The organism is Hymenobacter negativus (assembly GCF_017571495.1).
Lineage (GTDB): Bacteria > Bacteroidota > Bacteroidia > Cytophagales > Hymenobacteraceae > Hymenobacter > Hymenobacter negativus.
On the sequence record NZ_JAGETZ010000003.1, the window covers coordinates 1 to 115,343 of the forward strand.

The following is a 115,343-nucleotide window of genomic DNA, read 5'->3' on the forward strand; positions in this document are numbered from 1 at the left end:
GCCTGGCTGGACATCTCACTTGGAAGACGACGGCCAAGAACTCGTCCTGCTGCCGCCTAATAGCCCTGACAGCACTGAGCGGGTCACTTTCACCCGTTTTGCCAAAGACGCTCCTTCCCTGGATTACCCGTCTGTGGCACGGCGGTTCGCGGCCTCGGCGTTTTCTCGCTTCGGCGAGGCAACGGCCGATACGTTGAATCAACTGGTTTTCCCGCACGACTTCGCCGTGGAGCGGAATGCGGGCCTGCGGAAGCAGGGGAAGCCCTACCGGGGGTATTGCTTGGTGTACGTGGACAACCGTAACGTCTACCAGTTCCGCATCGTGCTGGCACAAGACCGATTGAACGCTTACTCTGGAAGTCTGCTACTCGACATCTTCGGAAACATATACATCGACGGCAAACCTTTCGTCGAACATATGAATCAGTTGCGACAGATAATCCACCTGCACTAGTGGCGAGCTAGACAGTTCAGCAAAAGGGTGGTCTAAATTACCGAGCGTTATCTCGCCTATTCTACAGCCGACGCAACATCCATTCGAGCACGCGCTCAAACCAGGTAGGTTCTTGGTCCATCGCGTCGACGTGCCGGCACACGGCTTCCCAAAGCGCCTGAAAGACGGCTATGTTTTCGCACGCGGCGAGCACGGCGTCTTCCCGCTCGTGCAGGACGCGGACCAGGTGCCGGGGGTGTTCCACTAAGTGGCGTCGTCGGATGCGCACGGCGCTTTGCACGTAGTCCAGCACTTGGGCCCATTCTTGGCTCGTGGCCAGTGCCTTGTCGCGTGGGGTGCCGTGGCGCACCAACCAATCCTGCGAGAAGTCGCAGGCGATGAAGAGAGCGGCTTTCTCAGCAGTAATCATGAAAAATGTGCCCACAAGGGGAAGGGACGCCACAAGAACGCGTTTTTCGGCGTCTAGTCAAACGGTCCCAAGGTAAACGTGCTCTGTTCAAAAATAGGAGCGGTTTTAGTTGGTTGCATGTCGCTGATAAACCAACCGATTCGGCTTGTCTTTGCGACGAGTAGGTTGCTCGACCATCCACAGGCTGTCGCCGTAAAAGCGAAACGTTCCCGTTATGCCGGCGTGGTCAATGGCAGATTTGAGTTCGTAGCGGGCGCTATCGCCGGAGAGAACCAGGTAGCCGAGATTGTCCACGGGCGCGGTCAAGCGGAACTGCTCGGGCGGAACCGGCATGAAAGCCGTAAAGAAACTGCCATCTTCCCGGAATTTCAGGTAGCTGTAGCTTGGCGAATTCAAGGCGGTGCTGGGGACCGGGCGATAATAAAAGCCGGTGAACGGCAGGTCGTGTTGCGTCAACACCGACGCGTGCTCGGCCTGGAACCGGGGGTTGTACAAGGTAAATTCCCGCAGGCGGGGTTGCGTAGGATAGCCCAGCAGGCCTTGGTAGAAAGCACACCCTGTCAGCACGCACAAGCAGGCCCCCACGGCCAATACTCGGCTGCTTAACCAACAAAAAGGCGGGAAATCATGCATGTTTCACAAGTGTAGTTCAGCGAAAGGGTAGCAAGGTAAACGCCCTCTGTTTAGTTGAAAGAGCCTAATCTTTAAGCATCCTGCTCCTCGTCATGTCTCTCTTGGAGCCTGATACTAGAGTAGCGCGCAAATTCCGTGTATTCCGCCTCCGCCTCAATTAGGCGCTTGGCCAGTTCAAAGTCCACCACCACGCAGCTGATGTCCATCATGCCGAAGCCGTGGCCGTGGCCGTCGCAATGGCCCAGACCCGCCCAGCCCAATAGTTGGTCCAGCCGTTCTTCTAACCGAACGAGTTTATCCAGGTGCTTGGCCGTCATTCGCTTGACCGGGTACTCGATAATCAGGTCGTATTCCTTGGCGGGCTCGGCAAAGCCTTCCTGCCGCTTGGCCGCCGTTTGGTCGTCCAGAAGTGCTTGAAAGGCAGCCACGCTTGGAGCCTTAACATCCTCGCGCTCGCCTCGCTCGCCCACAACGCCCCAATGGATAACGCCTTGCTTGGGGCCGGTTTCCCAATACTCCCAGTAATGCAGTTGATTCGCGTGGCGTTTATACAGTTTGAGCATGCGGCAGAAGGGCAATGTTTTAGAATGGCAAGGTGCCGCCTCTTATTAGTGAGTGCCCCGTTCACTTTAACGGTGGTTATAGTTACTCCGCATCCGGCATCCAGTCCGGCAGCTTCACAAACATGGCGTAGTCCGGCAGCCGGTCATCTTCACTCCCCTCTTCGAAGGCGAATAGAAACTCGATTTCGTTTTTCTCCACGTCGTAGTTGAGCTCGACGAAAAAACCGGAGGGTACCCGGTAGAGCTGCACGGCTTGGTGGTAGTCATCCCAGCGCCGGGCCAGGTAGGTACCACGCTGAAAGAGGTAGGCCAGCTGCATCTCGTCCGAGAGTCGGTTGAAGTCGTGGAGGGGCATGAGCAGGCGTATCCTAAATAGCACCACTTGCATGAGGCCATTTGCTGCTGGGCCGCCGCCAGCGACATGGGCACTACCGTGGCCCCGCACCGGGCCAGCCGGCGGAAGCGTGGTACTTGACCGTGTTGCCGCTGTTGCAATAGTATACCACGGGGCCAGCAGCCACGTGCTTGGTTTTGACTTTGGACAACGCGTGGTGGGAAACGGTTTTGTAGGTAGTGCGGGGGTGGGTAGTCTGGGCCGGGGCGGTGAGGGAAAGCGCGAGCAGGGCCACTTGGAGTAGCAGGTGTCTCATGCGAGGAAGGCAGTAAAAAGCCCCGCTGGGTGGGCGGGGCTTTCGCTTTACTTCTAACTACGCGTCCGCCACTCTTGGCCACTTGTGTCCTGCTTTATATCTATTTCACGAATTTTAGGACCCGTTGTTCGCTGTGTTGCTGCACTTGTACTACATACATGCCTGCTGCCAGAGATGATATGTCTAACTTCTCTTCGAATAAGCCATTTTTTGCCATCCCGTGCAGGGGCAGTATTCCAACTGTTTGCCCGAGCACGTTGGTTACGGTGATGACAATTTCCTCTTGGCTAAACGTAGTAAGGCTAACTTGCAGCGTGGTGGTGGGTACTGGGTAAAGGTTGGCCTGCGAAAAAGCATTTGAGCCGGAGTACTAGCCGCATCGACTGATAAAAGGCGTTTCTGTTGTTCTGAGAGCGGGGGCAGGGCTACGGGGCTGGCGGTGGGTCGTGCAGTCACATCGTCGCAACATATTGGTCCCGAGAAGTTGGTTCTCCACGAATCAAGCTGATAGGCACGCGCTCCATAAGTACTGGCTGGTAGCCCCATGTTGTCTTGCCGCAGACCAATAATATACTGTCCGGGTACAGTGGGAGTAAACTCGCGTATAGCTCCAAAAGTCATTTCCTGCCAAACACCATTGGGTTTTTGGATATGTCAAGTATAGATAGAAGTGGGGTCAGGATTGGTGACGGTCAATGTCCGCTTTGGAAATCGTTTGAAATCGGCAGGTGGTCCATTTATCTTACAAATCTGCTGGACTGAGGTGGTCTAGGGAAGGCGGACAGAAGTAGGACGTATATTTCTACTGTTATGGCAACCAAAACCAACGGGTCGTCGCCCAACAAACGACGTAAGTACGACGCGGCCTTCAAGGCCGAGGCCCTGCGCTTGGCCAGCGAGAGCCGCAGCACGCAGGCGGCCGCGCAGCAGTTGGGCATCAGTCCGAAGCTGCTCTGCCGCTGGCAGCAGGCCCAACTCGTGGCCGAAGTGGGCAGCGAAGAGGTAGCACGGGACCCGGAAGTGCGCGCCCTGCGCGCCTGTCTGAAGCGGGCCGAGCAGGAACTTGATATTTTAAAAAAGCCTTGGTCAGCGCCTGCTTGATGCACAGGCTCGGCCAGCCCACCTGGTGAGTACCTACCCGCACGCGAGGCGTTTGCTCACCATGCGCAACGCTATGGCACGCTTCGGCTGCGGGCCGAAGTGCAGGCTGACGGCCACGCCGTGGGCCGCTGGCGCATCCGCCGGGTGCTCAAAGCCCACGGCCTGCGCGCCCTCCGGGTACGACCCATCAGCCCCGCTCGTTTGTGCCCCGTGCCACCGATTCGGACCCGGCCGTGCGCGCCGCGCCCAACCGCTTGTTCGGCCAGCCGGCCCCCATTACCCCGAACCGGGTGTGGGTGGGCGACATCACGTACTTGCCCCGCCAGGGCGGCGGCTGGCGCTGCTTGGCCGTGTGGCTGGACCGCTGCTCGCGCAAAGTCTTGGGCTGGGACGTGCGCTCTCGCCATGCCCGAAGACCTGGTCAGCGAGGCGCTGCGGCGCGCCCTGGCGGTGCGCCGGCCCCCGGCCGGGCTCGTCGTGCACTCCGACCAAGGCAGCCAGTACACGGCCACCCAATTCAAGAACCTACTGGCCTGGCATGGGGCCGTGCAGAGCATGAGCCGGCGCGGCAACTGCTACGACAACGCCCACGCCGAATCGTTTTGGAGCCGCTTCAAAGCCGAACTGCTCGACGGTGGCATTTTCCCGGGCTTGGCCGAAGCTAAGCTCAAAATCAGCCACCACGTGGCCTACTACAGTGCCGAGCGACGCCACTCAGCGTTGGCCTACCGTGCCCCCAACCACTTCGAAACCCATCTTCAAACAACGTCCCAACGCTGTCCGGCTTAGTTAGACCACCTCAAATCCTCCCGTACATAACACTCTGGGCGAGGTAGTGTTCCACGGGGGCAATATTGCTGTTATCAATGTACGGGTAGCCAACTGGTGGACATTGAGCAACGGCCGGCAAGGCGCCAACGAGCGCAAACAGGAGGAGTGCAATCCTTTTCATTTAAACTACGCAGAAACAGGTGAATTGAATAGCCAAAGGAACCCCAGTTAATGACAACAAAAAAGGATGTATATAATGTATTAATGACTAGACTTTATTGATGTTGTATTGCATTATAGCCGAGCGTTACCTAGGTAAAGGTGTATTGCTTATCACAATGCGCTAGGAGGATGAACCAAAATAATGTGTTTTCAGATATTGGGCTCACCAGTTGAGTGGCCGTTGGGACGCTGTGCAACAAAGCTTATGAGCTGCTTTGGGCTACTGCAAATAATCCCGGAACTTCACCGGCATAATTCCAGCAGAGTGACGGGATTATTTTTTATAGACCTGACACCCTCCAATTGATGTCGTCAGGACTGCGCAGATACCCGGTCTGCTGTGCGCCAATTACCTATCGGGATTATATGCTGCCGATGCTTGCTGTGCATGACCTATTCAATCGCACGTGCGTCCATTAAATCAGCCCTGCGGTACCTTCCTTTACTCAAAATGAGAAGCCCATTATACGAGGGCAGAAGTGAGAGTAGTAAGTAGAAGGGGAGCCCCCACCCACTCAGCGGGGCCCATTAGGTAGCGGCTGGCTCTGGCGCAACCCCACCAAGAGGCCCGACGTACGGTTGGGGCATTTCTTTTCCCTTGCCCGATGCCGTTTGCTACTGGTCTGTCCGTCTATTTTGAAAACCCCGCCGGCCGTGTGCTGGAGCATCCGGCCGGGTACGCCGTGTTTGTGTATGCCCCCGGCAAGCGCCAGTTTGGCGACTTGCAGGCCTTGCTCATCCACACCGGTCAGCTGCTACGCCGGCGGCAGTGGCACCGCCTGCTCGGGGACCAGCGCCGCATGACGCCCTTCACGGAGGAAGAGTCGAAGTGGATACTCGAGTACTGGCTCGACCCCGCTAACCAGCAACCCCGCGGTCTGTACGCGGCGGTCCTGCTCGCCGAGGACGTGTTTGCCCGGCTGGCTACCACCCAACTCATCAACGACGCCAAAGCTGCTGCCCTTACCTACCATTTGTTTGATAACGAAATCGCGGCGGCGGCTTGGCTGCAACAGTGTTAAAGTGTTTTGTTGCTAGTGTGTTACAGTTTAGAGTGGGCGCATAAAAAAGGCCATCGCAGCAATGCGATGGCCTTGAAGTAGCGTGTTCAGCCTAGCGGTGTCTACCCCACCGGTTCAGCTGCAACCACGCGGCACGAGCAAGTCCTTCCTTTCCACATTTCCAGCTCGTGCGGGTTACTTATGGGTCAAAGATAGCGGCCTTATAAGCGAGGTATTTGGTCCCACTCGCCAAACAAGATGATTTTCTCGGCCAGTGGCAGCTTTGCACCATTGAGAGGAATAATCAGAGAGCTTCAGCCAGTCATCTGGGCTCTTTTAGGGAAGGAAAGAGTTGGGTATAGCGGCAGGTTTTAGTACGTTGCGTCTGAGGAAGAGATTGAGGCGGTCTAACCAAGCTAGACACAATTGGGACGAAGTTTGGAGGGAGCAGAGTGATTAGAAACGAGACAGCCGAAAGCAGAACGGAGGCGCTTGGAGCTGTGATAACTGGTTTCGAGCCGGGCTTTGAACAGTTCAGGTTGGCTTTGAAGCGGCACCAGAACGATTCGGTATGGCGTTATCGTAGCAGTTGCCCCGCCAGCTCCTTCTTTGTTGAGCACCTTTTATCGCGCGCCGTGGCGGGCGAGCAGATTTTTGAAGCAGGTGGCCGTGTACTAGCTGTCGTGGTCAGAGTGGACAATAAGCCTGGCCGGCGCACAACCAGGGCGCCTCACTTACAAGGTTAGTACTGCCAAAGCGTCAACCCAGTTAGTTGCCACCGTGCTTACTGCCAGAGCTAGGTGTAGGTTGTAATGCAGTACCCACAAGCCTGGATACGGCTCAGTAGCTAATGGACCCGTGCAACGGAATGTTGCTATTACCCTAACTTTATAGGGCCCCAATTGCTCGCACTCCAAATAAATTAAAAACGGTTCTCATGCAACCGCAAGTAGGTTTCGGACATCTGGTAGCAAATCCATTCCTCATTTTTGTATGAAAACACTTTTCCGTTTAGGCCTTCTGGCCGCATCTACGCTTGTCTTCACGTCGACGCACGCCCAAACTGTGGCCAACCTTGACCTCGAAACGTGGTCTACCCGTGCCACCTCGGTAACGGGTGGGGTAGAAGCTCCCGCCAACTGGCAAACCACTGACGACCTGATAAGCAGTCTGGTCGGTGTGGCCCTGCCTGTTGGCACGACTACCGTTACCAAGACCACCGACGCCCACAGCGGCACCTACGCGGCGCAACTCGAGACCAAAACCTACGCGCTGGTGGGTCAAACCTTTCCCGGAGCGCTGGCACTCGGTACCCGCCTCACCGACTTCGGTAGCCTCTACAGCGGCGTGCCATATACGGCCCGCCCCACGCAGATGCAGTTCTACTACAAACTGACCCGGACTGGGGGAACACCCGACGCTGGCGCCGTATCGGTTTCGCTCAGCCGGACCACTGGCGGCGTGTCAACCGACATTGCCATAATGGGCCAGACCCTGGCCCCTGCCTCAACCTACACGCTGGTTACCATTCCGCTCACCTATACGTCAACCACGACCCCCGACTCGCTGCACATCGAATTTTATTCGTCCAGTACGCAGACGCCCACCGCCGGCACTACCTTGCTCATTGACGACATCTCTTTCGTGACGCCCACGGCTACCCGTGCCGGGTTGCTCGATGCCCCGGTGAGCGTGGCCCCCAACCCCAGCGCCGATGGCCGTTTCCTGCTGCACAGCCCCGAGCCCGCCTTGCTGGCGGCCCCCTTCACCGTGACCGACCTGACCGGTCGCGTGGTGCTACAGGCCCCAACGGCCAGCCCCGCCACCACCCGCACCATCGACCTAGGTACCCAGGCGGCCGGCCTGTACACCCTGCAGCTGCAAACGGAAAAGGGCGTGGTGATACGCAAGCTGGTGGTACGCTAACTGCACCGTCACTACGTAAACCCAAAGCCCCGCCCACCAGCGGGGCTTTTTCATGCCCGTTTCCTACCTTGCTTCCATGACTTTCCACGCGTTCATCCGGCTGGCGGAAGAAAGCCAACTTGCCGCCATATACGCCACGGGGGCCTATGTGGCTACACGCTGGCAGGAAGTATACGAGGCAGTGCATCTGTACCAGCTGCCGGGCGGCTTCTTCGTTGAACTGACCTATGACACCGAGACCAACGAGGTTCAGTATCTCTTTCCCTTCGAAGCGGGCAGTAAGGACGACCGGCTGCCGGACTACGCGCTACCCGAAAAGTGACCGACTTGGTTAGAAAGTAGTAAACCGAGCGAGGCATTTTGACGTACGTTGGCTCCTCCGCATAACGGCCCGGGTTCCATGTTAAGAGTCAAAAATCAGCACCTCATTTATCGCGGCCCGGATGGCTTCGGTGGTTTCCGTAATGGCCAAGCCTACGCGTTGCGGGTGGGCACGAAAAAGAACGAGCATTACCTGCTCCATCCCGTTACGAAACAGCCGTGGCTAACGCAGCCCACGGCAGTATTTTGGGAGAACTGGGAAAGGTTGGAAGAGCACAGCTAAGAGTGTATTTGCGCTAAGTGGTGCAGTTGCTTTTACGAAGGTTTAAGACGCTATAAGTGCGCATCTGCCCAACATGCATGCGGGTGCTTACTTCCCTCTCAATGCAGGGGCAAGAATAGGTGGCTGCTATTTGGAGAAGGGCGGGTCGATTGCTGAAGCCATCGAGCGCGTGCTTGCGCACTTCGACGCGGATATTGACATTGAGGAAGCAGTGTGGGGACGGGGGTAATAAGGCCCCGGCTCTCAAGTGGCAACTGAGATACACCGACTGGGTTGGGTGCTTAACGGCTACGGCAAGCTCAGTGCTGACCTGCTGACTTACACCACCGTGGCCTTGCTGATTTAGGGAAACGGGGCATTGGTAATCCAGCATCCCCGTGTGGAGCCGCTTGCGCTGCAACTGGTGCCCAATCCTGCCCGCGACCAGGTGCGACTGCCCGAGTTGGCGTCCACCGACCGGGTACGTCTGTTAGATGCCTGCGGGCGTACCATGCGCACAGGTACGGGCCCTTCCTTATCGCTTACGTGCCTGGCTCTCGCGCTCTACGTGCTGCAAGCCACCACGGAGCGCCAGATTGTGCACACCGCACGCCTTCTGGCGGACTAAGCAGGAGGGAGAATAGCTTGCTCCGGTCAAACAAAAAAGCGGTTTTTGCGCTCTACGTACCCACCTTATACGAGCGCTACGCCTACCGCCTTTCCCTGGATTAATGACCAAGCAAAAATATTTCACCCTGATTCTGATTTTGGGCGCCCTCACGGCGCTGGGGCCTTTTTCGATTGACATGTACCTGCCGGGCTTTCCGGCCATTGCCCACAACCTGCACACCACCGTGGCCCGGGTGGGCTTGTCGCTATCGAGCTTTTTTGTGGGTATCTCGGCGGGCCAGCTGCTTTACGGGCCCCTGCTGGACCGCTACGGGCGCAAGCCGCCGCTCTACCTGGGGCTGGGGCTCTACGTGGCGGCCTCGGTGGGCTGCCTGGCTGTGCACCGCATCGAAGCCTTGATTGTGCTGCGCTTTGTGCAGGCCATTGGCAGCTGCGCGGCGGCGGTGGCCTCGATGACGATGGTGCGCGACCTGTTTCCCGTGAAGGACAGCGCCAAGGTATTTGCCCTGCTGATGCTGGTGGTGGGCGTTTCGCCCATGGTGGCCCCCACCGTGGGCGGCTACATCACGACGGCGTATGGTTGGCAGGCTGTGTTCGTGGCGCTGGGTGGGCTCGGGAGCCTGCTACTGCTCGCTACGTTTTTATGGTTGCCAAGTAGCTACGCCCCGGATACCACGCTCTCGTTGAAACCCCGGCCCATTCTTGCAAACTTTTGGGCGGTGCTGCGTGAGCCGCAGTTTACGACTTATGCTCTGACGGGGGCTGTTTCTTTCAGTGGCCTGTTTGCCTACGTGTCGGGCTCGCCGTTGGTGTTTATGGACCTGTTTAAAGTAGATGCCAAGGTATATGGGTGGATTTTTGCCTTTCTATCCATTGGCCTGATTGGAGCCAGCCAGGTGAATAGCCAGCTGCTGCGCCGCTACGAAAGCGCCCAAATTGTGCCCGTCGCTTTGGTGTGCCAGGTGCTCACAACGCTTGCCCTGCTGCTGCTTACCCTTGCAGGTGTCATCGGGCTCATCGGCACGGTGGCGCTGCTGTTTGTTTTCCTGTGCTGCTTGGGCTTCACCAATCCCAACACTTCCGCGCTCTCGCTGGCGCCCTTCACGCGCAACGCGGGCAGCGCCTCGGCCCTGATGGGAGCTATTCAGATGGGCATGGGGGCCTTGGCTTCGGTCGGGGTGAGCCTGTTTAATGCGCATTCGGCCCTGCCCATGGCGGGCATCATGGCCGCCACCTCGCTGCTGGCGTTGGGGCTGTTGCTGCTGGGGCGGCAGCGGGTGGGGCAACTCGTTACCGGCGATGCTGTGGGAGGACTGCATTAGGGGGGGCTCGCGTTCATGGCTGTTTACACCCTGTGAAGGACCGAGCCAGGTAGGTGCCTGATAAAGCAGAGCAGGCACGAGGTCTGGCGTTTTCCGGCCTCTACCGGATTCCAGCCCGGCGAAACCGTGCCAAGTATGGTGCCGGGGGAGGTGGATGACGACCTGGATGTGGTCATGGTCGATGCCGAACCCAGCAACCCTGATGCCCACCGCAACGAATAGCAATATAGTCCGAAGACGTATTCCCAGAGAATTCCTCCGCTTATGCCTGGTTTGTTACCAAGAACTATTCAACGACTGATTGGGACACTGGTAGTTGGAGTAACTGCCTGCCAAAGCCCGGACCAACCAACTGCTGCCTCGCGGCCCGCCAGCGCGCCGCCGCCAACGGCCACCCCGGCCCCTCAGCTGGTAGAGCAGGCGTTGGGCAACAGCGGCTTTTTCGTGTCATTGCCCAGCACGTACAGACTGAGAAGTACGGATGCTGCCGATTTCCTGGTGTACTACTTTGCCCCGGCTGATACCACGGTGCGCACTCAGTTCACGGGCGGCCTCTACCTGGGCGGCCACCCGCAAGGAATGGATAGTACGGCGGCTGGCTGCCAGATGCGCCGCGTAGCAACCACCCTGTTGGGCCGCCCGGCCACCTGGCAGGTGCAGCGCTGTGCCACCGGCTACACCCTCAACGCCGTGTTCGACAGCCACAGCGGCCAGGGGTGGAGCCCGTTAATCAACGCCTTTGGGGAAGCAAAGTCGGCGGCCGAGCTGCGCCAGCTGCTGGCCATCTTTGCCACCCTGCGGCAGCAGCGCCCGCCGGCCGGCAAGGTGCCCCGTTGATTGAGGGCTACCCCGTGCAAAGCGAATGAGGGAGGGGTAGAGCACATTTGTTTATAAATTCTTAACAAAGGAATAGCGGCTGGGCAGCCGTGCTGCTAAGCTCCTCGGGTGGGTTTTCCGTTATTACAGCCATGAATCGTTCTGTACTGCTCTGGGCCGCACCGCTGCTATTAGCGCTTAGCGCCTGCCCGTCTAAGAAAAGTGACCACGCCCAAAACGCCACTGCACCAGCTGCCGCAGCAATTGTCGATTTTCGCCACCCTGGCTACGCCCAATACCGGGGTCAGCTAACGGGGGCCGCCGATTCGCTGACCTTGCACCTCACCATCACCCCGGCCCGCCCGGGCAGTGAGGCCGTCGGGGGCATCGGCGGCTACTACTACGGGGCCGACGGCGAGCCACACGAATTGCAACAGGTATTGGTGGAGCACCCGCACCCGGACAGCCTGCTGCTGGCTTATTATGACCACGCCGTGCTCGACGGCAGCGGCAATGAGCAGGAAACCCGCTGGCGTCTGCGCCGGCAGCCCGATGGCCGCCTGGTGGGTACCGTGGGCGGGAAGGCGATTCAGTTGCGGCCGGCTCGGCCGGCCCTGGCCCTGGCGGTGCGCTCGTTTGCCGATTCCGTTGCGGCTTTCCCCGGCCAGGCCCGCTCGCCTTACGGCCACGTAGGCCTGCAAACGCTGGAACCCACGGGTAGCTCCCCCGTGGCCCTGGCCATAGCCGCCAACATCCGCCGCCAGCAGCGCGGCGACACGTTGCCCAACCTGCCAGTGCCGGCTCTTGCGGGCCTATGGCAGCAGCAGCGCACCGACTTTGCCAAATTCTACCGCGAAGATGCCGCTGGCCTGGCCGAGGACCTGGCTGCCGATTCGGCGGCAACCGCCGACTCGACCGAGGCCTACAGCCCCAGCCTACGCTACGAAAGCCAGAGCAGCGCGTCGGTCATCTGTCAGGAAGGCGCCTTGCTCAGTTTGCGCCTTTTGGACTACAGCTATTCGGGAGGCGCGCATGGCAACTTCGGCAGCACAGTGCGCAGCATCGATTTGCGTACCGGCCGGGTCCTCACATTCGACGATATTTTCCAGCCTGCTGCCCGCACCCAGCTGCTCCCCTTACTGGAGCGGGGCGTACGGCGGACTCTGGGCATTGGCGATAATGAACGGCTCGACACGCAGTTGCTCGATAACCAGATGCAGCTCACTACCAACGTGTGCCTCACGCCCGGTGGGGTGCTGTTCCTGTACGTACCCTACGAAATCACCGCCTATGCCCTGGGCGAAGTCCCCGTCTTTATCCCCTTGGCCAAGCTGCGTCCGCTGCTGCGTGCGGGGCTGCCGCTGCCAGGAACTGGCGCAGGGGTGGCGAAGCGCTGAAGGATGCCCGCCGCGAAATTGCAAGATTCCCAACAGTACCTGCCGCTTTATCACTCATCTCCGCATATGAAATACTACGCTGCCCTGGCTTTGCTGCTGGCTGCTTGCCAGCCCGATAAGCCCACCGCTACCACTACCGGTTCCGCTACGCCCCCAGCCGGCGACACCGCCAGCCCAACCGCTGCTGGTGTAGCAGCCGATACCCTGCAAGTGGCCGACTCGCTGGGTCACTTCGTTGGCGTGGCCCAGCTGCGACCCAGCACCAAAGCCGCCTTCGACCAACTGCGCTCGACGGACCCACTGCCGTTGCGCCCCGCGGAGCGAGAGGAGAACGCTGCGGCTAGTGGCCAGCCGATACCGGCCAACTTGGATACGCCGCTACCCACCGATGGCCGGGTGCAGCGCCAGGGCGAAACCCTCGTGTTTCGGCCAGCGCAGGGCCCTGCAATTACCCTACGCCCTGTGCCTTCGCCCGATGGGCCCGAGGGCAACGACAACGCATATGCCTATTGGGGCAGCCTGCCTGCCGCCCATCAGTGGGTAGTCGACGTGTCAACTGATGAAGGCCCCGCCGTGCTGCTGGTCGACCAGCGCACTGGCCGGCGCACCAATCTGCTGGGAGCGCCCGCCCTTTCGCCCGATGGCCGCTACCTGCTCAGCGTATGCGAAGACGTGGCCAGCGGCGGCAACCCTACCGAAATAAGCTTATATCAGGTAAGTGGCTCCGCGCCACAGCTCCTTTGGAACCGCACCCTGGTCGACTGGGGGCCGCGCCGCGCCCGCTGGCGTGATGCCCGCCACGTGGTACTGGAGCAGGCGCACTCCGACCCCGGCGGCGACGTAGTGGCGAGCACCAAGCTGCCACTCACGTACGTCGAGATGGAGTTGCCGGCCATTCGCTAACATCGGCGGTGGCTATAGCAGGTTAATTGCTTGCAAACAGAGAAACGGTTTAACAGGACCGTGTTTTGCCCATTGGCGGATAACTTGCCCGGATGAAGCAGCGCACCAGGAGGAAATTGGCTCAAACCCAAGTGGACAAGCAGTGGGGGCGGATACGTCGGAACCTGGCGTACCATCTGCCGGACGAGGACGTTCGCAAAACCCTGGTACTGCTGGACCTGACCTGGCTCGGGCGCACCCAGAGCTGCGGAAGCTGACGCCTTTCGCCAGCTTGCGGCGCTTGTGCCTGACCCGTGACCCTCGATACGCCGCGTTCTATGCCTTCGAGTTTCCGTGCTTTTATTTCAACCAGGAAAGCTATACAGTTTCCGACTACGACAATCACAAGCAATGGCGCTTTGCAACCCCGGAGGAAGCCGTGGATTTTGCGGCGCGCCACTTGGTCAAGGTGCCACTGAGTGCCGAGTACACGGTGCCGCTGACCCGCGCAACCCTGCGGACGCTCACCCTGGACTGGCCAGCCTCCACGGCCGTCGTCGAGTTGCAAAGCGACGAAGACACGCTGCTCATCTGCCTGAGCGGAGTGACCGGGTGTACCACCACACAGGGCATGCCTGACAAAGTGTATACCGTGCTCAGCGTAGAATACGACAACCACCACGTCTGGCTGTGGCTACACAATGGCGACCACATCCGGATTGCGGCCACAGCAATGGAAATAAAAACCGCTGGCCAGCTTGCCGCTTCGGAGGGTTTATAAGCAGCGTATGTCCCAGGCCAACTGCGGGACACGCCGGGGTGAGGTCGTGCTGGCGTATTAATAACGGGCGCGGGCGTGCCAACGGTTGGCCCTTGTTTGTCCCAAAGTGTCCCTATTTGCAGTCCCGACTATATTTTTCCCCGTGAAGGCAACTGCTCCCCCAAGCTACCCGCTCTCGCCTCTGGCCCGGGCGGGCGTGCTGGTGCGCCCCCTAGCCCAACGCCCTGCACCCTCCGAGCATCCGCACGGAACCGCCCACCGCGACGCGCACTACCTGCTGGTGTTGTTGCAAGCGGGCGAACTGCGACTAACGCTGGATTTTGAGGAGCTTACGCTGAGCGGACCCTCCTTACTGCTCATCAGCCCCGGCCAGGTGCACCGCCTACGCGAGGCCGTCGCTGCCCAAGGCTGGGGCGTCAGCTTTGAGCCCGGCTTGGTAGACGAGCAGGCCCGCGATGTACTGGAGCAGCACTTGCGCCGGCCGGTGGCCCTGGTCGGACAGGCCACGTTTGAGGCACGCGCCCACACGCTGCTGGCCCTGCTGGCGGATTGCCAGACGGAGGCAACGGCGCCCATCGGTCCGGCTCTCCAGGCAATGCTGGCGGCGCTGCTTCAGCTGGTGACTGCGCTGCTGGTGCCGGCAATGACCAGTAGCGGGGCCAATGTTAGCCGGGCCGAGGCCTTGGTCCAGGGTTTCCGACGCTTGCTGCGTCAGCACTTCACGGAGTGGAAGCAGCCCGCCCGGTACGCCGCCGCCCTGGCCGTCACCCCATCGCACCTCAACGACACGGTGAAGGCCCTGAGCGGCCATTCCATCAGCACGCACCTGCAGCAGCGCATCATCCTGGAAGCGAAGCGGCTGCTCTATTACTCCGACCAGCCGGTTAAGCAGATTGGCTACGCCCTGGGCTACGACGAGCCCGTGTACTTCGGCAAGCTCTTTAAGAAGGTGACCGGCCTGACGCCGCAGCAGTTCCGACGCACCATCCGCGAATAGGACCAGCATTGCCGCCACTGGGCCTACTTTTTGGGGGTGAAGACCGGCTTCCTTTGCCAGCGTCATTCAACCCTCTTTTAGTATGCTTACTACTTCTGAAACGGCGGCTGTCCGAGCTGCCATTCGTGCCGCAGGCAACCTGTTTCTGCCAAATTTCCGCCGCGGGCCCGTGCCCCAAACCCTGGACGAGCTCCAGACCCGCCTGGCCGACATCGAAGGGCGTTGCCTGGCCGTGCTGCAAGAGGCGCTGGCGGCGGCCTTCCCTTCAACCCCCTGGCTGGCGGCCGACGAATTCGCCCTTGATAATACGGCAAGCCTGCCGGCCGAATACTGGCTCTGTGACGCCATGGACGGGGCCATTCAGTACGTGCAGCAGCTGCCGGGCTGGACCATCAACCTGGTGCTGATGCGGCAGTGGGAACCCGTTTTTGCCGCCATCTACGACCCACTGGCCGAGGAGCTGTTCTGGGCCGAAGCCGGAGCGGGGGCCTTTGTGAACGAAACCCCGCTACGTCCCAGCACCAAGCGCGAGCCCGGAGTCATGGTGGCCGTGTTTGAGCACAACCACGGGCTAGACCACGACGCGGACCTGCGCCAACGGGTAAGCCAAGGCCTAGAACAGCTGCTGGCCCGCTACGGAGTGGTGCGCAACTACGGTCCCCACGGCCTGCAGCTGGCCTACATTGGGGCCGGCCGGCTTGATGTGTTTTTGCAAGTGGGGCGCGACCTGGACAACTGGCTGCCGGGCCTGCTCATTGCCCGCGAGGCCGGCGCCGACTTGCTCACGGCCACTGGCCAGCCCTGGCACTGGGCGGCCGATAGCCTGCTCGTCACCGCGCCGGGCCTAGGGAATGCCTTTACTCAACCAGTTGCCTAATAACCGCCCGCATTTATGAACCTGACCATCATTGGGGCTTCCTCGGGTGTGGGGCTGCTGGCCGTTCAGCAGGCGCTTGCACAAGGCCACCACGTCACAACCCTTTCGCGCACCGTTGCAACCCTGCCCGAGCATCCGCAGCTGACCAAGGTAGTGGGCAGCGCCACATCGGCGGCGGACCTGCGCCGGGTGCTGCCCGGGGCCGAAGCCGTGCTCATCACCGTGGGCACAGCCAAAAAAAACGCCACCCCGCTCTTTACCGACACCGCACGGGCCCTGCTGGCGGCCACAGCCGACGCACCGCTGTCGGCTCCCGTGCTGGTGCTGACCGGCTTTGGGGCGGGGGCCAGTGCGCCTCATCTAAGCTGGTGGATGCGCCTGGCCATCCGCTGGTTTATGCAGCCCGAGTACAACAACAAGACGCAACTGGAAGAGCTTCTGGCCGCTAGTTCTCTGCGTTGGGAAATCGTGCGGCCAGGCATGCTCACCAATGGGCCGCTGGTGCCTTACCGGGTGCTGCCCAACTTAACGCCCGGCATGCGGGTGGGCCGTATCAGCCGGGCCAGTGTGGCCGACTTTCTGCTGCGCCAGGCCCAGCAGCCCACTCTGCTCTACCAATACCCAGCCCTTACTGCGTGAACGCATCTGCCTGCGCCCGGAGCACTTATGGGGCCTTTCTGCCTGTGCCAGAACCTTGGCAGCAAGACGGGAAGCGCAATCTGGAGCTCTGCTAAATTGATGGTTTTGGCCCCATAAGCCAATCCATACTTCCTCCTTCTGCTACAGCCCCGCACCGGCCTTGCGCTTGCGGTCTGCTTGCTCGCGCTGCCAGAGTGCGTTGGAGAGCAGCAGCAGCGAGGCTTCGCCGTTGGCCCCGGTCTTGCTGAGAGTGAGCGTGGCTTTTTTACCCGTCCATAAATACGGTTCTTCCTGGGGAGACTTCGCTTTGGCAGCGGCGGGCGCCTGGGTGGGCGCGCCGTATTTGGCGCGCAGCGCCGTCAGTAGTTTCTGGCGCTCAGCAGCGCCGGTCACCACCACGAGCACGCCTTCGGCTTTGTCTTTGTAGTAGAAATACTGGATGAGCGTAGCCTTGGTCTCGCCAATCTGCGGGTTCTCGCGGGGGCGGAAATAATACGTTTTATCGGGGTCGCTTTCCACCGAGTCTGCGCCAACAATGGCCTTCATCTCGGGGTGGTCGGCAATGTCGGTTTCCAAGCCAACGTCGCGGAAGCCAAAAAACTTGTCAACCAGGGAAGCTGATGGCGGGGCGGGCTTGTGGGATTGGGCCAGCGCGCTATAGGAGCCGAGCAGCAGGCAGAAGAGTAAGGATTTCATGCGCCGAAGATAGGACGGCCCAGACGCAAATAGTCGAGTTTGAGGGAAGGGGCCGCCATCCTTAATTTCCTAAGCCTTGCTCAGTCGGTGTGGCGGGTATTGTCCTCTTCATTCGTCAAGCTGAGACGCTGCCTGCCCGCTACCCTTTTGGTAACCGGTATCCTATTGGTAAGGGACGGCATCTGTGCCAAATGCCGCTGGCAATTTTGGCTTCTCAACCAACCCCAACCCTTCTCTTACCATGAGCAATTTTCCCAGCCCCGCCGCCCCGGCCCTCGTCCTTTCCGCCAGCCCCGTTCTGCTCGTAGCCCCAGGCCGGGGCGAAGACCTGCAGGTGCGGGTTTCCGCTCCCGTCACCGCCGGCCCGCTCCCCATCATCATCCTTGCCCATGGGTTTGGCTCCTCGCTGGACGGCTACGCTCCGCTCGCCCAGTTCTGGGCTGCCCACGGTTTCGCGGTGATTCAACCCACGTTTCTCGATTCCCGCACGTTGGGCCTAAGCCCAGAGGATGCGCGCACCCCTAACATCTGGCAATTCCGCGTGCAGGACGTAAAGCGTGTCCTTGATAACCTGGAGCTTATCGCACACTCTATACCCGGCCTTCGCCTCGACCACAGCCGCATTGCCGGCGTCGGCCATTCATTCGGCGCGCAAACCACCAGCCTGCTACTAGGCGCCCGAATGGTTGCTGCCGATGGCCAACTGGGCGAGAACATGGCCGACCCCCGAATAAAAGCCGGTGTCCTGCTGAGCGCTGGCGGGCGGGGCGGCAAAGACCTAAGCCCTTTTGCGGCCGAACACATGCCGTATTTAAATACCAGCTATGCCGAACTAACGACGCCGACGCTGGTAGTAGCCGGCGATGCCGATTATTCCCCGCTGACCGTGCGCGGCCCCGACTGGTTCACGGATGCCTATACCCTAAGCCCAGGGGCCAACGGGCTGGTGACGCTGTTTGGCGCCGAGCACATGCTTGGTGGAATTTCCGGGTACCTGGTGACGGAAACTACGGATGAAAACCCTGAGCGCGTGGCGGCCGTCCAGCGGCTAACGTGGGCCTACCTGCGCAGCGCCCTGTACCCCGAAGACCCCGCCTGGCCCAACGCCGTAGCCGCATTTTATGACAGTCCCCTCGGACGGGTGGATGAGAAATAGAGAGCAGTTCTTGTAGTCAGTGTACCAGCAGTAGCGCGAGCTTCTAGCTCTTCCCTACGTCCCCGATGACGGTGGCGTGGTGCAGTTTGCCCCACTCGTGCATGGCGTGAATGACGTTGCTCAACGTGTGGGCGTGCGCGGTGGCGGCGTACTCCACGGTCACGGGCCGGGTGTCGCAGACGGTCCGCGTCACGAGTTGGTTAAGCTCCAGCTCCTGCAGCTCCTTGGAGAGGATGCGCGGCGAGATGCCAATGGTGCGGGTGAGCTCCTTGAACCGCTGCTTTTCCTCCAGCAGCACGGCCAGGATGAGGAGCTTCCACTTGCCGCTGACCACGTCCAAAGTGTCGTGCACGGAGCGGTGGGCGTTGCGGCATTCCTGGGAAGCATAAGGCTGATGCGCCATGACAAATCGGTGTCTGATGGATAGGGGTAACCAATAAGCCATAGAAATGATTTGTCCCACCAGCACAGTTACTTGTCCGCAGCAAGCTTGGCCAAACCCTCTTTTTGCGCTTGTCCTCCGCAGCCATGCGCTTTCCGGGTCGGGGTGCAACGAGCGAAATCGCGCTGACTTCGTAACTCGGTAGTACGAGAAGCTCGGCTGGCAGGGAAGCGCGGGCTAACCCTTCCGCTCCTGCTCGGGAGAGTTGCATACCGGCAATAAACCCGGTCCAAATCATGCTGCGGGCAGGTAACCCTTCGCGCGGGGTATCGTTAGCTGAGTAGCCTTACTTTCCCTTTCATGACTATTTTCGGAATCCTGCTAGCCGTTTTGTGCTATGCCATTCAGTACCTAATGAATCGTCGCGCCTTTAACCGCCGCAATGCGGCCGGTGTAGAGGAATTCAAGTCCTATGAGGCCGCCGCTGGAACCCGCTTTTTAGAAGGTGCGGGCCGTAAACTTGGCTCCCTGCTCATCATTGTGGGCCTGATTCTGGCCGCGTTTGGCTTCTTCGCGCACCACAAATAGCCGCAGTTGCGGAGTAGCCGCGTAGCAGCGGCAGGTTCAACCCCATTTTTGGGACAAGAAAAACCGCATAGCGGTGACAGATTCCCAATCGGAGCTGCCACAAACTTGCCGTCGTTACGCGGCCAGTCCGCAGCTCGGGTTGAATAAGACATCCTGCTGATTCGCGCATCTACAGCAAATAGATGCAGCCAAGGCAATGCTTACTGCTCCTGTCTGGTTATGCTGAAACAGGCTTGTCTAATTCCCTGCTCGGCTTTCGTTGATGCAGGTCGGTTTGCCATACTGTGTGCTGTCGTGCCTAGACGTAGACAGTAGCCTATGTTGGGAAACAGGGTTTGTCAGGTTGGTCAGCCAGGTACGTTATCAGTCGGCTGGATTCAGGCTAGGCAGCATCGGGGGCCGAAAGCAGTTGGGAAGCTTGGTTACGCAGCTCGTCCGGCTTCTGCCCGGAGCTGCTGGGATGCATGGCTTGGTAACTGCCCCACAGACCTGCCACATACAACCCCAGCCCGGCAAAGGCCGGTGCGAGGTGGCTGAAGTCAGTGTAGCCAATGAGTGGATGCACGCCGATGGCAGTGGCAAAGCCCACGGTACCCGTCAGGGCCAGCACCTGCCATAAGCTTCGGCTGGGGGTGCCACCCCATACGCAGCCAAACAGGGCAAGCCCACAACTGGCCAGCGCACCACCAAAGCCCGCCCGGTCGTGGGCAATGAGCGGCACCAGGCGCGGACTGAGCGTCATGAGCTGTTTCACGGTCAGGTTCAGGTAGTGTAGGTCCTGCGGCACGAACACACGGGTCGTGCCGACAACCACGATGGTAAAGCCCGCTGCCAGCATGCCCAGCCCTGACGCCATCAAGCAGGCGCGTCCGAAACCAGCCCGCGAGGACCACGGCCCGGCAAATGCAGGCCGGAACGCCCGCCGTAGGTGTCGGGGACCGTGCAGCCCCCTGAATGACTGGGCCAGGCCCAGCCAGAATAGGGGGAGCAGCAAAGCCGTAGCGGTACCGTGCCACGCATCAAAATACCCGTAGCCGAGGTAGGCCAGAAAGCTACTGAAACCCAGTATTCCGCTGAGCAATAGCACCCACCACGCCCATGCCTGCCCTTGCCGCAACGGAAACTCCGCCAGCCAGCAGTACAGCAGTCCTGTGCCAATGACAGCTCCTCCAAAAGCAGCCCGGTCGTGAAACATAAAATGCAGAATGCGGCTGTCATCGACTCCGCAGAGCTGGCTGGCAACCACACCCAGATACGCTACGTCGTGCGGCAGCAGTTGGCGCGTGGCCGCCAGAAACAAGGCAAAGCCGCCGCTCAGCACCAGGCTGACGCCAACCAGCGTCAGCAAGCGTCGTCCGTCGCCGACCAGCGCCGCTAAAAAGCCCGGCTCTTCGGCTACGTTGTGCTGTTCGCGTGGTCGCATGAGGAAGAGGTTAAAAGCCCAACTTGGTTGGTTCCACGCCTTGCTGCGCAAAGTAGGGGTCGAGGCGTTTGGCCAGCTCGGGCCAGTGGTGATGCGGAATGGCCGGGTACAGGTGGTGCTCGAGGTGGTAGAGGTGCTCCGCGGCAACAAACGAAGCCACCCGGCCCCGGAATAAGCGCGTCTGCCACAGCACATTTTGCTCGCGCGGCCGGTGGGGGATGTATGAGGTCACCAGCGGGAGCAGCCAGCTACCCAGCGTCATCAGCCCCGCGTAGATGAGGAGCACGGGGTGGCCCAATGAAGCCAGTACCCCAGCGGCGGCCAGCACCAGCAAGCAGGCCAGGCCTTCGAGCCGCACCCACCGCTTGTCACCCCGCTCCTGGCGCAAGGCCCAGAAATACAGCTTAAAATTGTAAGTAATGCCTTCACGCAGGGCACCGAACAGGGACATGCCAGCGGCAGCGCCTTCAATGTCGTCGGGGGCGGGATAGCGGGCGTGGTGGTGCAGGTGGGCCAGCCGGTAGGCGTGGCCACTACGCAGCGCCAGCAGCTCGATGACGCTGAGAAAGATGTCGTTGACGGACTTGCGCAAGCCCAAATTGGCATGAACCAAATCGTGCGAAGTTGAGCCGTAGGTGATAAAACTTAGGCCCATAAGCATGGCTACAGCCGGCACCCACCAGCCCAGCGCGGCAAAGCCGAAGTACGCCGCCGCGTAGCCGAAAGGCAGCGCCAGCGTTAGTGCCCGTTGCCCATTCGTGATGGGAACCAGGTCCGCAAATTGCCGGGCGGCGGGCAGGCCGACAGTACTCGCAGTTGGGGAATGGTGTGACATAGCCGTGGTACGTTAGGGACAGGGGCCGAGGTTATGCAGCAAAGTACGCTACCCTGCTAAAACTTGTACCTCGCTTACCTCCAAATACTTCTCGTTGGCTGGTGCCGCATGTCAGCCAACGGCAGGGGCAGGGTCGTATTGCGGCGGGGTTATTACCCGTGGGCCGGAAGCGGGAGTTGGTGTTCGACCACGAGCACGCTGCCTCTTACCGCCTCGGCATCCTCGTGCTCCAGCTGAAACAGACGACCTGTCAAGCGAAATAAAGTTGGCAGGACCGAATCGTTAAGTTCATCAGTGCTACCAAATACGGAGTAGACCGCATAACTCGGCCCTCGGGCCAACACCTCAACCATGCCCGGGGCACAGCCCAATAGCTCGGCTACCCGTTCCGTTATCTGAGCATATCCAGCCGCGGCAGGAGAGGGCACGCCATCTGCCGAAACGAGCAACGAGGGTTGGTTGGGGTGGTACAGGGTAGCGGTCATGACAGGCGGAATCAGAAATTGCTTTACGGGAAAGAGGGTGTACCCCGAAGCCGCGCTTCAGGGTACACCCTCTTTCCCGTAAAGCAGGACAAATATCAGCGGTGGGAGGCGCTGCTGGATAATTTACATTTTGCTGTCGCCCATCTTGCCTTTTAACATCTTGTCCCCTTTGGTCATCTTGTCGCCCTTGGTCATTTTATCGCCCTTGGCCATCTTGCCTTTGGCCATTTTGCCATCGTGGCTCATTTTGTCGTCAGCCATTTTACCAGACTGCATTTTGCCATCGGTCATTTTACCGTCGGTCATTTTGCCGCCTTCCTGGGCGTAGGAGAGGGGGGCGGCCAGCAAGAGTGCAGCAAGCAGTAGCGCTTGCGAAGCGGAAGAGAGAAACTTGTTCATGAGATTGTGAAAAAGGGTTGGTGAATTGGTTTCGTCGGGTCTGACGACGGCTAGCAATGGGCCTTACACCAAGTACCAAAAGTTTTTAAAAGCGCCGTGACTTTATGCAGGCCTTACTGGCGTTTGGCGCAGCCTTCGTCACGCAGTTGGTCTTGAATAATTTAGCCACCGTAGCAATCTCAAAAAAAAATCAGAGGAGGCGCAAGGTTTGTAGGCAGGTCACGTCCAGCCCTTAGCGGATGCCCTGCCATTCTGCAGTTCCTGTCTCTTAAAGCATTATACCGGGCCTTTTTTCCTGTTTAAGCATTGCTTCGGCCGTGGTGCGCGTCGGGGCGCTGGCGCAGGAAAAGGTGTAGCGGCATGGCTGGGGGCTGGTTTGAGGGGGATACATACCGTAGGCCTAACGGGCTTTTACCGAACATCTTTTTCATTTCACCTTTTCCTTACGCCTTATGTGCATACTATTCCTCAATCGATTTACGCTGTTGCTCTGTGGCGCGCTTGCCATCGGACTAGAGGCCTGCAATAAAGCAGTGGTGGAGCCGCCCGGCAGCGCCTCAGCGGCCGAGCCTGCCGGTACCACAAACGCACTGCGCACCGGTACTATGCAGCCCCAGGGCGGTGTGGCCAGCAGCGGCACGGCCACGATTGAGCGTGACGCAGCCGGGGCCGAGTTCGTGCGCTTCGCTGCCAACTTCCGGACCGACTTTCACACGGGCTCGCTCGGTGTGTACCTGGCCAAGTCCGACGGTCTGATACGGGTACAGCGGGCTGCTAACTCTGCCAATGTGGTGCGGGTAGGCACTATTGTGGTAGATGGCGCACAGGCGTTGGCCGTCTCGGGCAGCGCGACGGGCTACTCGCACGTCATCATTCACTGCGACCCAGCGATGTATAATTTCGGGGCAGCTCTCGTCCAGTAGCCATGCGGACGTCTTTGCTGCCTGCTCACCCGTACGCACTCCTGTTTTTGCTGGCCCTGTGGCTACTGAACACCTCAACAGCCCACGCAGGAGGGGGGTGGACGCGGAAGAAGAAGAAAGGATACGTGAAAGTGGGCCTCACCACCGTCAGCACCGACCGTTACCACCCGCTCACAGGCGGTACCATCAATACGGCGCTGTTTCGGCAGCAGGTGTATAGCATATATGGCGAATATGGCCTGACCGACCGGCTGGAGGCGACGCTGAATTTTCCGTTTTTCCGACGCGCCAGTTTCCCTGACCTCACCCCCGGCCAAGGCGTAGGCGACCCCGAAGTTGGGCTGCGTTACGGCGTACTCACGGGCAAATGGCCGCTGGCCGTGGGCATAGCTGTGGAGGCCCCACTGGGCAATCCCAACGTGTTTGGCCAGAATGCAACCGACCCGCGCGTGTATTTGCGCCTGCCCACCGGCGATGGCGAGTGGAATGTATGGACTCGCGCCGCGCTCTCGCACAGCCTGAGCAAGCTACCGGCCTTTTTTACGCTAAGCGCGGGCTACAACAAGCGCACCGGCGGCTTCACCGACCAGTATAGCTATGGTGTGCAGCTGGGCTATCAGCTTTTTGGCAAGCTCTGGCTCACGGCTACCGAACGCACGCTCGACAACGTGAGTGCGCCGGACCTCACCCGGTTTGGTACCATCGGCCTGGGCGAAGGTGTGGCGTACTCCACGGCCGGGCTGGGTGCCAGCTATAACGTAACCAAGCACTTATCGGCCACGGCTGACTGGGCCACTGGCTTCGGCAAGCTGCGCAACGTGTATTCGGGTAACCAATACACGGTAGGAGTAGCCTGGGAATGGTAGTTATCTGTCTTGGTGACATATTCAGCGCCACGTTTTTGCAGAACGATGCTGCTTTCCCGCTGCGCACACTGCGGAAAGCGCTTTCTGGGAGCTGCGCTAAACGTTGTGGGAAGAGACAAGCTGCCCTGCATGTCTCAAGGAATTGGGCAAGCCAAGTTGCAGAACAACAGCTGCGTTGTGGCTACACCGAAGCCGCTCCAATCAAAAAAGAGCCCGGAGCGGCTGTTCCCGGCCATTGTGCTGCTGGCTCGGATGCTACCTTCGGGGCTCACCTTCACCACTCGTTTCCATCATGGCCGCTCAGGAGCCAACATTCGAAATGCTCGTAACCGCCTTTGAAGCTGCCTCCGCGGAGGACTTCAGGCTGAAAGGGGCTCACGTACAGGAGCCCGTATACAAGACCGAAGACGGGTACATCACCCCGGATTCGGTAGAGAAATTCAAGGAGCAGCTAGCCGAGTACGACGCTTTCCATCAGGCCAGTGCTTTGGCAGAACAGGCGCTGCACACCGCCCAGGCCGCGCTGGATGCGTGGTTTCCGGCCCAGGTAGCTACTTCTCTGGATGAGGGGGTGGCCCTGGTTGCCCCGGCGGCCGAAGGCCGGATTGCCCTCGTCAAGCACAACGGGGCCTACATCATTGAGCGGGCTGCCACCCAGGAAGAAGCGTTGAATAAAATTGAGCGATTTCTGAATCAATTTTAATTGCTTCTGCACCATTAGCCACCTTTATCAGGCTGCCTGGACATTTCTACTGTCTTTCTATTCTCACTTCATGCACAAACTCTTCCTACTGGCCCTGCTGCTGTCCGGGGCCACTCCGGTGCTGGCCCAAACCACGCCGGCCGTTGCTCATCCCCTTGCTGTTCAATACTGCACCCTGGTAGCCCGTGGCACACACTACGGCACCCTGGCATTTCACCTCGACTATGGCCTCAACGGGGCCGGCTACACGGGCATCAGCGCCGACCAGCAGGCGGCCGATAATGTGAAGGTGCGGGAGTTGTTTACCGTGGCCGACGCGCTCAACTTCCTCAGCAGCAAAGGCTGGGAAGTTGTTGGCATCAGCACGCTGACCGGCGACATTGTTGCGCCTGACACCACGCCTTCCATCCGCTCAGGCAGCATCCTGGGCACGTTCCGCTCGGAGGTACAGTACTTGCTGCGTCGGCGTGGCCAATAAGAATGCAGCTCACAAAAATCGCCGTCCTCATCGGTTGTTATACCTTGTTCACATGATTCGCCACCACTACAGCACAGGAGAGAAGTAGCCCTCTATTCAAGGGTGCTACTGAATGTCCCGACCAAAGAAACGCTGGGCCTGGAAACCCAACCACCGACGGCCCTGTCACAAGCAATGGTATTACGCGCCTCCGGGCTCCGGGTACTGCATGCGGCGGTACTGGCACCGGCATCGCCTGCAGGAAGCCCATGCGCTCCGGCAGATGCTGGAAGACCCGGAAGCCGATGCGCCATTTCCCTTCCATCACCACCACGGCCTTGCCTGGATTTGGGATTAGGGTAAAAGCAAAGCCCCGCCAATCTGGCGGGGCTTTTTCGTTCAAACGATTGAATCGCCGAAGCTTCTGTTTAAAACTGGCTCTAATGCAGTCAGGCGGTTGTCGGCAGAAAAAGAAGCCGTGCAGGCGCCTAGTTTAGCCATACCCGCTCAACTATTTCGAAGCGGTGGGGGGCAAAGGCATTAAAATACGGGGCCTCGCCTTCAAAGCCCAGAACGTGAACGAGGTCGGAGCCTTCGGCCCGGCCTTCCGTTACCCGAACGGGGTATACCTGACCCTGTTCGGGCCAGTCGCCGACGTGCTTGGCGGGGCGGTTGCTGTTGTCGACGCACACGGCATAATCAATGAAGGGCGCGGTGCGGGTGGCTTCTGCCAGGGTGTGGTTGGCTACTTCCATAAGTTAAAGGTACAGCAAAGCCCAACCACAAAAGAGCGGGTTTCGTGCAATCGTCGAAAAATTCTGGCGCGGCTATGAGCGTACCCGTCGAGCTTAGTACCGTTCGCCGGCCGGGTTCCCGGGCCCGAGGGTTGGGCCGTTGGGCCCGGGTATTATAGCTATGCGTGCCGGCAAGGGCGCCGGAGTGCCGAGGCCCACACCCACTCAGGCGCTATTCACTTACCATTCCGCGCTGTTCACTATCAAAGCAGGCAGGGGCAGCAGTCAATTATTTAGTTTTGGGCTCTTCTCAAAACACTGACTTTTCTTGCTATGATACTACACGCTACTCCTTTTTTCCGGTCTCTGCGTCCGCTGTTACTGGTCGGTGCTCTGCTGCCCCTTGCCGCGCAAGCCCAGACGGGCAGCGTCGGGATTGGTACGGCCTCGCCAGATTCCAAGGCGGCGCTCGACATCCGCAGCACGGACAAGGGCCTGCTCATTCCGCGTCTCGACTCGACCCAGCGGGTGGCCATCAGCACCCCGCCCGACGGGCTGATGGTGTTCCAGACCGATGGGCGCAAGGGCTTCTGGTACGCCCTGGGGGGCAGCTGGCTCTACCTGCCCAACAAAACCCAGAGCGGCGACAACCTGGGCAACCACACCGCTACCGAAGCGCTGAACCTGAACGACAACGAGCTGCGCCTGCGCGCCCGTACCGATACCTCCCACGGCCTGGGTTGGTATGGCAACAGCAGCAGCGTCAAAAACTGGCTGGGGCTGAACGTTGATGGGCCCGTGCTCTATGGCAATGGGGGAGGCGTTCTGGGCACCGTTACCAGCGGTGGCCGGCAGCTGGCCCTAGCCTGGACCAATGCGGGCCGGGTGAGCATCGGCCAGGCAGGTCCGGCACTGCCGCTCGACGTGCGCGGCCAGATAGGCCTGCGCACCAACTCTGCCTGGGACCACCTCTACTTCAGCCACGACGGCACGTCAGCCTTCGTCAACGCAGGCGGTGCTGAAGGCGGCTTGGCGCTGCGCATAGGAACCGGGGCCGTCGGCAGCTATGGCGACCAGACCTATACCGAAGTAGTGCGCGTGAAAAGCAACGGCCGGGTGGGCATCAACACCAACGACCCCCAGCAGGCGCTCGACGTGAGCGGTACGGCCCGCGCCACCGACTTTGCCTACAACGCTACCCAGACGCGCTACCTTTCGCTTGGCTCCGGGGCATTTGTGAGTTCTGCCCCGCAAGCTTACTCTGCCAACATCACCATCGGCTCGGCTACAGGCTCGCCGCTGATGATAAACATATTGGGCGGCACCAGCGGGCAGCCTGCCTACCTGGTAGCTCCGGTGCAGCTGCCCCAGGGGGCGGTCATCACCAGTATTTCCATCACTGCCATCGATAATGATGGCGTTAACATTGCACCACAGGCGTTGTTAACCGCCATCTATCCCGTCGATAACAGCAACAGCACTATTGGTGTAGTTTACGCCGACCAAGCCGTGCTGACCACGGAAGACCCCGATTGGCAGACCATCACCAAGGTTACCAGCCATACCGTGCGCAACGACTTGTACCTCTACAACCTGCGCATTCGCCTCAACCAGAACAACGCCGGTACCCTATTTCTGGGGGCCCGCATCGGCTACACGGTGGCCCAGCCTGACTAGGCCCGCTTCCCAAAAAAAGCTGCCGCGCCCTTTCGCTTATTGGCAGTTTTGAAACACGATGGGCGGGGTACGGGCAATGACGGCGCTGCGTCCGTGGCCTAGGTTGCGGTGCAGGTAGAAGTAGCACGTAACTGGCCGCTGCAGCCGCTGGTTCTGCATAATGGCAGCCATGGGGTAGGTGAGCGTGAGCGTGTCCTGCCGCGCTGTGACGTCGGTGCCCTTGCCCTGCTGGCCCACCGAAAAGGTCATGTGCGGGTCGGTGCCCTGAAATTTGATGGATACGGCAAAGCCGTCGGCCGACTGCTCGGCGTCGGCGATGTGGTAAGCCACCTTGGCCGTGAGCACGTCGGCGGCTGAGAGTGTTTTGCACGGCGGCTGGTTAAGCTTGACCAGGGTAATGGAGTTGTCGCCCGTTATCAGCGGCTCCACGGTGGGGCGGGCTGGCGTGAGTAGGGCCAGGCTGAGCAGGCTGACTAGGGAAAGGAAGGGATTCATACCTTAAAGCTACATGGTAGTACCCTGCCAGTGCCCCATTCAAGGCTCGTCTGCACCCGCAGGCAGGCCCGGCCAAGCGGTCCACGCGTCACGAGCAGCGCAGCGAAAGCAACACTTGTTCTACTCCAGCCCGGGACTTTTTCGTAGCTTTCTGCCATGACGCTCGACCAGTTTCTCGCCCTGCCACCCGACCACCTGCCGGAGCTGGTGCACGCTTGGGGGCTGTACCTGGGCATGTGTCGCCGAACAGCGGATTCCGTGTTTCTCTACCGCTTTCCGGGGGCTGGCCGGGGCTTTTTTGTGGAGCTCTACAAGGACCGCGCCTCGGACGCGGCACCCAGGGTGCGGGCCTTCGCCACCGAGTTGCGGCTGGAAACGGACCTGGCACTGTGGCTGCCCACGGAACAGGCTTCGACCAACTAGGCTAATTAGGCATTCGTATCTGTACGTTTGTTACTCCAGATTTGTCATTCTCCACATTCACGCTAGTTATGCTGTTCGCCATTCTGCTCCCGGGTATTTCCATGATTTTCCGTGGGCATGTCTTCAAAGGAATTGTGTGCGGTGTCCTTCACCTCACGGTTATTGGGTGGATTCCGGCGGCCATCTGGGCAGTGGCTTCGTACCGGGAGGACCTGGCCGAGCAGCGCCACCAGGAAACACTGCGGATACTGACCCAACAAGGCCGCCGCTAACCTCACCACGGTTTTCGGGACCAGAATACTGCACGAAGGCTGGAGATATTGAATGCCTCACAAGCAGCCGCGGCCTGAAAAGCGGCGATTGGAAGCGCGTGGTGCGGCGTGCTCACAGGGCGTGGTCGGGCTTGATATCCTGCCCCGACCAGATGCGCTTGGCGGTCCAGTCCTGCGCCGGGCTGGCCCAGAAGGCGTCACTGGCCGGCAGGCCCAGGGGCAAAAAGGCCGTGGTGCAGAGGTACAAGCTGCCCGTCGAAATGTAGCCCTCGCCGATGCTGGGCTGGTGCCCACACAGCCCGATTTGGAGCCAATCCTGCGCGTCGAAAGTCCCTTTAGGCTCCATGGTGCGGCGAATCACGGCCGTGAGGGCACTGCGCACCTGCCCGGCGGGCAACTCTTCGGGTAACAAGTGCTGCAAGCTCGCCTGCGCCAGGTGCTGAAACGCGCCGCACCGGTAAGCCAGCGAGCGGCCAAACGCGGCAAACGAGCCATCGGGCCCAATCAGCCGCTCCTGTACGGCGGCGTAGCGCCGGGCGCGGGCTTGTAGCTTCTCCAGCAGCTCCTTGCTTTCCTTGCCGGCCGCTACCAGCGTGCCCACCACATCCAGCAGCATGGGCTGAATGACGTAGCTGTTGTAGTAGTCCCAGTGGAAATCCGGCCCATCGCCGTAGGTGCCGTCGCCCTTATACCAGGTTTGGTGCTCCTTGATGGCGTAGTCCAGTCGCATCAGGTCGCCGCTGCCCGTGAACTTTAGCAGTGTGGCCTCAATGATGGCGCTGAATAACAGCCAGTTGCTGTAAGCTGGCTTGATAACGCGGCTGCTTTGCAGGGCCTGCACCAGCTGCTGCTGGGTGGCGGTGGGCAGCTGGGCCCACAGCTGCGTGGGGGCCCGCAGCAGGGCATGGGCCAGAAAAGCAGCATCTACCACCGGCTGCCCGCCCTGATTAAAGTTCATAAAGTCCGGCGATTGGGGATTCACGGCTTGAGCAATTGCCTGGCGGGCCAGCTCGGCAAAGCGCTGCTGGCGGGCGGTTTCGGCAGTGGGCACGTCGTGCAATTCCAGCCAGGGCGCCAGGCCCGTGAGGGTACGGCCCAAGGCTTCGAGGTAGGTGACGTTGCGGCGCCCGTCCTGCTGGCCGGCGGCCGCCTCCACGGGCATGGTAGCCCTGAGCTTGCCTTGCGCGGTGGCGGCCAGCACCGGCTCGGCCACGCGCAGCAGCGTGGCCAGCCAGTAATCGCGGTTTGCCGGGGGCGCGGCCAGTTGCTCCAGCGTACCAGCCGGCTGGGCCGTACCGGGCAACGCCAGGGCCGATAGGCCGGCACCGATTCCGGTTACAAACGAGCGTCTTCTCATGTTTCAGGACGGCACGGCCGCTACTTGATGTGTGGTGCAATAGTAGGGCTTCCGGCGGTTTGGCGGTGGGGCGTTTTAAAGCAAATAGGGGTAGTGGATTCGGCTTTATGATGGTGCAGTTGTTCTGATGGGGGCCGGGAGTGGAATCCCCATCAAAACAATTCAACAGGATAGAAGCCTGCTTTGCTACCGAATAGCGTTATCAGTGACGAAAAAGTACCCCTCTATTTATCAAAACGCCCCCCCAGTGCGTCGGCGAATCAAACTAGTATTGCAGTAATATTCCGCAACGGTTTCGCCCTTTCTTTCCCCACCCACAAGCATGTCCGTTTTTCGATTTTTGACGGTAGCCCTGGCCTTGGCTGCCGGCACCGCTGCCGCCCAAGCTACCCCCAATGAGTGGGAAAACCCATTGGCCGTCGACCAGCACAAGGAGAAGGCCCACGCCAGCTTCATGGTGTATGACAAAGCCGCCGATGTGGCGGCCAACGACTACGCCCGCTCGCCCTGGTACCAGAGCCTGAACGGCACCTGGAAATTCAACTACGTGGCCCGGCCCGACCAGCGGCCCATGGATTTCCAGCAGTCCGGTTTCAATGATGCGGCCTGGAAGAACATTGCCGTACCGTCGAACTGGGAAATCCAGGGGTTCGGCACACCCATCTACACCAACATCACCTATCCCTTCCCGAAAAATCCGCCCTTCATCGACGGGCGCGACAACCCGGTGGGCAGCTACCGGCGCAGCTTCACGGTGCCGGCGGGCTGGGCCGGGCGCGAGGTGCTGCTGAACTTCGGCTCCATCTCGGGCTACGCGGTGGTGTTCGTGAACGGGCAGCGCGTGGGCATGAGCAAGGTGGCCAAGTCGCCGGCCGAGTTCGACATCACGCAGTACCTCAAGGCCGGTGAAAACCAGCTGGCCGTGCAGGTTTTCCGCTGGCACGACGGCTCGTACCTCGAAGACCAGGACTTCTGGCGCCTCTCCGGCCTCGACCGCAACGTGTACCTCTACAGCTTGCCCAAGCAAACCGTGTGGGATTTCTTCACCCACGCTGACCTCGACCCGACCTACAAAAATGGCCAGTTTTCGGCTGAGGTGACGCTGCGCAACTTTGCCGCCAGCGCCGGCACGCCGGGCAAGCTGACAGTGGAAATCCTGGATGCGGCCGGCAAAACCGTGCTGCGCCAGCAGCAGCCCGTGGCGGCCGTGCCGGCCAGCGGCACCCAAACGGTGAAGCTGGCCGGCACCATCAAAAATGTGCGGCCCTGGAGCGCCGAAATTCCCACGCTCTACCAGTGCCGCCTCACGCAGGAAGACGGGCAGGGCAAGACGGTGGCCGTGACCGGCTGCGCCGTGGGCTTCCGCAAAGTCGAAATCAAAAACGCTCAGCTGCTGGTGAATGGCCAGCCCATTGAAGTGCACGGCGTGAACCGTCACGAGCTGGAGCCCACCACCGGCCGTGTGGTGACTGAGGCCGGCATGCGCAAGGACCTGGAGGTGATGAAGCAGTTCAATATCAACGCCATCCGCAGCTGCCACTACCCGGACGATGAGCGGTGGCTGCGCCTCTGCGACGAGCTGGGTTTCTACCTCGTGGATGAAGCCAACATCGAAACCCACGGCATGGGCGCCGAGCTGCAGGGCGGCTTCGACAAGAGCAAGCACCCTGCCTACCTCCCGCAGTGGGCCCCCGCGCACCTCGACCGCATCGAGCGCATGATGGAGCGCGACAAAAACCACGCCTCGGTCATCATCTGGAGCATGGGCAACGAGTGCGGCAACGGCCCCGTGTTTCACGAAGCTTACAAGTGGCTGAAGCAGCGCGACCCCAGCCGCCCGGTGCAGTTTGAGCAAGCCGGCGAAGACGTGGACACCGACATTGTGTGCCCCATGTACCCCGGCATGAACTCAATGAAGAAGTATGCCGAGGCTACCGACAAAGCTCGTCCCTACATCATGTGCGAATACTCGCACGCCATGGGCAACAGCAACGGCAACTTTCAGGAATACTGGGACTTGATTCGGAGTACGCCGTGCATGCAGGGCGGCTTCATCTGGGATTGGGTCGACCAAGGCCTGCAGGCTGACGACCACGGCTTGCCCTACTTCGCCTATGGCGGCGACTTCGGCGCCTTGCACCTGCAAAACGACGAAAACTTCTGTGCCAACGGCCTCGTGGCCGCCGACCGCACCCCGCACCCTGGCCTCTGGGAAGTGAAAAAGGTGTACCAAGACATTCGGTTCAGCGCCGCCCAGCCGGCCACGGGCCGCGTCACGGTCATCAACGGCTTCTCCTTCCGCACCCTCGAAAACTACGTTTTCCGTTGGGAACTGCTGAAAAACGGCACGGTAGTGAAAACGGGCACGTTTGCCCCCAAGCCCGCGCCGGGTAAGCAGCAGGAGTTGACCCTGCCGCTGCCGAAGCTCGCCACCGAAGCGGGTACTGAGTACGTCCTCAACGTTTTTGCCCAAACCAAAGCCGCCATGCCGCTGGTGCCCGCCGGCCACGAGGTGGCCCGCGAGCAGTTCCGCCTCACCCCCGATGCCGCCTATTTCACCCGCCCGGCAGTGGCGGCGGGCGGCTTGCAAATCAAGCGCGACGGCGACAAGCTGACCTGGACGGCCGGCGAAGTGAGCGGCGAGTTCAACACGGCCAACGGCCGCCTGGGTAACTTCCGCTTGGCCAATAATCAGGTTATCAACCAATACCCGGAGCCGTATTTCTGGCGCGCTCCCACAGACAATGACTTTGGCAGTGGCATGCCGGCCCGGTTGGGCGTGTGGCGCACGGCCCACGCGGCCCGCAAGGTGCAGCGCGTCACGGTAGGGGAGCAGTCGGCCGCCGGCCTGCCCATCAAGGTTGAGTACCTGCTCACTGACATTGCCGTGCCCTATACCGTGGCCTACCTCATCAACCCCGACGGCGCGGTGCAGGTGACGGCCTCCATGGACATGACCGGCCGCGACCTGCCCGAGCTGCTGCGTTTTGGCATGCGCCTGGAGCTGCCCGGGCGCTACAACCAGCTCAGTTACTACGGCCGCGGCCCCTGGGAAAACTACCAGGACCGCAACACGGCCAGCTTCCTGGGTCTGTACCGCGACACGGTGCGCAATCAATTCATCAACAACTATATCCGGCCCCAGGAAGGCGGCTACCACACCGACGCCCGCTGGCTCACCCTCACCAACGCCACCGGCCAGGGCCTGCGCGTAGAAGGCATCCAACCCCTCAGCTTCAGTGCCCTCGACGTGCGGACCGAAGAGCTGGACCCCGGCCTGGCCAAGCACCAGCAGCACACCAGCGACGTGAAGCGCCACCCCGAGCGCGTGTTCCTGAACGTGGACCTGAAGCAGCGCGGCGTGGGCGGCGACAACAGCTGGGGCGCCCTGCCCCACGACCAATACCGCCTGCTCGACAAGCAGTACAGCTACAGCTACACCCTGCGGCTGGTGGATGAAAAGAAGCCGCAGCCGTAGGCAGGGCAGCGCGGACGTTGGCTACGCCGACCTTCGGTTGTAGTCCTTATTCCCAAACCATTCGGGGATAAGGACTACATTGCTAACGCTCTTTCCTTAACCCTCTTCCTCATGCGCTCCTTCTGGCCGAATACCCTGTCCCTTACCGCTGTCTGCTGCTGTGCCGCGCAACTCAGTATGGCGCAGCACCCGGCGATTTTGCCCATTGCACCGGTAGTACCAAGGGTCCAGCCTGCTGCTCCAGTTCTGCGAGGCGTAGACATCGTTCCTTTTCCTGCTGCTCAACCACCTTCGCCCAAGCAACCGATTACTTACCAACGCCCGGCCCCGCAGCCAGACCCTTTGTACGTTCTAAACGGGCAGGTGATTATCGACAACAGCTTTCTCAATATCATGCCCGACGATATTGGGAAGCTGGATGTGTACAAAAGCGATGCCCCTCGGAAGTGGCGCAGCTTGACCGCACACGGCATCATCGACATTACCCTAAAGGACAAAAGCAAGGCTCGGATGAAAACTCGGACGCTGGCCGAAATAGGGAAATGGCTGCACGTTTCAGGACCCGTCAGCTACTCCATAAACGGTATGCCGGTAGGTGAATCAGACTTGCGCATTGCGACGGTGGCCATTGGAGAAATGAAAGTGACGCGAGCCACCGCTGCGGCGCCCACCACGTCGGTTAATATCCAGATAGCCCACCACATCCCCCGCCACCCGCCCCGGACCCTTCCGGCAAGCCTCGGATTATGATTCGTGGAACGGCGGCTCTCTAAAAACAGATTCCCTAATGCTCCCCTTCCGATTTGTTGGTTGCCTATTGCTGACGCTCGCGACTAGCGGCCTTTTTCAACCTGAGGCTGCTCGCGCCCAAACGCCCGTCGGCCTGGGCTGGGCGAAAAACAACGTGAACGGCGCGGTGTTTCGCAAAAACTCTGTGGTCACGCAGGGCAAGGCGCAGTACGTGGCCTACTACGATTCGGCGGCCTATGTGGTGCTGGCCAAGCGCACGCTGCCGGCTGGGGCGTGGCAGGTGCAACGCACGCAGTACCGGGGCAATGTAAAGGATGCTCACAACATCATCAGCCTGATGGTGGACGGCGCGGGCTATGTGCACCTGTCCTTCGACCACCACAACAACCCGCTGCACTACTGCCGCGGCAAGGCACCTGGCTCGCTGGAAATGGGCGAGCTGCAAGCCATGACTGGCCAGCAGGAGCAGAAGGTTTCCTACCCCGAATTCCACCGCTTCCCCAGCGGCGACCTGCTGTTTATGTACCGCGACGGCGGCTCCGGCAACGGCAACCTCGTGCTGAACCGCTACTCGGTGAAAACCCGGCAATGGACGCGCCTGCACAGCGTGCTCATCGACGGCGAAGGCAAGCGCAACGCCTACTGGCAGGCCTGCATCGACGCGCGGGGCAGCATCCACGTTTCGTGGGTATGGCGCGAGTCGCCCAATGTGGCCTCCAACCACGACATGGCCTACGCCTGCTCGAAAGACGGCGGCCTGACCTGGCAAAAAAGCACCGGCGAAACTTACCGCCTGCCCATCACCGAAAGCACCGCAGAGTACGCCGCCCGCATCCCCCAAAACAGCGAACTGATAAATCAAACGGCCATCAGTACCGATGCGGCGGGCACGCCCTACATCGCCACTTACTGGCGGCCGGCCGGCACTCAGGTGCCCCAGTATCAGCTAATTTACAAAGCTGGTAAATCCTGGAAAACCACGCAGGTCAGCCAACGCACCACACCCTTCAGCCTAAGCGGCGTGGGTACGAAGAAGATTCCGATTTCGCGCCCGCAACTGCTGGTTGCCACCCAAAAAGGCCACACGGCCGCCTATCTGCTCTACCGCGACGCCGAGCGCCAGGACCGTGCCTCCGTGCTTCAATGCCCCGACTTGAGCAAAAACCAGTGGACGCCCGCCGACCTCACCGCCAGCACCGTGGGCAACTGGGAGCCCAGCTACGACACCGAGCGCTGGAAAAACGACGGCATCCTCAGCCTCTTCGTGCAGCGCACCGGCCAGGGCGATGGCGAAACGCTGGAAAACCTGGCGCCGCAACCCGTGTACGTGGTGGAATGGAAGCCTGGCCAGCCTCTCAGACCGGCTACCATCGGAGCCGTAGCGCCCGCTGGCGACGGGGCCGCGCCGTCTTACGAAGGTTGGAAGCTGATGTGGGCCGACGAGTTCAACACGCCCGGCGCGCCCGACCCGAAGAGCTGGAAGTTTGAAACCGGCTTCGCCCGCAACCACGAGCTGCAATGGTACCAGCCCGACAACGCCCGCGTGGAAGGCGGCAACCTTGTCATCGAAGCCCGCCAGGAAACGCGGCCCAATCCCACCTACAAAGCCGGCAGCACCGACTGGCGCACCAGCCGCCCCACCATCGACTACACGTCGGCCAGCCTGAATACTAGCGGCCTGCGCCAATGGCAATACGGCCGCTTTGAGATGCGCGCCCGCATCGATGCCCGCTCCGGCCTGTGGCCCGCCTTCTGGACGCTGGGCGTGAGCAAGCCCTGGCCAAGTAACGGCGAAATTGACATTATGGAGTACTACAAAGGCAACATCCTGGCCAACGTAGCCTCCGGCACCGCCAAGCCCTACAGCGCCAAGTGGCACTCCGAAACCAAGCCCGTCGCCAGCTTCGCCGACCCCGCGTGGAGCCAGAAATTCCACATCTGGCGCATGGATTGGAATGAAAAAGCCATCCGCCTCTACGTCGACGACCTGCTCCTGAACGAAACCCTGCTCGCCAGCACCGTGAACCAGGACGGCTCCAATTTCAACCCCATGATGCAGCCGCATTACGTGCTGCTCAACCTGGCCCTGGGCGGCGACAATGGCGGCCCGCTCACCGGTACCACCTTCCCCAGCCGCTACGAAATCGACTACGTGCGGGTGTACCAGCGCTAGCCATTTTGGATTGAATTCGGTAATTTGCCGAATGCCCAAGCCCGAGAGTCTTCCCGCATTCTACCAGCAGCATTTCAAGCAACTGCCCCCTGCACAGCAACTGGATGTGGGCCAGGCCAACGTGTTTCGACTGGAAGACGCGTTAGCGCCCAGTGCCGGGCCGGTGCCGTATAGCCGCCGCGATTTTTATAAAATCACCCTCATTCGGGGCCGCAACGCGTACCACTACGCCGACAAAAGTTTGGAGGTGAACGGGCCTACGCTACTGTTCCTAAATCCGCATGTGCCCTACACCTGGGAGGCGCTATCGGAGGATACCACGGGGTTCTTCTGCATTTTTCGCGAGGAGTTCTTTCGAGGGTGGGGCAGTCCCAGCCTCATTGACCTGCCGCTTTTCCAGCCGGGTGGCAAGCCCGCATACGCCCTCACGGCCGCCCAGGACGGCGAAGTGAGTACGTTGTTTGAGAAAATGTTCGCCGAAATCAATTCCGACTATCCCCTTAAGTATGACCTGCTTCGCAACTATGCCTCGGAACTGATTCACTACGCGCTAAAGCTACGGCCTTCGGAAACCCACTACCAGCACCCCGATGCGAAGTCGCGCCTGGCCGCCGTGTTCCTTGAGTTGTTGGAGCGGCAGTTTCCTATCGAAACGCCCGCCCGCCGGTTTGGCCTGCGTTCGGCCAGCGACTTTGCCCGGCAGCTGGCCGTTCACATCAACCATCTCAACCGCTGCGTGCGCGACACCACCGGCAAAACCACCACCGACCACATTGCCGAGCGTCTGGCCAGCGAAGCCAAGGCCCTGCTCCGGCACACCGACTGGAACATTGCCGAGGTAGGCTACAGCCTTGGCTTCGACGAACCGGCTCACTTCAACTACTTTTTCAAGAAGCAAACCGGGCTGGCGCCCTCGGCTTTTCGCCGGCTTTGAATTTGGTAAGTATCGGCTTGAATTTGGTAAGCCGCCCCTTGCTGCTCCGTTGACCTTTGTGCTCGTCAAATAAACCCTTTAAACGAGCAGAAACATGGACAACCAATCAAACACGAACGGCCACCAAGTGTGGTTTATTACCGGCGCTTCCAAGGGGTTCGGGCTGGAACTAGTAGGACAATTGCTGGGGCTGGGCCACCGGGTAGCGGCCACCTCCCGCAACGTGGCCGAACTGCGGCGGGCCGTTGGCACGGAGCCGGCTAATTTCCTGCCGCTGGCCGTTGAGCTAGGCCGTGAAGCCAGCGTAGGGGAGGCCATCCGGGCCACTGTGGAGCAGTTCGGGCAAATTGATGTGGTGGTGAACAACGCCGGCTACGGCCAGTTGGGCAGCCTGGAAGAGTTGACCGACGACGAGGCCCAGGCCAACTTCGACGTCAACGTGTTCGGCACGCTGAACGTCATCCGCCAAGTAATGCCCCAGTTGCGGAAGCAGCAGTCAGGTCACATTATCAACGTGTCGTCAATTGCCGGCATTCTGGGCGGTTTTCCGGGTTGGGGTGTCTACTGCGCCACCAAGTTTGCCGTCGAGGGCCTGTCCGAGGCGCTGGCGGCCGAAGTGGCCCCGTTTGGCGTCAACGTGACGGTGGTAGCGCCGGGGTATTTCCGCACCAATTTCCTCAAGTCGGGTTCCATCCGGCTGGCCACAGACAAGCTGGCTGAATACGCGCTGGTGCGGCAATCCGAAGCCTACCACGACCAACTGCAACGCGACAACACCCAGCCCGGCGACCCAGCGAAAGCCGCCACTGCCCTCATTGAACTCGCCGCTACGCCGAACCCGCCTCTGCACCTGCTACTTGGGCAGGATGCTTACGACCTGGCTAATATGAAAATCAAGTCCTTGCAGAATGACATGGCGCAGTGGAAAGCTCTGGGCCTGTCGACTGGTTTTGCGGCGTCGGCCACGGCCTAGCTGTTCGATGTTTCAACTCGATAGATAAATGAAAAGGCCTTTCACGGATATATGAAAGGCCTTTTTGGGCTTTTCAAGGCAAACGATGCTCGCATCAATACCCCCTTCTTTCTATATGCACCGCGCCTCTTCCGGAGCAGCGCCGTAGCCGCCACCCGTGCCAAACATGCTGGCACCCAATGCCAGCTCACTGACCCACAGGCCAGTCTTCGTCCCTAATAGTTGATAGTTCATGGCTTTTTTTAGGCAAAGCTCCGGCCCGAAAAAGCGCGTGACAAGACGGGAAAAGTGATTTTCTAGAGGCAAAGTATTCCCTATGCCGAGCCGAACCCTAAGGGTCGTTGACTCGTTACCCGCACTCGCCGTTGATGAAGTGCTGCCCCATGACCTTTGCCCCGCTTGCTGCCCGGTTGCTCCCGTTGCTGCTCCTGCTCGGAGCCTGCACCAGCCCCGCCACCGACCAGCCCATCACCGGTAACCAGCCGGCTGCACTGCCAGCCGATAGCATTGCCCCACCCGATACCGCAGCTGCGCGTCCAAGCGGCTCGGTTCCGTTCGTCAATCCCACCAAAGTAGGGCGGGCCCTGGGAGAGCAAACACCCTCGCCGCCGGCCAGCCGCACCCACTGAGGGCCCACAGCAAAGGCCTTCAGCCCGCTAGCTTCGGTGGATGTCTCTATTTAGTTGCGCCTTTCTGCAACTGTGCCAGCTCTTTCGGGGTGATGCGTAGCACCGTGCCGTGGCGTGTACCCTTCGGAAGCTGAATCCGGTCCGATACGTCGGTCCAGTGCTCCAGGTCGGTGGAAGCCACGGCGCCGTACTTGTGCTCGGTGTATTTGTCGAAGTACACCAGCCACTGATTACCGAGCTTGATGGCCGTTGGCCCCTCGGCCCAATACTTGCCCGTGATGGGCGCGGAGGGCGGCCCCCAGGGCCCAATGACCTGGTCGGCGAAGGCCACGCGCAGGTTCTTCTGCACAGGTTGCTTGGTTTCGTCTTTCAGGAACATCACGAAGCGCTTGCCGTCCGGCTGGATGGTGGCGTCGATGACGTTGAAGTTCTGGTCGTAGAGCACGCGGGCCGGCGTGAACAGCTTGAAATCTCGGGTTGTGACGTAGTAAATCCGGTGGTTGTTCCCTCCCTCCAAAGTGGTTTCGCCCTGCGAAAAACGGCCTGGAATGGTGGTGGCCCAGTATATCATGTACCGGTCGTGGGCCGCGTCATAAGTTATTTCCGGAGCCCAGCAGTTTTTCGCCTCGGGCTCGGTGGCCATTACCGGAATATCCAATTGGTCGCTCCAGTGAATGAGGTCGGGCGAGGTGGCGTAGCCAATGCCTCGCTCGTGCCAGCTCGTGGTCCAGACCATGTGAAACAGCCCGTCCTGCCCCCGGATAATGCAGGGGTCGCGCATCAGCTTGTCATTCGATACGGCGGGTTTGAGGAACGACTGGTCATTGTTTAGGGCTGTCCAGGTGTAGCCATCGGTGCTGCTGGCCAAGTGCAGGCCGTCCTCGCCATTGCCTTTGAAGTAGGCAAAAACCAGCGCTTCGGTTTGCTTAGCTGGTTTCACTGCCTTTTTCGGCTTTTGGGCCAGTACCGAAAAAGATGCCAGCAGGGCGAGGGCAACGCCCGCAATAACAGAATGCTTCATTGAATAAGGAGAGGATGAGCGGCAATTGTACGGCCCTGCCGCAAAGATTTTCCGTCATGCTGTGCGCTGCATGACGGGTGGGCAGCAGCCAGTGCTGGCGTTACTTCAATTTAATAACTTCCGAGCCGGCCAGCAGGAAGGCGCCGGTGCCGTACACTTCCCAGCTTTCGGCCGAGAAGTCGCGGCGCGGGTCGGCGCCGATGGGCTGCACCCAGCCCACGCGGCCCTCCGGGGACACTACCTTGTTGAGCGCCACCCAGGCCTTTTGCACGGCCGGCAGGTAGGTGGCGCGGTCCAGCAGGCCGTTGTTGATGCCCCAGGCCATGGCGTAGGTGTCGAACCCCGAGCCGGAAGTTTCGCCGCCGGGATAGGCGGCCGGGTCGAGCAGGCTGGAGCGCCACAGGCCATCAGGCTGCTGCAGCTGCACCAGCCGGGCGCTCATTTCCTTGAAAATGCTCACGTAGAAGGCGCGGGTAGGGTGGTTGGCCGGCAGTTCCTGTAGGATTTGCACCAAGCCGCCCATCACCCAGCCATTGCCCCGGCTCCAGAAAATGCGCTGGCCATTGCTTTCCTTTTTGCCCTCGCCCGCCTCGTTCCACAGGTAAGAAGCATCGCGCGAGAACAGGTGCTCCTGGTGGTTGAACAAGCGCCGATAGGTCTGCTGGTACAACGTGTCGCTGAGGGCCAGGTACTTGGGCTGGTTCTCCAGCAGGCCCAGCTTCACCAGCACCGGCGGGCCCATAAACAGGGCATCGCACCACCACCAGGCGATGCCGTTTTTGGCTACTTCGGGGCCCGGCTCGGTGCGGAATTTTTCCACCACAGCCAACGTGGGCGCTAACATGCGTTGGTCTTTTTTGAGGCGGTACAGGTTGAGGTAAGTCTGGCAGATGGCAATGTCGTCGGCATGGTCGTAGCGCTTGTCGGGCTGCCATTGCGTGCGCTCGCCCATGGCTAGCAGCGAGTCCAGAATCAGCTTGGATTTGGTGGCCTGATAAGCGGCAAACACGCCGGAGTAAAACGCGCCATTCGTCCAGTCCGTGACCTTGTGCCGGGGGTGCGCCAGCTGCCATTGCGTAGCCTTCAACAGCTGCTTCTTGATAAACTTTGGCTTGAAAACAGCCTTGTCGGCCGGGGATATTTCCTGGGTATGGCCAGCGTGGCCAAAGCCCAGCGCTAGCAGAAGCGTGCAGGCAAGCGGGCGAAGTGAGCGGAAGGCAACGAGCATGTGGGTGGGGGAGGTAAGTAGGCGGTAAGGGCCGGTGCGCGGCCCCGGAAACTAACCGCAATACTAGCGCATGGCGCCGGAACCCAGGGGTGCTGTTTTCGGAAATAAGGGGAGGCGTATTCGCGGGCTTGCCTGCTCGCAGCAGGCCTACCACTGGAATCACACCACCATCGCCCTTGCAGCACTATGCCTACTCGCCAGCACCCAGCCGGTGGGCCTGGCAAGGCCAGCTAATAGGTATTGCGCAGTGCTACACAGGGTAATGCCTGCTAATACATAGGTGAGTGAGCCAACACTTATAATATATTATAATCCAGACCCTTATTTCTAGGACTTGGGCATTGGGGCTTGAAAATAAGTTGCCAATGCTGAATTAGCCCCCCTTTTTTGCTTGAAAAAGGCCCCGTCAGGGCTTATACGCCAGCCTACTTTTACCCTCTATAAAAGCTGTTGATTTTCTTCTTCCTACCACTTGCTTTTTCCCACCCAGGCAGGCGTTAGCCCGCTGCAAATTTTTTCTAAAAAGGTATGCAGGCAAAACTTTTACTCTTGTGTAGCGCGCTGCCGTTGGCAGCCATAACCCCGGTTTCCGCCAGCGGAGCCGCCGTGCCGAAAGTCCCGATTGGGCTGCGCATGCCGGCCGTAGCGGGCCCCATTTCGGGCACGGTGCTCGATGAAAAAGGGGAGGGCATGCCCGGCGTGACGGTGCTGCTGAAGGGCACCGCGGTGGGCACCACCACCGACGCCGGCGGCCGCTTCTCACTCGATGTGCCGGCGGGCACCACCAATGCCACCCTCGTCATCTCGTCCATCGGCTACGTGAAGCAGGAAATTGTGCTGGGCGACCGCACGACGCTTTCCGTGAAGCTGGCGCCCAGTGCCCAGGACCTCAACGAAGTAGTGGTGGTGGGCTATGGTACCCAGAAGCGTTCCGACGTGACGGGCTCGGTGGTTTCGGTGCCGCAGGACCGGCTCGAAAAACTGCCGGTAGCCAACGTGGCCCAGGCTCTGCAAGGCGCCGTGGCCGGTGTGCAGGTGACCAGTGGCTCGGGCGTGCCAGGCTCGCAGTCCAGCATACAGATTCGCGGGGTACGCTCGATTACGGCCAATACCGACCCGTATCTGATTGTGGACGGGCTGCCGTTTGCCGGCAACCTCAACGACATCAATACCAACGACATTGCCTCGATTGAGATTCTGAAGGACGCTTCCTCGACGGCCATTTACGGCACCAAAGGCTCCAATGGCGTGATTCTGGTAACCACCAAGCGCGGCAAAACCGGCAAGCCCCAGATTCGCTACGCGGGCTATGCCGGGCCGGAATACATGGTGGACAAGCTGCACCCGCTGAACGGCCCGGACTTTGCGGCTAAGTACGAGGAATTTACCCGGCAGCGGGGCATCACCTTCGGCCACGTGCCCAACCTGAGCGAGGTGGACAACTACAACGCCGGCCGCACCGTGGACTGGATGGACCTGATTAAGCAGCAGGGCTTTATCCAGGACCACAACGTGTCGATTTCGGGTGGCAACGACGACGTGAAGTACTTCGTGTCGGGCGACTATTTCAAGCAGCAGGGCATCATCAAAGGCTTTCAGTACCAGCGCATCAGCTTCCGGACAAACATTGATGCCAACCTGACCAACTGGCTGCGGGTGGGTACCTCGGCCTTCTACGCCAACAACGACGACGGCGGCGGCCGCGCCAACCTGAGCTCGGCCCAGATTGCCAGCCCCTACGGCAACGTGTACAACCCCGACGGTACCTACACCATTTTTCCGCAGCAGCCGGAGCAGCTGTTTAACAACCCGCTTATTGGCACCACTACCACCCGCGAAAGTCGCGTCAATCAGCTTACTGGTACCGGCTACCTCGAGGTGGCGCCCACCTTCCTGAGCGGACTGAAATACCGCCTGAACGTGACCTACGGCTACCGCACCTACCGCTTTGCCAACTACGTGGGCCGGGCTGGTGGCGACTTGCGCGGCTCGGCGGCCCTGGTGAACGAGGAGCGGCCTAACTACACGGTGGAGAATGTGTTGTCCTACAACCGGGACTTCGACAAGCACCACGTCGACGTGACGCTGGTGCAAAGCGCCCAGCAAAACAAGTACTTCACGAACACCGAAAATGCCAGCGGCTTCATCAACGACCAGATTGGTTTTAATAGCATTGGTTCGGGCTCGAACACGCCCACCATCAAGTCGTATAGCGAGATGCGCCGCCTGGAATCGCAGATGGCCCGCGTAAACTATTCCTACGACAGCCGCTACTTGTTTACGGCCACGGCCCGCCGCGACGGTTCGTCGGTGTTTGGGGCCACTGCCGATAAGTATGCAGTGTTTCCGTCGGTAGCCCTGGGCTGGAACGTGGCCAACGAAGCTTTCCTGAAGGATAACGGCATTCTGAATGTGCTGAAGCTGCGCTTTTCGTACGGGACTACCGGCAACGAAGGCATCAACCCTTACCAGACCATCACGGGCGATGCGTTGCTGCAATACGCTTACGGCGGCGTGTCGGCGGTGGGCGTGCGCGCCGACATCATCGGCAACGCCAACCTGAAATGGGAGCAAACCACTAGCGCCAACTACGCCATCGACTTTGGTCTGCTGAAAAACCGCATCACGGGCACCGTAGAATACTACGATGCCAAAACCAAGGACTTGCTGCTGGCGCGGCAGATTCCGATTATTTCGGGCTACAGCTCTATTCTCGACAACATTGGCCGGGTGCAAAACCGGGGCATTGAGTTAACGCTGAACACGGTAAATATTCAGAAAGCCGACTTCAGCTGGTCGTCGGCCTTCAACATATCGGCCAACCGCAACCGGCTGCTGGAGCTGGGCTACACCAACACCGACGACCTGGGCAACCGGCGCTTCCTGGGCCGGCCGCTCAGTGCCATCTACGACTACCGCAAGATTGGCGTGTGGCAGGTAGGCGAGGACGTCTCGCAGCAGGACCCTACTGCTAAGCCCGGCGACCTGAAATTTGCTGACCTGAACGGTGATAAGAAAATCGACGAGAAGGACCGGGAGTACCAGGGCTCGTCGCTGCCCGACTATACGGCCGGCTTTACCAATACTTTTACCTACAAGGGCCTGAGCCTGCGCGTGTTCCTGCAAACGGCGCAGGGCATCCTGAAAAACAACGGCATCCTGAACTTCGTGGACCTGGGCGGCCGCCTCAACACACCTCAGGAAGTAGGCTACTGGACGGCCCAGAACGCCAGCAACGACCGCCCCGGCCTGAACTTCTACAATACCCGCGGCTACGGCTACCCGGTGGACGCCAGCTACACCCGCCTCAAAGACGTGACGCTGAGCTACTCGCTGCCCGCCTCGCTCACCGAGCGCCTGAAAATGGGCGGCGTGTCGGTGTACGTGAGCGGCCGCAACCTCTACACCTGGACCAAGTGGGTGGGCTGGGACCCCGAGCAGGGCTACACGCTGGGCAACGGTTCGGGCAACGTGGACAACCTGACCACACTCGGCAACCCCGGCACCGGCGCCAACCCCAACTTCCCGCAGCTCAGAACCTTCGTGTTTGGCCTCAACGTGACCCTTTAATCAAGCTATTCGCCATTAGCGGTTAGCCAATTAGCCTTCGCGATAAGCGCAGAAATGCTGCAAGCCAAAGGCAAGCCATAGGAAGGACGGCTACGCCAGCCGCTGAAACAGAAAGTCCTGGAAAAGCTAACAGCTAATAGCTACCGGCTATCAGCTCATCAAAACGCTCCCACTTATATGAAACGCATTGGATTAATGGGCCTGGCCCTGCTGGCAGCGGCTCAGCTGCTCAGCTCCTGTAAAAAAGATTTCCTCGACGAAGACCCCAAGTCGCTCTACACGCCCCAGACCGTGCTCACCGATTCGCTGGGTTTTGAAGCGGCCATGGGCGGCCTGCAATCCGTGGTGCGCGAGCAGTACACTCGCTCCGACGAGCAGGGCCTGCTAGGTATGATGCAGCTCGGCACCGACGTGGCCATTCCCGGCCAGATTCAAGGCGCCGAAATTCCCTACTACAACTACAACCTGCTCAATTCGCAGGACGTGGCCGCCAGCGTGATGTGGAGCTGGGCCTACCGCACCATCAACAACTGCAACCAGATTATTCAGGGTGCGGCCGCTGCGCCGGGTACGCTGCGGCAGGGCTACAAAGACCGCATCAGCGGTGAGGCCCGTTTCTACCGTGCCTATGCCTACAACTTCCTGGCCACCCTCTGGGGCGACGTGCCGCTGATTACGCAGCCCGTGACTACGCCCCGCACCGACTTTACCCGCACGCCCATTGCGGAAGTGAATTCGCTCATCATCAGTGACCTGACCGCAGCCATTCCCAACCTGTACGTGGCCAGTAGAGCCGCATCGGGCCGCATCACGAAGGGCGCCGCCCAGCAGCTGCTCGGCGAAGTGTACCTGCGCACCAACCAGCCGGCCCTGGCCGAAGCCCAGCTGCAAGCCGTGGTGAACGGCGGGCAGTACAGCCTGATTCGGGCCCGCTACGGGGTGAAGTCGACCCAGCCCGGCGACTACTTCGCGGATATGTTCATTGTAGGCAATCAGCGCCGCAACCAGGGCAATACCGAGCTGATTTGGGGCATTGAGCAGCAGCTGCTGGTGCCCGGTGCCACCACCAGCGCCCAGCAGCGCCGCATGTGGGTGCCGGCCTACTACAACGTGAACGGCATGCTGCTGGCCGACTCGCTGGGTGGGCGCGGCATTGGGCGGATGCGCCTCAGCAACTGGGTCGACTACCGCCTGTACGCGGCCCAGGACATGCGCAACTCGAAGTACAACCTCAAGCGCCGCTTCTACTACAACAACCCCGCCGTGCCCGCGCTCTACGGCCGCCGCGTCACCGGCCTCACCGGTTCCGATACCATCTTCTTCATCACGCCCTACACCACCAAGTGGAACCAGTTCGACCCCACGGATACCTTCGGATTCGGCACCATCAAGGACCTGACCATGATGCGCTTGGGCGAAACCTACCTGCTGCTGGCCGAGGCCCAGCTCAATCAGAATAAGCTCTCCGAAGCCGCCACCAGCATCAACATGCTGCGCACCCGGGCCCAGGCCGCGCAGGTAACGGCCAGCCAGATGACCCTCGACTTCATCCTCGACGAGCGCGCCCGCGAGCTGATAGGGGAGGAGCAGCGCCGCCTCACGCTCATCCGCACCGGTACCCTCATCGACCGCGTGACGCGCCTGAATCCCGCGCCGGTATTGGGCCTGACCACCAAGCACCTGCTGCTGCCCATTCCCCAGTCCACCATCGACCTGAACGTGGGCGCTACGCTGGGCCAGAACCCCGGCTACTAATACCAGCTTCCAACCAACCCCATAACGAACGTGCGGCTCCCGGCAGAATTTGTGAGTAAGTATGGCTTCTTTGCGAAGCTATTGGCCGGCAAGAGGTGGGACTTAAACCGGCCACTGACGGGGGCTGCGCGTTCGTAATTTTTTAGAGTCCTTTTATCCAGTAAGATGCGTTTTTGCCTGCCTTTCTTAGTCGTGCTGCTGTGGGTGGCGGGTTCTGCCCGGGCCCAGCGCCTGCCGGCCGATACCCTTCATGCCCCCGCGCCCGCGCTGCCCGGTCTCTACGCCGACCCGCACATTGCCGCGTTCGGCAACCGTTACTACCTCTACCCAACCACCGACGGCATTGAGGGCTGGGGCGCCACGAGCTTCACCTGCTGGTCGTCGCCTGACATGGTGCAGTGGAAAAACGAAGGGGTGATTCTGGACCTGCCGCGCGACCTGACCTGGGCCAGCAAAAATGCCTGGGCGCCGGCTATTGCTGCCAAAAACAGTAAGTATTATTTCTACTACTCGGCCGCTACCAACATCGGGGTGGCCGTGGCCGACAAGCCTACCGGCCCCTTCAAAGACCCACTGGGCAAGCCGCTGGTAGCAAAAGGGCTGTTCAAAGGGCAGGCCATTGACCCCATGGTGCTGGTGGACGACGATGGCAGTGCCTACCTCTATTGGGGCCAGGGCCAGTGCCACGTTGTGAAGCTTAACCCCGATATGATTTCCTACGACCCGGCTGCCGTCATCGAGTTTAAGCCGCCGGGCTACAACGAAGGCACATTTGCCTTCAAGCGCAAGGGCAAGTATTACCTGATGTGGAGCGAATATGATACCCGCGACCCGCGCTATTCCGTGGCCTACGCCACCGCCAGCTCACCCCTGGGCCCCTGGACTAAGGCCGAGAAGAACCCAATATTGAAAGGGCATGGTGTGGTGAAAGGCGCCGGCCACCATTCGGTGGTGCAGGTGCCCGGCACCGACCAATGGGCCATTGCCTTCCACCGCTTCCACATCCCCGATGGCAACGGCTACAACCGCGAAACCTGTCTCGCACCCATGCGCTTCGATGCCCAGGGCAACATTCTGCCCGTGAGCGTATTCGAGTCGGTGAAGCCAACGAAAATCAAAGCAAGCCGCCCTAACGCCCATCCCTAAAACAGCATCAGCCTGAATTGCCAGGCTGGCTTGTCGAGCCAGTTTGGCAATTTTTTAGCAGCATTACACAAACGATTGTGTAAATTATTTGCACTTTTACCCCGGCATTGTGCTGACCTCCCGTGCCCACAGTGTCACCCATCGCTTTCACTATGATGCACCGCCGCGAACTTCTGAAAAAACTGGCCCTGGCCGCACCCGCCGCGTGGCTACCCGGCGTAGTGGCTGGCCTGAACTGGAGCCCGCTGGCGCCGGCTGGTGAGCGCACGGCATCCGGCAATTTTCGGCCCACCTGGGAATCATTAGCTCAGTACCAAACGCCCGATTGGTTCCGTGATGCCAAGTTTGGCATGTGGGCGCACTGGGGGCCGCAGTGCCAGCCCGAATACGGCGACTGGTACGCCCGCGAGATGTACATGGAAGGCCACGACAAGTATAATTTCCACGTGCAGAAGTACGGACACCCGTCGAAGTTCGGCTTCAAGGATGTGATAAACGAGTGGAAGGCGGAGGCCTGGCAACCCGACGAGCTGGTGGGCTTCTACCAGAAAGCCGGCGCAAAATACTTCGTAGCTCTGGCTAACCACCACGACAATTTTGACCTCTACAACAGCACCCACCAGCCGTGGAACGCCACGCGTCTGGGGCCGAAGAAGGACTTGGTGGGCGGCTGGGCGAAAGCTGCTAAAAAGCACGGCCTGCGTTTTGGGGTGAGTGTGCACGCCGCCCACACTTGGAGCTGGCTGGAGCCCAGCCGCCGCGCCGACAAAGCTGGCCCGCTGGCCGGCGTGCCCTACGACGGCCACATGACGGCAGCCGACGGCGCGGGCAAGTGGTGGCAGGGCTACGACCCCCAGGCCCTCTACGCCCAAAACCACCCCCTGAGTGAAAACAGCCTGGACAACGGCGCGATTCATAAGCAGTGGAACTGGGGCAACGGCGCGGCCGTGCCCAGCCGGGAGTATTGCGAGAAGTTCTTCAACCGCACCGTGGAGCTGCTCGATAAATACGAGCCTGACCTGGTGTATTTCGATGACACCGCGCTGCCGCTGTGGCCGGTGAGCGACGTGGGCCTGCGCATTGCGGCGCACATGTACAACGCCAACGCCAAGCGCCACGGCGGTCGGAACGAGGCGGTTATCAACGGGAAGATTCTGGATGAGCAGCAGCGCAAGTGCATGGTCTGGGACATTGAGCGCGGCCAGAGCAACCAGATTGAGCCGCTGCCCTGGCAAACCTGCACTTGCCTGGGCGACTGGCACTACGACCGCCGCATCTACGACCGGCACGGCTACAAAAGCGCCAAATCAGTAGTGCACACCCTCATCGACGTGGTGAGCAAAAACGGCAACTTGCTGCTGAACGTGCCCGTGCGCGGCAACGGCAGCATTGATGAGCAGGAGCGGGCCGTGGTGGAAGGCATTGCCGCCTGGATGCAGGCCAACGGCGAAAGCATCTACGGTACCCGGCCCTGGAAAATATTTGGCGAAGGCCCCGCCCAGGCCAGCGCCCCGGGGCTCAGCGCGCAGGGCTTCAACGAGGGCAAGGGCAAGCCTTTTGGCCCGCAGGATATCCGCTTCGTGACCAAGGACAAGGTGCTGTACGCCACAGCGCTGGGCTGGCCGGCCGATGGCCAGCTGCTCATTGCCGCGCTGGCGGCCGGTAGCCCGCACTACCCGCAGCGCGTGGGCCGCGTCGAGCTGCTGGGCAGCCCTGGCGCCTTGCACTTCGAGCAAACGGCCCAGGGCCTGGCCCTGACGCTACCCGCCCAAAAGCCCAACGAGCTGGCCTACGCCTTCCGCATCATGCCCGCCTGATTTTTGACTTCCGACTGATTGATTCCCACCCGCTTTCTGATATGAATTCCCCGCTGCTACTCTCCCAAACGGTGCTGGCTGGTCTGCTACTGACCGGGGCCGCCCAGGCCCAGGCCGTGGCCGACTACCCCATCCGGCCCGTGCCCTTCACGCAGGTGAAGCTGGCCGATAATTTCTGGCTGCCACGCCTCAAAACCAACACCGATGTGACCATTCCGGCCTCGTTTCAGCGCTGTGAGGCCACCAATCGGGTGAAGAACTTTGAAATGGCAGCGGCGAAGTCGGGGAAGTTTGCCACGACGTTTCCCTTCGACGATACCGACATCTACAAGACCATTGAGGGCGCCTCGTACTCGCTGAGTTTGTACCCCGATGAGCACCTGAAAGAGTACGTTGATGTGCTGATTAAGAAGGTAGCGGCTGCCCAGGAGCCCGACGGCTACTTCTACACCGCCCGCACCATCGACCCCGCCCATCCGCACGCCTGGGCCGGCAAGGAGCGCTGGGAAAAGGAGCGTGAACTGAGCCACGAGCTCTACAACTCGGGCCATCTGTACGAAGCTGCGGTGGCTCATTACCAAGCAACGGGACAAAAGAATTTCCTCGACATCGCCCTCAAAAACGCCGACCTCGTGTGCGCCACCTTTGGGTCTGGCAAGCGGGCGGTGGCACCGGGCCACGAAATCGTGGAAATGGGCCTGGTGAAGCTCTATCGCGTGACCGGCCAGCCCAAGTACCTGCAAACGGCCAAGTTTTTCCTCGACCAGCGTGGGCAGTACAAAGGCTACGACCCCAAGAGCAAGGACGAGTGGAGAAACGGCCAGTACTGGCAGGACGACAAGCCCGTGGTGGCCCAGACCGAGGCCGTGGGCCACGCCGTGCGCGCCGAATACCTATACTCGGCCATGGCCGACGTAGCGGCCCTGACCGGCGACAAGCCGCTGCTGGCGGCCGTCGATACCATCTGGAACAACATGGTGGCCAAGAAGATGTACGTGCAGGGCGGAACCGGCTCGGTGCCCGGCGGCGAGCGGTTTGGCGACAACTACGAGCTGCCCAACACTACGGCTTACAACGAAACCTGTGCCTCGGTGGCCGACGTGTACTGGAACCAGCGCATGTTCCAGCTCCACGGCGATGCCAAGTACGCCGACATCATGGAGAAGGTGCTGTACAACGGGTTGATTTCGGGCGTGGGCCTCGATGGCAAGTCGTTCTTCTACAGCAACGCCATGCAGATTAAGAACACCGCTGCCTTCCCGCAGTCCGAGCCTGCGCGGGCGGGCTGGTTCGACTGCTCGTGCTGCCCCACCAACCTGGCCCGGCTGTTTCCGAGCCTGCCCGGCTACATCTACGGCCAGCACAACCGCGACGTGTACGTGAACCTGTTCGTGAGTGGCACCGCCGACCTGACCGTGAACAAGAAGCGCGTGCAGCTGGTGCAGCAAAACAACTATCCCTGGGACGGCGCCCTGAAATTCACCGTGAACCCGGCCGCCAGCACCGATTTTAACCTGTTGCTGCGGGTGCCCGGCTGGGCCCGGGAGCAGGCCATGCCCTCCAACCTCTACACCTTCGCCACCCCGGCGGGCGAGCCAAAGAAAGGTCGATATCAAAATCAACGGTAAGTCAACATCTTACGTCCTGCGCAACGGCTATGCTGTATTGGCACGCAAGTGGCGCAAGGGCGACGTAGTGGAAATGACCCTGCCCATGGACGTGCGCCGCGTGGTAGCCAACCCCAACGTAAAGGACGACCTGGGCAAAGTGGCCCTGCAGCGCGGCCCCATCGTGTACTGCGCCGAGTGGGCCGACAACCATGGTAAAACCAGCAACATTTTGGTGCCGTCCTCGGCCAGCTTCGCCACTGCTTTCCGCCCCGACTTGCTGAATGGCGTGACCACCCTCACGGCCACCGTACCCACCGTGCAGGTCGACGAAGCTGCTGGTACCATCCAGACCGTGCCGCAAATGCTCACCGCCATCCCATATTACGCCTGGGCCAACCGTGGCAAGGGCGAAATGACCGTCTGGTTCCCCGCTAAAGTGGTGGACGTGGACGTGGTGACGCGCCCGGCCGTGCAGCGCGAAGAGAAGAAGTAGCCCAGTCTCAAGACCAAATTTTCACCCCTCCACCTCACCTGATTTGCTCCTAAATTCCCACCCCCGCCTGCTGGCGTGCGTTGGCTTCGGCCTGCTGCTTGCTTCCGGCGCTCACGCCCAGCAGTACCAGCCCACCGCTACCGGCCTTCGCCTCAACACCGACTCGCTGACGGTGGAACTGCAGTTTTATGCGCCCGACATTGTGCGGGTGCTGAAGTTTCCGAAAGGCCACGAAGTAGCGAAAAAAAGCCTGGCGGTGGTGCTGACGCCCGCCCCGGGCAAGCTGAAGTACGCCACCCGAAACGGCTTCATTAGCCTGAGCAGCGCCAGCACCGAAGCCCGCCTCGACGCCAAAACCGGGCAGGTGAGCTTCTTCACTGCCAAGGGACAGCCGCTGGTGCAGGAGCCGGCGCGGGGTTCGCGCTTCACGGCCAAAACCGACCTGGGCCAGCCTACCTACCGGGTGCAGCAGCTGTTTCAGCTGGCGCCTGGCGAGGCGGTGTACGGCCTGGGCCAGCACCAGGACGGCCACCTCAACTACCGGGGCCAGAAGCTGACCCTGAAACAGGGCAACATGAGCATTGCCGTGCCGGTGCTGCACTCCAGCAAAGGCTACGGGGTGTTCTGGGATAATTACTCGACCACCAAATTTGAAGACAACGCCCAGGCCACCACGTTCGATTCCGAAATTGGCGACTGCGCCGACTACTACGTGCTGAACGGGGGCGGCACGGCCGACGGCGTGGTGGCCCGCTACCGCAGCCTCACTGGCCAGGCCCCCATGTTTCCGCGCTGGACGCTGGGCTTCTGGCAAAGCAAGGAGCGCTACAAAGGGCAGGAGGAGCTGATTAGCGTGGTCAAGAAGTACCGCAGCCTGGGCGTGCCCCTCGATGGCATTGTGCAGGACTGGCAGTACTGGGGCGAAGACAACGACCTCTGGAACTCCACCGAGTTTGGCAACCCGCGCTTCCCCAAGCCCCAGCGCATGGTGGACGAGGTGCACCAGCTGCACGCCCACCAGATTATTTCGGTGTGGCCCTCCTTCGGCAAGAAAACCAAGCTCTACCAGGAGCTGGCGGCCAAGGACATGCTCTTCGACTTCATCACCTGGCCGCGCACGCCTCACGTGAAGGTCTACGATGCCTTCGACCCCGAGGCCCGCGACATCTACTGGAAATACTTGAACAAGAATATTTTCAGCCTGGGCATGGATGGCTGGTGGCTCGACGCGACCGAGCCCGACCAGCTCACGCCCTTCGACACCGACGACGACAACGAAACGGCCCTGGGCTCCTTCCGCCGGGTGCGCAACGCCTACCCACTTATGACCACCAGCGGCGTGGCGGAACACCAGCGCCAGACCAACCCGGATAAGCGCGTGTTCATCCTCACCCGCTCGGCCTTTGCCGGGCAGCAGCGCCAGGGCACTATGGTGTGGTCGGGCGATGTGAACTCGCGCTGGGACGTGCTGGCTAAGCAGGTGCCCGCCGCCCTCAGCCTGAGCCTGGCCGGCTTCCCGTACTGGAACAGCGACATCGGCGGCTTTTTCCCCTCCGGCGAGTACCCGAAAGGAGTGAAGGACCCGGCCTTTCAGGAGCTCTACACGCGCTGGCAGCAGTTTGCGGCTTTCACGCCCATGATGCGCAGCCACGGCGAGTTCACGCCCCGCGAGATTTACCAGTTTGGCGAGCGCGGCACCTGGGCCTTCGATTCGCAGGAGAAGTACATCAACCTGCGCTACCGCCTGCTGCCTTACCTCTACTCCAACATGTGGCAGGTGACGCACAACGCCGGCACCCTGCTGCGCGCCCTGCCCATGGACTTCCCGCAGGACCCGAAGGTGGCCGACCTAAGCAGCGAGTATCTGTTCGGTCCGGCCTTCCTGGTGCGGCCCGTGACGGAAGCGCAGTACGTGACGCGCCCCGACAAGAACACGCCCGTGCCCGCCAGTTTTTCGCAAACCAAGTCCACGGAAGTGTACCTGCCCGCTGGCGCCAGCTGGGTTGATTTCTGGACGGGCCAGCGCCAGACTGGCGGCCAAACCGTGCAGCGCGCCACGCCCATCGACCTCATGCCACTTTACGTGCGGGCTGGCTCGGTGCTGCCGTTGGGGCCACGCCAGCAATACACCGGCGAGAAAGACGGTGCGCCGCTGGAAATCCGGGTGTACCCCGGCGCTAATGGCGAATTCACGCTTTACGAGGACGAAAACGACAATTACAACTATAAGAAGGGCGCCTATGCCACGATAACCATGCGCTGGAATGACAAAGCCCGGCAGCTGACTTTCGGCGACCGCACCGGCTCGTTTCCGGGCATGCAGGCGGCGCGCACGTTCCGCGTCATTGTGGTCGACGAGCAGCACGGCACTGGACTGGGCGAGGACAATGCCCCGGCCAAAGAGGTGAAATACAGTGGCAAGAAAACAACGGTTAAGCTTTGAGTAGTAGCTGTTCGTGTTAGTTAAGGGCCATAAAACAAGTCGTTAAATATGAGTACTCTGCGTTCCTGTGTGGCCGCTCTGCTGCTGGCCGCTGCTGCATTGCCAGCGAAAGCGCAACAAGGCAGTGCCGGCAAGCGCATTAGCCCCGATTTGTTCGGCATTTTCTTCGAAGACATCAACTACGCGGCCGACGGTGGCCTCTACGCCGAGCTGGTGCAAAACCGCTCCTTCGAATACAACCCCAGCGACCACGGCGGCTGGCACCCGCTCACCAGCTGGGACTATCTGCACGAAGGGTACGCCATGGGCAGCATCTCGGTAGAAAGCGCCGCGCCCCTGCACGCCAACAACCCGCACTATGTGCAGCTGCGCGTTGAAAGTCCTTTCCAGAAAGGCCTGGGGCTGCGAAATGCCGGTTTCGATGGCATCCCCCTGAAAGCAGGGGAGAAGTACGATTTTTCGCTGTTTGCCCGCACTAAGTCAGGCGCGGCCATGCCCCTGCTGGTGCAGCTGCGCGACGCCAAAGGTGCCGTGCTGGCCGAGACCACGCTTTCGGCGCAGGGAGCGGGCTGGCAGCCGTACCGGGCCACCCTCGCGCCCACGGCCGCCGCGCCCGATGCCAGCCTGGTGGTGCTGGCCATCGCCAAGGGCGTGGTTGACCTGGACATGGTGTCGCTATTTCCGCAGAAGACCTTCCACAACCACCCCAACGGCCTGCGCGCCGACCTGGCCCAGGTGGTGGCCGACCTGCAACCCAAGTTCGTGCGCTTCCCCGGCGGCTGCCTGGCCCACGGCGACGGCCTCGACAACCTCTACGATTGGAAGAAAACCATTGGCCCGGTGGAGCAGCGTGTGGCCCAGCGCAACATCTGGAACTACCACCAAACGGCCGGCCTGGGCTATTTCGAGTACTTCCAGTTTTGCGAAGACGTGGAAGCCAAGCCGCTGCCCGTGGTGGCGGCCGGCGTGAGCTGCCAAAACTCGGGCGGCTCGTGGAAGATTGGCGGCACGGGCCAGCAATGCGTGCCGCTGGCCGACATGGCCGCTTACACCCAGGACGTGCTCGACCTGATTGAGTACGCCAACGGGCCGGCTACCTCTGCCTGGGGCGCCAGGCGGGCCGCTGCCGGCCACCCCGCGCCGTTCAACCTGCAGTACATCGGCATCGGCAACGAGGACAAGCAGACGCCGGAGTTTCGGGAGCGGTTCCGGCTGATTTACGAGGCTGTGCGGGCGAAATACCCCAACATCGAGGTGATTGGCACCGTGGGGCCGTCGCCGAAAGGGGAGGACTACGACCAGGGCTGGGCCTTCGCCAACCAGTTGCGCGTGCCGCTGGTGGACGAGCATTACTACGAAAAGCCGCAGTGGTTTCTGGCCAACAACCAGCGCTACGATGGCTACGACCGGCAAAAGTCGAAAGTGTACCTGGGCGAGTATGCCTCCTGGGGCAATACCTTATTCAACGCCCTGGCCGAGGCCGCCTACATGACCAGCCTGGAACGCAACGGCGACGTGGTGCGGCTGGCATCCTACGCGCCACTGCTGGCCAAGGAAAACCACACGCAGTGGAATCCCGACCTGATTTATTTCAACAACTCAACCGTGGTGCCCACCGCGAACTACTACGTGCAGCAGCTGTTTGGTCAGAACCAGGGCGACGAATACTTCGGGGGCGTCACGGCGCTGACTTCCAACGTCGCGCCCACCGATTCGGCCGTGGTCAGCTCTTGCGTGCGCGATGCGAAAACCGGTGATGTCATCCTCAAGCTGGTGAACCCCGGCGGCAAAGGCCAGGTGGTAGGCGTTAACCTGGCCCGTTTCAAAGGCTTGACCACCAATGCCTCGCTCAGCGTGCTAACCAGCGCGCGCAATGCTTCAAATACCTTTGCCACTCCCCGAATGGTGCTGCCTAGTGTGTCGCCTTTCAAAGCCGGTAAGACCTTCGCCTACACCGTGGCGCCCTATTCGCTGGCGGTTATACGGGTGAAGGGCAAGCGGTAACCTCTCTGCTACACAGTTAAAACTAACGCTCATTAACTCCCACCAAACCCACTACATGAAACATTATTTCTCCGCTTGGCTCACCGCTGTTGCTCTGGCTGCTCCGCTGCTGGTTGCAGCCCAAACCGTACAGATGACCGTGCAGCCCGGCGACCCCAAGCTCATCATCAGCAAGCACATTCAGGGGCAATTCGCTGAGCACCTGGGGCGCTGCATCTACGACGGCATCTGGGTCGACGAAAAGCTGAACGTACCCAAGCAGGGCCGCATCCGGATGGACGTGGTGCAGGCCCTGCAAAAAATCCACGTGCCCAACCTGCGCTGGCCCGGCGGCTGCTTCGCCGATACTTACCACTGGCACGACGGTGTGGGTCCCAGCGCCCAGCGCCCCAAGATGCTAAACCTGTGGTGGGGCAACACCTTGGAGGATAACAGCTTTGGTACGCACGAATTTCTGGAAGTGTGCCAGCTGCTGGGCACCGAGCCCTACCTGGCGGCCAACGTAGGCAGCGGCACCGTGCAGGAAATGGCCAATTGGATGGAATACCTGAACTCCAACGAGGACACGCCCATGGTGCTGGAGCGCCGCAAAAATGGCCACCCCGAGCCCTACAAAGTGAGCTGGTGGGGCATCGGCAACGAAAGCTGGGGCTGCGGCGGCAACATGACGGCCAACTACTACACCGATGTGTACAAGCGCTACGCCACCTTCGCCCACGACTACCCCGGCACTCGCCTCAAGCGCATCGTGAGCGGCGCTAACGGCGACGACGCCAACTGGACCGAAACCTGCATGAAAAACATCCCGCTGAACCAGATGTGGGGCCTCACCCTGCACCAGTACACGCTGCCCACCGGCAGCTGGAGCGGCAGCAAGGGCAAGGCCACCGGTTTTGGCGAGGACATGTACTTCAGCACCCTGCGCAACGGGCTGAAAATGGATGCCATCGTGGCCAAGCATGCGGCCATCATGGACAAGTATGATAAAGACAAGAAGGTGGCGCTGCTGGTGGACGAGTGGGGCGTGTGGACCGACGTAGAGCCCGGCACCAACCCCGGTTTCCTGTACCAGCAAAACACCTTGCGCGATGCCCTGCTGGCCGGGACCACCCTCAACATCTTCAACAACCACTGCGACCGGGTGCGCGGCGCCAACTTAGCCCAGGCCGTGAACGTGCTGCAAGCCGTTATCCTGACGGAAAAAGAGAAGATGCTGCTCACGCCCACCTACCACGTCTTCGACCTCTACCAGGTACACCAGGATGCGGAGTATTTGCCAATGAGTTTTAGCAGCCCCGACTATGCGTTTGGCAACGAGAAAATCCCGGCGCTGAATGCCTCGGCTTCGAAGGACAAAAACGGCGCAGTACATATTTCCCTTGTCAACCTCGACCCCAAAAACGCCCTGACACTGGAAACCGCCCTGCCCGGCGTGAACTGGAAAGCCGTGACCGGCCGCATTCTTACCTCGGCCAGCGTGAGCGACTACAACACCTTCGACAAACCCAATACCGTGCAACTGGCCGACTTCAAAGGGGCCAAAAAGAAAGGCGCCAACCTGGCCGTGACGCTGCCAGCCAAGTCCGTAGTAGTGCTGGAATTGAAGTAGGACTTACGCAGGCAGCTGATTCCCATTTTTCGAGCTTGCAGATTTAATAATTTGCTCATCGCCAAACCGTGGTTTGACGCAGCTTTGAGCGAGACAAAGCGTTGGCTTCGGACTCCTGGTGGCGTTGGGCAGCAGCTACCCGGCGTGTTTGGAGCGGTAGCGGCCAGGGCCAGTTTAGTCATCACTATACAGGAGTATGCATGAAAAAGCCCTTGGCAGTAATGCCAGGGGCTTTTTTTGATGCTTCTGGTGTTTTCTCAGCTTGGCCAGCAGCTGGTGTTCACGTCAGCAATATAGCGCCCGGTCGCAATCGTAGCAACAAGGGCGACAGCTCCCGAAAAAAATCTGCGGAAAGCGGCTCCGGCAGCCGGCTTAGGGCGCGAGCGATGTGCGCAAGGACGACTAGCTGGCGTACGGTTGAGGTGTGGGTAGTATGTATCGGGTCAGTTCGTTAGCTGGCAGAATAAGGAATAGCTTCTCGCAAGTGAAGGATTTCTTCATTATTGGAAAATTATAATAAAAGCCTGCTCTAATTCTGTAAATTGCTTTCACATCCACGTCCATCAACCCTTTCCATTTTATGCATAAACCTCTATTCTGTGGGCACCAGCAGGTGCTTGCCCAACTGCTTATGCCTGGCAAGCGCCTAATGGCTGGTGTGGGCTTGCTGCTGGCCAGCCTGACCGCCCAGGCGCAGACCACCACCGTATTTGACGAAACCTTTGAAGGGGCCACCAACAGCTTTACCGCGGCAAACAGTGGCTCGGTCAACCAATGGTTTGTGGGTGCGGTGGGCGGCAACGGGCCTACCACGGCGGGCACCAGGGCCGCATTCGTCAGCAACGACGGGGGCGTGACCAATGCCTACACCCTCGGTACGGCCGCCATTACCCATCTCTACCGCGACGTGACCTTTCCGGCGGGGCAGGGGGCCGTGCAGGTAAGCTTCGATTGGAAGGCCGGCGGCGAGAGCGTTTTCGACTACTTGCAGGTCTTCATAGTGCCGGCCACCGTGACGCCCATTGCGGGCACATCGTTTACGTCCGGCACCGCCGGCGTTGTGCAGCTGGGCGATAACCTGAACCTGCAAAGCGCCTTTGGCCGCACCACGTTTCCCCTGCCGCCCAGTGTGGCTGGCACCACGCAGCGGCTGGTGTTTACCTGGCGCAACGATGCGGGTGGCGGCGCCCAGCCGCCCGTGGCCCTCGATAATATCACCGTAACGGCCCGCGTGGCCGCGCCCCTCAGCGGGGCCTACACCATCAACAGCGCCCAGGCCACGGCGGGCACCAATTTCACGAGCTTCACCGACGCCGCAGCGGCCCTGAACCTGGACGGCGTGAGCGGCCCCGTGACGTTTGCGGTGAGCGGTGGGCCCTACATTGAGCAGCTGCAGCTGGCCCAGATACCGGGGGCCAGCGCCACCAATACCGTGGTGGTGAATGGCGGCGGGCGCACCATTCAGTACGCGCCGGGCGATGCCTTTCGGCGGGCGGTGGTGCAGCTCAACGGCACCGATTACACCACCATCAACAACCTGGTGATTGATGCCACGGGCGGCGGCACGCCCGGTACCTACGGCTACGGCGTGCTGCTGACCAACGCGGCCGATAACGACCGGATTACCAACTGCACCATCAACGCCGGCCTCAGCAGCACCTCGACCAACTTTGCAGGCATTGTGGTGAACGGGGCGACGTCGAGCGCCACCACTCCCGGCAACTCCGCCAACAGCATGACACTGGAGGGCAACACCGTTAACGGGGGGTACTACAGCCTGAGCTTGTTTGGCAACAGCACCACGGCTCTGAATACGGGCAACGTGATTCGGAACAACAACTTCCGGGACTTTTACACCTACGGCATTTACACGGGTTACCAGGATGGGGCTCAGTTCGTTGGCAACGACATCAGCCGGCCCTTGCGGACCAGCCCCGGTGCGTACTACGGCATCTACACGTTTGGCGGTTCGCGCGGGCAGGCCATCGAAAAAAACCGTTTTCACGACCCCTATACCGGCAACCCGACCTCGACCAACCTGGTGTATGGCGTGTATGTAGTAACGAGCACCGGCGGAACGGCCACCACGCCCAACGACGTGGTGAATAACGCTTTCTACAACCTCAACGGCAACGGCCTGGAATACCTGATTTACAATTCAGCGTCGGCTTACGTCCGCATCTACAACAACACCATCGTGTCTGATGACCAGGCAGCTACCACCTCAGCCGTCACCTACGGTATTTACAACACCGGTGCCAATACGGATGTCAAGAACAACATCGTGAGCATTTCGCGTACGGGGTCGGGCCTGAAATACGCGCTGTATTACACGGTGGCCACGGCCAGCAACTACAATGACTTGTACACGCCCACCGGCAACGTGGGCTACTACAATGCCACCTTCGCCACGCTGGCCAACTGGCAAACCGCCAACGGCGCTGCCTTCGACCAGAACAGCATCTCCGCCGACCCCGTTTTTGCGGGGGCCAGCGCCGGCAACCTCCAACCCGACAACGTGCTGCTGAACAACGTCGGCACGCCGCTGGCCCGCGTAACGGAGGACATTAGCGGAACCCCTCGTGGTGCGGCACCGGATTTGGGCGCGGTTGAGTTCACCGCCTTGGCCGTTGATGTGGCACCGGTGAGCCTGCTGGGCCCGGCGGCCGGAGCCGGCTGCTTCGGTCCGGCGGAGGCCATTATTGTGCAGGTGCGCAACAACGGCACGGCCGCGCTGAACTTCGCCAGCAACCCCGCCACCGTGACGGTGGTGGCCACGTGGCCCGGGGGCACCACACAAACCTTCACCGGCACGGTAGCATCCGGCACCCTGGCCAGCGGCGCCACCCAGGCCGTGACCCTGACTGGCACCCTGGATATGACGGCCTTGGGCAGCTACTCCTTTGCTATAACGGCTACCGTGACCGGCGACCTCAACTCCGGCAACAACCTGCTGCCAACTGCCACCACCCGTACGACCATCGTGCCCATTGCCGGTACCCTGGCCTCGGGTGTGCTGAGCCTGTGTGGCAGCGGCACCGCCGGCCTGGCGCTGACGGGCGCGGCCGGGGGCAACCTCCAGTACCAGACCAGCCCGGACAACGTGACGTTTACTGACATCGTGGGAGCTACGGCTGCTACCTATACTACCCCGACGCTCACCACGACCACTTACTACCGGGTCCGCTCCACCTGCAACGCCAACACGGTGTATAGCAACGCCGTGCCGGTGACGGTGAACAACCCAGTCATTTCGGCCGCGCCCTCGCCACTGAACACCTGCGCCGGGGCCACGGCCTTGCTATCGGCCACGGTGCCGGCCGGTATTTCGGTGCGTTACTTCGCAGCGGCTGCGGGCGGCACCGCCGTGGGTACGGGGAATCCCTTTACCACGCCCGTTCTTACAGCAAACGCTACCTACTACGCCGAAGCGTTTGCTGCCACCACCAGCGTGGCCGGCCTTGCCGACAACAGTTCGGCCAATGGCACATTTTCGCAGTCTACCCTCACGGATTATGCCTTGGGATTTGCAGTGACGCAGGCTGGGGTGCTGACTTCAGTTGATGTATACCCCACCTCGGCCAGTCCGCTTACCATTCGCCTCTACCGCGTGAGCGGCAGCCAGCCTGGGGGTAATGTTACCGCCGTAGCGGGGTCGGATGTCACCATCACGCCTACCGCCACCCAGGTAGGCACGCGCGTCACAGTGCCGCTGAACTACCCCCTCGCGGCGGGCGACTACAAGCTGGCCACCAGCGTGGGCGGGCTCGGGCGTTTCAGCACCTACACCGGTACATACCCGCTCACTTCGGTAGGTGGCATCATCTCGGTGAAGGGCTCGTACACGCTTTCCATCTCAACTTCCTACAGCAATACGACTTACAATAGCTTTTTCAACCTCACATATCGGACGGAATGCGTGGGCACTACCCGCACCCCCATTCAGGTAAACGTAACGCCGGGCCTAGTAGCCTCGCTGCCTGCTGCCACTGCCAACAGCTGCGGCCTCACACCCTATCAGCTGGCGGGCGCCATCGCGGGTACTGCCACCGGTGCCACCTACACCAGCAGCGGCACGGGCACCTTCGCTCCCAATGCCACTACCCTCAACGCCACCTATACGCCTTCGGCCGCCGACCTGGCCGCCGGCACCGTGACCCTGACCCTGACGCCCACCGGCCCGACTACCACCTGCATTGCGCCGGGCCAGGTGATGCTCACGCTCGTTACGCCACCTAACCCGGCGTTTAGCTACCCGGCTGGTACGTATTGCACCGGCTCGGCCGCCCCGGTTGCGCCGGTGCTGGCCACCGGGGCCGTAGCGGGCACCTTCACCACTTCCGGCTCGGGCCTGCGCATCGACCCGGTGACGGGCGTTATCAACCTGGCTGCCACCACTGGCACGGGTACCTACACCATCACCAACACGGTGACTACCTCGAATGTGTGCAGCGGGGCAACGTCGACGGCTACCATTACTATTGCCCCCGGCGTTGCCACGCCCACGCTCACCGCCCAGCCCCAGCCCGGCGGCGGGGTGCAGCTGAGTACCAACCCGGTAGGAGGTGTGCAGTACCAGTTTTTTGTGAATGGCGTGGCCGTAGGGCCGCCCAGTGCCAGCTTCTCGGTGCTGGTGCCTAATGTGCCGACGAATGCCAGCTACACGGTGGTGCTGGTGGTGCCCGGCGGCTGCTCGTCGGCGCCCTCGAGCCCGGTACTGGTAACTGCCACTGCCACCGCCAGTCTGAATGGGGTGAGCCTGCGCGTATATCCGAACCCAACCACGGACGGCCTCCTGACCCTGGAGCTGAATGGCCCGCGTGCCAAAGCTTCCCAGCTCACGGTCCTGAATGCGCTGGGCCAGTTGGTACACACTGGCCCGGTCCCAGCCGGTACTGTCACCCTGCATCTGAGTCGGCTAGCAGCGGGCGTTTACACCATCCGGGTGCAAACGGCCGAAGGTGTGCTGACGCAGCGCATTGTGCGGGAGTAGAACCCTTTAGGGTTAATTTGAAAAGTCCCGCTGGCTGGTGCTGGCGGGACTTTTTCGCTTCCGGCCAACCCATCCGGACACGCGCCTGGACTCTACTTCGTGATGGGTAGTAAGAAAGCTTCCAGCGCAGCCAGGGTTTCTGTTGGAGCGCTCAGGTGGGGGCAATGTCCCATGGCCTGTAGCTGCACCAGGGTGCCCTGGGGCAGGTGGTGCAGCAGGTACGCGGCCACTTCGGGCGGTACGGCGATGTCGTGCGTGCATTGGAGCACCAGCGTTGGCAGGTTTAGCCGGGCCACATCGGCGCGGTTGTCGGCCAGGAATGTTACGCGGGCCAGCTGGCAGGCTACGGTCGGGTTCATCTCGCAGAAGAAGCCCGCCAGCTCCTCCATGGCCGAGGCCGCATTGGTGGGGCCCATTAGCAGGCTGGCAAAGGGATTGGCCCAGCTGTGGTCGGCGGCATCAAACAGGGTCAGCAGCTGTTCCACGTCGGCTAGGTCGAAGCCACCGCGGTAGCCCGGCTCGTTCAGGTAGCAGGGCGAAGCCGCCACCAGCACCACTTTGGTAAAGTGCTCGGGGGCCGCATTAGCTGCCAGCATGGCAATGGTGGCACCCACCGAATGCCCGATAATAGTCGCCCCTTGCAAATCCAGGGCCCGGCAAATATCCACCACATCCTGGGCGTACCCGTCCAGGCTAGCGTATTTCGTGGGGTCATAAGCCGCTAGGTCGGCCCCGCCGGTGCCGATGTAGTCGAATAGCACCAGCTGGTAGTTGGTAGCCAGGGCCGCCGTGAGGTAGCGCCACACGTGCTGGTTGCAGCCAAAGCCATTGCAGAACAAAAGCGGCGGCTTATCCCGGCCAATTACGCGCACATTAAATCGCGCCATCACCTCCTGGTGCGGCAGCAGTTGAGGGTGCTCCGTTTGCAGTCGTCGTTTGCGAGCACCAGAAGCTGGGATGTTGCCACGGGTCATGATTATTACAATAGCCGTAAAAATTTATACTATAGCGTAAGCAAAAATGCCTAATGTAATAGGTTGATTTTGAGTGATTGAAATAACTAAATCCGGGTCACACATGGCCTAAAAATGCTTTTAAACATCGTAAAAACCGTATAATCACTTAGGATTGTTGAATAAATACGGATAGCTCCGACAGCAGGTAGCCAAGGAATAACTTAAGAATACGCGCTTCCTACTCAGTTGATTTCATAGGTTTCTTTTCTGAAATTATGTAAGGAGGGTTTGGGTTATACCTGTACTTAATATTGCCCTATAAATAGTTTTTAGGTATTTGCAAGCAAAGCATTGATTTGAAGCAAAAGGGCCTGCTTCAAATCAATTGTCAATACCCTGACCTTATTTCAAACAAGTCTGGAAAGCTGCTGAAACGATACCTATTGGCACCTTGCCATCCGCGCCATGCAGCTAAACTATTCCGCGATGAAGTGCGATGGGCTGTGGCTGCGTATCGTTCTGGTACGCATCGCTTGGTGTCCTAAGGACTTAATGTACAGTGGGGTTTTGGTGTGCCTTCACTGCCGGAGCAGGTGGCAGCAGCCCACATTAAAAAGCGCTAATCGATAGCAAACGCATTTGGAAAGCTGTCATAGCTACATAATTTTAATCGGCGAAACCAAGTTGCTTTTGAAAGGGTATCGCCATTCCACTGACACTCTGAAATGGGAGTTAAATAATGGAGATGGGTAGCATAATCGTATAAATGCCATTCTCAAAAACGTTGTAATTCATATCGCAGTAATTTAAATATGCGTAAATAATCCCAGCTAGTACTATATTTGGCCGTATCATTTACATTTTGCTTTATGGCTCTAAATTTTGATGAATTCCAAAAAGTCGTAGAAACGGCGCAGCAAGCCGACGCGGTAAAAGCTGATTTGAAACGTGCCTTGAAAAAGGTGACCAGCGCCGTAAGTGCTTTGCAGGCCGCTCTGGGCGAGGTAGACGCCGTACTCGCTGATGAGTACGTATCGACTCCGCGCACCCGCAAGCCCCGCCAGCCCCGTGCGGAAAAAGCAGAAGGCGACAGCACTCCGGCGAAAAAGCCCGGCCGTCCCAAAAAAGCCCAGGCCTAAGGCCATAAAAAAGCCTCCTTGTAGCAAGGAGGCTTTTTTTATGGGGTGTTTCACTTAACCAGCGACGGGTATGGCCAGTGCGGGCGCATGCACCGTGCCCGACCGTTCGCGCAGCGGGCGCCCATTACGCTGGTGGCGCTGGGCTTGAATTTCAGCCACAATAGCTAAGGCAATTTCCTCCGGCGTTTCGCTGCCCAAATCGAGGCCGATGGGGCTATGCAGGCGATTACGCAGCATGTCAGCCGCTTCCGCTGCTGATAAATCCAACTCTTCCAACAGCCGCCCGGCCTTGGCCCGCGGCCCTAGCAGGCCAATGTAGGGCGCAGGGGTGGGAAGCAGCGTTTGCAGCGCGGCCAAATCATAGGCGTAGTTGTGGCTGAGCAGCACGTGGTACGCGCCCGCATCGGGGACCTGCGTTTCCAACTCCCGCACGGGCACAATGCGCACCGCTGCCGCTTCTGGAAAGCGGCCGGCCGTGGCCAGATTGGGCCGTCCGTCTACTACCGTAATGTGCCAGCCCAGCGAAGCGGCCAGGTGCACCAGGGGCTGGGCGTCGTTGCCGGCGCCATACACCACCAGCCGCAGCGGCGGCACCAGCACCTCCAGCAGCGCCCGCACCGGGCCAGCCTCGGTTTCGATGTCCAGTATCTGCGAAAGTCCCTGCATCAGTGTGGCGCGGGCAGCTTCGGCCAGCGGGGCAGCCAGGAGGGGAGTGCCCCGCAACGCCCCCGCCGTCGAGAGCAGCAGGCGCTGGCCCACGGCGGCCTTCATCCCACTGGCATCGGTTTCAAACACGGTGGCCAGCACGGCTGGCTCGGGGTGCCGGGCAAAATCGCGCAACAGCTCCATTGGGTTGTCGGGCGCGGCAAAATCCAGCGGTTCCAGCAGGATACGGACCACGCCCTGGCAGCCGGGGCCCAAGCCGTGGCGAGGGTCGTCCTCGTCGCGGGTGTCGTAGGTCACCAGTGTGGGCTGGCCCCGAAAAATGGCCTGTCGGGCCCGCTGGCGGGCATCACCCTCCAGGCAGCCCCCGCTGATGGCTCCGGTAAGCTCCCCGTCTTCCGTGACCAGCATGCGGGCGCCGGGACGGCGGTAAGCCGAGCCAATCACCTCAACGACGGTGGCCAGGGCGCAGGGGCGCTGGGCGGTGCGATGGCGGTCGTAAGCGAGAAGCAGGCGTTGGAGTTCGGTCATTGTGCGGGCAAGAATTGGTCCTGGCAGTACGCCCGGCAGCGGGGCGGGGTTATAAATCATGCTGAGCTTGCGTCTGGCAGTCAAGCGCAAGCTCGTATTAATGCTGAACCGAACTTTTGAATTCCCCAAGAGCTTTATTGCCTGCTATGACCGTCGCCATTCCCGTTTATCAAATAAGCAGCCTCGCCGAAACCCGGGAAACACCGGCGGCAGTATTCTTTCTGGGACCCGATTCGGCGTCCTCGCAGCTGCCCATCAACCTGCCGTACCGCAGCAACTATTACAAAATTGGCATCTGCCTGCGCGGCCAGGCGCGCCTGAAAGTCAACCTGGAAACCTACGACATTGGCCCGAATTCCCTGATGCTGCTGTCGCCCTACGTCATCAAGCAATGGCCGTCTTTCTCGCCCGATTTTGAGGGGCTAAGCATCTTTTTTACCCAGGAGTTTATTTCGGCTAATAGCAGCCTGAACCTGGCTACTTTTTCGTTTTTTGAGCGTGATGCCCGGCACGTTTTTCAGCTAACGCCCATTCAAGCCGAAAGCCTTGGGGCGCTGCTACGCACTATTGGGCAGAAATACGACGCACCCCATGCCTACCGGGAGGAAATTCTGCGCAGCCTCATCCATATTCTGCTGCACGAAACTGCGCCCATTTACAGCTTGCAGCACGTTTCGGCAACGGCCGTTCAAACGCGCAGCCAGCTGATTACTGCCGAATTCAAGAAGCTGGTCAATACGCACTACGCCACCGAGCGCAACCTGGCTTTCTACGCCGATAAGCTCTGCATCACTCCGAAACACCTGGCCGAAACCGTGAAGGAGATGACCGGCAAGCGTGCCGTGGAGTGGCTGGCCGAAGCCGTGCTGCTCGAAGCCAACGTGCTGCTGCAAAACCCCACCCTGACCATCGCCCAGGTCGCCGACACCCTGCATTTTGCCGACCAGTCCACCTTCGGCCGCTTTTTCAGGAACAATACTGGCGTCTCGCCCGCCGCCTACCGGCAGCGGCTGTAGCCTGTGGCAAACAACCTGCTCCATGAGCTTGGATTGTTTAGCCTGCCGCACTTTGGCCCAATCTTCCCGCCGTTTTGCCCTTCTGGCTGGCTGGGGCGCCGCCCACCTTTGCTGAACAAATTCTAGCAAACCAGAAGAGTATGAAAATCATCGTAACGGGTTCCCTCGGGAACATTAGCAAACCACTGGCCGCGGAACTGGTGCAGCAGGGCCATGCAGTCACAGTTATCAGCAGCAAGGCGGAAAAGCAGCCCGAAATAGAAGCCCTGGGCGCTACCGCCGCCATCGGCTCGGTGGAGGATGTCGATTTCCTGACCGCTGCCTTCACCGGAGCCGATGCCGTGTACGTGATGGTGCCGCCCAGCTTCACCGCGATGGATTCGCGGGCGTACCACCAGCAAATTGGGCGCAATTACGCGCAAAGTATCCAGCAGTCGGGCGTGCAGCGGGTGGTGCAGCTCAGCAGCTGGGGCGCCCACCGCTCCGAAGGCACCGGTGGCATTCTCGGCACGCACGATGTGGAAGAAATCCTGGGCAAAGTGCCGGGTATCGCGCTCACGCACCTGCGGCCTACTTCATTCTATTCCAACATGTTCAGCTTTATCGGGATGATAAAAGCGCGGGGCATCATCGGCGTCAATTACGACGGCAATACCCGGGTGGCCTTCGTGCACACACGGGATATTGCCAGTGCCGCCGCCGACGAGTTGACCACCCCCGCCACCCCTGGCCGGCACGTGCGCTACGCTGCCAGCGACGAACGGACAGCTAATGAAGTTGCTCAGGTCCTCGGGGCCGCCATCGGCCAGCCCGATTTGCAATGGGTGGGCCTCACCAACGAGCAAATGCAGGAAAATCTGGTTCGACACGGCTTGCCCGCTGCCCGCGCCACCGAAATCGTGGACATCTACGCCAGCATCGGCAATGGCACGCTGGGCGAAGACTACGAGCAGCACAAGCCCCGCCTGGGCCAGGTGAAGCTGGAAGATTTCGCGAAGGAGTTTGCGGCCGCGTTCAAGGCGGCTCTTTAGCTTTAGGTCTTATGCCGTTGACTTGTCGCTTGGCGGAGCAACGGCATAGGTTATATACTAGAAAACGCCCCGTAACGAATTCGTTGCGGGGCGTTTTCTAATTAAAAGCAGCAGCTCTTCTCGTCACAAATCACTTCGCGACGAGGACAAGCGGTGCAGTGGAGCTTGATACAAGTTGACTTGAACTATTCCTTTCTGTATCGAACCAACTTGCATCAAGGGTGGTGAAGTTTCTAGGTGGCAGTAGCGGTTATCCAGCCAACGGTGGGTAGATTGCCGCCACTACCCTGCGCTATAGTAAGCAGGGTAGTGGCGGCAATTCAGATGTTGTGCTTCATCTAAATAGACCCGGTCAAGACAAATACTTGAAAAAATAAAAATCATGACAAACTACTTATTGCCACCATTTGGACAAATCAACCTGGCTTCGTTGAATGAAGAGTATAATGCGGTTGTCGAACTAGATGGGCATAGTATCAGTCTTGATATCAATTTTGAAAAAACAACCATTGAAGAAAATTTAATAAACATTATAAAGCAATTCATTGAAAATATACCCAAATTTGACAAGCAAAACATTGTGTCAATTTTAAATGAATATAATGACGAAAATGGCGAAACGGTAAAAAGATACATTGATTTCCATATTGAAGAATATGCGCAATCTGAACTTGTAAAGTTAATTGATTATGGAAATACTGCGATTGCAGCTGAAGAACAGTTGCTAAATAAATTAAAATTAGAAAGAGTGGGGTTTTATCCGGATGGAAAGTATGATGCTGAAAGCTTTGCTATTTTTGACTATACTTTTGAGGGTAATGTGTACCTAGACGGTGTAAGAACAATAACTGACCAAATTATTGCTGTAAAAACTGATAGCAAAGGCGAGTTAGAGTATTTGGCTTGGGAAAGCTAAAAAGACGAACGCATGACATCGGATTTAGCAGTGGTGGGACTGGAGTAGAAAATTCAACATTAGTAATTGTGCTGAATTTCTGTGCTAAGCCCTCTGCTAATGAATATACAATACCTCATCATCGCTAAGCCCCCTACACATCTTCGGAAAACGCTCCGCAACAAATCCGGTATGGGCATTTCTATTAAATTCCCTGGCTACTCCAGTGTGTGGGAGCCGTAGTTACAGTTGCTACAGATGCTTGCTAACAGTGACTGGCAGGTTGCGCAACAGACAAATAAGGCTAATGAAATGACAGGAAGCGAAACGATTCATTCGGCTTGCTATAATCAAAATACAAAGTTGGTGAAACAGCTGTTGATTAACATTAAGCCGACGGTGCTTAATAAAAAAATCACAGATTATTCAAGCCTGATTCAAGGAGCCCCTTTGCATATTGCATGTAAGAATGGAAATATTAAAATTGTAAGGCTCTTGATTGAAGCAGGTGCGGATAAAGAAATTAAAGACGTTGGGCGACAATCACCACTTTCAATTGCTGCTTCAAAAAACTACTATGATATTACTAAATACTTAATAGAAGTTGGTGCAGATGTCCATTCCAAGGGGCCGAATGGTTTGCAGCCAATTCATTTTGCCTGCGCAGGTGGAGACAGGAAGATTATTGAGTTATTATTGTCGCAAGGGATTGATGTAAATATAGTTGACAGCCTGAAAAGCTCGTTGCTTGAATTTACGACAAACTTAGGTATTGGGAACTTAGAAGCTGCCAAAACCCTGGTTGAAAATGGTATTGATGATAAACATATTTCAACGGGTTTTAAGTGGGCTTGTTGGCGAAATAATCCACGAATTGCAAAGTATTTATTGAAATGCGGGGCAGATTACCAAAGCCATACAACCCCGAAGTCTGAATTATTATTTTGGATTTGCGAATTAGGCCATAAAGAGATAGTAAAGCTTTTGCTGAAGTTAAATGTGGACTTTACAAAAAAAGTGAATTTCAAAGGTAGAATGTCGTCTTACAATGGAAGTCCATTAGACAGAGCCATTGCGACAAATCAAATAGAAATTGTCAAACTTATAAGGGGTGCCTGATGAGTACAAACGCGCAACAGGGATTTGGCATTATGCGGGTCGCTACCCCAAAGCGCCACTAACTGGGACTGAGGCAAGCGAGGATTGAGCAGGAATGTGAATATGGTGTCCTGCTGCACGTTCACCTAGTAGCAGTTGGGCTGGCATCCGACCAGAAGTCAGTAAAAATGATGACAGCTGTGGGCTGACCGCTCGAATTTCTATTTTAGTTTCAGCTCTATACTCGGGGCCAGAGTTTCCTGGCTCATTGCCTGCCCTAAAGCCTTACACCGTTATCCTCAAAAGAAGCGCCCCGCAACGAATTCGTTACGGGGCGCTTCTTTTGAGGATAAGGGCTCTTATTGTCACACATCACTTCGCGATGAGGACAAGCACCAGCTCCTGCTACGCGGCCAAGTTGAGGCGGTAGGCCTCGAGCTGGGTGATGTAGCCGGTCACCATTTCCAGGTCGGCGGCGTTGCGGAACTCGGCCAGGTCCTGGAGCGAGCTTTCGTCGCCGGAGGCACCTTGCAGGGCCAGCTTTTTTTTGCGAGCTACGAGCGTAGCCTGCTCAGCTTCGAGCTCTTCGCGCTCGGTGGAGGCATCCGCCGGCAGGGCAGCGAGGTCCGCGTTCACGCTTTGCAGGTTACGGTCGGCGCGGTTGAACTGTTGCTGGGCGATGCCGGCGCGAATCTCGCCTTCATCTTCGTTGTAGCCAAGAACGACCTCGTCTTTTGAGAGGCGACTCTGGATGCGGCGGGCAGGCACCAGGGCCTTGTCGCAGGCCGCGCGGGTAGTCATGGCTGAGAAATCAAAGCTTGGAACGTTCATGGTAAATGATTAAAGGAGAAAAATATCATCGGCACTTGCCGACGATGCCCTGAACGCAAGGATAGATAGGTATATTGTTGAGTACCCGCCCAACCTTTCGTTAGCGCGGTTTGTGAAGTAAGGGCGGAGGCGTACCCAAAGCCGTAATACCTTCCTCAGCTAGCCGCTTCGTCGGTGGGGGCATCCAGGGCCGCCAGCTCGGCCCGCAGACCGGCAGCGCGGGCCAGCAGCAGGCGGCGGCTAGCCTCGGCGGTGGGACCGGCCCACAGGCGGGCCTGGGCGGCAAAGAGCTCGTCCTGAGTCAGGGCAGAAGGGCAGGCCGGGTCCGCGAGCAGGGCCAGGCGGGCCGCACTGGCCAGCCGGCGGGCTTCGATGGGGGCCAGGGCGGCCAGCACCCGGTCCAGCTCTTGGGTGGCCAGGTGCCGGCGGCGGGCCAGCGGGCGCGGCAGGGGCGCAGGTGGGGCCGGTACCAGCGGCGGCAGGGGCGGCAGAGCATCGCCGGGGGCCACAGCCAGCGCCTGCCGGGTGGCCAGGGGCAAGGTTGCCAGCAAGGCGCTGAACGCGTCGCTGGGCTCGCCGGTCAGGAAGCGGGTGCCGGTTTCGGCCTGAGCCACGGCTATGCGGGAGGTGCCCAACAGGGTCGCCATTTGAGTCTGGGTTAGGGCGAGGTAACGGCGCAGGGCAGGCAGGCTGCCGGAAGTGGGCACACGTATAGCAAGCATAGGCAAAGTCGGGATGGGTGGCGCGAAAGGTAAACGCGGCGAGGGGGATGCTACAAAGAGGCTTGTTACAAAAATAAATGTAACAAGCCTCTTTGTAGCATCCCCCTCGCCGCCCATTTCGGTAGGATGGCCTGCTCTATAGCACCTTTACTTGGGCGGGCGTTTCTAGTTGTTATCCAGTAGGCTGCCTCCGTGGTGCGTGATTTAAAGGGTCCTCCCCGTAACGTTAAAATTTAGGGGGAAGAATTCCGGACCTTTCACAACAAACAAAGCCCAAGAATCCAGAAACGCATCCTATGGATTTTCTGCATCGAAAACAACGCCAGTGACATTCGTCTTTCCACGCTCATTCGCATGGCGAAGGCTTTGATAAGCAGTTGAAGTTGCTGGGGATTAGTTTTACCTTGCTGGCGTGCCAGCAGAGGGAGCATTTATCTATCCAACGGTGAGTAGATTGCTGCTAACCTGCGTACTAGAGCAAGCGCAGATTACTGCGACTGATGATGGTGAAAAGCTAAATGTAAGGTGCAAAAAAACCGACCATGCTAGTACCCGATGATTTTACTGATTTTCTGTTTTGGTTTAAAAAAGCCACAGAAGCATCCTGGGCAAAAACAGAACAGCAAATGCATAAAGACATACCTCTCCTGAATGCAAAATGGGTAGGAATGAAGAAATCGGAAATTGATGAGGTTGAAAAACGGTTTGAAATTAAATTTCCGCCAGATTATCGGGAGTTTTTAAAAATATTGCATACAATAAGACCTAAGCCAGTCCAAGACAGCTGTTTTTTCTTCGATTGGTTAGGAGAAGAAAAAATGATTATTGATAAATTAAATTGGCCCTATTCTTCAATGTTGCCAAACGGTATCTGGTTAAAGTCTTGGGGAGTAATTCCTGATTCACAAGATGTGATTTTCAATAGATTCAGTGAATGGTATCATCAAGCACCCAAGTTAATTCCAATATTTGGCCATCGATACATTGTAAGCGAACCGTATAGACGCGGAAACCCCGTTTTATCAGTTTATGGCTGGGATACCATAGTCTATGGTTGGAACTTGAAGGATTATTTATTAAATGAATTTAGCGAAAATATGCCTGAAGAATTGTTTGAAAAAACCTATGATGAGGATGGCAGCTGGAGTTATAATTTTAAGGATGAAATACAAGATGTTTTTGATTCAAATTGGTTAAAATGTAGTTACAATGATATACGCTGCTGGGGCGAATTAATCGAACAAGCTGGTGGTGATTGGAAATATCAACCTCGAAGGCAATAAGGTTGAATAGTTTACACATTAAATGTATTTATATTACAAAGAACTTTAGCTTTTTGATTTGGTTTTGATTATGAAATGGTTAGATGTTTCCTGGCTTACACCAAAATGCTGACCCTTTTACCATTAGTTGCCATATTTCACGGCTGCTTCTATGATAACGCTGGACATTCTTCGACGAGAAAACTGTGATTTCACTTGAAGAATAGCAGTTGGAGTACACGGATTTTATAAATAATAAGTTCTGATTTAAAGTATTCTCAACCCAAAACGCCCCGCAACCAACCAGTTGCGGGGCGTTTTTATGTCAATCCAGCGGCACTAGCCGCGGCAGTTGCTATAGCAGTTTGTCAATCGTGACGGGCAGGTCGCGCACGCGCTTGCCGGTGGCGTGGTAGATGGCATTGGCCACGGCGGCGGCTACGCCGAGCAGGCCCACTTCGCCGAGTCCTTTAATGCCGAGCGGGTTTACTTCGGCGTCTTCCTCGTGCACGAAAATCACATCGATGTTGTGGATGTCGGCGTTGACGGGGATGTGGTATTCGGCGTAGTTGTGGTTCATGAAGCGGCCGAAGCGGTGGTCCATCACCGATTCCTCCATCAGGGCCGAGCTGATGCCCCAGACCACGGAGCCGAGGACCTGGCTGCGGGCCGTTTTGGGGTTGATGATGCGGCCAGCGGCCACGGCATTCACCACGCGGGTGACATGCACTGTCATCAGGTCGGGGTCCACTTTCACTTCCACAAACACCGCGTTGTGGGCGTGCATGGAGTATTTCGGCGGCTTTATCATATCGACCATGCCGGGCAGCTTGGAGTTTTGTGCTTCGATTTTGGGTTCGCCGCTGGCTTGCACTAGGTCGCGCAGCACCACGGCCTGGGTGAGGTCGGAGCGCAGGCGCATTTGGCCGTTGGCAAACTGCACGTCGTCGATTTTGGCGTCTTTGAAAGCCGGGTGGTCCATCTTTTGGGCCTGCTTCAGTAGCTGTTCGCCCAGCTTGGCGCAGGCTTCCTGCACGGCGGTGCCCACGGAGGCGGCGGTCCAGGAGCCGCCCTGCACGGGGGCTTCGGGCAATTCCGTATCACCCAGCACGAAGGTGACGGCCTCGATGGGCAAGCCCATGCTTTCGGCCGCAATCTGCGTCATGATGGTGTAGGTGCCGGTGCCGATGTCGTTGGAGCCGCTGCTCACGGTGAGGTGGCCGTCGGCGTCGAGGCTGACTTTGGCCAGGGCTGGCTGCTTTTGCGCGTCCCAGATGCCGCCGCCCATGCCCCAGCCCACCAACAGGTTGCCGTCGCGCATGGAGCCAGGCTCCGGCGTGCGCTGGTCCCAGCCAAATTTGGCGGCACCTTCGCGGTAGCAAGCACGCAGGTTCTTGCTGCTGTAGGGCAGGTTTTGGGCTTGGTCGAAATCGGAATAGTTGCGGATGCGGAATTCCAGTGGGTCGAGGCCGGCGGCGTAGGCCATTTCGTCCATCGCAATTTCCAGCGCGATGGAGCCCGAGGCCGCCCCGGGTGCCCGCATATCCAGCGGCGTGTACACGTCGAGCTTGGACAGACGGTAGCCCAGCTTCACGTTTTTGCAGTCGTAGAGCGTGCCGCTCCAGCCCACTACGTTTTCGGTGAAGTCTTCAAACTGCGAGGTTTCGGCCACCGCAAAATGGTTGATGCCGGTGAGCGAGCCGTCTTCGGCCGTGGCCAGGGCTACGTGCTGCAAGGTTTCGGGCCGGTGGCCGAAGCTGAACATCTGCTGGCGGGTGAGCGATACCCGCACCGAGCGCTGCAATTCCAGCGAGGCCAGCACCGCCAGAAACAACTGGTGCTGGGGCCGCAGTCCCGAGCCAAAGCCGCCGCCGGTGTACTTCGAAATCACCCGGGCCTCGTCCTTGCTCAGCCCGAATATCTTCATGATATACTGCTGGCTGTTGAAAGCGCCCTGCGTTTTGTCGTACACGTTCAGCTTCTTATCCCCGAGCCATTCCACCGTGGTGGCGAACATCTCCATGGGGTTGTGGTGCTGGGCGTGGTGCGAATAATTGGCCTCCACGTGGGCCACGCCCTGCTCCCAGCCGCGCCCAAAGTTACCGCGCGACTTCGGCGGCTGGTAGCCAGTTTTGCCCCTGCCCGGCTCAAAAGCCTCGTCGATGTGCTGGGTCAGTTCGGTTTCGTGCGCTTCTTCCTCGTACTCAATTTCGAGGATGGAAGCGGCGTAGCGGGCCAGCTCAAATGTATCGGCTACCACCAGCGCCACCGGCTGCTGGCTAAACCGAATTTCGGGCTTGTGCAGCGGCCGGAAGGGCGAGCCGCCGGGTGCCACGTCGTCCTTGTAGCTGCGGTCGAGCCAGGCCAGCGAGGGCACGTTTTCGTGCGAGAAAACCTGGTGTACGCCCGGCAGCGCCAGCACCGGGTCCGCATTGATTTTCGTGATTTTGCCCTTGGCAATCGGGCTGCTCACCACGTGGCCATAGAGCAGGTTGGGTACGTTAAATTCGGCAGCGTACTTGGCGGTGCCCAGCACCTTGGCCGGGCCATCAATGCGGCTGGTGGGTTTGCCGATATAGTCGGTTTGGAGAGTCATAATAATTTATCGGAGGGGTGGGCGATTGGACGAGTTGCTGACCCGAATCAGCCGGTCATGCAGCGCGTAGCGAAGCATCTCGCGTGCAATGGTGACTCAATCGGTTGGTTTACTTAGGCAAGCGAGGTGCTTCGCTGCGCGCTGCATGACGGGTTTTCAAACACCACCGCCACCCTTACGGATTGGAATTCTGGAAAGCGTTGTCGTCAACCACCTGATTCATCTCAGTGGCCTGCTTCAAGGCTCGCACAATGGCGCGCTTGGCCAGCTCAATCTTGAAGTTATTAGTACCCTGACCTTTCGCGCCGGCCAGCACCTGGGCCGCGGCGGTGCGGAAAGTGTCGGCCGTGGCGGGCTGGCCAATGAGCAGGGCCTCGGCGGTTTTGTCGCGCCAGGGCTTGTGGGCCACACCGCCCAGAGCCAAGCGGGCATCCGTTATAATGCCCCCGTCCAGCTCCAGAGCGGTGGCCACGCTCACCAGCGCAAAGGCGTAGCTGGTGCGGTCGCGCAGCTTGAGGTAGCTGTAGTTTTTCTCAAAACCCTTGGCGGGCAGGTCCAGGCCGGTAATCAGCTCGCCGGGCTCCAGAGTATTGTCGCGCTCGGGGCTGTCGCCGGGCAGGCGGTGGAAATCCTCGAAGGCAATGGTACGCTCACCGTTCGGGCCGCTCACGCGCACGGTGGCTTCCAGCGCGGCCAGGGCCACGCACATGTCGGAAGGGTGGGTAGCAATGCAGGCTTCGCTGGCCCCCAGAATGGCGTGGATGCGGTTGTAGCCGCCAATGGCCGAGCAGCCGGAGCCGGGTTCGCGCTTGTTGCAAGGCGTGGCCAAGTCGTAGAAATAGTAGCAGCGGGTGCGCTGCATGAGGTTGCCGCCGTCGGTGGCCATGTTGCGCAGTTGCGGGCTGGCCCCGGCCAGGATGGCCTGATTGAGCAGCGGATAGCGCTTTTCTACTTCCGGATGCCAGGCGGTATCGGCATTAGTCGCCAGCGCACCTAGGCGCAGGCCGCCGTCAGCAGATGCGGTAATGCTGTCGAGGCCAAGTTTTTTGAGGCCTATGAGGTGCGTGGGGCGCTCCACGTTTTCCTTCATCAAATCGACCAGGTTGGTGCCGCCGCCGATGTAGGCCGAACCAGGCTGCCCTGCTTTTTCGCGCACCGCAGCATCGATGGCCGGCGCTTGTGCAAAAGTGAAACTATTCATATTCTTAAAAGAAGAAGGAGGGGAAAGAAGGAGTTATTTCGCTGGCTCCACAGGGGCCATGTCGGGCTTGGTGGCGCCGGCCGCCCATTGGCCCACGTCTTCCTTCGGTTTCAGATTCTTCGTTCCTGATTCTTCATTGGTAAGAACTTCCATCACCGCGCTCAGGATGTTAGGATAGGCCCCGCAGCGGCAGAGGTTGCCGCTCATCAGTTCCCGTACTTCGGCTTCGGTCCGGGCCTTGCCTTCGTTGAGGAGGCCCTGGGCCGAGCAAATCTGGCCCGGCGTGCAGTAGCCGCACTGGAAGGCGTCGTGGTCGATGAAGGCTTGTTGCAGCGGGTGCAGGTTTTCTTCGGTACCCAGGCCTTCGATGGTTTGGATTTCGCTGCCTTCCTGCATCACCGCCAGGCTCAGGCAGGAGTTGATGCGCTTGCCATCCACCAGCACGGTGCAGGCGCCGCACTGGCCGTGGTCGCAGCCCTTCTTCGTGCCGGTCAGGTCCAGGTATTCGCGCAGGGCGTCGAGCAGCGTGGTCCAGGGCGCAATTTGTAGGGTATGGTCCTGGCCGTTGATGTGCAGCGTGACAGATTGGGTGGGAGCCAGGGCCACGGGCAGGCGGTCCAGCGGGGCTTGGGTAATGTGGGACATAGAGCAAGTCGTTATGATTGAACCGCAACTGCACCGAAAGCCCGTAAAACTTCCGCAAGGCCACTGTTGAGGTGGAATTCTATACGTGCTCAGTCGGCCTACGTTATGTTCCCCAGGCTTTTGCAGACAATGCCACAGCGGTAGCGTACTTCCGATAGCTCAACGGAAGTACTGGTCTTTGAACTGACAGCCTGCTGCTTCAAGCAGTTTGCCTGGATGGCTTCATTCAGCGAGAAAATGGCTGGATTCGTCCTGTATAGCCTTGGATTAAGCCAGATTCGCTGCCGGCCCTATTGGCAAAAGGTAATTTTGGTAGTGAAAAAAAGGCCAGTAGAATACTTGCTGACCATTGTTTGCACTGATTGCCATGGTGAAAAATTTTCAACGCTATTTCCGTTTTTACTTAGCGTCCTTCCTGTTCGGCCTGCTGCTGATGGGCATCCGGTGGCAGGGCGCGCCGCTGGGGGCCGCTGGGCTGGAGAAAGAGCCCACCAAAACCGGCGCATCGGCTCCCCGGCCGGCGCCGGCTGGCCGGGCCACGGTGGCATTTCGCTAGTCTTTACCCCACTGCAAAATGGCCATCGGTCCCTTGTCTGGCAAGCGTGGTGGGGGAGGAGCGGGTAGAAATTTCGGGCCGGCGGCGCTACCTTCCGGCCCCATGAAAATCCTTTTAGTTGAAGACGAGCCCTCGGTAGCAGCCTTCCTGCACCAGGGCCTTACCGAGCAAGGCTACGCCGTGGACCTGGCCGCCGATGGCCTGCTGGGCCTGCGCCACGCCCAATCCACGCACTACGACTGCCTGATTCTGGACCAGATGCTGCCCGGCCTCAGCGGCTTGGAAGTGTGCCGGCAGGTGCGCGCCCACGACCCCGGCGTGCCCATCCTCATGCTCACCGCGCTGGGCGAAACCGACGACAAAATCCGCGGCCTCGATGCCGGCGCCGACGACTACCTCGTCAAGCCTTTTGCCTTCGATGAGCTGCTGGCCCGCCTCCGCGCCCTCGTGCGCCGCCGTACCGAAGCCCCGGCACCCAAGGCCCCTCTTCGCCTTGCCGACCTCACCCTCGACCCCTCCGCCAAGCGGGTGGAGCGGGCCGGGCAGGCCATTCAGCTTACCGCCCGTGAATTCGCGCTGCTGGAATACCTGCTCCGCAACCAGGGCCGGGTGGTGTCGCGCGCCGATTTGCTGGAGCACGTCTGGGACATGAGCTTCGATACAGGCTCGAATGTGATTGACGTATACATCAACTTCCTGCGCAAGAAAGTGGACAAGGGGTTTGAGCCCAAGCTGATTCACACGCTGGTGGGCATGGGGTACGTGATGAAGAATGAAGGGTAATCATCGGTCATTGCTGGCGAAGAGCCCACGATGAAATAATCTGCGCCAATGTCAATTCGCCTCCGCCTTGCGCTGCAATTCGGGTCCATCCTGGCCGTGACGCTGCTGCTGTTTACGCTGGTCATCTATTTTGCCACGCAACAGTCGCGGCGCGAGCTGTTCACCCAAAGCCTGTTTAAGCGCACCCTGGTAGTCGGCCATGCCTACGTAGCCGGCCAGAACGACCGTGAAAATGCCGGCGAAGAAGCTTCGTATCGGCAGTACCTGCGCCAGCTCTACCGCACCCTGCCCGCCGAGCAAGGGCGTGTGTACGATGCGCAGGACCGGCTGGTGTTTCGGGAAGGGCAGGGGGCCGCTAAGCCCGCGCCCCCTGCCTGGCTGGCCGAGGTACGCCGCACCGGCCGCGCCGTGCTGGAGCCCGAAACCAACTACCACGAAACTGTGGGCCTGCTCTACCACGACGCGCAGCTGGGGCCGCTGGTAGTGGTGGCATCGTCCATCGACGAGGACAGTCGCCAGCAGCTCAGTGGGCTGCGGCAGCTGCTGGCTTTGGGGTTTTTGGTGGCGGTGGTGGCCGCGGGGGCGGGCAGCTGGTTTTTTGCGGGCCGGGCGTTGCGCCCACTACGCCGCATGGTGCGCGAAGTGGATGGCATCACGGCTACCGACCTGAGTCAGCGCCTGACCCGCGCCGGCGAAACCACCGACGAAATCGGCCTGCTTACCCAGCGCTTCAACCGCCTGCTCGACCGCCTGGAAGCGGCTTTTGTGGGCCAGCGCACGTTCGTTCGCGACGCCTCGCACGAACTCCGCACGCCCCTCACAGCCCTTATCGGTGAATTGGAAGTGTCGCTGCTGCAAGCCGAACGCCCGCCAGCCGAGTACCGCCGCGTGCTGCAAAGCACGCTCGACTCGGCCCGGCAGCTCAACAGCCTCACCAACGGCTTGCTGCAAATTGCCCGCGCCTCCGACGACCCCTCGCAGGTGCCCATGACGGATGTACGCCTCGATGAGCTGCTGCTGCTGGCACACGAGCAACTGCTGCGCCGCCACCCCACCTGCCGCGTCGACCTGGATTTCGGCGAGGCCGAATCCTTTACCGTGCATGGCAACGAGGCGCTGCTGCTTTCGGCCGTGCTCAATGTGCTGGACAACGCCTGCAAGTTTTCGAAAGATGCGGGCGGCACCGTTACAGCTACGCTGGCGCACAGCCGCAAGCAGCTGTCGCTGCTGGTCGCCGACGAAGGCCCGGGTCTCACGGAGGCCGATTTGCAGCAGGTGTTTGTGCCGTTTTTCCGGGCGGCTTCGGCGCGGGCGGTGCCGGGGCACGGCATCGGCCTGCCGCTCACGGCGCGCATCATGGCCCTGCACGGCGGCACAGTTCGCGTAGAAAGCGAGCCCGGCAACGGCACCCAGGTATGGCTGGAATGGCCAGTGCCAAGCTAGCGCCGAATAGTCCGCCATGCGTGGCGTGGAGGCTGTTTGGAAAGTCGTTTTTCGTTAGTTCATCCGCCATCCTAAATAGCTTCTGGGGGTATTATGGGAGAGTATCGCCCTTTTAATTCGCTTTTAATTCGCCTTTAATTCGACCTTAATAACGCGCCTTTAACCTTGTATTCCGAATTCCCTCCCAACCGCTGGGGCCCTTCCCAATACAAGTCACATGACGCAGGTTATTTCTACCCCATCCCGCACTGGTGCGCCCATCGCGGCGCCGGTCGCGCCCCCGGAGCCTCAGCATAAGGCGTCGCTGTTCAGCACCATCGGACAGGATGCGCCGGCGGGGCTGGTGGTTTTCCTGGTGGCGCTGCCGCTGTGCCTGGGCATTTCGCTGGCCTCGGGGGCACCGCTGCTGGCGGGCGTGATTGCGGGCATTGTGGGCGGCGTGCTGGTGAGCGTGCTCAGCGGCTCGGCGGTGAGCGTGAGCGGGCCGGCGGCGGGCCTCACGGTGGTGGTACTGTCGGCTATTTCGACGCTGGGCTCTTGGCCGGCGGTGCTGGCGGCCACGGCCGTGGCAGGCGTTATTCAGATTGGGCTGGGAGTGGCGCGGGCGGGCATTATCGCGCTGTATTTCCCGGCGGCCGTTATCCGCGGCATGCTGGCGGCCATTGGCATTATCCTCATTCTAAAGCAGCTGCCGCACTTCTTTGGGGCCGACGCCGACTATTTTGAGGACATGAACTTCCTGCAGTTCAACGGGCTGAATACCTTCTCCGCCATTGGCGCGGCCATGAAGGCGCTGAGCCCCGGCTCGGTGCTGGTGGGGGTGGTGTCGCTGGTTATTCTGCTGCTGTGGAACACGGCACCGGTGCGGCGGCAGTCGTGGTCGCGGCTGGTACCGGGTGCGCTAGTGGCCGTGCTGGCCGCTGTGGGCATCAACCAATTGCTGAAAACGGTGGCCCCCGACATGCAGGTGCGACCCGAGCACCTAGTGAAACTGCCGGTACTGTCCTCGCTCGGCCAGCTGGCCGGTGAGATGACTTTCCCCGATTTCAACGCCCTGCGTAATCCAACTACCTACACGGTGGCCTTTACCATTGCCATCGTGGCCTCGCTCGAAACGCTGCTTAGCGTGGAGGCCGTGGACAACCTCGACCCCCAGAAGCGCCACACGCCCACCAACCGCGAGCTGCTGGCCCAGGGCGCCGGCAACCTGGTGAGCGGTCTGCTCGGCGGCCTGCCGCTGACGGCCGTTATCGTGCGGTCCTCGGCCAACATCGCGGCCGGCGCCCAGAGCAAGCTTTCGGCCTTCATCCACGGCTTGCTGTTGCTCACGAGCCTGTTGTTTTTGGGTGCGGTGCTGAACCTGATTCCCTTGTCGGCGCTGGCGGCGGTGCTGCTGCTGGTGGGCTACAAGCTCACCATGCCCGCCCTTTACCGCAAGCAGTGGAGGCTGGGCCGCGAGCAGTTTGTGCCCTTCATCATCACCATCGTGGCCGTGCTCTTCACCGATTTGTTGAAGGGCGTGAGCATTGGACTGGTGCTGGGCTTCTTCTTCATTCTGCGCGACAATGCCAAGGCTGGCTCCTACCTGCGCCGCGACGATTCCGAAGACCAGTCCGAAAGCGAGGAGGTGCGCCAGCACCTGCGCCTGCCCGAGCACGTGTCCTTCCTCAACAAAGCCAGCATCGTGACTACCCTGGAGCAGCTGCCCAGCGGCAGCCGCGTCATCCTCGATGGGACCCGCTCCGATGTTATTGACCACGACGTGCTCGAAGCCATTGAAGCCTTCCGCCAAGCCGCCCCGGCCCGGGGCATCGAGCTGGAATTACGCGGCATCCGGCAGGTAGAGCTGGGCGTGCACTAGCAAGCACCTTTCGGCACCGGAGCCCTTGGGCAACCCACTCTTTTCAACTACAATTTAGGCGCTACCTTAGACGCCGTCGTACCGTGACCGACAGCCGAATTTGGCATCGGCGCGTATAGCCAAACCACTGCTCTGGCCAGATGAAATGGCTACCAACTTACCTTTTTTCACGTTATGGCTGGTCTCAGCAAAATTCTCGAAAACAATAAAAGATGGGTGTCGGACCGCAATGCGAAGGACCCCAATTTCTTTAAAAACCTGGCCAATGGCCAGAAGCCCAAATACCTGTTCATTGGCTGCTCCGATTCTCGGGTGCCGGCCTCGGGCATTACCGGCACCGGGCCGGGCGAAATGTTCGTACACCGCAACATTGCCAACCTAGTGGTGCATTCCGACATGAACCTGCTGAGCGTGCTGCAGTACGCCGTGGAAGTGCTGGGTGTGCAGGACATCATGGTGGTGGGCCACTATGGCTGCGGGGGCGTAGCTGCCGCTGCCGCCAACAAGCAGTACGGCTTGATTGACAACTGGCTGGTGAATATCCGCGACGTGATTCGGCTGCACGAAACCGAGTACCTGCGCGAGAAGGACGAAACCCAGCGCCTGCGCCGGCTGGTGGAATTGAACGTGATTGAGCAGGTACGTAACCTGGCCAAAACCAACATCATTCAGAATGCCATGCGCGGCGACAAACCGCCCCGCCTGCACGGCCTTGTCTACGACATTGCCGACGGTGTGCTCAAAGACCTGAACGTGGACGGAATAGATGTGATGACCCAGATGGAACACATTTATGCCACCGAAGCCGTGGACAGCGAACCCGCCCACGACGACGAGGTCAGCTCCTACGAAGGCCCCAAACAAGACCCGGCTAAAGAAATCAAAGAAGCGAAGAGCAAATAGAGTTTCTCTCCTTTTCTGCCAGCTTACCACCCACAAAAAAGGCCTGCCGCAACTTGCGGCAGGCCTTTTTTATTCTAATCTACAGGCCGTCGTACTGAGCGCAGTCGAAGCATGACGTGTTAACCTGTTTCTTACTTCCCGGCCATCATTTCCTGCGTGGCCTTATCAACAGCCGTTTGCGCTTCGGTAGCGTGGGCGCGACCAGTCTGGGCTTTGGCAGCGCCTTGCAGCAGGCCGGCGGCCATGCGGTCGGCTCCGTAGGCTTTGTATTTCACGCCAAGGTCGCGCAGGCGGGTCACGCCTTCGGCGAAGGCGGCCGGGTCATCAAGGCGGCCCATCATATCAGCCAATGAGGGCGCGAGGTTGAACTTGCCCTGCACCCGGGCGGCGTCGAATTTGTCGCGCACGAAAGCCCACTCGGCGGGGCCGCCGGCCTGGGCATAAGTAGCTACCACGGCTTGGCTGATGGTGCTGTGGTCGTCGCTGGCCAGGGTTTTGGCCTTGGCCAGGGCCTGGGCAGGCTGCACGTTGGCCAAAGCACGCAGGGCGGCACCCTGCACGCCGTACGACTGGCTGTTGAGCTGCTGGGTGAAGAGCTTCTCGTCTTTCTTATCCTTGAGCTGACCCAGGGCTTTGAGCACCTGCGCCATTACCACCGGCTCCTTTTCGGTGGCAGCCAGCTTGCGCAGGGCGGGGGCGGCGGCTTTGGCCACAGCTTTGTCGTCCAGCTTCAGGGCCTCAATGCCGGCCTGGCGCATCATGTAGAACTTGTCGTTGAGAGCAGCCAGTAGCACGCCCCGCGCGGCAGCGTTGGTGGTTTGCTCCTTGGCGGCGGCCACTACGGCTTCCAGCTTGTCAACAAACAGCGGCGCGTGGCTGAACTGGTACACGTACTCGCTCACCGGCTTGTTGTCGGTTTTCAGCCACAGGGTTTTCTTGCGGGCATCCACGTTCACCAGCTCGGGCTTGGCCGACAGCGGCATGGTGAAGGTTTGGCTGGCTTCGGTCATCGTCACGCGCTGGTGCTGCACTTTGCCGCCCACGTAGTAGTCGATGGTGAAGGGTAGCTGGAAGGTCTGGCCCGGCTGGGTCTGCTTCACGGTCACGGACTGCATTTTTTTAGCGGCGTCCCAGGCGTAGTCGATGGTGACGATGGGGTGGCCCGCGCCGTAGTACCACTGGTTGTAGAACCAGTTCAAGTCCTGGCCCGACACGGCCTCAAACGCGAGGCGCATCTGGTGCGCCTCGCCGTTGCTGAGGGCGTTATCCTTCAGATATTTTTGCAGGCCGGCGAAGAACACTTCATCGCCCAGGTAGGCGCGTAGCATGTCCATGATGGCCCCGCCTTTCTGGTAGCTCACCAGGTCGAATACCTCTTCCTGCTGGTCGTAGTGGAAGCGGACGAGGTTTTTGGTGGCGTCGCGTGGCGAGCTCAGGTAGCGCCGCATGTAGCGGTAGTAGTGGGCATCGGCCGCTTCCGGGCCGAACTTGTGCTCGGCGTAGAGGCCCTCACCGAAGTCGGCCATGGTTTCGTTCACGGTGATGTTCGACCACGATTCGGCCGTCACATAGTCGCCAAACCACTGGTGAAACAGCTCGTGCGCAATCACCGACTCGCCCGAATATTCGCGGTCCAGCAGCTCGCGGTCGGTGAGCTGCACCTGTTCGCCGTGCAGGGTTGCGGTGGTGTTTTCCATGGCCCCGCTCACGTAGTCGCGGGCCACAATCTGGGCGTATTTATTCCACGGATACTCCACGCCGAGGCGGTTGGAGTAGAACTCCAGCATGTCGGGCGTGTTGCCAAAAATCTGCTTGGCGAAGGGCGCATACTTGGGCTCCAGGTAGTAGCTCACCTCTTTGCCGCGCCAGGTGTCCTTGTAGATTTTGAAGTCGCCCACCGCCATCATAAACAGGTAGGGCGAGTGGGGTAAGTCCATTTTCCAGACGTCGGTGCGCAGGCCGGGGCCGGCGGGCGTGCTGCTCACCATTTTGCCGTTGCTGAGCGTGACGTACTTGGCGGGCACGGTCATCGAGATTTCCTCAGTGGTTTTCTGGTTGGGCCGGTCGATGGTGGGGAACCAGGCCGACGAGCCTTCGGTCTCGCCCTGCGTCCAGATTTGGACCGGCTTGCCGGCTACGGCGCTGTCGGGGTTGATGAAATATAGGCCTTTGGCGTCGGTGATGGCCGCTGAGCCCTGCACTTTCAACTCATCGGGCTTCGAGGTGTAGTCGATATAAATGGTGTATTCCTCGCCGGGTTTGAACATCTTGCCCAGGTTGATGCGCAAGTTCATGCCATCGGCGTAGTCGTATTTCAGCGGGGTTTGCTGGCCGCCATTCATCATGGCCACAGCTTTGATGTCCATGCCCTTGGCGTCGAGGCGGAGGGAGTCGGTGGGGTAGGCGTGGGGCTTGAGCGTGACCCATTCCTTGCCGTAGAGGTAGCGCTTGGCGTAGTCGAAGCGCACGTCGAGCTTGGTGTGCACCAGGTCGTTAATCTTGGTGGCGGAAGCGCGGTAAGGAGACTCCGGCTGGACCGGCGGTGGGGTGGGCGCCTGGGCGAAAGCTGCCGGTGCGGCGGCCAGGCCCAGCAGGCCCATGGCAAACAGATGCTTCATCAAGAACAGGGATGAGTGAAAATGGTGAGTTCGCGCGAAGGACGCGGAGATGGCGCCGACGTTGCGGCCAGCCGCACGAAAGTAGCAACCGAGTAGCGCGGACTTTAAATTTTCGCATGGCTCAACTCCCTAAACCCGCAAGGCACCTACTGGTTGCGCGAGAGCACGGGCCAGCACCCAGCGGCGCAATGGCTCTTCCAGGAAGCGGTAGCCAAGCTCCGCGACAGCCACCGTAGCCAGAAACTGCCAGCCGGTGCCAACCGATGCCCGAAACTGGCCTTGCCACCAGATACTGAACACCCCCACATGCACGAGGTAGAAAAAATACGAACTGCGGCCCAGCGCCTGCATCAAACGGGAAGCCAGAGCTACACGCAGCCAGCTGCGCTCGGCTAGCAGCCCAGCTAGCAGCAACGTCACGCCCAGCGGAAAAAACACGTTGTTGAGTACGATGGCGCCGGGATGTAGTAGGCCGTCGGCGAAGGTGCGCGGTGAGCGCAGTTCGGCCAGCAGGCCCACGGCCGTGCACATGAGCAGCCCGCCTAGCAGGGTGCGCCAGGGCCATTGGGTCGGGCGCACACCCGTGCGGGCGGCCCACCAACGCGCCAGCCCTACGCCCAGCAAAAACTCCAGCACTCGCCCAAAAAAGGTGTAATTAAACAGGTGGTAGTAGGAGCCAAAAAAACCGTGCAGCGCTGGGTGGCCAGCGCACAGCAACGTCAGCAGTAAGCCCGTACCGACGATGGCTCCCGCAAATCCCGCCGCCCCGGCACGCCCCCATCGCTGCCACATCCATAGCAGCAATGGGGCCGAGAAATAGAAGCATTCTTCCGCCGTGAGCGACCAGGATTGCGGAATGCCCACAAATTTGAGCGTACTGGAAAAACCGCGCAATAAGCTCTGGCTTAGGAACACGAGGCCCAGGCTACGAGTAGCCTCGCCTGGTGCTGGGGGCCAGTAAAGGTGCGCCAGCAATAACCCGTTCAGCAGCAGATAAACCGGGTAGATGCGAGCCACGCGCCGCCAAAGGTAGTGCCGCCACCAAGTGCCAGTGAATGCGACGCTTCCTTGATAACGAGTGGCAATAACGAAGCCGCTGAGCACAAAAAACATACTGACACCTAGGTACATCTGCCCCAGAATGCGCTGAACCCAGATGGGAGCCCCCACGGGCCAGAAATGCATGAAGAAAATCAGGTAGGCTGCCACGGCGCGCAGGCCCGTCAGGGCCGGATAGTAGGGTCTTGCGGGCAGAGAAGCGGCAGTAGGGGAAGGAGCCATGCAGCCGCAAGCTACCACCGTGCTTTCGATAGCTGTTGCGGTTTTGGGCTAGTTGGAGCGGCGGCTCATTGGGCAAACGGCGTGTTCTCATGCCACCGCTACGAGCACGACATTCCGCGGGCGATTGCCTCAAGCGTAAGTTTGTACCCCCATCAACTCCCCGCTAAATGCGACTCACGCGCTACGCTACGCCTCTTTTTTGCTCCCTTTTCACCCTCAACGCACTGGCCCAGACCACCCCGGCCGACAGCGCCCGCAGCCTGCGCGAGGTCACCGTGTACGGCTCGCGGTTGAACCAGGTCTCGGGCCAGACCGGTCGCTACGTGTCGGTGATACCCGGCCGCACGCTCAGCCAGTACCCCGTGGCCTCCCTCGACGACCTGCTACGCCTGCTGCCGGCCCTGGAGGTGCAAAGCCGGGGCAACTTTGGCACCCAGGCCGACATTACGCTGCGCGGCTCTACCTTCAACCAGGTGCTCATTCTGCTCGATGGCATGCGGCTCAACGACCCGCTTACGGGCCATTTCGGGGGCTACTTTCCCATCACGCCCGCCGAGATTGAGCAGATTGAAGTGGTGCGTGGCCCCGGCGCGGCCCTCTACGGCCCCGATGCCGTGGGCGGCTTCGTCAACATCGTAACCAAAACCTTCGCCGCCACCCACCGCCCCGATGGCATCGAGCTGGGCGGCACCTTCCTGGCCGGCGAGTACGACCTGAAAAGCACCAACGCCGGCTTCTACGGCCAGGACAAGGGCCTGCGCCTGGCCGGCGGCATCCTCAACAACACCGCCAGCGGCCAGCAGCTGAACCTGCCCGGCGGGGGGCGCAACGACTTCAAGCTGAATACCTACTCGCTCTCGGGTGCGTACCAACTCACGAGCAAGCTCAGCGCCGCCGCCCGCGCCAGCTTCGACCGGCGCGACTACAACGCCCAGAATTTCTACACCACCGCCACCGGCGACCGGGCCCGCGAAACCACCTCCCGCGACTGGTACCAGGGCCAGTTGCGCTACGACTGGAACGCCCGCGCCCGCACCGAAATCCAGCTGGTAAACACCGCCAGCACCGACTATTACCTCTACACGCCCACCTCGGTAGCCAGCAGCCACCTCATGCACTACCTCAACGTGCAGGCCCAGCACCAGCTCACGCTCAACGACAAGGTGCGCCTGACCCTGGGCGGCCAGGCCGACCGCCGTGCCGTGCGCAGCAACGACCAGGGCGTGCACGCCGTGTGGCACCAGGGGGCTTTCGCCGTGGCCGGCCTCACGCCCACCAGCGGCCTGAGCGTCACCGCCGCCCTGCGCCTCGACCACGACCAGGCCTACGGGACCGAAGTGGTGCCCCAGCTCACCGCCAGCCAGCAGGTAGGGGAGAAGCTGACCGTGCGCGGCGCCGTGGGCCGGGCCATTCGGGCAGCCAATTTCACCGAGCAGTATTATTCGTCCATCCGGCCCGGCACGGTGCCGTCGGGTTTCAACGTGGGCAACCCCAACCTGAGCGCCGAGCGCACCTGGAGCTACGAGGGCGGCCTCGACTTCCAGCCCCTGCCGGCCCTCACCCTGCGCGCCACCTACTTCAACCGCTACGGCCGCAACCTGATTGACTACGTGGGCCAGTCCGGCACGTCCGTTATCGAGGCCACCGGCCTGCCCAACCTGAACCCCGCCGCCACCTACCGCCTGGCCGAAAACCTGTTCGCCGTCACCACCCAGGGACTGGAATTTGAAGCCACCACCCGCGCCCAGCTGGCGCCCCACCTGCGCCTCGACGGCAGCATCGGCTACACCTACACCCACCTCGACGTGGCCGGCGACGTGGTGTCGCAGTACCTCAGCAACGTGGCCAAACAGCTGGTAACCGGCAACGTAAGCCTCACCCACCGTCGCTTCACCGTGGGCGTGGGCGGCGTATTTAAGCAGCGCGCCAGCCAGCGCACCACCCCCAGCGCCACCGTCAACGACGCCGAGCTGACCCCCAGCTACGTGGTGATAAATGGCCGTCTCGACGTGGCCCTGCTGCCCGAGCGCGTGTGGATAGTCGGCCAGGCTCAAAACCTGTTCGACGCCAAATACTCCGACCTGCTGGGTGCCCAGATGCCCGGCCGCTGGCTCATGGCCGGCGTGCGCGTGGCCCTGCGCAAGTAGCTCCTCATCTCCCGCCCGAAGCCGGCCTGCACGCGTAGTGTAGCCGGCTTCTTTGCGTTTGATAAAGTCCGGGCTCGCCCCGCAAAGCTGTTTGCACGGCATGCGAACCCGTTAAAGCGGTATGTAAACCCATACATGTAGCCCGCAAACCACTTCATACGGCCCGCGAACCGCCACAAGTGCCCTGCAAACCACTTCATACGGCCCGCGAACCCCCACAAGTGGACCGCAAACCGCTTCACACGGCCCGCGAATCCCCACAAGTGCCCTGCGAATCAATATAAGTGCCCTGTTTTTCGTGTTTGCCATGTTGCGCGTGTTTGCCATGTTTTAGTAGTTCGGCATGTTTTGGGAATGGCGGGAGTACGCCCCACCGCTCCGGCAATCCAAGGCACGGCGTATCTTTGCCCCATCAATTCTTTCTCCCCAAAGGATTGTTTTTATACAGAGGCGCTGAGAGACAGGCTCACTGACGCGCCGGCAACCCCCCGCAACCGCGGGCACGGTGCCAATTCCTGACCATATAAAAACAAGTTGCCGTGGACGCTGCCAACAAAATTTTCGTTTCTCCCGCCACCATTTCTGCCCGCGCTGCTGTGCGCTCGGCTTGCATGGGGTGTTGTTGTTGTCCGGCCTAAGTTCAGTTAGTCATTGCGGGTTTGCGCGGGCAACGGCGGCTGCTATTAGCAGCGTTGTGGCCGTTTGCTAACATTTCCACTGGGGGCTGAACGCCTTTGGTCTTACTCCCACTGTGCCGCGCCACAAGAGCTTTCGGGAGTAACAGCGGCACGCTTGCCGACCAGATGCTGTTACCCATACCCAATTCTGGCGCTAACGCATTCACAATTTTTTGCTTCTACAGTCACCGATTTGTCGGCTGACTTGTTGTTCTACTCCAATTCTTTTAATTCTCCCTACACACATGGCCTCCCCCCAAAAGCCCATTGGCATCTACTTCGAGCACCCCGAATGGTTCAAGCCCCTCTTCGCCGAGCTGGACCGCCGCGGCCTGCCCTACGAAAAAATCGACGCCGCCCACCACCTCTTCAACCCCTCCGAAAAGGAAAGCCGCTACAGCCTCGTCGTAAACCGCATGAGCTCCTCGGCCTACCTGCGCGGGCACGGCCAGGGCATCTTCCACACCGCCGGCTACGCCACGCACCTCGAGCGTATCGGCACGCGCATCATCAACGGCTCAGCCGCCACGGCCATTGAGACGAACAAGGCCCGGCAGCTCTCGCTGTTCGAGTCGCTAGGCCTGAAATACCCGGCCTCGCGCGTCATCAACCACGCCTCCCGGGCGGTAGACGCGGCCCGCGAACTGCGCTTCCCCATCGTGGTGAAGGTGAACATCGGCGGCAGCGGCGCGGGCATCATCCGCTTCGATACCATTGAGGGCCTGCAGGCTGCGGTTGACAATAACCAGATTGACCTCGGCATCGACCAAACTGCCCTCGCGCAGGAGTACGTGACGCCCCGCGGCGGCAACATCCACCGCGTCGAAACGCTGGACGGCAAATTCCTCTACGCCATGAAAGTGTACACCACCGGCGAAAGCTTCAACCTGTGCCCCGCCGAAATCTGCCAGATTCCCGAAGAGCAGTCGGCCGAGTTCTGCCTCACGGAGGCCCCGAAAAAAGGCATCCAGGTGGAAGCCTTCACGCCCCCGGCCGAAGTCATTGCCGCCGTCGAGCGCATCGTAGCCGCCGCTAAAATCGACGTGGGTGGCATCGAATACCTCATCGACGACCGCACCGGCGACGTGCTCTTCTACGACATCAACGCCCTCTCCAACTTCGTGGCCGATGCCGTGAACGTGGTTGGCTTCGACCCCTACGCCCGCTTCGTGGACTACCTCGAAACCCAGCTGTCCGGTGCCCGTCCGGCCGAGGTTTCTTTGGCCCAAGCTACCGCGCAGCTCGAAGGCTCCTACCAGCCCGCGTCCATCCACTAAGCCGGATTGTCGCTGGCATAACGCATTAAAATATGAAATTCGGATATTGGATGCCCATTTTCGGGGGCTGGCTGCGCAACGTAGAAGACGAGCAGATGCCCACCGACTGGAGCTACGTGAAGCAGCTGGCGCAACGCAGCGAGGCCTGGGGCTACGACCTCACGCTCATCGCCGAGCTGTATTTGAACGACATCAAGGGCACCGAAGCACCTTCGCTCGAAGCCTGGAGCACGGCTGCCGCGCTAGCCGCCGTCACGGAGCAGTTGGAAATAATGGTGGCCGTGCGCCCCACCTTCCACAACCCCGCGCTGCTGGCCAAGCAAGCCGCCAACATCGACCTGATTGCGCCCGGCCGCCTGTCGCTGAACGTGGTATCGAGCTGGTGGCGCGACGAGGCCACCAAGTACGGCCTGCACTTCGAGCAGCACGACGACCGGTACGCCCGCACCCGCGAGTGGCTCGACGTGGTGACCAACGTGTGGAAACAGGACCATTTCAGCTACCAGGGCAAGTACTATCAGGTGGCCGACAACGTCCTCCAGCCCAAGCCCGCCAAGGCTCCATTCCTTTACGCCGGCGGCGAGTCGGAAGCCGCCAAAGACCTCATCTCAACGCAGTGCGACGGCTACGTGATGCACGGCGACTCGCCCGAGCAAATCGGGGCCCGCATTGCCGACATGCGCCGCCGCCGCGAGCAGAAAGGCCTGCCGCCGATGAAGTTTGGCGTGGCCGGCTACTCCATCGTGCGCAACACCGAGCAGGAGGTGCAACAGGAACTGGACCGCATCACCAACGTGAAATCCTCGGCCGCGGGCTATGACAACTACCAGCAGTGGCTGGCCGGCACGCAGCTGGAACAGCAAGTGTCGCTGCACGACTACTCAGTTTCGAACCGCGGCCTGCGCACCGGTCTCACCGGCACGCCCGCGCAGCTGCAGGACCGCATCGGCGAGTTTGAGCGGGTAGGAGTGGACTTCTTTCTACTGCAAGCCAGCCCCCAGCTGGAGGAAATGGAGCGGTTTTCAGAGTCGGTTATTCAGGTACTGGCGTAGCGCTTTTCGCTTCAATCCCAAACAAAAGACCGTCATGCAGAGCGTAGCGAAGCATCTCGCGTGGCATTACTAATCCTTTTTAACGATTGAGTCACTATTGCACGCGAGATGCTTCGCTACGCTCTGCATGACGGTCTAATAAATTTTCTGATACTCAACGTGCCCAGTAGTCGGCGCGTTTTAACAACTACATGCTTAAAAAATCACTAGAGCTACTTCGCGCTGAAGCGGCCGAAACGGGGGCCAACACCCTCAAGCGAAGCCTCAACGGCGTGAGCCTGATTGCTATTGGCATCGGGGTTATTATTGGGGCGGGTTTGTTTTCATTGACCGGCATTGCGGCGGCTAATAATGCCGGGCCGGCCGTTACCCTGTCCTTTGTGGTGGCAGCTGTGGGTTGCGCCTTCTCGGCGCTGTGCTACGCAGAATTTGCGGCGCTGGTGCCCGTTTCGGGCTCAGCTTACACCTATTCGTATGCCACGATGGGCGAATTATTTGCCTGGATTATTGGCTGGGATTTAGTGCTGGAATATTCGGTGGGCGCGGCCACGGTGGCCATCAGCTGGTCGCAGTACCTCATCAAGTTCTTGGGGAAATACGGGCTGCACATCCCGGCGCAGCTAGTCATGTCGCCCTTTGAAAGCGCGAAGCTGGCCGATGGAAGCACCGTGCACGGCTTCGTGAACGTGCCGGCTATGCTCATCGTGCTGGCCATTACGGCCATCGTGACGCGCGGTACCAAGGGCTCGGCCTGGTTCAACGCGCTGGTGGTGGCCTTGAAGGTGGCCGTGGTGCTGGTGTTCATCGCGCTGGGCTGGAAGTACATCGACCCCGCCAATTACCAGCCCTACATCCCGGCCAACACCGGCAAGTTCGGCGAGTTCGGGCTCAGCGGTATTCTGCGCGGGGCGGGCGTCATCTTCTTCGTGTTCATCGGCTTCGATATTGTGGCCACCATGGCCCAGGAAACCAAGAACCCGCAGCGCAACATGCCCGTGGGCATCCTCGGCTCGCTGGCGGTGTGCACGGTGCTGTTTGTGCTGTTTGGGCACGTCCTGACCGGCTTGGCAAACTACACCGAGTTCAAAAACAATGCAGCGCCGGTAGCTATTGCCATCGAGAAAACGCCTTATGCCTGGCTCTCCTCGGCCGTGATTCTGGCCATTCTGGTGGGCTACACATCCGTTATTCTGGTTGATTTACTGGGGCAGTCGCGGGTGTTTTTCTCGATGTCACGCGATGGGCTACTGCCGCCGGTGTTCTCCAAGCTGCACCCCACGTTCAATACGCCGTTTCAGTCCAGCTTGCTGCTGGGGTGCTTTATTGCGCTGTTTGCGGGCTTCGTGCCCATCTCGGTGGTGGGCGAGATGACGAGCATCGGCACGCTGCTGGCCTTTGTGATGGTGTGCCTGGGCGTGATGATTATGCGCCGCACTAACCCCGATGCGCCCCGCTCGTTCCGCACGCCGTGGGTGCCGGTGGTGCCCATCCTCGGCATTGTGGTGTGCCTCGTGATGATGGCCTCGCTGCCTTGGGAAACGTGGCTGCGCCTGATTGTGTGGCTGGCGCTGGGCATGCTCATTTACTTCGGATACGGCCGGAAGCACAGCAAGCTGCGGCTGGCGCAGGAAAATCAGCGCTAGTCCGACGTTATGGCGGAGCTATCCTTTGTGGAGTATGTTCGAAGTACCGGGCTGACAGGAGGCGAAGCTTTCTGCCTGCTGACCATGGCTGGGTTTGCGGTGTTGGCCGTGGCCGCGGCGGTTGGCCTGTATCGGGGCCGGCACCTGCCCACCTCCACAAAGAAAGCTGCAAAGGAAAGAAGCAGCGACTGGAAGGGAATGCTCTCGTTTCTGGCTGGCGCGGGAATCACAGGCTTTTTCGGCTACAGCATAGCGCACGTGCGCTACCAGCTGGACTACCAGCTGCGCCCCGATGCGTCGCGCTATACCATTGGCGAAGTGTACCGGCATTCGGCACGCAAAAAGGGACCGGTGTATGAGTATCGCTACCGTGTCCGGAGCCAGTCTTACGAGGGCACGACCACTTGCCAGTCCCGGGCCTGCCCACCCATTGGCATCCGCTTCTACATCACTTTTGCACTGGCCGACCACAGCTTGAGCCAGTGCACTGGTGAAGTAGTACCCGATACCGTGCAGACGGCGCCCGCCTTGGGCTGGCCCACGCTGCCTTGAGCAGCGGTGACGCAAACTTGCCGTCAGTGCGTGGTTAGGCCGTTTGAGTCCAGCCCGTCATCATCCCGCACGCGGCTGAGGCTGCCTTCCAGGTCTACGATGTCATCGCCAGGACTGATGGCGGCGGGGGCGGCTTGCTTGTACACATCTACGGCGCCGTGCTGGTCCAGCAGCTGACGGGCGCGGTCGGCGTCTTCTTCAGTAGCAGCGGTTACGGTGATGACGGCGCTATCGGCGTGGGTGGCGGCAATGTGAGCTTGAGCCGCGTCGGCGTTTTCATTGCCCGCAAACAGGTCGGTGAAAAAGCGGATGAAGCCGGTGCCCAAGTGCTCGGTAGGTGGCTCTGCTTGGGTGGTGGGCAGGTGCTCGGCGCGGAGCGTATCAGGGGTGGCCAGGTTGAGGCTGCTGCGCTGGAAGCCGGCAGCGAGCAGCTGCTCGATGACCTGTTGGGCTTCGGAAACGTGGTTGAATAAGCCTACGACGGTTCGGGACATGGTAATTCAGGAGAGGTACCCGCAGGTCTACGGCTGAGTAAAGGGCTGGTTGTAATGCGGCCCGTGGCTTTGGAGGCGGGGTGAAAAGAGGCAGGCTAGTGCTGGCACAGCACAAACAAGAAATCGCCTGAATTTTGCCATTATGTCAAAGGACTTGATTCATAGCTAAGGATGAAAGCAAAAATCGCGCTATTTGTATGCAATCGATGCCGGTAACGATGCCGGCATCGATTGCGCAGTTTAATCCTGATAAATAGCTTGTTGGGGCGGCGGAAAAGTCTAGGTTTAGTTATCCAATTGGCCAATTGGTCGACGCTTTCCACCACCAACCAAACCACGCTCCATGAACAAAATTCCCGCCTTGCTATTGCTGGCCGCCGCCCTGGCTGCCTGCTCCAAAGCCAACGACCCCACCTCGGCCGGGGCCCCCATTGCCGCTGCCCCGGCTACCGCCAACGTGAGCACAACGGTGACCACCGAAACGGCCCTCAAAAACGCCATTGCCGCGGCCAATCCCGGCGACGTCATCACCATCAGCGGCACCATCAACCTGACCAGCACGCTGCAATTGCTGCGCAGTGGCACCGCCAGCGCTAAAATCAACTTCACCGGGGGCACGCTCAACTGCTCGGGCATTGCTTCGGGCTGGGGCGTGAAGGTGAACGGCAGCTACTGGAACATCACCAACATGACCATCAAGAACGCGCCCGACTGCGGCCTGGTCTTCCAGATAGGCGGCTATAACTACACCAACAACGTGACCACCACGGCCAACAAAGACTCGGGCCTGCAGGTGTACAATGGTGCCCACGACTGCAACATCACCTACTGCACCTCCACCGAGAATTTTGACACGGCCAACAACGGCGAAAATGCCGACGGCTTTGCCTGCAAGCTCTCGGCCGGGGCCAACAACAAGTTTGACCACTGCACGGCCAACCACAACTCCGACGATGGCTGGGACCTCTACGGCCAGCCCGCCACCGTGAAAATCACCAACTGCACGGCCACCAACAACGGCTACGGGGGCAACGGCGACGGCAACGGCTTCAAGCTGGGCAGCGCCGGTCAAAACATCCCCCATACCGTGACGGGCTGCACCTCCAGCAACAACAAAGCCAGCGGCTACGACGGCAACGGCAACACCGGCCACATCACCACCACCGGCAGCGGTGGCTCGGGCAACGGCAAAACGTTGTTTTACCGCATCTACTAGCTGATTTCGAAATTGGCCAATGGGCAGGCGGGGCGCTTCGGCAGATGCGTCCCGCCTTGTTTGTTAGTGGCCGGACTATAGGCGAAAAGTCAGGACTTTCTGCTACTATCCCGGAAGGCTAGCTTATCCTGCGTTGGAAAGAGACGCCCGTTCCAGAAGCAGTAGTGCGGACCGCAATTGGCCCTCCAGAGCGGCAAGACGGACTTGCGGGCTGTGGCGATATCATTTTTATGAAGCACACTGCCCGTGGTTGGGAAGTTGAGTACACGGTCAATTTATGGGTTAATTAGACAAGCGCCGCTCCGGCCGCCGGGCAACGACAACCGTCGGACAACTGCACCGTCGGACCAGTAAATGGCCACTAACCGGGAACCGGTGCCAAGCAAAATAATTAGGCAGACAGCGGACGCGGGCCTAACCGAGAATGGTGCTAAACAGCGTTTATAATCAGAAAGATAAAGGTAGCATAAAGGACATTTGGCCGTTGAGCAGTCATTTGTTGGTTGGCTGGCGGAGGTAGTCCTTTGCTGCACAATCCTTCGCTCCTGATTCCTCATGCGTTCACAAATTATTTTGCTCGTTTTGGTGCTGTGTAGCCTAGCTGCCAAGGCACAGGATACGTTGGCCGTGGTCCCGATGGCCTCCTTGCCTGCGGGTGCAGCCCCCGATTCCGTGGCGGCGGTTCGGCAGCTATTTGCCGCGAAGCGGAAGACTCGCCAGTACGTGGTGGGCGGCACCGCGCTGGCGGGCGTCACCGGCATGGTCGTTGCGCTCAACCAGCCGGCCCCGCCCCATAGCGTGGGCTTTGGCGCCGGTATCGATGGCCGGCCCATTATGGCTACCCTCATCGGGGTGGCAACCGGGGCAATAGTGGGGATTGAGTTATTCGTCCCCAGCATTTGGAGTTCTAAGCGGGAAGAACAGGCTGTGGCTGCGTTGGCGGCCCACCAGCTGCCGCGCTACGTCAAGCGCCGGCTGCAGCCAACATATTTCCACACCGCCGGGGACGCGCTGACCCGACAGTAAACAAGGCCTCGCCACTGCACACTACCGGCCTCACTGAGCTAGCTGTTGTGGTCAGTATATTTCCCGCATGAATCTTCCTTTCCTTGCTTCCCTGGCTGGGGTTGCCACCATCTTGGCTGCCTGCAGCACCACGCCCGAAACGCCTGCCGCTCCTACTAAGCCGCTCACGGCCGCGCAGCAAAAAGCGCAAATTGCGCAGCTGAAGCTGGCTTACGGTGCACCCGAACAAATCGATAGCTCTGCCTACGTGCTCTATCCGTTGGTGCTGGGCAAAGATGTGGTGGAAGAGGAATCGGAATACAGCAGTAGCAGCCGCTATGAAGTGGACAAGTACTGGAACCTGGCCTTTTATAATCCTACCAACGGTACCTCTCACCTGCTGGATTCTACCCGGCGCATGGTGATTTACAGTTACGAACCCAAGTCGTCGGACGATAAAGTCACCAGCATGTCGGCGGCGGCATTTGCCGAGTATGTGCGTGGCAGCTTCACGCAGGTAGATAAGCTGCTGTACTATTCTGTTCGCACCCTCGATTTCAACCACGACGGCGAACTCACCCGCGACGACCCTAACTACCTGTTCATTTCCGACAAAGCTGGGAACGGCTTCCGGCAGGTATCGCCCGATACCTACAACGTGCATAGCTGGCAGCTGCTTCTGGCCACCAATAAGATTCTGCTGCAAGCCACCGCCGATACCAACCATAACCAGAAGTTCGATGAAAACGATACCGACGTCCTTCTGGTATACGACTTAGCTACCGGTGGCCCGGCCAAAGAAGTGTTCAACGAAGCCTTCAAAACGAAGGTGAAAAACATCTACCACGCGCAGTGGGCAAAAAAGCCTGTGCAGTAGCGCGGGAGGTGGGCGCAGGCCTAGTGGCCCGTTAGTTTATGGCCAACCCGAGCGCCGCCTCGCGCACGTCCCAGCCGTAAATACCCCGTTTATTTGCGACCATGAATGCCCTTCCCGCCCACGGGCACCGCTTCGTCGCGCCGGCCGTGCCGGCTTCCGCCCATCGCGAGGATGCTATCCAGCAGGTAGATGCCCATCAGGCTCCCCCGCGCCAGCACGCCATCGACCTGCTGCGGCTAGTGGCGGCCCTGGCGGTGGTGCTCTACCACGTAGCCTACCGGGGCTACCACGCCGAGCACGCCAGCCCGGTGGACTACCCGGCGCTGGGGCGTGTATTCAAGTACGGCTACCTGGGGGTCGAGGTATTCTTCGTCATCAGCGGCTACGTGGTGCTGCTGTCGGCCCAGGGCAAGACGGTGAGGCAGTTTTTTGTGTCGCGGGTGGCCCGGCTATACCCGGCCTACTGGGTGGCGTGCACGCTCACCTTCGGGGTAGTGCGGCTGTGGGCCCCACCGGTGGAGCCGGGCGTGTGGTCGGCGCTGAAATATGCCACCGTGTCCGACTACGCCTACAACCTGACCATGCTGCAAAGCTTCTTCGGCCGGCCCAACCTCGACGGCGTGTACTGGACGCTGGGCTGCGAAATCAGCTTCTACTTGCTCATCGCGCTGCTCATCGGCTTCGGCTGGATGCAGCGCCACCTCGTGCCCTTTCTCTGGGGCTGGCTGGGCTACTGCGCGCTGGTGGGGCCATCGGAGGTGCCGCAGCCGCTGGTGCAGCTGCTGATTCCGCGCTACGCGCCCTTCTTCATGGCCGGCATGGTGTTTTTCCTGATTCAAACCCGACAGGCGGCTTCCTGGAAGGGCTACCTGCTGCTGCTGGCCACCTACGCCGAGAGCCTGCGGGCCGGCCGCGCCATTTCGGCCGACATGGAGCCGTTTTTTCACGAAGCCTTCTCGCTGCCCGTGACGTGGACGGTGCTCACGGGCGGCTTCGTGTTCTTCCTGCTCCTTAGCCACGGCTGGCTCCGGCTGCGCCCGGCCCGGTGGCTGGCCTGGGCCGGCGCCCTCAGTTACCCCATCTACCTGCTGCACCACAACTTGGGGTTTGTGGTCTTGCAGCGCCTGGGCAGCCAAGTGAATAAATACGTGCTGCTCGCCGGCCTGCTCGGGGCGCTGCTGGTGGCGGCGTATGGGCTGCACGTGCTGGTGGAGCGGCGCTATTCCAGCAAGCTGCGGCAGCAGTTGCTGGCATGGCTGGAGTAGCAGGGCCCCGGCCGACGCGCGTCGTAGGCGTACGCCAGCTGGGCTGCTTTCCGTACTACAACCGCTGCCAGCGACTGCTGTGGGCATCAATGACAAAAGGATATCAGCGCCAGCTTATGGCGATGACAGTAGTCAATCCGGTCTTTAAGCGCCTTGATGCCTTCGTAGGCGATGCCCCGTTCTTCCTGCTCTGCGTCTCCCGCCAGCAAGGCTTCCACTTCCTCATCGGTGATGGCAATATTGGCTAATTCCTGGTGCAGTCGCTCAATTTCAGCAGCAAGCAAAACGCCCGAATCCGGGAAGTCCGCCACCGGCGGCAAGCCCAGGTTCAGGTCCTCTGCCAGCAGGTCTTCCGCGCAGGCGATGCCCGTGATGTCAAAGTCATCAGCCAGGTAATCATCAATCAAATCGGTTACGTAGCCAAGTTTTAAGTCCGTATGGCCATTTAAGTCGATACCTAAATAGCTGCACAAGCAAATGAGCGCGTAGCCATAAGAATGGCCCGACTGCACGTTGTACGGCTCGCCAAAAATGATTTGCCGAAGGGCTTCCCCCGTGGGCACCGCCCCGGGAAAGTCTTGCGATGCGTAGGACTCAAAGGTGTCCGAAGCGCAAACTGCCTCAAGTAGGGCGGCATCCTGGGAGGCAAACGCCTGCTTTAGCTTGGCTAGCTCAACGCCATAAGAAAGAATGTAGAGGCCCATCAGTAAAAGAGAATTGTTGTCGTTTAATAGAATCTTTACAGCCGAAAGTAACGGGATAACCGCCCCAGATTCCTTGTTTGCTACCTAGTCGGCGCGCGTTATGCCCATTAGTGATGCGCTTCTGGTTTTACTTGTGTCCTTATTCCACGCCAATGCTTATGCCCGATACCCTCGCCGCCCGCTGGCACCGCCTCACCACCCCGCTCGTGCCCGATGCCGCCCGGCGCGAGGCTGAATTCCAACGCCTGACCGCTGCCTACCAGGCCCCCACGCGCCACTACCACAACTTGCAGCACATCGAAAACCTGCTGAATAGGGTAGAGGCCGCCAACTTGCAGGACCCCGAAGTGGTGCAGCTAGCTGTCTGGTTTCACGACGTGGTGTACAACGCCCTGAAGTCCGACAACGAAGCCCGTAGCGCCGCCGAGGCCCTGGCGTTTCTTAAAGACTCGGCCCTGGAGCCGGCCCGGCAGCAGCGCGTGGCCTTCCTCATCGAGCGCACCGCCGACCACACCCAGCCCCAGCCGCCCGACGATGCCGACCTGCTCTACTTCCTCGATGCCGACCTGAGCATTCTCGGCGCCCCCGAGGCCGAATACTGGGCCTACGCCCGCCACGTCCGCGAGGAATACCGCCTCGTGCCCGACCTGCTATACTGCCCCGGCCGTCGCAAGGTGCTGGCCAAAATGCTGGCCGCGCCCGTCTTGTTCCGCACCCCGCAGCTGCGCGCCGAGCTGGATGCCGCCGCCCGCCGCAACCTGGCAGCCGAGATTGATGCCTGGGACCAGGGCGGGCTCGCAGCTTCCTGAACAGCCCCATAACAAAGAAAGCCTGCCGCGCAATGCGGCAGGCTTTCCTATTAAACAAACTCTGAACCCGGCGCTAGTTGCGCACGATGCGGCGGACTTCCATACTGCCGCTGGCGGTGCGGGCTTGCAGGATGTATACGCCGCTGGGCAGGGTGCTCAGGTTGAGGGCCTGCTTCTGGCTCAGGGCACTGCCGGCAATGGTGCCTTCGTACACCCGCTGCCCCACGGCATTGAGCACGCGCACCGAAACCGATTCGCGGTAGCCGGTGAACTCCAGCAGCAGGTGGCCATCGGGGGTGGGGTTGGGGTACACGGTGAGGGCCGTGCCCGCCTGCGCCGCCGAGGTAGCTGTCACCACCACCGACACAGGGGCCGAAGTGGCTGTGCAGCCGCTCGCATTCGTCACCTGCACGGTGTACGAGCCATTGCGCGTACCCGAGTTAATGACGTAAGTCGAGCCCGTAGCACCGGGAATGATGGCGTTGTTCAGGTAAAACTGGTTGCCCGAAGTGGCCGACGAGGTGAGCGTGATGCCCGTGGCCGGAGTACCCGAGAGCGTGAGTGTGGGCGTCGCCGGCAGCGGGTTCACCGTGAAGGTAGCCGTGCTGGTAACGGCCGCGCAGCCCCCGCTGGCCGCCACCGTGTTGGTGATGGTGTAGGTGCCGGCCGTCGCGCCCGTCAGGCTGATAGCGCCCGTCGTAGCGTTCACCGTCAGGCCCGTTGGGGCCACTGAGAACGTGCCCGTTGTGCCCGTGATGGTGGGCGTGAACCTGCCCGTGCCGCCTGCACAAGCCGCACCAATACCTGGCGTAGCGTAGCTGAAGGCGGCCGTGGGAGCCGTCGTAATGGTCACACTCTGGGTGCTGCTGCTGCCACAGGTCCCGCTCACGGTGTAGGTCACGGTGTAGGTGCCGGCCGTGCTGCTGCCCAGGCTGATAACGCCGGTGTTGGGGTTAATAACCAGGCCTGTGGTCGAGGAGAACGTACCGCCCGCCGTGCCCGTGATGGTAGGCGTGGGCGGAACAATGCCGCTTAGGCAGAAAGTAGCGGATGGGTAAGTGAAGGTGGCCGTAGTCGGCGCCGAGAGCGTGAACGTAGCGGTGCTTGTGGCAGCCGCGCAGCCGTTGGCGGCTGCTACGGTGTTGGTCACGGTGTAAGTACCAGCCGTGGCGGTTGCGCCCACCGTCACGACACCGGTAGCAGCATCGACCGAGAGGCCGGTAGCAGCCGGTAGCGAGTAGGTGCCAGCGGTGGCACCCGTGCCCAGGGCGGGCGTGAGCGAGGTGGTGCTGCCCGCGCAGGTCGTCGCCGTCGGGTAAGTGAAGGCGGCCGTTGGGGCGGCCGTGATGGTCACGCTGGCTGTGCTCGTCACGGCGGCGCAGCCGTTGGCGGCGGCCACTGTATTGGTCACGGTGTAGGTGCCAGGCGTCGACGAGGCCAGCGTGATGGCGCCGGTAGTGGCGTCAATGGTCAGGCCCGTAGTCGAAGAGAATGCACCGGCCGTAGCGCCCGTGCTGAGGGTGGCAGCAGGATTGGTGGCACCGCTCACGCAGTACGAAGTGGCCGCGTAGGAGAAGTCGGCCGTGGGGGCCGCCGTGATGGTAACGGTCGTGGTGGCCGTCGAGCCGCACAGGGTGCTACTGGTCGGTACGGTGTTGGTCACGGTGTAGGTGCCAGGCGTCGACGAAGCCAGCGTGATGGCGCCGGTAGTGGCGTCAATGGTCAGGCCTGCGGTGGAGGAGAACGTACCAGCCGTGGCTCCGGTGCCCAGCACAATAGCTGGGCTGGTCGCGCCGCTTACGCAGTAGGTGGCCGCCGTGCCGTAGCTGAAGCTGGCCGTGGTGGCCGTGCAACCCGCGATGGTAACGGTGTAGTCTTCGGTTTCGCCGTACCAGGTGGTGCTGCCCGACACGCAGGCGTCGGTGGCGGCGAAGATGCTGTTGCGCCAGCGCACCCGCATCCGGGTCTGACCCGGCAGGGCCGTGGCGGGCACGGTCAGCGTCACCGGGAACGTAACATCGGTAGCCGTGAGGCTGGACGTGCCGATGAGGGTGTATTCCGAGGCGTCGAAGGTGCCGCTGTGGTCGTAGTCAATCCACAGGCCGCCCTGCGAGTTGGCGTTGTTCGAGCGCACGATTACGCTGATGCCGTTTGTATAGGTAACGCCCTGCACGAGGGTTGTGGTGTTGGTGGCGCTGGCCGTAAAGTCGCCATAGCCGTTGGTCGAGTTGACATTAGTGGCGTTGGTGAAGCCGGGGGTGCCCGGCAGGCTCACGCTCTTGATGTACTCATTGGTGCCGGTGCTCACCACCGTGCAGTAACAGGTCAGGAACGAATTCTGCGCCACGGCCACCACGCTGGACGTCGCCGACTGGCCGCTGGCCGTGCAGGTCACAATCACCCGGTAGTCGGTAGCAGCCGTCTGGCTGGCCACGGAATAGCCGGCCGTGGCCTGCGCCGCGCCCAGGTTGGCGAAGGTGTTAGCACCGGCCGGGCTGCTCTGCCACTGGTAAGAAAGACCTGTAGTGCCGGCTGCGATGCCGGTTGCATTCAGCGTGAAGGCCGTGCCGCCGCACACCGTAGCGGCCGTAGTAGTGGCCATGGCCGTGGGCGGCGTGCCCGTGCATGCTACCGGGGCCACGATGGTCACGAGGTAGTCCTCTACTTCGCCATAGTTGGAAGAACTGGAAGCTGCAGTACACGACTGCGAATTGAGCAGCACGACATCGTTGCCGCCGCGCACGCGCATCTTGGTCTGGCCCGTCAGGGCTCCGGCCGGAATGGTGACCGGGATGATGGACGTGCCGCTGGCCCCCGCATTGGTGCCCAGCGTGAAAAACTCGCTGGTGTCGAAAGTGCCGCTGTGGTCGAAGTCAATCCACACGCCGCTGTATTGGGTGCCATCGGAGCCCATCGTCACCGAAACCGAAGTCGTGCCGCCCTGGAACAAGGCCGGAATCTGGAGTGTGCCCGCGGTTTGCGCGGCCGAATAATCGGTATAATATGGCGACGCGTTGGTGGCCGAAGAGGCGCTGACCAAGGTGCCCAGCGTCACGTTGGTGATGCCGTCGCTGCCAGTGCCTGACGTCACCGGCGTGCAATAGCAGTTCAGGAAGGGGCTTTGAGCCACGGCCACTACGTTGGACGTCGCCGACTGGCCGCTGGCCGTGCAGGTCACAATCACGCGGTAATCGGTAGCGGCCGTCTGGCTGGCCACGGAGTAAGTATTGGTGGCTTGCGCCGCGCCCAGGTTGGCGAAGGTATTGGTGCCGGCCGTGCTGCTCTGAAACTGGTACGAGAGGCCGGTGATGCCCGCCGCTACGCCGGTTGCCGTAAGCGTGAACGCCGTGCCGCCGCAGGCCGTACTGGCCGAAGCCGCCACTGTGATGGCCGGGGGCGTGCCCGCGCAGGCCGTTGCCGGTGCAATGCTGACGAAGTAGTCCAGCACCTCGCCGTACTGCGTGGTCGAGCAGGCTCCGGCCGAGGTGTTAATGACGGCGTTCAGGTAATAATCGGTGCGGATGCGCATCCGGGTCGAGCCGCTAAGGGCCGTGATGGGCGGCGTGATAGTGGCGGTTAGGTTGTTGGTCGTGGCTGTGCCGTAGAGGGCCGTGCCGGTGCGCAGTAGGGTAAATTCACTGGCATCGAAGGTGCCATTGCGGTCATAGTCTATCCAGACCGAGGCGCGGGTGTTCGACGGCACCTGCACCGTCAGGGTGTAGTTGGCGTTGGCCGTCAGCGTAGCCGTAGTGGTGCTGGCCGGGTACACGGCGTAATTGGCCGATACATAACCGGCTGAAGTGCTGGTGATAATACCCGGCGCATTGGTCAGCGTAACGCCGCCATCGCCGGGGAGCGACACGTTGGTCACGTTTGAATAGCTGGTGCTCGTGCTGGTATGGGCGGCTGGCACGCAGTAGCAGTCCGTCACTGCGCTTTGCCCAATCTGCACCGCGGCCGAAGGCGTGGCCGTGCCACCCGCCCCGTCAAACAGGCAGGTCACGAGGGCACGGTAATACGTGGCAGCCGTTTGGCCGGTGGCCGTATACGTGGAGCTCGTGGCCCCACTAATGTTCGTCCAGGTCGTGCCGTTCGGCGACGACTGCCACTGGTAAGTATAGCCCGCCAGGTTGGTCAGGCTGCCCAGCGACAGGTAAATATTGGTTGAGGAGCAGGCCGTAGTCAGGGCCGTGGTGCCACCGCTGGTAGTCGTGGCCGCAGTGGTCAGACCCGTCGGAGCGGCTGCGCATATTGGGAGCACGCCGGCCGTCACGGCCAGCAGCACGGTGTTGCCAGCTGCCAGCGGCTTCGTGAACGTGAGGCCCGTAATATTCTTTGCCACATTGGCCGGATTCAGCACCAGTTTCAATTGGTAGAAGCGCGGACCCACTATGGGCGAGCCAGTGTATTGCACGCTGTTGTCGCCGCGGCTTACGCGGCCCAGCTTTTCGCGCACTACGTTGGTCTGGCCGCTGGCAAACCAGTCGGCAATGGTCTGGCCGGTAAATACCTGCGTGGTGCCATCAGCAAAGTTGACGGTGATGTCCAGCACGCTGTTCGCATTGCCCGAGGTACCAATCACATACAGCTCCGACGCCGCGCTGGGCGTCGCAAACGAGAGCGTACCCGAAGCCGCCGCCCCGTACAGCCGCAAAGCATTATTGGCCGAATACGAAGCCAGCTGGTACGTAATAGCGCTATTGAGTGCGCTGGTAATCAGCCCACTGTTTTCCAGGGCTGGGTGGGTGGTGGCCGGGTATGTAGTGGTGTTGGGCACCTGGCCGGCGGGCCCTACGTAGTCCTGTGCCATCAGGGTGTAGCCGGTGCCGCCGGTGGCCGCCGCGCCGTCGATATCGGCTGTGGTGGTGGTGCTCACGGCTCCGGCGCCGTTGGCAATAATGTCATGCGTGAAGCCGGTCAGGGCCACCGGGGTGTACGTTTGCCCCCAGGCCGGCAGGCTAAACGCCCCAGCCACCGCCAGCAGCAGCAGCTTGGATAAAGCAGTAAAAGGTTTTTTCATACAGTAAAGGGTGGGGAGGAGAAAGGGGAAATAAGTGAAGGATTATTAAGTACCGGAAGCGTATCGGTATTGAGCTCGGAAAGCTATGAATGAAACCTGCTTAATCGATACATAGCATTGGAAAAGATAGCGCTTGCGTCCGGGACCATGAGTAGCCCTAGTGCCATAAGCGTCAGCTGGTGACGAGCGCAGCGAGCAGGCCCGTTGAACGGTGCAACTGCCGGACCCCGCGCTGCGCGTCACCAGCTGAGGCTTATGGTGCAAGTAGTCGAGGGCAAATGGGACAAGGCAGACGACGCGAACGACCTTTTCTCCGCGTATTTTTGTTGATTCCACGCGCCCAACGCCTCTTATTCAATCCCAAAATCTGCCTAATCTGCGGTCCATGATAGTTTGCATTGCCGAAAAACCCAGTGTCGCCCGTGAAATTGCCAACGTGCTGGGTGCCACCCGCCGCATGGACGGCTACATGGAGGGCAACGGCTACCAGGTGACCTGGACTTTCGGCCACTTCTGCCAGCTCAAGGAGCCCGACGACTACCAGCCCGAGTGGAAGCGCTGGAGCCTGCACAACCTGCCCATGATTCCGGACAAGTTCGGCATCAAGCTCATGCGCCGCGACGAGGGCGTAGTGAAGCAATTCCACACCATCAAAAAGCTGGTGGACGAGGCCACCGAAGTGATAAACTGCGGTGACGCCGGCCAAGAAGGCGAGGTGATTCAGCGCTGGGTGCTGCAGGAGGCCAAGTGCCGCAAGCCCGTGAAGCGCCTCTGGATTTCGTCGCTGACGGAAGAAGCCATTCGCCAGGGCTTTGCCAACCTGCGCGAGGCCAAGGAGTTCGACTCGCTCTACCAGGCGGGCAAGAGCCGTGCCGTGGGCGACTGGCTGCTGGGCCTGAACGCCACCCGCCTCTTCACCCTGAAATACACCACTTACCAGGACAAGCAGTTGCTGAGCATCGGCCGCGTGCAAACGCCCACGTTGGCCCTGCTGGTGGAGCGCTGGCACGAAATCCAGAACTTTCGGCCCGAGCCGTATTGGGTGCTGAAAACCGAATACCGGGGCACGCTCTTCAGCCACATGGCCGCGCCCGACAAAGCCAAGGACGCCGACGCGGCGCCCGATACCAAGTCGCGCCTGCGCGCCCTGGGCTATTTCGTGACTGAGGAAGAAGCCCGCGAAGCCCTGGAAGCCGTACGCCCCGCTCCGTTGCGCGTGACCGATGTGGAGATTAAAAAAGGCCGCGAATCCCCACCGCGCCTGTTCGATTTGACCTCGCTGCAGGTGCAGTGCAACAACCAGCTGGGCCTCTCGGCCGAGGACACGCTGAAAATCGTGCAGGCCCTGTACGAGAAGAAAGCGGTGAGCTACCCGCGCGTCGATACTACCTTTCTGCCCGATGACCAGTACGCCAAAATTCCCGGCATCCTGCGCGGCATCGGCTACGATGCCCTGACCAAGCCGCTGCTGGCCACCAAGATTCCAAAGACGCCCAAGGTCTTCAATAACAACAAAGTCACCGACCACCACGCCATTATTCCGACGGGCGCGGCTGGCCCTGGCGGCGGCATGGAAACCAGCGTGTACGACATCATTGCGCGCCGCTTCATTGCCGCTTTCTATCCCGATTGCGAGGTGAGCAACACCACGGTGCTGGCTGAAGCTGCTGAGCGTCCCTTCCGCGTGCGCGGCCGCCAGATTCTGAACCCCGGCTGGCGCGTCGTCTACGGCGACCCGACTCAGCAGGCGGCTCCTAAACCGACGCCCGCGCCGGGGGCCGCCGGTGCTGCAGCTGAGGACGACGACGCGGCCGTATCCACGGTACTGCCCAACTTTGTGAAGGGTGAAAGCGGCCCCCACGAGCCGCGCCTGGAAAGCAAGATGACCCAGCCGCCCAAGGACTATACCGAAGCCACGCTGCTGCGCGGCATGGAAACGGCCGGCCGCAACATCGACGACGAGGAGCTGCGCCAGGCCATGAAGGAAAACGGCATCGGCCGCCCCAGCACCCGCGCCGCCATCATCGAAACGCTGTTTAAGCGCAACTACATCAAGCGCGAGAAGAAGCGTATTGTACCTACCCCAACGGGTGTGGAGTTGATTGGCCTGATTCGAAACCCTACGCTGAAGTCGGCAGAGCTGACGGGCCAGTGGGAGCACAAGCTGCGCCAGATTGAGCGCGGTGAGTTGTCGTCGGAAGGCTTCCTGGGCGAGCTTTCGGGCTTGGTGAAGGAGATGGTGGCCGAGGTGAAGAACGATGGCCGTGGGCGCATGGTGACGTCGGGCAGCGCCGAGCTGGCCGTGCAGCAGGCCCAGGCCAACGGTGCGGCCGGCAAAATGCCCGCCGGCATGACCGGCGGTCGGCCCACCCAGCCCCACGGGCCAGCTACGCTGCCCGGCGCCAACGGCCTGGGTTACTGCCCGGCCTGCAAAACCGGCCACGTGGTACGGGGCAAAACGGCTTTCGGGTGTGTGCGCTTCCGCGAGGGCTGCACCTTCCGGCTGCCTGCCGAAATGCACGGCAAAAAGCTGAGCGACCCGCAAGCGAAAGCCCTGCTCGCCAAGGGCCGCACGCCGGTGATGAAAGGCTTCATCGGGGCCGACGGGCAGAAATTTGATGCTGCCATTGGCCTCGATTCCAGCTTCCAGCCTATGCTGCTGCAAGTGGCCGAGAGCAAGCCCGGTGCCGCCCCCGACTCGGGCCTGATTCCGTGCCCGGTGTGCAAGCTGGGCACCATGCTCAAAGGCAAGGCGGCCTACGGCTGCTCCCGCTTCCGCGAAGACTGCCAGTTCCGGGTGGCCTTCGAATGGGGTGGCAAGCAGCTCACCGAAACACAGCTCAAGCTGTTGCTGCGGCGCGGCGAAACCAGCGTCATCAAAGGCTTCATCTCCAGCAAAACCGGCAAGAAATACGACGCTGCCCTGAAGGTGGAAGAAGGACGCGTAGTGCCGGTGTTTGGGTAGACTGATTTAGTGTACAGGCTATTATAATGCGCCTCGACAACACGATTTAACAGGCTAGTTCGGCCCGTAGCGACGCCTGCACGCGTTGGGCCTGCTGCATGTGCCGCTGCTGGTGCACTACCACAAATTCCAGAGCTTCACCTAGTCGCAGCTTCAGCAGCCGAAAAAACTCGACGGGCACGGCCTTGCGGTTGAGGTCGGTGGTTGCGGCCTGGGCCAGCACCTCCAGCAGGCGAGTTTGATGCAGGTCGAATTCGGTGAGTACTTCCTGGCCCAGGTCGCTGCCCAGTGGGTTTAGGCGTTTCAGCGTGCTGCTTTTTTTGGTGTTAGTGGGCCGCATCATTTCCACCGATTTGCGACCCAACCAAGTGTAGGCCACTTCGACTTCAGCGGCTGGCGCGGCAACGCGGCGGGCCAGGGCTTCGGCAAAAGCCGCATTGTAGTAGCGGCTGTAGCGGTTCAGGTGCTCCAGGCATTCGAGGATGCTCCAGCTGGTAGGTGCCAGTCGTTGGTTGAGTAGGGCCAGCGGTAAGGTGGCAAATTCAGTATTGACGGTGGTGCGCAGGGCAGCTACAGCAGCCTCAAGGCCAGCGAGGAATTCAGGGTTTTTCATGAGCTTAACAAGGCGGTGCAATGTGGTATATTGGTGAGGCAAAGTTCTGACCAGCAACCATCGCAAAACCTTGATTACAATCAAGAATTACAAGCGGCCCCAGCAAGGTGCTCCATGGCCTGATTACTATCCAGGTACTCTACTTGAGGCGGCTCAGGGTCTCGGGCGTCATGCGCAGGTAGGAGGCCAGGTATTTGCGCGGCACCAGTTGGAAAATGTGCGGACTGCGCTGCCTGAGCCGGGCCAGCCGTTGGGCCGGCTCAGGCAGCAGCAGGTCGATTTCGTGTTCCATACGGCCCACCAGCGCTTTCTCCAGTTCCATGCGCCAGAACCGGGAAAAGGCCGGGCTTTGCTCCATAAATTCCATAAAGTCAGCCCGCCCAATGGCTAGCAATTCGCTCTGCTGCAGGGCCTGAATGGCGTATTCCGAGGGCTGGCCCGTGGCAAATGACGGAAACGAGCACAGCAGCGAGTTGGCGTACCCAAAACCCACACAGGTTTCTTCGCCCGGCGTGATGGGGAAGTAGATGCGTAGCAGCCCACTGCGCACGAAGCACAGCCGCTGTTCTACCTGGCCCGGCTGTACCAGAAAATCGCCGCGCCGTAGTAGCACGGATTGGTCCCAGCGTGCGGCAAAATCAGCTATTTCCTCAGGTTCGAGGCCAGGAACTCGGCTGAGCAAGGCCGTGAGCAGGGTGCAGGCGTCGGGAGAGAGCATGTTAGTGACGTTTTTGGCTCACTGCTCAGCGTGCACAAGGTTGTGGCTTCGCCGCGGGAGCAATGCAGCAATGTAGTACTTGGCGCAACAGCTACGTGGATACTTACCGCACTTTCTGCTACAGTTTCCGCAAGCCCAGCCTCGCCACCTATGCCTACCTCGATGGGGGCTTAGTTTGCAATAATATAGCGTAGCTTGCCCTCCGCCAGCGCCATATCAACAGCGGTAGTAAGGTCAGGTTAAGCAGCTTCATCGGCGCGCGCACTCACCGAAAAGGCTGCTATAGTGCACTCTAAAAAAAGCCGGTAATAAGGTCGATAACCGGCTGGCTTGCTGCCGGGTTATTGGCCTCGCAACCCATTGCTTGTACCTTGCTGCTCCGTTTATGCCTTCACTCAGCGTACTGCCCGACCACCAAACCGTGCCAATTATTGACGGGCAAACCATCTTGCAGGCTACGCTGGCTCACTGCATTCCGCACGTTCACGCCTGTGGCGGACAGGCTAAATGCTCGACTTGTCGCGTGGTAGTGACTGAAGGCCTCGCACACTGCGACCCGCGCACCGCCGCCGAGCAAACCCTGGCCGATAAGTTGCACCTCACGCCCTATATGCGCCTGGCCTGCCAAACCACCGTGCACGGCGACGTTGCATTGCGCCGCCCCGTGGTCGATGCCCTCGACTTGGAGCTGACGCGCCAAGCCGTGGAAGCCCCCGGCCAGCGCCTGGGCGAGGAAAAGCAGTTGGCCATCCTCTTCACCGACATCGAAAACTACACGCCCTTCGCCGAGGCACTGCCGCCCTACGACATCATCCATGTGCTGAACCGCTACTTCCGACTCATGAGCGACGTTGTCAGCCAGCGCCACGGCTACATTGTTGACTACGTGGGCGATGGCTTGCTGGTGCTCTTTGGCCTGGAGCGCCCCGAGCAGGCGGTGGCCGATGCCCTGGCGGCTGTGCAAGGCATGTTTCAGGCCATGGCCCGGCTCAATCCCTACCTGGAGCAGATGTATGGCCGCGGTTTTCGGGTACGGGCAGGCCTGCACTACGGGCCGGTGGTGGTGGGCCACATCGGGCAGGGCGACTCGCGCAAATTGGCTGCCATTGGCGACAGCGTGAACATGGCCAGCCGCATCGAAAGCACCAACAAGGACCTGGGAACTCAATTTCTGGTGTCCGAAGCTGTGGTAAAAGCCGCCGGCCCTAGCTTGCTCACACACCGCAACTGCGAGCGCACCCTCAAGGGAAAAACCGGCCAATACCAGCTCTATGAAGTGCTGCCGGAAGCCTTACCGCCCGTAACGCCATAGCTGCTTACGCGTGCACGGCCGGCGCACTCACTTGCGCCTTGTACTCTACAATGTTCTTCGCCATTCCTTTGAAAATGATGCCGTGAAAAGGCAATACGGAGTACCAGTACAGGCGCCCGGCCAGTCCACGCGGGCGGTAAGCGGCCAGCTGCTCCAGTGTATGGGTACCATCTTCCTGTTCCTGAATGCGGAACTGCAGCCAGGCTTCGCCGGGTAGCTTCATTTCGGCGTAGAGCAGCAGGCGCCGACCCGGTTTATCGGCCACCAGCACCCGCCAGAAATCGAGTGGGTCGCCGGCCCGGAGGCGTGAAGGAGAGCGGCGGCCCCGCCGCAGGCCCGGCCCGCCCACGGCCTTGTCCATGATGCCGCGCAGCTGCCAGAGCCAGTCGGTTTTGTACCAGCCCCGGTCGCCGCCGATGCGCCAGATGTTGTCCAGCACCTCCGCCACAGGCCGCGTAAAAGGCACGCACTGGCGGTCGAAAAACATGCCGTTTTTGGGGATTTGAATGGCGTCCATGTAGTTCTGGCGCATAGTGCCGCTGCTCACGGCATCGCTCCAGCTACTCACCACTTCGTTCTGCTCGATGCGCTGGAACGCCAGGGCCAACGCGGCCCGGTAGCTCATGGGCTCGTGCGGAATAACCTGGCTGATGCTGCGGGCGGGGTCGCACACGGTATCGTTTTTCAGGCTTTCCACCAAGCTTTGGGCCAATGAAAAAGTGGTACTCGTAACTAAGTACAGCCACCACGACGACAGCCGGGGCGTGAGCACGGGCACCGTCACAATCCAGCGCTTGTAGCCGCGCTCGGCCGCTAGCCCCAGCAGCATCTGGCGGTAGGTGAGCACATCGGGCCCGCCCACATCGAAGGCCTTGCCGAAGCAGGCGTCGTTGTCCAGCACTTCGGTTAGGTAAAACATGATGTCGCGGATGCCAATGGGCTGGCAGCGCGAGTTCAGCCAGCGGGGCGTTACCATCACGGGCAGCTTCTCCACCAAATCCCGGATAATCTCGAACGATGCCGAGCCCGAGCCGATGATGATGCTGGCCCGTAGCACCGTCAGCTTGGCTTTGGTGGCTTCGGCCAGCACGTTTTCCACGGCGCGGCGCGAACGCAGGTGCACGCTCAGGTCGTGGTCATTGGCAATGCCGGAGAGGTAGATGACCTGCCGGGCCGTGGTCGTGTTCAGGTATTGCGTGAAGTTGTACGCCGACTGCTGTTCCTGCTGAAAAAAGTCGTTGTTGCCGCCGCTCATGGAATGCACCAAGTAGTAGGCCGCGTCGATATCGGTTGGGACTTCGGCCAGTGATTCCGGCTTGAGCAAGTCGCCCTGCGCCACGCTCACGCGGGCGGCCAAGGCTTCAGGCAGCGTTTCGGGGAATGAAAAGCGGCGGGCATCGCGCACTAGGCAAACGATGTCGTGGCCCGCAGCGGCCAGCAGCGGCAGCAGGCGCTGCCCAATGTAACCAGTAGCCCCAGTGAGAAGGATTTTCATGCGGTAGCCGGTGTGGTTATAGAGCGGAAGCGCACGGCTTCCCGTACTCAAACGGCTGGGGCGCCTGCATGTTCGCGCGGCTTGCTACCTGTGTGGTGTAACAGCAGCCTCCTTTTTGGGCAAGGGCAGGCGATAGGATGCCTGCAAGGCCACGCGGTTGTATGACCCCGTGCCAAACGTGAGAAAGCCGTTGGCACGCCACGGACTGGTAGCCGGGGTGACTTCCAGCCGCAGATAGCCGAAGCCGTTTTCCTGCTGGTCAAAAGCTACCGACTCGGGCATGCTAGCGCCCACGATGACGGCCACCGGGCTACGAGGGCCAAAGCCGGTGCCGAAACCTACCTGCCACAGAGGGTTGGCCAAACCCAGCAGGCCGCTGGCGCCGTAGCCGTTTTCGGCTAGCACCCAGTTGCGCCACCCCACGCGGGTTTGAAAAGTAGGCACTACAGTAGCAGTATCAACGGTGGTCGAACTGGATAGAAAGCCACTGGAAGTGGAGCCGTAGTAGCCCACGCGACCCAGCAACAGCCCCACCCCGCCCCGAAACTGCCAGTTTTTGGTATTGAAACCTGCTTCGAAATGCGGATGAAGCGCTCCGAGCGTGAGCCGGATGGTGCGGTCGGTGCCGATACGAACCCGGTCGGAAGCCGCCAGTAGGTCGAGCCCGATGGTAATGGTGGTGGTTCGGTTGCGGTATGGCCGGTAAAATTCCTGCCCGAAATCGGCGCCCAGCAGTAAACCATCAAATCGGTGTTCGACTGGTAGGCCAGTACGCGTGCTGGCACTGCCAAATAGATTAAATCTAGAACGAAAATCGTCGGTGCTATGACCAAACCGGCCACCAGTGTAGCCGCCTCGAAATACCAGAAACGGTCGTACTTCGGCCGTTGGCGCGGCTTCAGAGGTCTGCGCCCGACAATTGAGAACAGGCAGTGCACCAAGGGCTATTGCCAACAGCAGAAGAATTGATTTGCAGCGGTTCATCGGGTGGAGCTTCAGTTCCATTAGTGGCGCCCGAAGACTGCCCGAAGTAAGGCTATGATGTCATACGCCAGCAAATCAATAAAGTGGTTTTCGGGATTTTGCGAGTAGTTAATGCGGGTAGGTAACTGCTTAAATTAGAATAACTAAGTAGGCTGAATGTCGGATTTTACAACCAGTGGGCCTTCGCTTGATTAGTTTGAAGCATTGCTTGATTGTTTGAAAAAATGGCGGCCCTGCCGAGCGGGTTTCGCTGGACAGGGCCGCCTTAGTGCGCCGTATTCCGGTTAAGTTAGAGTTCCACTTTTATCGCTACGGCTTCACCCAACGCCCGCGCCAAGGCTGGCCGGCCACGGTAGTTTCCACTAGGTACACGCCGGCGGTCAGCTCCGAGGCATCCAGCGGCACCGTAGTTTCGCCAGCGGCGGGCATGGCTTGCTGATGCACTAAGCGCCCGGTTAGGTCGCGCACCTGCACCGTCAGCCGCTGCGGGTAGGGTAGGGTGAGGCGCAGGGCCGGGGCCACGCCGGGGTTGGGGCTGATTTCCAGGGGCTGCGCGGCTACTGCGCCACGGCTGGCCAGCAACGTGCCCAGCGCTCCGTTGTCGCCAATGGTTTGGGCGTAAATGCCGCTGTCCACGCGCTGGTCGGCCCACACGGTTACTAAGTGCCCGTTGGTGTAGGGGAGGGTGGCGTAGTCCTGCTTTTCGCTGGCTACGCTGCTGAGCATGATGTTGCCGCTACCCGTGGGAAAGGCCGATTGAGCCTGGTAGTCAACCTTAGTAGCCGATAGCGTTTGGGTGACCGCACTGGTGTTTTCGGTATAGGTGATGATGAGGCCGGTGCCGGTATCGCGCATCGTCTGGGCCGAATAATAGGCGGCGCTAATGGCCTGCACGGGTACGCCGCCAGTGGTGAGCTGCACGGCTCCGGTAGCAGGACTCAGGCGCTGCACGGTGAAGCCAGAGGTACTTTGGTTGCTGTTCAGCTCATTCACCACTACCCACACTTCGCCGCGTGCCGCCACATATTGCAGCACCCCGCCAATGCGGGCCGTAGCCGTACCGGCCAGTACCTCAGTGCCCGTAGTGCCCCAGGGCTGGCTGCCATCGGCCAGAATACGCTGGGCATACATGTCGCCCAGGTTGGCGTTAGCCGGGTTGCCGGAGCCCAGCAGTACGTAAAAGCCGCCGCTGCCATCGGCCACCGGCTCAGGAAGGGCCGCAAAGCCAATGGTTTTGTCGCTCACCCGCACCGGAGCCGCCCACACGGCCACTCCGCTGGCATTGTAGCGTTGCGCGTACACGGTTGAAATGCCGAGGCCGGAGCCGGTTTCCTCC

Annotated in this window: 96 protein-coding genes, 5 pseudogenes and 1 riboswitch (1 of these 102 running past the window's edge); of the genes and pseudogenes, 67 read left to right on the forward strand and 34 right to left on the reverse strand. The window is 60.2% G+C overall.

The genetic code is table 11. The features are described from left to right. Nucleotides 1–454, forward strand: a 454-nt coding sequence (locus J4E00_RS06965; protein WP_208174426.1) for a hypothetical protein, incomplete at its 5' end; no start/stop codon positions are given. A 61-nt stretch (nt 455–515) separates the two neighbouring features. On the opposite strand, the gene J4E00_RS06970 is transcribed toward J4E00_RS06965, so the two are convergent. From J4E00_RS06970 to J4E00_RS30205, 6 genes and pseudogenes are all read right to left on the reverse strand, one after another. Further along, a complete protein-coding gene (locus J4E00_RS06970; RefSeq protein WP_208174427.1) occupies nt 516–878 on the reverse strand; it encodes a hypothetical protein in 363 nt (120 codons plus the stop codon). A 90-nt stretch (nt 879–968) separates the two neighbouring features. Continuing rightward, nucleotides 969–1,496, reverse strand: coding sequence for a hypothetical protein (locus tag J4E00_RS06975; RefSeq protein ID WP_208174428.1), 528 nt, complete (start codon nt 1,494–1,496; stop codon nt 969–971). Between the two features lie 71 nt (nt 1,497–1,567). After that, entirely contained in the window at nt 1,568–2,059 is a 492-nt protein-coding gene (locus J4E00_RS06980; protein ID WP_208174429.1) for a hypothetical protein, read from the reverse strand. A gap of 82 nt (nt 2,060–2,141) precedes the next feature. After that, on the reverse strand, nt 2,142–2,414 hold the full coding sequence (locus J4E00_RS06985; protein WP_208174430.1) for a hypothetical protein: 273 nt from the start codon (nt 2,412–2,414) through the stop codon (nt 2,142–2,144). Between the two features lie 73 nt (nt 2,415–2,487). Next, nucleotides 2,488–2,709, reverse strand: a complete 222-nt coding sequence (locus J4E00_RS06990; protein WP_208174431.1) for a hypothetical protein — start codon at nt 2,707–2,709, stop codon at nt 2,488–2,490. A gap of 100 nt (nt 2,710–2,809) precedes the next feature. After that, a pseudogene (locus J4E00_RS30205) lies at nt 2,810–3,034 on the reverse strand (T9SS type A sorting domain-containing protein); the annotation flags it as partial. A gap of 485 nt (nt 3,035–3,519) precedes the next feature. On the opposite strand from J4E00_RS30205, the gene J4E00_RS07000 reads away from it, so the two are divergent. The 16 genes and pseudogenes from J4E00_RS07000 (at nt 3,520) to J4E00_RS07075 (ending at nt 16,654) form a co-directional block, all read left to right on the forward strand. Then, a complete protein-coding gene (locus J4E00_RS07000; protein ID WP_208174432.1) occupies nt 3,520–3,810 on the forward strand; it encodes a transposase in 291 nt (96 codons plus the stop codon). A gap of 54 nt (nt 3,811–3,864) precedes the next feature. Then, nucleotides 3,865–3,981 (forward strand): annotated as a pseudogene (locus J4E00_RS30210) (IS3 family transposase); the annotation flags it as partial. 125 nt (nt 3,982–4,106) lie between these two features. Continuing rightward, nucleotides 4,107–4,157: pseudogene (locus J4E00_RS30215) on the forward strand (hypothetical protein); the annotation flags it as partial. 58 nt (nt 4,158–4,215) lie between these two features. Continuing rightward, nucleotides 4,216–4,599: an integrase core domain-containing protein gene (locus tag J4E00_RS07015; RefSeq protein WP_208174434.1), complete on the forward strand. Its 384-nt coding sequence runs from the start codon at nt 4,216–4,218 to the stop codon at nt 4,597–4,599. Between the two features lie 809 nt (nt 4,600–5,408). Then, nucleotides 5,409–5,825, forward strand: a complete 417-nt coding sequence (locus J4E00_RS07020; RefSeq protein ID WP_208174435.1) for a hypothetical protein — start codon at nt 5,409–5,411, stop codon at nt 5,823–5,825. Nucleotides 5,826–6,797: 972 nt separating this feature from the next. Then, nucleotides 6,798–7,730 (forward strand): T9SS type A sorting domain-containing protein, encoded by a 933-nt coding sequence (locus J4E00_RS07025; protein WP_208174436.1) that lies wholly within the window; start codon nt 6,798–6,800, stop codon nt 7,728–7,730. A 76-nt stretch (nt 7,731–7,806) separates the two neighbouring features. Further along, nucleotides 7,807–8,052 (forward strand): hypothetical protein, encoded by a 246-nt coding sequence (locus tag J4E00_RS07030; RefSeq protein WP_208174437.1) that lies wholly within the window; start codon nt 7,807–7,809, stop codon nt 8,050–8,052. A gap of 661 nt (nt 8,053–8,713) precedes the next feature. Next, complete coding sequence (locus J4E00_RS07035; RefSeq protein ID WP_208174438.1) at nt 8,714–8,941, forward strand: hypothetical protein; 228 nt, start codon at nt 8,714–8,716, stop codon at nt 8,939–8,941. Between the two features lie 103 nt (nt 8,942–9,044). Then, nucleotides 9,045–10,265 carry a multidrug effflux MFS transporter gene (locus J4E00_RS07040; protein ID WP_208174439.1) on the forward strand — a complete coding sequence of 407 codons (1,221 nt, stop codon included), beginning with the start codon at nt 9,045–9,047 and terminating at the stop codon, nt 10,263–10,265. Nucleotides 10,266–10,529: 264 nt separating this feature from the next. After that, entirely contained in the window at nt 10,530–11,102 is a 573-nt protein-coding gene (locus J4E00_RS07045) for a hypothetical protein (RefSeq protein WP_208174440.1), read from the forward strand. 131 nt (nt 11,103–11,233) lie between these two features. Next, complete coding sequence (locus tag J4E00_RS07050; RefSeq protein WP_208174441.1) at nt 11,234–12,478, forward strand: DUF3298 and DUF4163 domain-containing protein; 1,245 nt, start codon at nt 11,234–11,236, stop codon at nt 12,476–12,478. A gap of 66 nt (nt 12,479–12,544) precedes the next feature. Then, on the forward strand, nt 12,545–13,381 hold the full coding sequence (locus J4E00_RS07055; protein ID WP_208174442.1) for a hypothetical protein: 837 nt from the start codon (nt 12,545–12,547) through the stop codon (nt 13,379–13,381). 142 nt (nt 13,382–13,523) lie between these two features. Then, nucleotides 13,524–14,141, forward strand: coding sequence for a DUF6193 family natural product biosynthesis protein (locus tag J4E00_RS07060; RefSeq protein WP_317196598.1), 618 nt, complete (start codon nt 13,524–13,526; stop codon nt 14,139–14,141). A 142-nt stretch (nt 14,142–14,283) separates the two neighbouring features. Next, a complete protein-coding gene (locus tag J4E00_RS07065) occupies nt 14,284–15,138 on the forward strand; it encodes an AraC family transcriptional regulator (RefSeq protein ID WP_208174444.1) in 855 nt (284 codons plus the stop codon). Nucleotides 15,139–15,220: 82 nt separating this feature from the next. Next, on the forward strand, nt 15,221–16,015 hold the full coding sequence (locus J4E00_RS07070) for an inositol monophosphatase family protein (RefSeq protein WP_208174445.1): 795 nt from the start codon (nt 15,221–15,223) through the stop codon (nt 16,013–16,015). Nucleotides 16,016–16,030: 15 nt separating this feature from the next. Next, entirely contained in the window at nt 16,031–16,654 is a 624-nt protein-coding gene (locus J4E00_RS07075; RefSeq protein ID WP_208174446.1) for an NAD(P)-dependent oxidoreductase, read from the forward strand. Between the two features lie 141 nt (nt 16,655–16,795). On the opposite strand, the gene J4E00_RS07080 is transcribed toward J4E00_RS07075, so the two are convergent. Continuing rightward, entirely contained in the window at nt 16,796–17,350 is a 555-nt protein-coding gene (locus J4E00_RS07080) for a hypothetical protein (protein ID WP_208174447.1), read from the reverse strand. 241 nt (nt 17,351–17,591) lie between these two features. Between J4E00_RS07080 and J4E00_RS07085 the strand changes: the two genes are divergently transcribed. After that, a complete protein-coding gene (locus J4E00_RS07085; protein ID WP_208174448.1) occupies nt 17,592–18,506 on the forward strand; it encodes an alpha/beta hydrolase family protein in 915 nt (304 codons plus the stop codon). Nucleotides 18,507–18,549: 43 nt separating this feature from the next. On the opposite strand, the gene J4E00_RS07090 is transcribed toward J4E00_RS07085, so the two are convergent. Continuing rightward, nucleotides 18,550–18,909, reverse strand: coding sequence for a winged helix-turn-helix transcriptional regulator (locus J4E00_RS07090; RefSeq protein WP_208174449.1), 360 nt, complete (start codon nt 18,907–18,909; stop codon nt 18,550–18,552). Between the two features lie 339 nt (nt 18,910–19,248). On the opposite strand from J4E00_RS07090, the gene J4E00_RS07095 reads away from it, so the two are divergent. Then, nucleotides 19,249–19,476 (forward strand): molybdenum ABC transporter permease, encoded by a 228-nt coding sequence (locus tag J4E00_RS07095; protein WP_208174450.1) that lies wholly within the window; start codon nt 19,249–19,251, stop codon nt 19,474–19,476. A gap of 382 nt (nt 19,477–19,858) precedes the next feature. On the opposite strand, the gene J4E00_RS07100 is transcribed toward J4E00_RS07095, so the two are convergent. The 3 genes from J4E00_RS07100 to J4E00_RS07110 form a co-directional block, all read right to left on the reverse strand. Beyond that, nucleotides 19,859–20,899, reverse strand: a complete 1,041-nt coding sequence (locus J4E00_RS07100) for a hypothetical protein (protein WP_208174451.1) — start codon at nt 20,897–20,899, stop codon at nt 19,859–19,861. 10 nt (nt 20,900–20,909) lie between these two features. Then, on the reverse strand, nt 20,910–21,734 hold the full coding sequence (locus tag J4E00_RS07105) for a fatty acid desaturase family protein (RefSeq protein WP_208174452.1): 825 nt from the start codon (nt 21,732–21,734) through the stop codon (nt 20,910–20,912). Nucleotides 21,735–22,342: 608 nt separating this feature from the next. Beyond that, nucleotides 22,343–22,618 (reverse strand): hypothetical protein, encoded by a 276-nt coding sequence (locus J4E00_RS07110; protein ID WP_208174453.1) that lies wholly within the window; start codon nt 22,616–22,618, stop codon nt 22,343–22,345. Between the two features lie 452 nt (nt 22,619–23,070). Here J4E00_RS07110 and J4E00_RS07115 point away from each other — a divergent pair, with 452 nt between their 5' ends. From J4E00_RS07115 to J4E00_RS07135, 5 genes are all read left to right on the forward strand, one after another. Next, nucleotides 23,071–23,541 (forward strand): hypothetical protein, encoded by a 471-nt coding sequence (locus J4E00_RS07115; RefSeq protein ID WP_208174454.1) that lies wholly within the window; start codon nt 23,071–23,073, stop codon nt 23,539–23,541. Nucleotides 23,542–23,543: 2 nt separating this feature from the next. Next, nucleotides 23,544–24,407: a hypothetical protein gene (locus J4E00_RS07120; protein WP_208174455.1), complete on the forward strand. Its 864-nt coding sequence runs from the start codon at nt 23,544–23,546 to the stop codon at nt 24,405–24,407. Nucleotides 24,408–24,699: 292 nt separating this feature from the next. Beyond that, complete coding sequence (locus tag J4E00_RS07125) at nt 24,700–25,110, forward strand: hypothetical protein (protein ID WP_208174456.1); 411 nt, start codon at nt 24,700–24,702, stop codon at nt 25,108–25,110. A gap of 70 nt (nt 25,111–25,180) precedes the next feature. Then, nucleotides 25,181–25,588 carry a hypothetical protein gene (locus J4E00_RS07130; protein WP_208174457.1) on the forward strand — a complete coding sequence of 136 codons (408 nt, stop codon included), beginning with the start codon at nt 25,181–25,183 and terminating at the stop codon, nt 25,586–25,588. Between the two features lie 112 nt (nt 25,589–25,700). Continuing rightward, nucleotides 25,701–25,925 carry a hypothetical protein gene (locus tag J4E00_RS07135; RefSeq protein ID WP_208174458.1) on the forward strand — a complete coding sequence of 75 codons (225 nt, stop codon included), beginning with the start codon at nt 25,701–25,703 and terminating at the stop codon, nt 25,923–25,925. A 130-nt stretch (nt 25,926–26,055) separates the two neighbouring features. Here the strand turns inward: J4E00_RS07135 and J4E00_RS07140 are convergent, their stop codons facing one another. Next, complete coding sequence (locus J4E00_RS07140) at nt 26,056–26,322, reverse strand: hypothetical protein (RefSeq protein WP_208174459.1); 267 nt, start codon at nt 26,320–26,322, stop codon at nt 26,056–26,058. 312 nt (nt 26,323–26,634) lie between these two features. Here J4E00_RS07140 and J4E00_RS07145 point away from each other — a divergent pair, with 312 nt between their 5' ends. Beyond that, nucleotides 26,635–27,978: a hypothetical protein gene (locus tag J4E00_RS07145; RefSeq protein WP_208174460.1), complete on the forward strand. Its 1,344-nt coding sequence runs from the start codon at nt 26,635–26,637 to the stop codon at nt 27,976–27,978. Between the two features lie 36 nt (nt 27,979–28,014). On the opposite strand, the gene J4E00_RS07150 is transcribed toward J4E00_RS07145, so the two are convergent. Beyond that, nucleotides 28,015–28,473: a hypothetical protein gene (locus J4E00_RS07150; RefSeq protein WP_208174461.1), complete on the reverse strand. Its 459-nt coding sequence runs from the start codon at nt 28,471–28,473 to the stop codon at nt 28,015–28,017. Nucleotides 28,474–28,629: 156 nt separating this feature from the next. Between J4E00_RS07150 and J4E00_RS07155 the strand changes: the two genes are divergently transcribed. After that, nucleotides 28,630–28,896: a hypothetical protein gene (locus J4E00_RS07155; protein ID WP_208174462.1), complete on the forward strand. Its 267-nt coding sequence runs from the start codon at nt 28,630–28,632 to the stop codon at nt 28,894–28,896. A 68-nt stretch (nt 28,897–28,964) separates the two neighbouring features. After that, the gene (locus J4E00_RS07160; protein WP_208174463.1) at nt 28,965–29,168 is read left to right on the forward strand and encodes a hypothetical protein; all 204 of its coding nucleotides are present in this window, start codon (nt 28,965–28,967) and stop codon (nt 29,166–29,168) included. 112 nt (nt 29,169–29,280) lie between these two features. Here J4E00_RS07160 and J4E00_RS07165 read toward each other — a convergent pair whose 3' ends face one another. Then, on the reverse strand, nt 29,281–30,525 hold the full coding sequence (locus J4E00_RS07165) for a DUF2264 domain-containing protein (protein WP_208174464.1): 1,245 nt from the start codon (nt 30,523–30,525) through the stop codon (nt 29,281–29,283). Between the two features lie 322 nt (nt 30,526–30,847). Here J4E00_RS07165 and J4E00_RS07170 point away from each other — a divergent pair, with 322 nt between their 5' ends. From J4E00_RS07170 to J4E00_RS07195, 6 genes and pseudogenes are all read left to right on the forward strand, one after another. Beyond that, complete coding sequence (locus tag J4E00_RS07170) at nt 30,848–34,003, forward strand: glycoside hydrolase family 2 TIM barrel-domain containing protein (RefSeq protein ID WP_208174465.1); 3,156 nt, start codon at nt 30,848–30,850, stop codon at nt 34,001–34,003. Between the two features lie 111 nt (nt 34,004–34,114). Next, a complete protein-coding gene (locus tag J4E00_RS07175) occupies nt 34,115–34,753 on the forward strand; it encodes a hypothetical protein (protein ID WP_208174466.1) in 639 nt (212 codons plus the stop codon). Between the two features lie 37 nt (nt 34,754–34,790). After that, a pseudogene (locus J4E00_RS30220) lies at nt 34,791–35,735 on the forward strand (BNR repeat-containing protein); the annotation flags it as partial. A 387-nt stretch (nt 35,736–36,122) separates the two neighbouring features. Beyond that, complete coding sequence (locus J4E00_RS30225) at nt 36,123–36,926, forward strand: family 16 glycosylhydrolase (protein WP_410779747.1); 804 nt, start codon at nt 36,123–36,125, stop codon at nt 36,924–36,926. A 31-nt stretch (nt 36,927–36,957) separates the two neighbouring features. Continuing rightward, nucleotides 36,958–37,860, forward strand: a complete 903-nt coding sequence (locus J4E00_RS07190) for a helix-turn-helix domain-containing protein (protein ID WP_208174467.1) — start codon at nt 36,958–36,960, stop codon at nt 37,858–37,860. A 94-nt stretch (nt 37,861–37,954) separates the two neighbouring features. After that, on the forward strand, nt 37,955–38,833 hold the full coding sequence (locus J4E00_RS07195; RefSeq protein WP_208174468.1) for an SDR family NAD(P)-dependent oxidoreductase: 879 nt from the start codon (nt 37,955–37,957) through the stop codon (nt 38,831–38,833). Nucleotides 38,834–38,944: 111 nt separating this feature from the next. Here J4E00_RS07195 and J4E00_RS29805 read toward each other — a convergent pair whose 3' ends face one another. Further along, nucleotides 38,945–39,067, reverse strand: coding sequence for a hypothetical protein (locus tag J4E00_RS29805; protein WP_262898394.1), 123 nt, complete (start codon nt 39,065–39,067; stop codon nt 38,945–38,947). 149 nt (nt 39,068–39,216) lie between these two features. Between J4E00_RS29805 and J4E00_RS07200 the strand changes: the two genes are divergently transcribed. Next, the gene (locus J4E00_RS07200; protein WP_208174469.1) at nt 39,217–39,462 is read left to right on the forward strand and encodes a hypothetical protein; all 246 of its coding nucleotides are present in this window, start codon (nt 39,217–39,219) and stop codon (nt 39,460–39,462) included. A 46-nt stretch (nt 39,463–39,508) separates the two neighbouring features. On the opposite strand, the gene J4E00_RS07205 is transcribed toward J4E00_RS07200, so the two are convergent. Then, nucleotides 39,509–40,483, reverse strand: a complete 975-nt coding sequence (locus tag J4E00_RS07205; protein ID WP_208174470.1) for a glycoside hydrolase family 43 protein — start codon at nt 40,481–40,483, stop codon at nt 39,509–39,511. Nucleotides 40,484–40,583: 100 nt separating this feature from the next. Continuing rightward, a complete protein-coding gene (locus J4E00_RS07210) occupies nt 40,584–41,711 on the reverse strand; it encodes a glycoside hydrolase family 105 protein (protein ID WP_208174471.1) in 1,128 nt (375 codons plus the stop codon). Nucleotides 41,712–42,278: 567 nt separating this feature from the next. Here J4E00_RS07210 and J4E00_RS07215 point away from each other — a divergent pair. The 10 genes from J4E00_RS07215 (at nt 42,279) to J4E00_RS07260 (ending at nt 63,151) form a co-directional block, all read left to right on the forward strand. Continuing rightward, a complete protein-coding gene (locus tag J4E00_RS07215) occupies nt 42,279–45,281 on the forward strand; it encodes a SusC/RagA family TonB-linked outer membrane protein (protein ID WP_208174472.1) in 3,003 nt (1,000 codons plus the stop codon). A gap of 177 nt (nt 45,282–45,458) precedes the next feature. Continuing rightward, nucleotides 45,459–47,036, forward strand: a complete 1,578-nt coding sequence (locus J4E00_RS07220) for a RagB/SusD family nutrient uptake outer membrane protein (protein ID WP_236049591.1) — start codon at nt 45,459–45,461, stop codon at nt 47,034–47,036. A 165-nt stretch (nt 47,037–47,201) separates the two neighbouring features. Further along, nucleotides 47,202–48,182, forward strand: coding sequence for a family 43 glycosylhydrolase (locus J4E00_RS07225; protein WP_208174473.1), 981 nt, complete (start codon nt 47,202–47,204; stop codon nt 48,180–48,182). 152 nt (nt 48,183–48,334) lie between these two features. Further along, the gene (locus J4E00_RS07230) at nt 48,335–49,999 is read left to right on the forward strand and encodes an alpha-L-fucosidase (protein WP_236049592.1); all 1,665 of its coding nucleotides are present in this window, start codon (nt 48,335–48,337) and stop codon (nt 49,997–49,999) included. Nucleotides 50,000–50,040: 41 nt separating this feature from the next. Continuing rightward, nucleotides 50,041–51,627: a glycoside hydrolase family 127 protein gene (locus J4E00_RS07235; protein ID WP_208174474.1), complete on the forward strand. Its 1,587-nt coding sequence runs from the start codon at nt 50,041–50,043 to the stop codon at nt 51,625–51,627. A gap of 37 nt (nt 51,628–51,664) precedes the next feature. After that, complete coding sequence (locus tag J4E00_RS29810; RefSeq protein WP_410779744.1) at nt 51,665–52,102, forward strand: hypothetical protein; 438 nt, start codon at nt 51,665–51,667, stop codon at nt 52,100–52,102. A gap of 43 nt (nt 52,103–52,145) precedes the next feature. Next, nucleotides 52,146–54,545, forward strand: a complete 2,400-nt coding sequence (locus J4E00_RS07245) for a TIM-barrel domain-containing protein (protein ID WP_208174475.1) — start codon at nt 52,146–52,148, stop codon at nt 54,543–54,545. Between the two features lie 48 nt (nt 54,546–54,593). Further along, nucleotides 54,594–56,549 carry an alpha-L-arabinofuranosidase C-terminal domain-containing protein gene (locus tag J4E00_RS07250; protein ID WP_208174476.1) on the forward strand — a complete coding sequence of 652 codons (1,956 nt, stop codon included), beginning with the start codon at nt 54,594–54,596 and terminating at the stop codon, nt 56,547–56,549. A gap of 55 nt (nt 56,550–56,604) precedes the next feature. Further along, on the forward strand, nt 56,605–58,158 hold the full coding sequence (locus J4E00_RS07255) for an alpha-N-arabinofuranosidase (RefSeq protein WP_236049593.1): 1,554 nt from the start codon (nt 56,605–56,607) through the stop codon (nt 58,156–58,158). A gap of 580 nt (nt 58,159–58,738) precedes the next feature. Beyond that, nucleotides 58,739–63,151 carry a T9SS type A sorting domain-containing protein gene (locus J4E00_RS07260; protein ID WP_208174477.1) on the forward strand — a complete coding sequence of 1,471 codons (4,413 nt, stop codon included), beginning with the start codon at nt 58,739–58,741 and terminating at the stop codon, nt 63,149–63,151. 92 nt (nt 63,152–63,243) lie between these two features. On the opposite strand, the gene J4E00_RS07265 is transcribed toward J4E00_RS07260, so the two are convergent. Next, on the reverse strand, nt 63,244–64,125 hold the full coding sequence (locus J4E00_RS07265; protein ID WP_208174478.1) for an alpha/beta fold hydrolase: 882 nt from the start codon (nt 64,123–64,125) through the stop codon (nt 63,244–63,246). A gap of 851 nt (nt 64,126–64,976) precedes the next feature. Between J4E00_RS07265 and J4E00_RS07270 the strand changes: the two genes are divergently transcribed. Beyond that, the gene (locus tag J4E00_RS07270) at nt 64,977–65,246 is read left to right on the forward strand and encodes a hypothetical protein (protein ID WP_208174479.1); all 270 of its coding nucleotides are present in this window, start codon (nt 64,977–64,979) and stop codon (nt 65,244–65,246) included. Between the two features lie 54 nt (nt 65,247–65,300). Here the strand turns inward: J4E00_RS07270 and J4E00_RS07275 are convergent, their stop codons facing one another. Beyond that, nucleotides 65,301–66,440, reverse strand: a complete 1,140-nt coding sequence (locus J4E00_RS07275; RefSeq protein ID WP_208174480.1) for an XdhC family protein — start codon at nt 66,438–66,440, stop codon at nt 65,301–65,303. Nucleotides 66,441–66,586: 146 nt separating this feature from the next. Between J4E00_RS07275 and J4E00_RS07280 the strand changes: the two genes are divergently transcribed. The 4 genes from J4E00_RS07280 (at nt 66,587) to J4E00_RS07295 (ending at nt 70,501) form a co-directional block, all read left to right on the forward strand. Continuing rightward, nucleotides 66,587–67,456 carry an AraC family transcriptional regulator gene (locus J4E00_RS07280; protein ID WP_208174481.1) on the forward strand — a complete coding sequence of 290 codons (870 nt, stop codon included), beginning with the start codon at nt 66,587–66,589 and terminating at the stop codon, nt 67,454–67,456. A gap of 140 nt (nt 67,457–67,596) precedes the next feature. After that, nucleotides 67,597–68,487 carry an SDR family oxidoreductase gene (locus J4E00_RS07285; protein WP_208174482.1) on the forward strand — a complete coding sequence of 297 codons (891 nt, stop codon included), beginning with the start codon at nt 67,597–67,599 and terminating at the stop codon, nt 68,485–68,487. A 382-nt stretch (nt 68,488–68,869) separates the two neighbouring features. Then, on the forward strand, nt 68,870–69,403 hold the full coding sequence (locus J4E00_RS07290) for a DUF2004 domain-containing protein (protein ID WP_208174483.1): 534 nt from the start codon (nt 68,870–68,872) through the stop codon (nt 69,401–69,403). A 237-nt stretch (nt 69,404–69,640) separates the two neighbouring features. After that, the gene (locus tag J4E00_RS07295) at nt 69,641–70,501 is read left to right on the forward strand and encodes an ankyrin repeat domain-containing protein (protein WP_208174484.1); all 861 of its coding nucleotides are present in this window, start codon (nt 69,641–69,643) and stop codon (nt 70,499–70,501) included. Nucleotides 70,502–70,885: 384 nt separating this feature from the next. Here J4E00_RS07295 and J4E00_RS07300 read toward each other — a convergent pair whose 3' ends face one another. Continuing rightward, on the reverse strand, nt 70,886–71,311 hold the full coding sequence (locus J4E00_RS07300) for a hypothetical protein (protein WP_208174485.1): 426 nt from the start codon (nt 71,309–71,311) through the stop codon (nt 70,886–70,888). A gap of 155 nt (nt 71,312–71,466) precedes the next feature. Next, nucleotides 71,467–72,033 carry a hypothetical protein gene (locus J4E00_RS07305; RefSeq protein WP_208174486.1) on the reverse strand — a complete coding sequence of 189 codons (567 nt, stop codon included), beginning with the start codon at nt 72,031–72,033 and terminating at the stop codon, nt 71,467–71,469. A 542-nt stretch (nt 72,034–72,575) separates the two neighbouring features. Here J4E00_RS07305 and J4E00_RS07310 point away from each other — a divergent pair. After that, nucleotides 72,576–73,316 carry an SMI1/KNR4 family protein gene (locus J4E00_RS07310; RefSeq protein ID WP_208174487.1) on the forward strand — a complete coding sequence of 247 codons (741 nt, stop codon included), beginning with the start codon at nt 72,576–72,578 and terminating at the stop codon, nt 73,314–73,316. A 334-nt stretch (nt 73,317–73,650) separates the two neighbouring features. Here J4E00_RS07310 and J4E00_RS07315 read toward each other — a convergent pair whose 3' ends face one another. From J4E00_RS07315 to J4E00_RS07325, 3 genes and pseudogenes are all read right to left on the reverse strand, one after another. Next, the gene (locus J4E00_RS07315; RefSeq protein WP_208174488.1) at nt 73,651–75,891 is read right to left on the reverse strand and encodes a xanthine dehydrogenase family protein molybdopterin-binding subunit; all 2,241 of its coding nucleotides are present in this window, start codon (nt 75,889–75,891) and stop codon (nt 73,651–73,653) included. 175 nt (nt 75,892–76,066) lie between these two features. Beyond that, a complete protein-coding gene (locus J4E00_RS07320) occupies nt 76,067–77,092 on the reverse strand; it encodes an FAD binding domain-containing protein (protein ID WP_208174489.1) in 1,026 nt (341 codons plus the stop codon). Nucleotides 77,093–77,224: 132 nt separating this feature from the next. After that, nucleotides 77,225–77,737 (reverse strand): annotated as a pseudogene (locus J4E00_RS07325) ((2Fe-2S)-binding protein); the annotation flags it as partial. Between the two features lie 367 nt (nt 77,738–78,104). Here J4E00_RS07325 and J4E00_RS07330 point away from each other — a divergent pair. The 5 genes from J4E00_RS07330 (at nt 78,105) to J4E00_RS07350 (ending at nt 83,283) form a co-directional block, all read left to right on the forward strand. After that, nucleotides 78,105–78,293, forward strand: a complete 189-nt coding sequence (locus tag J4E00_RS07330; RefSeq protein WP_208174491.1) for a hypothetical protein — start codon at nt 78,105–78,107, stop codon at nt 78,291–78,293. 102 nt (nt 78,294–78,395) lie between these two features. Next, the gene (locus tag J4E00_RS07335; RefSeq protein ID WP_208174492.1) at nt 78,396–79,076 is read left to right on the forward strand and encodes a response regulator transcription factor; all 681 of its coding nucleotides are present in this window, start codon (nt 78,396–78,398) and stop codon (nt 79,074–79,076) included. A gap of 48 nt (nt 79,077–79,124) precedes the next feature. After that, the gene (locus J4E00_RS07340; RefSeq protein ID WP_208174493.1) at nt 79,125–80,519 is read left to right on the forward strand and encodes an ATP-binding protein; all 1,395 of its coding nucleotides are present in this window, start codon (nt 79,125–79,127) and stop codon (nt 80,517–80,519) included. 217 nt (nt 80,520–80,736) lie between these two features. Next, nucleotides 80,737–82,380 carry a SulP family inorganic anion transporter gene (locus tag J4E00_RS07345; protein WP_208174494.1) on the forward strand — a complete coding sequence of 548 codons (1,644 nt, stop codon included), beginning with the start codon at nt 80,737–80,739 and terminating at the stop codon, nt 82,378–82,380. 174 nt (nt 82,381–82,554) lie between these two features. Continuing rightward, complete coding sequence (locus J4E00_RS07350; protein ID WP_208174495.1) at nt 82,555–83,283, forward strand: carbonic anhydrase; 729 nt, start codon at nt 82,555–82,557, stop codon at nt 83,281–83,283. 131 nt (nt 83,284–83,414) lie between these two features. Here J4E00_RS07350 and J4E00_RS07355 read toward each other — a convergent pair whose 3' ends face one another. Both J4E00_RS07355 and J4E00_RS07360 read right to left on the reverse strand, forming a co-directional pair. After that, on the reverse strand, nt 83,415–85,901 hold the full coding sequence (locus J4E00_RS07355) for a M1 family aminopeptidase (RefSeq protein WP_208174496.1): 2,487 nt from the start codon (nt 85,899–85,901) through the stop codon (nt 83,415–83,417). A 129-nt stretch (nt 85,902–86,030) separates the two neighbouring features. Continuing rightward, nucleotides 86,031–87,182, reverse strand: a complete 1,152-nt coding sequence (locus tag J4E00_RS07360) for an acyltransferase family protein (RefSeq protein WP_208174497.1) — start codon at nt 87,180–87,182, stop codon at nt 86,031–86,033. 167 nt (nt 87,183–87,349) lie between these two features. Here J4E00_RS07360 and J4E00_RS07365 point away from each other — a divergent pair, with 167 nt between their 5' ends. The 5 genes from J4E00_RS07365 to J4E00_RS07385 all read left to right on the forward strand — a co-directional run bounded on the left by J4E00_RS07365 (nt 87,350) and on the right by J4E00_RS07385 (nt 94,530). After that, the gene (locus J4E00_RS07365) at nt 87,350–89,329 is read left to right on the forward strand and encodes a TonB-dependent receptor plug domain-containing protein (RefSeq protein ID WP_208174498.1); all 1,980 of its coding nucleotides are present in this window, start codon (nt 87,350–87,352) and stop codon (nt 89,327–89,329) included. A gap of 437 nt (nt 89,330–89,766) precedes the next feature. After that, a riboswitch (SAM riboswitch) is annotated at nt 89,767–89,859 on the forward strand. A gap of 392 nt (nt 89,860–90,251) precedes the next feature. Beyond that, nucleotides 90,252–91,283 carry a RimK family alpha-L-glutamate ligase gene (locus tag J4E00_RS07370; protein WP_236049594.1) on the forward strand — a complete coding sequence of 344 codons (1,032 nt, stop codon included), beginning with the start codon at nt 90,252–90,254 and terminating at the stop codon, nt 91,281–91,283. Nucleotides 91,284–91,315: 32 nt separating this feature from the next. Then, on the forward strand, nt 91,316–92,335 hold the full coding sequence (locus tag J4E00_RS07375) for an LLM class flavin-dependent oxidoreductase (RefSeq protein ID WP_208174499.1): 1,020 nt from the start codon (nt 91,316–91,318) through the stop codon (nt 92,333–92,335). A gap of 191 nt (nt 92,336–92,526) precedes the next feature. Next, complete coding sequence (locus J4E00_RS07380; RefSeq protein ID WP_208174500.1) at nt 92,527–93,978, forward strand: amino acid permease; 1,452 nt, start codon at nt 92,527–92,529, stop codon at nt 93,976–93,978. A gap of 9 nt (nt 93,979–93,987) precedes the next feature. Next, on the forward strand, nt 93,988–94,530 hold the full coding sequence (locus tag J4E00_RS07385) for a hypothetical protein (RefSeq protein WP_208174501.1): 543 nt from the start codon (nt 93,988–93,990) through the stop codon (nt 94,528–94,530). Between the two features lie 23 nt (nt 94,531–94,553). Here the strand turns inward: J4E00_RS07385 and J4E00_RS07390 are convergent, their stop codons facing one another. Then, the gene (locus J4E00_RS07390; RefSeq protein ID WP_208174502.1) at nt 94,554–95,024 is read right to left on the reverse strand and encodes a hypothetical protein; all 471 of its coding nucleotides are present in this window, start codon (nt 95,022–95,024) and stop codon (nt 94,554–94,556) included. A 343-nt stretch (nt 95,025–95,367) separates the two neighbouring features. On the opposite strand from J4E00_RS07390, the gene J4E00_RS07395 reads away from it, so the two are divergent. The 4 genes from J4E00_RS07395 (at nt 95,368) to J4E00_RS07410 (ending at nt 99,387) form a co-directional block, all read left to right on the forward strand. Next, a complete protein-coding gene (locus J4E00_RS07395; RefSeq protein WP_208174503.1) occupies nt 95,368–96,240 on the forward strand; it encodes a right-handed parallel beta-helix repeat-containing protein in 873 nt (290 codons plus the stop codon). A 555-nt stretch (nt 96,241–96,795) separates the two neighbouring features. Beyond that, nucleotides 96,796–97,266 carry a hypothetical protein gene (locus J4E00_RS07400; protein WP_208174504.1) on the forward strand — a complete coding sequence of 157 codons (471 nt, stop codon included), beginning with the start codon at nt 96,796–96,798 and terminating at the stop codon, nt 97,264–97,266. A 67-nt stretch (nt 97,267–97,333) separates the two neighbouring features. Beyond that, complete coding sequence (locus J4E00_RS07405; RefSeq protein WP_208174505.1) at nt 97,334–98,122, forward strand: hypothetical protein; 789 nt, start codon at nt 97,334–97,336, stop codon at nt 98,120–98,122. Nucleotides 98,123–98,223: 101 nt separating this feature from the next. Next, the gene (locus J4E00_RS07410) at nt 98,224–99,387 is read left to right on the forward strand and encodes an acyltransferase family protein (RefSeq protein WP_208174506.1); all 1,164 of its coding nucleotides are present in this window, start codon (nt 98,224–98,226) and stop codon (nt 99,385–99,387) included. 86 nt (nt 99,388–99,473) lie between these two features. On the opposite strand, the gene J4E00_RS07415 is transcribed toward J4E00_RS07410, so the two are convergent. Next, nucleotides 99,474–100,091 carry a hypothetical protein gene (locus tag J4E00_RS07415; RefSeq protein WP_208174507.1) on the reverse strand — a complete coding sequence of 206 codons (618 nt, stop codon included), beginning with the start codon at nt 100,089–100,091 and terminating at the stop codon, nt 99,474–99,476. A gap of 158 nt (nt 100,092–100,249) precedes the next feature. Between J4E00_RS07415 and J4E00_RS07420 the strand changes: the two genes are divergently transcribed. Next, on the forward strand, nt 100,250–100,900 hold the full coding sequence (locus J4E00_RS07420) for a hypothetical protein (RefSeq protein ID WP_208174508.1): 651 nt from the start codon (nt 100,250–100,252) through the stop codon (nt 100,898–100,900). A 73-nt stretch (nt 100,901–100,973) separates the two neighbouring features. Here J4E00_RS07420 and J4E00_RS07425 read toward each other — a convergent pair whose 3' ends face one another. Then, complete coding sequence (locus tag J4E00_RS07425; protein ID WP_208174509.1) at nt 100,974–105,920, reverse strand: GEVED domain-containing protein; 4,947 nt, start codon at nt 105,918–105,920, stop codon at nt 100,974–100,976. 385 nt (nt 105,921–106,305) lie between these two features. Between J4E00_RS07425 and J4E00_RS07430 the strand changes: the two genes are divergently transcribed. Further along, the gene (locus J4E00_RS07430) at nt 106,306–108,885 is read left to right on the forward strand and encodes a type IA DNA topoisomerase (RefSeq protein ID WP_208174510.1); all 2,580 of its coding nucleotides are present in this window, start codon (nt 106,306–106,308) and stop codon (nt 108,883–108,885) included. Between the two features lie 46 nt (nt 108,886–108,931). Here J4E00_RS07430 and J4E00_RS07435 read toward each other — a convergent pair whose 3' ends face one another. Together J4E00_RS07435 and J4E00_RS07440 are read right to left on the reverse strand one after the other, a co-directional pair. Beyond that, on the reverse strand, nt 108,932–109,498 hold the full coding sequence (locus tag J4E00_RS07435) for a DinB family protein (RefSeq protein WP_208174511.1): 567 nt from the start codon (nt 109,496–109,498) through the stop codon (nt 108,932–108,934). Between the two features lie 139 nt (nt 109,499–109,637). After that, entirely contained in the window at nt 109,638–110,216 is a 579-nt protein-coding gene (locus J4E00_RS07440) for a Crp/Fnr family transcriptional regulator (protein ID WP_208174512.1), read from the reverse strand. Nucleotides 110,217–110,601: 385 nt separating this feature from the next. Here J4E00_RS07440 and J4E00_RS07445 point away from each other — a divergent pair, with 385 nt between their 5' ends. Further along, nucleotides 110,602–111,528 (forward strand): adenylate/guanylate cyclase domain-containing protein, encoded by a 927-nt coding sequence (locus J4E00_RS07445; protein ID WP_208174513.1) that lies wholly within the window; start codon nt 110,602–110,604, stop codon nt 111,526–111,528. 4 nt (nt 111,529–111,532) lie between these two features. Here the strand turns inward: J4E00_RS07445 and J4E00_RS07450 are convergent, their stop codons facing one another. The 3 genes from J4E00_RS07450 to J4E00_RS07460 form a co-directional block, all read right to left on the reverse strand. Continuing rightward, complete coding sequence (locus tag J4E00_RS07450) at nt 111,533–113,023, reverse strand: SDR family oxidoreductase (protein ID WP_208174514.1); 1,491 nt, start codon at nt 113,021–113,023, stop codon at nt 111,533–111,535. 84 nt (nt 113,024–113,107) lie between these two features. Then, the gene (locus J4E00_RS07455; protein WP_208174515.1) at nt 113,108–113,977 is read right to left on the reverse strand and encodes a hypothetical protein; all 870 of its coding nucleotides are present in this window, start codon (nt 113,975–113,977) and stop codon (nt 113,108–113,110) included. 339 nt (nt 113,978–114,316) lie between these two features. Beyond that, nucleotides 114,317–115,343: the 3' portion of a T9SS type A sorting domain-containing protein gene (locus tag J4E00_RS07460; RefSeq protein ID WP_208174516.1), read on the reverse strand. The gene runs 686 nt beyond the window's last position; only the last 1,027 of its 1,713 coding nucleotides appear in the window; its start codon lies beyond the right edge, outside the window; it ends in the stop codon at nt 114,317–114,319.

Excerpts from the sequence above, each read along its gene's own strand:
- J4E00_RS06985 (WP_208174430.1), bottom strand. The coding sequence starts at position 2,414 with ATGCCCCTCCACGACTTCAACCGACTCTCGGACGAGATGCAGCTGGCC.
- J4E00_RS07045 (WP_208174440.1), top strand. The coding sequence starts at position 10,530 with ATGCCTGGTTTGTTACCAAGAACTATTCAACGACTGATTGGGACACTG.
- J4E00_RS07435 (WP_208174511.1), bottom strand. The coding sequence starts at position 109,498 with ATGAAAAACCCTGAATTCCTCGCTGGCCTTGAGGCTGCTGTAGCTGCC.
- J4E00_RS07055 (WP_208174442.1), top strand. The coding sequence starts at position 12,545 with ATGAAATACTACGCTGCCCTGGCTTTGCTGCTGGCTGCTTGCCAGCCC.
- J4E00_RS07175 (WP_208174466.1), top strand. The coding sequence starts at position 34,115 with ATGCGCTCCTTCTGGCCGAATACCCTGTCCCTTACCGCTGTCTGCTGC.
- J4E00_RS07115 (WP_208174454.1), top strand. The coding sequence starts at position 23,071 with ATGTGCATACTATTCCTCAATCGATTTACGCTGTTGCTCTGTGGCGCG.
- J4E00_RS07205 (WP_208174470.1), bottom strand. The coding sequence starts at position 40,483 with ATGAAGCATTCTGTTATTGCGGGCGTTGCCCTCGCCCTGCTGGCATCT.
- J4E00_RS07110 (WP_208174453.1), bottom strand. The coding sequence starts at position 22,618 with ATGAACAAGTTTCTCTCTTCCGCTTCGCAAGCGCTACTGCTTGCTGCA.
- J4E00_RS07350 (WP_208174495.1), top strand. The coding sequence starts at position 82,555 with ATGGCTGGTCTCAGCAAAATTCTCGAAAACAATAAAAGATGGGTGTCG.
- J4E00_RS07020 (WP_208174435.1), top strand. The coding sequence starts at position 5,409 with ATGCCGTTTGCTACTGGTCTGTCCGTCTATTTTGAAAACCCCGCCGGC.
- J4E00_RS07270 (WP_208174479.1), top strand. The coding sequence starts at position 64,977 with ATGGCTCTAAATTTTGATGAATTCCAAAAAGTCGTAGAAACGGCGCAG.
- J4E00_RS07075 (WP_208174446.1), top strand. The coding sequence starts at position 16,031 with ATGAACCTGACCATCATTGGGGCTTCCTCGGGTGTGGGGCTGCTGGCC.
- J4E00_RS06975 (WP_208174428.1), bottom strand. The coding sequence starts at position 1,496 with ATGCATGATTTCCCGCCTTTTTGTTGGTTAAGCAGCCGAGTATTGGCC.
- J4E00_RS07080 (WP_208174447.1), bottom strand. The coding sequence starts at position 17,350 with ATGAAATCCTTACTCTTCTGCCTGCTGCTCGGCTCCTATAGCGCGCTG.
- J4E00_RS07405 (WP_208174505.1), top strand. The coding sequence starts at position 97,334 with ATGAATCTTCCTTTCCTTGCTTCCCTGGCTGGGGTTGCCACCATCTTG.
- J4E00_RS07360 (WP_208174497.1), bottom strand. The coding sequence starts at position 87,182 with ATGGCTCCTTCCCCTACTGCCGCTTCTCTGCCCGCAAGACCCTACTAT.
- J4E00_RS07295 (WP_208174484.1), top strand. The coding sequence starts at position 69,641 with ATGCTTGCTAACAGTGACTGGCAGGTTGCGCAACAGACAAATAAGGCT.
- J4E00_RS07155 (WP_208174462.1), top strand. The coding sequence starts at position 28,630 with ATGACGCTCGACCAGTTTCTCGCCCTGCCACCCGACCACCTGCCGGAG.
- J4E00_RS07200 (WP_208174469.1), top strand. The coding sequence starts at position 39,217 with ATGACCTTTGCCCCGCTTGCTGCCCGGTTGCTCCCGTTGCTGCTCCTG.
- J4E00_RS07000 (WP_208174432.1), top strand. The coding sequence starts at position 3,520 with ATGGCAACCAAAACCAACGGGTCGTCGCCCAACAAACGACGTAAGTAC.
- J4E00_RS07250 (WP_208174476.1), top strand. The coding sequence starts at position 54,594 with ATGAGTACTCTGCGTTCCTGTGTGGCCGCTCTGCTGCTGGCCGCTGCT.
- J4E00_RS07315 (WP_208174488.1), bottom strand. The coding sequence starts at position 75,891 with ATGACTCTCCAAACCGACTATATCGGCAAACCCACCAGCCGCATTGAT.
- J4E00_RS07210 (WP_208174471.1), bottom strand. The coding sequence starts at position 41,711 with ATGCTCGTTGCCTTCCGCTCACTTCGCCCGCTTGCCTGCACGCTTCTG.
- J4E00_RS07160 (WP_208174463.1), top strand. The coding sequence starts at position 28,965 with ATGCTGTTCGCCATTCTGCTCCCGGGTATTTCCATGATTTTCCGTGGG.
- J4E00_RS07090 (WP_208174449.1), bottom strand. The coding sequence starts at position 18,909 with ATGGCGCATCAGCCTTATGCTTCCCAGGAATGCCGCAACGCCCACCGC.
- J4E00_RS07275 (WP_208174480.1), bottom strand. The coding sequence starts at position 66,440 with ATGACCGAACTCCAACGCCTGCTTCTCGCTTACGACCGCCATCGCACC.
- J4E00_RS07230 (WP_236049592.1), top strand. The coding sequence starts at position 48,335 with ATGATGCACCGCCGCGAACTTCTGAAAAAACTGGCCCTGGCCGCACCC.
- J4E00_RS07130 (WP_208174457.1), top strand. The coding sequence starts at position 25,181 with ATGCACAAACTCTTCCTACTGGCCCTGCTGCTGTCCGGGGCCACTCCG.
- J4E00_RS07260 (WP_208174477.1), top strand. The coding sequence starts at position 58,739 with ATGCATAAACCTCTATTCTGTGGGCACCAGCAGGTGCTTGCCCAACTG.
- J4E00_RS07235 (WP_208174474.1), top strand. The coding sequence starts at position 50,041 with ATGAATTCCCCGCTGCTACTCTCCCAAACGGTGCTGGCTGGTCTGCTA.
- J4E00_RS07445 (WP_208174513.1), top strand. The coding sequence starts at position 110,602 with ATGCCTTCACTCAGCGTACTGCCCGACCACCAAACCGTGCCAATTATT.
- J4E00_RS07345 (WP_208174494.1), top strand. The coding sequence starts at position 80,737 with ATGACGCAGGTTATTTCTACCCCATCCCGCACTGGTGCGCCCATCGCG.
- J4E00_RS07040 (WP_208174439.1), top strand. The coding sequence starts at position 9,045 with ATGACCAAGCAAAAATATTTCACCCTGATTCTGATTTTGGGCGCCCTC.
- J4E00_RS07095 (WP_208174450.1), top strand. The coding sequence starts at position 19,249 with ATGACTATTTTCGGAATCCTGCTAGCCGTTTTGTGCTATGCCATTCAG.
- J4E00_RS06990 (WP_208174431.1), bottom strand. The coding sequence starts at position 2,709 with ATGAGACACCTGCTACTCCAAGTGGCCCTGCTCGCGCTTTCCCTCACC.
- J4E00_RS07355 (WP_208174496.1), bottom strand. The coding sequence starts at position 85,901 with ATGAAGCATCTGTTTGCCATGGGCCTGCTGGGCCTGGCCGCCGCACCG.
- J4E00_RS07150 (WP_208174461.1), bottom strand. The coding sequence starts at position 28,473 with ATGAATCCCTTCCTTTCCCTAGTCAGCCTGCTCAGCCTGGCCCTACTC.
- J4E00_RS07330 (WP_208174491.1), top strand. The coding sequence starts at position 78,105 with ATGGTGAAAAATTTTCAACGCTATTTCCGTTTTTACTTAGCGTCCTTC.
- J4E00_RS07370 (WP_236049594.1), top strand. The coding sequence starts at position 90,252 with ATGGCCTCCCCCCAAAAGCCCATTGGCATCTACTTCGAGCACCCCGAA.
- J4E00_RS07015 (WP_208174434.1), top strand. The coding sequence starts at position 4,216 with ATGCCCGAAGACCTGGTCAGCGAGGCGCTGCGGCGCGCCCTGGCGGTG.
- J4E00_RS07225 (WP_208174473.1), top strand. The coding sequence starts at position 47,202 with ATGCGTTTTTGCCTGCCTTTCTTAGTCGTGCTGCTGTGGGTGGCGGGT.
- J4E00_RS07340 (WP_208174493.1), top strand. The coding sequence starts at position 79,125 with ATGTCAATTCGCCTCCGCCTTGCGCTGCAATTCGGGTCCATCCTGGCC.
- J4E00_RS07220 (WP_236049591.1), top strand. The coding sequence starts at position 45,459 with ATGAAACGCATTGGATTAATGGGCCTGGCCCTGCTGGCAGCGGCTCAG.
- J4E00_RS07135 (WP_208174458.1), top strand. The coding sequence starts at position 25,701 with ATGTCCCGACCAAAGAAACGCTGGGCCTGGAAACCCAACCACCGACGG.
- J4E00_RS07085 (WP_208174448.1), top strand. The coding sequence starts at position 17,592 with ATGAGCAATTTTCCCAGCCCCGCCGCCCCGGCCCTCGTCCTTTCCGCC.
- J4E00_RS29805 (WP_262898394.1), bottom strand. The coding sequence starts at position 39,067 with ATGAACTATCAACTATTAGGGACGAAGACTGGCCTGTGGGTCAGTGAG.
- J4E00_RS07170 (WP_208174465.1), top strand. The coding sequence starts at position 30,848 with ATGTCCGTTTTTCGATTTTTGACGGTAGCCCTGGCCTTGGCTGCCGGC.
- J4E00_RS07300 (WP_208174485.1), bottom strand. The coding sequence starts at position 71,311 with ATGAACGTTCCAAGCTTTGATTTCTCAGCCATGACTACCCGCGCGGCC.
- J4E00_RS07070 (WP_208174445.1), top strand. The coding sequence starts at position 15,221 with ATGCTTACTACTTCTGAAACGGCGGCTGTCCGAGCTGCCATTCGTGCC.
- J4E00_RS07265 (WP_208174478.1), bottom strand. The coding sequence starts at position 64,125 with ATGACCCGTGGCAACATCCCAGCTTCTGGTGCTCGCAAACGACGACTG.
- J4E00_RS07420 (WP_208174508.1), top strand. The coding sequence starts at position 100,250 with ATGCCCGATACCCTCGCCGCCCGCTGGCACCGCCTCACCACCCCGCTC.
- J4E00_RS07290 (WP_208174483.1), top strand. The coding sequence starts at position 68,870 with ATGACAAACTACTTATTGCCACCATTTGGACAAATCAACCTGGCTTCG.
- J4E00_RS07425 (WP_208174509.1), bottom strand. The coding sequence starts at position 105,920 with ATGAAAAAACCTTTTACTGCTTTATCCAAGCTGCTGCTGCTGGCGGTG.
- J4E00_RS07305 (WP_208174486.1), bottom strand. The coding sequence starts at position 72,033 with ATGCTTGCTATACGTGTGCCCACTTCCGGCAGCCTGCCTGCCCTGCGC.
- J4E00_RS07380 (WP_208174500.1), top strand. The coding sequence starts at position 92,527 with ATGCTTAAAAAATCACTAGAGCTACTTCGCGCTGAAGCGGCCGAAACG.
- J4E00_RS07400 (WP_208174504.1), top strand. The coding sequence starts at position 96,796 with ATGCGTTCACAAATTATTTTGCTCGTTTTGGTGCTGTGTAGCCTAGCT.
- J4E00_RS07140 (WP_208174459.1), bottom strand. The coding sequence starts at position 26,322 with ATGGAAGTAGCCAACCACACCCTGGCAGAAGCCACCCGCACCGCGCCC.
- J4E00_RS07320 (WP_208174489.1), bottom strand. The coding sequence starts at position 77,092 with ATGAATAGTTTCACTTTTGCACAAGCGCCGGCCATCGATGCTGCGGTG.
- J4E00_RS07365 (WP_208174498.1), top strand. The coding sequence starts at position 87,350 with ATGCGACTCACGCGCTACGCTACGCCTCTTTTTTGCTCCCTTTTCACC.
- J4E00_RS07410 (WP_208174506.1), top strand. The coding sequence starts at position 98,224 with ATGAATGCCCTTCCCGCCCACGGGCACCGCTTCGTCGCGCCGGCCGTG.
- J4E00_RS07050 (WP_208174441.1), top strand. The coding sequence starts at position 11,234 with ATGAATCGTTCTGTACTGCTCTGGGCCGCACCGCTGCTATTAGCGCTT.
- J4E00_RS07100 (WP_208174451.1), bottom strand. The coding sequence starts at position 20,899 with ATGCGACCACGCGAACAGCACAACGTAGCCGAAGAGCCGGGCTTTTTA.
- J4E00_RS07415 (WP_208174507.1), bottom strand. The coding sequence starts at position 100,091 with ATGGGCCTCTACATTCTTTCTTATGGCGTTGAGCTAGCCAAGCTAAAG.
- J4E00_RS07030 (WP_208174437.1), top strand. The coding sequence starts at position 7,807 with ATGACTTTCCACGCGTTCATCCGGCTGGCGGAAGAAAGCCAACTTGCC.
- J4E00_RS07310 (WP_208174487.1), top strand. The coding sequence starts at position 72,576 with ATGCTAGTACCCGATGATTTTACTGATTTTCTGTTTTGGTTTAAAAAA.
- J4E00_RS07335 (WP_208174492.1), top strand. The coding sequence starts at position 78,396 with ATGAAAATCCTTTTAGTTGAAGACGAGCCCTCGGTAGCAGCCTTCCTG.
- J4E00_RS07440 (WP_208174512.1), bottom strand. The coding sequence starts at position 110,216 with ATGCTCTCTCCCGACGCCTGCACCCTGCTCACGGCCTTGCTCAGCCGA.
- J4E00_RS07395 (WP_208174503.1), top strand. The coding sequence starts at position 95,368 with ATGAACAAAATTCCCGCCTTGCTATTGCTGGCCGCCGCCCTGGCTGCC.
- J4E00_RS07385 (WP_208174501.1), top strand. The coding sequence starts at position 93,988 with ATGGCGGAGCTATCCTTTGTGGAGTATGTTCGAAGTACCGGGCTGACA.
- J4E00_RS07390 (WP_208174502.1), bottom strand. The coding sequence starts at position 95,024 with ATGTCCCGAACCGTCGTAGGCTTATTCAACCACGTTTCCGAAGCCCAA.
- J4E00_RS07285 (WP_208174482.1), top strand. The coding sequence starts at position 67,597 with ATGAAAATCATCGTAACGGGTTCCCTCGGGAACATTAGCAAACCACTG.
- J4E00_RS07120 (WP_208174455.1), top strand. The coding sequence starts at position 23,544 with ATGCGGACGTCTTTGCTGCCTGCTCACCCGTACGCACTCCTGTTTTTG.
- J4E00_RS07190 (WP_208174467.1), top strand. The coding sequence starts at position 36,958 with ATGCCCAAGCCCGAGAGTCTTCCCGCATTCTACCAGCAGCATTTCAAG.
- J4E00_RS07195 (WP_208174468.1), top strand. The coding sequence starts at position 37,955 with ATGGACAACCAATCAAACACGAACGGCCACCAAGTGTGGTTTATTACC.
- J4E00_RS07145 (WP_208174460.1), top strand. The coding sequence starts at position 26,635 with ATGATACTACACGCTACTCCTTTTTTCCGGTCTCTGCGTCCGCTGTTA.
- J4E00_RS06980 (WP_208174429.1), bottom strand. The coding sequence starts at position 2,059 with ATGCTCAAACTGTATAAACGCCACGCGAATCAACTGCATTACTGGGAG.
- J4E00_RS07255 (WP_236049593.1), top strand. The coding sequence starts at position 56,605 with ATGAAACATTATTTCTCCGCTTGGCTCACCGCTGTTGCTCTGGCTGCT.
- J4E00_RS07375 (WP_208174499.1), top strand. The coding sequence starts at position 91,316 with ATGAAATTCGGATATTGGATGCCCATTTTCGGGGGCTGGCTGCGCAAC.
- J4E00_RS07165 (WP_208174464.1), bottom strand. The coding sequence starts at position 30,525 with ATGAGAAGACGCTCGTTTGTAACCGGAATCGGTGCCGGCCTATCGGCC.
- J4E00_RS07025 (WP_208174436.1), top strand. The coding sequence starts at position 6,798 with ATGAAAACACTTTTCCGTTTAGGCCTTCTGGCCGCATCTACGCTTGTC.
- J4E00_RS07280 (WP_208174481.1), top strand. The coding sequence starts at position 66,587 with ATGACCGTCGCCATTCCCGTTTATCAAATAAGCAGCCTCGCCGAAACC.
- J4E00_RS07125 (WP_208174456.1), top strand. The coding sequence starts at position 24,700 with ATGGCCGCTCAGGAGCCAACATTCGAAATGCTCGTAACCGCCTTTGAA.
- J4E00_RS07105 (WP_208174452.1), bottom strand. The coding sequence starts at position 21,734 with ATGTCACACCATTCCCCAACTGCGAGTACTGTCGGCCTGCCCGCCGCC.
- J4E00_RS07430 (WP_208174510.1), top strand. The coding sequence starts at position 106,306 with ATGATAGTTTGCATTGCCGAAAAACCCAGTGTCGCCCGTGAAATTGCC.
- J4E00_RS07450 (WP_208174514.1), bottom strand. The coding sequence starts at position 113,023 with ATGAAAATCCTTCTCACTGGGGCTACTGGTTACATTGGGCAGCGCCTG.